This window comes from Paenibacillus albidus, from assembly GCF_014644435.1.
GTDB classification, from domain to species: Bacteria; Bacillota; Bacilli; order Paenibacillales; family Paenibacillaceae; genus Paenibacillus_AQ; species Paenibacillus_AQ albidus.
Genome location: NZ_BMKR01000014.1, coordinates 1 through 115,343 on the forward strand (window position 1 = coordinate 1; position 115,343 = coordinate 115,343).

Sequence of the window (115,343 nt, forward strand, 5' to 3'; positions counted from 1 at the left end):
ACTCAAAGACAAGGGCTGTCCCAAGCAGCCATTCCATGGCTTTTGGGACAGCCCCTTCTCGGCAAGCTGAGGATGGGAGCGGACCCTAAATCGTCTTGCTCCAATCCTTTTGGTTACACTGCTTTGCGGCACCCTCTAAAATTCACTTATCCGGTGTGCGGCTGACGAGCAGCTCATATTTGTCCAGCGACGCGCCAAGGATAGCTTCATTCCCGCCCGCGCCGCGATGCGACTGGCGGAAGGAGTCGCTGGAAGTCCAGCCTTTAAAAGCATCCTCGTTCTCCCACACGGTACAGATTTTCAGTTCCTCTGCACCTTCCTTGGGACTGCCGTGCCATACCTCCATACGGACAAAACCGGGCATTTCCTGCACCCCGTTCGATGCCCCGAAGCGCTGGGCTATAGCTTCCGCATGGCCTTCCTTGATCTTGATGGTGTTGGTGACTACAAGCATTCCAAAGACCTCCTTCATGGTAGGGTATCCGTATCCGTTCCGGAAGGCCGCCGCAGCAAGGAGACGGCCTTATCCGCTTATTGCGGATTGGTGGTCCAGATGCCGGCGGTCTTCAGGAAGACGCGGTCCGGCAGCTTCAGTGCGGCCAGGGCCAGCTCCGCAACATCCTCCGGCTGCATCATCCGGTCTTCATCGCCGATCTTAAGGCCCGCGCCTTCGGCGAGTCCGGTGTTGACCGTGCTTGGCGTCAGTGCAACCACGCGGATATTATGCTTACGCACCTCCTGGGCCAGCGCCTCGGTCATGCCCATCAGGGCGAACTTGGAGGCACAGTAAGCTGAACCTGTGGCAAAGCCGCGTTCTCCTGCGGTAGAAGAAATATTAATGATATTGCCGCTGGATTGCTCAATCATGGCCGGCAGGGCTGCACGGGTTACATAATAAGTTCCGAACAGGTTGACATTCATATGTTGTTCCCAATCCGCCGGGTCCATTTCCAGCAAAGTGCCGAATTTGGCGATGCCCGCATTGTTGATCAGGGCATCGAAGGAACCCAGCTCCTTCTGCAGCGCAACCACGGCCCGTTCCGCTTCTTCGCGCACAGAGACGTCCGCCACGGCAATGCTGACCTTCACATCATAGACCTCGGTCAAAGCCGATCTCAGGGCCTCCAGATCGGCCGGGGTTCTGGAGATGAGACCCAGATTTGCCCCTTCCTTGGCCAAAGCCATGGCCAGAGCCTTGCCGATTCCTTTACCTGCACCGGTAATGACTACACTTTTTCCTCTTAAATCCATAACTTGCCGTCACTCTCCCTGTTTCGAGAAATAAAAGCTTTGTGTACACTGGCTACAAAACTATTATACCCGAGCCGAAGATGACAATCACGTTCGCCCGAATTCCGACCGGCATGTGAGGCTGCTGTTAAGCTTCAAGCTTCTTCAGCGGCAGCTTCGCCGGTCCCTCTATGACGTTCCCGTCATAGGAGTAACGGGAACCATGGCATGGACAGTCCCAGGTCCGCTCGGCATCATTCCACTCACATTCACAGCCCATATGTGTGCAGGTGCGGTCAACCAGATGAAGCTGGCCTTCTTGGTCCCGGTAAGCGCCGACCCGTTTGCCCTCATGCTGGACAACAGCACCTTGATCTGGCTTCAGGTCCCTGGTTTTGGTCTGCACGATCTCTATTTTGCCGGCAATCAGCTCTTTGGCGACATTCGCATTCTGGACAATAAAGTTTTTGATGGCCGGATTGGCCTTGAAGCGTGACTGATCATACAGATTGCTGTATGGATTATCCTTGTGCTGAATCAGGTCGGCAATGAGACGGGCGGCCAGCGTGCCGCTCGTCATGCCCCATTTGGCAAAGCCTGTGGCTACGTACATTTCATCCTCATCCGTCATTTTGCCGATGTAGGGCACCCGATCCAGTGTAATCAAGTCCTGCGCCGACCAGCGGTAAGGAATTGCTTTGATTCCAAGCAGCTGCCCCGCGAACTCTTCCAGCTTCTCATAGTGGCCGATCGTGCAGATGCTTTGCCCAGTCTTGTGATTATCGCCTCCCACGAGGACAAGCCTGCGGCCTTCCCATTCCACTGCGCGCAAGGATCGTGTAGGGTCTCCCGCACTCAGGTACATACCGCCTTCGAATTCCGTTTCAGGCTGAACGGCCAGAACATAGGAACGCTCAGCATGCAGGCGTGAGAAATACAAGGATCCCTTGTCATAAAAAGGGAAATGCGAGGCGGATACGGCATGGCGGCAGGTGATCCTGTGCTCACTTTGTTCGGTGAAAAGGGTCAGGGTTCCGTCCTTCTCAACGTTCCCGCCGATCATGGTATGTTCAAACACCGTACCTCCGTTCTCCAAAAAGACCTTGAGCAGGCCCAGCAGATACTGCAGCGGGTGAAAACGTGCCTGCCCGGGCAGCTTAATGGCGCCATCCACCATCAACGGGATCGGAACGTGGTCCAGCCATTCTCCGGGAATGCCCAATTTCTCATAGGCCTCAAATTCATCCCGCAGCTGCTGTTGCGTCTTCTCATCACCGGCATCGGCATACAGGTAGGCAGCCTCGCGCGTCATTCCGCACGAAAGCTTTAGCTCTTCCGCTGTGAGGACCATCCATTCCAGTGCTTCACTGTTCGATTGATAATAAAGTCGTGCCTGTTCCTCTCCGAAATGCTTGATCAGGTCGTTGTAGATCATTCCGTGCTGGGCCGTGATTTTGGCGGTAGTGAAGCCAGTGGTACCGCCGAGTATTTCTCCCGCCTCCAGCAGCGTGACCTTGTATCCCGCTTTCGAGAGCAGATAGGCTGTTGTAATACCGGTCAATCCACCGCCTACTATAGCGACATCCGTCTCATGATCCTCTTTCAACTGTGGAAAGGACGGCAATTCGGCGGTGTCTCTCCAAAGCGATTCCGGTAACTGGGGCAGGCCTTGCGTAATCTTCTGATCAGAATGCATCCCGTGATCCTCCCTATTGTGCTTGTATGTTGTTTATTTATTACCACTATTCTGGGAGAAGAATCTCCGGTTTAAACCACCGATGCATGATTTGGGAGGATTGATGCCAAAATAAGGGGAAGTTGCCGGGTGCCAGGAGAAGCAGAGGGAGAGGTGAACGTCCATGTCAGAACAGCCGCATAAGAACGTCGTTTCCCTGGAAGGGGTCAAGGGAGAATTAAGTGCATTTGCAGATCTGGTGGATAATACGCTGGTTTCTCCTTCAGGACAGGCCAATCTGCTCTATATCAAAAGTGTGACCGATGCCCAAAAGATCAGCCGCACTATCATCACCCCATTTTATGAGATGGAAGATATGTCCGCTTACCGAGATTACATCATTACTTATCCAGGCAGTGAAGAGGGGACTACAGTAGAGCGGGCTTTGGAACTGCTGCTAAGCGGGTATGCCGGGCTTGCCATTCAGAGTAGAGTTTATTTCTTTGACGCGTTGCTCTCGGAGAACAGTAGTGTTTCCCAAACAACTACCGAGAGTGTAACTCAGGGCCCTTCCGACGGATTCACTGAGAACTTGGCGATTAATCTGAATCTGGTCCGCAGGCGTTACCAGTCTCCCCAGCTGAAGATGGAATCGATGCTGATCGGCAATATTTCCAGAACCAAGGTGGCGATACTGTATGATGAGAGCCGGGTCAATCATGAGGTGCTGGCTGAATTAAGAGAGAAGCTGGGGACACTCAAAGTTGATATTTTACAGGCGGCGGGAGAGCTTGAGAAATATATCAGCAGCGACAAGCTGCGGCTTATCCCCAAGACGATCGTGACCGAACGGCCCGACCGGGTAGTGTTCAATTTAGCGGAGGGCAAAGTGGCCCTGCTCACGGATACAACGGGGTTTGCGATCGTGCTCCCTTGTATCTTCAATGATTTTTTCATCGCGATGGATGACAAAATCAATCTGCCGTTTGTCGGCCGGTTCCTGAAGCTGCTCCGGATCATCGGTGTGGCGATGACGTTGTGGCTTCCGGCGCTTTATGTGGCCTTAACCTCATATAATCCGGAAATCATCCGGATACAGATTACGCTGCTGATTGCCGGAAGCCGGGCCACCGTTCCCTACCCGTCCTTTGTGGAAGTGCTGATTATGCTGCTGATGATGGAATTTCTGACGGAGGCCAGCATCAGGCTGCCCCGGGCCGTTGGCCCGACGGCAACAACGGTTGGCGGTCTGATCCTGGGCCAGGCCGCTACCGAAGCCGGTCTGGTGGGCAATATTATGATTATTCTGGTGGCCGCTGTGGCCATTTCCAATTTCCTGATTCCGCTGAATATGATGAGCTTTTCCATCCGGGTGCTGAAATACTATTTTGTGCTGGCCGCTATTGTATTAGGTCTGGTCGGCATTGTGATCTGCTTCGTCGGCTTCACCATGTACTTGTGCAGTCAACGCAGCTTTGGCCAGCCTTATTTCCGCTTGTTCCTGCTGGATGATGTTATGAAGGGTCAGCGTAAAGGGAAAGGCGGGAAAGGGTAATGGCAAAACCCCGTTATTTCTACTATCTTATTATCATGAACAGCCTGATCAATATTATTAACTTTGTTCCGAGAGAGCTGATCGACAGACGTTTTGAGGGAGCGCTGATGTCGATCGTGATCTCGGTTATTGTGGGTACCTTGTTTGTATATTGGTTTGGCTTTCTGATCAGCAAATTCCCGGAAAAGGGCATTCCTGAAATTCTTGGTCCGCTCATGCCAAAGCTGCTGGTCTCTGCCATACTGTTGTTCTTCGCCGTATTATGGTACGTGGCAGGTGCAACGACGCTGTTGTCTTTTGTGGATATTACGCTGCGGTTCATCAGTCCGGATACAGGCCCTTATCTGGTCATGGGCGGTTTTCTGATCATGGTCTGTATCTGCTGCCGGTTTGATTCGCTGTCACTGCTGTTCGGGCTGGAAATTATTCTGGCCATTACGTTGCCCTTGATTCTCTATGCTACCTTTAAGGCGCTGGGAAACCCGAACTTCAGCTGGGATGCTGTACTGCAGATCGGGACACATTTCTGGCACGCCCCGGATTGGATGAGCCTTGCTGCAGCTACCTTTTCGTTCAGCGGATATATCAATTTAATTATTTATAACCGGGTATTTCAGAACTTGAAATTGAAGCATATCTGGATTGTCGGCATCGAAGGCTTTCTGGTCCTGCTTGTGACCTTTTTTGTACCCATCGGTTATTTTGGAACAGTTGGAGTCGAGCGGCATGTGTATACCTGGTTTGCGACGGCTGACAGCATCTAGATCGAGTCGTTTCTGATTGAACGGATGCTGTTTATTTTTTATTTTGCCTACATGTCATTATCACTTGTAAGTGCAATCACCCATTGGCATGTAGGGCTAATGCTGTTCCAAAGTGTGTTCAGCACCGCCCGCAAAACCTCTGTCCGAACAAAACGGTGGAAGGAATGGGGGATTCTAGGGATGTTCTCTGCTGTAACGATATATCTCATGCGTCTGAATCAAGATGAGCTCAATACTCTGGGCGAATTGTTCCTGCAAGTCCGCTGGTATTTGGAGATGTTTGTACTTGTGCTGCTCTTCTATTGTTACCGGAAAGAAAAGAGGCGGACAGCATGAAAAGATGGCTGCTTGCTATAATGCTGGTCCTGTTGCTTTTCACAGGCGGATGTGATTTCAAGGATATTGACCGGCGGATATTTGTGGTGGCCATCGGAGTGGATGCCGGCGAAAAGGAGGGCCATTTCAAAATCAGTCTGAAGATGGCTCTTCCTCAGGGAGAGATTACTAAAATCGATGAAAAAGTGCAGATTCTGACAGAGGAATCCTTCAGCATATCCGAAGCGGTGCGCCGAATGAAATCGAGAGTTGAGAAGGAGCTTGATTTTGTACATTGCAAATCGATCATCCTGGGAGAAGGGCTTGCACAGAAAGATATAAGACACATTATGGACTGGGCTGTAAGACGCAGGGACCTGCAGCTCATCCTGCATGTTGCTGTCGGACGTCCGGATGCGCTTAAAGTGCTGCAGGTAAAGCCCCAATCGGAGCGGATTCCCTCCAACTCCCTGATTATGGCGATGAGCGGCCAAGGCACCGAGTCTCCCTTTATTACCAAGGTTTTTTCCTTTCAGTTGATGAGGAACATCTATGAGAAGGGGCTGGACCCCATACTCCCTATCATTGAAGCGCGGGGGCAGGAGGAATTTGTGATCAATAAAATCGCCCTCTTCGACAAGCACCGAATCCGGGAGACGCTCACCCCGAATGAAACCAGGCTGTTCAATCTGCTGTCACGCAAAAATCTGCGGACCAATCTGCCTGCTTTTTACAAGGGGGAGATGTATCAGTATTATACGGAGCAGTCAACATCGGCTTACCGGATATTTACTCCCGGGGGTGGGAAGCCAACCCTCCGGTACAGGATTAAAATTAAGGGTATTCTGGAAGAGAGCAGCAATGAGGATATTGTGACCCAAAGCCTGCTGAAGGAGATCGGAGCAGCAGGTGAGGAGGATCTGCGGAAGAAAATCCACGCCTTGCTGCGTAAAATTCAGGCCAGCCATCAGGACCCCCTGGGATGGGGACTGCGTTACGGGGCCCGGCATTTCAACAACAGGACAGAAATGGACAACTGGAATGATCTGTATGCCCAGCTTCGTTTCCAGGTGGATGTTCGGGTGAACATTAAATATTCGGGGGTTACCAAATAGCTTCAGTGTGCTTGTATTGACGGGATCCTTTTTAAGATTTATACTTGATCTAATAATAAATTAGAGGATGATGGATCATGAGAAACCTGAATTTAACTTCTCAACGTCAAGCCGTTTATGATATTGTCCGCAATTCACCCGATCATCCTACCGCTGCGGAAGTGATGAACCGCCTGGTGGAGCAGGGCCATAACCTGGCTTACGGCACAGTATACAACTCCCTGCGTTATCTTTCGGATAAGAAGCTGATCCAGGAGTTGAAGCTTGGCGAGGCAGCCAGCAGATACGATGCAAGAATGGATGATCACCAGCATATTATGTGTGAGGTTTGCGGGACGGTGGATGAAGTGATGAGCCAGGTTCCGCAGGACTGGATCGATGCGGTTGCCAAGGAGACCGGGTATGAAATCGGGCATGCGCATGTGGTATTCGGAGGAATCTGCCCGGATTGCCAAAGCAAAAGACGGATGAATTGAGAGCAGCTTAAAAGAAAAGGGGTTGTCTCCTATGTGGATTTTCCACTACAGGGACAGCCCCTTTTTGACGTGCTGTTATGAAAAAGTTCAATAAATAGATGAGAATAATGAAGAAACAGAGGAGAAAAAGGGGTTCCAAAAGCAGGGATATAATTATATATTTAGGCTAAAGGTTCTATCGTACTTAAGACCCAAGAGGAAAGAGAGAGTGAGCAGAAGATATGGGGAAACGTGTTCTGTTGAACATTCGTACGAAGTTAATTCTTACATATTTGATTGTCCTGCTGGTGCCAAGTCTAATCATTGGCTGGATGACCTATCAATCAGCCAGCCGGGAAGTCGAGGAACAGCTGATCAACAATGCCGCAGAAAGCGTAGATGCGGTCAATGCCATTATTAATGAGAATATCCAGTCCAAAATCGACGATATTCATTATTTTGCAACACAACTCTCCGCCGGGGCGGTAAACAGCGAAGCCGCAGGCGGAGTCCCGGCTGCGATACAATCCAGGCTGCAGGAATATGCGTCACTGCACTCCGATGTGCTGGACATTTATGTAGGGACAAGCAAGGCTGCAGCCATCCGTGCTTCAGACAACGCGGCACCGCAAGGTTATGATCCACGGCAGGAAACCACCTATGTGAATGCGCTTAAACAGGGTACGGGAACGGTAATCTCCCCCGCTTTTCAAACAGACGGCAATGAGCCTGCTGTTGCTATCTCGGCGGTGCTTGAAGGCGGCAACGGGGTGGTGTCTCTGGATCTGAATTTGAGCGAATTGGCTAAACTAACCGGAATCAGGGTAGGACAGGAGGGCTATATTCTGATCCTGGACAGCAGCAAGAAATTTCTGGTGCATCCAACCGAAAAGGCCGGAGAGGAATCTTCCGCTGATTTTGTGAAAAGCATGTTCCAGGGGGAGACGGGAACCTTCGATTATGTCTATAAGGATGCCCCCAAAAAGATGACATACAGGGTAAATGAGCTTACGGGCTGGCGGATCGGCGGAACCATCAGCCAAGACGAGGTGTATGCTTCAACGGACATTATCCGCAATACGGCTCTGGCTGTTATTGCCGTGTCCGTACTGCTGGCGCTGTTTCTGATCTATTTCAACGTCCGTTCCATTCTTCAGCCGCTCCGCCGGCTGCGTGCAGCCACTGCGGTTATCGCCAAAGGGGACATGTCCGAGGAGCTTGGTGTGTTCCGCAGGGATGAAATTGGCTTGCTGGCAGAGGATTTCCGCACTATGGTGGCCAATTTGCGTGAGATGATTACCAGGGTGCAGGAAATGACGGACAATGTATCTGCTTCGGCAGAGGAGCTGACCGCCGGTGCAGAACAGACCACACAGGCGATCGAGCATGTTGCCGCAGCGATTCAGGAGGTGTCTGCGGGAACGGAGCGTCAGGTGAACAGTGTGCAGCAAGGTTTGGAAAGCGCGGCGGCAACAGCCGGCGAAGTGAGTCAAATCTCCGGCTATATGCAGCAGGTCTCGGACATGATGGTCAAGACCTCCTTGTCTGCTTCGGAGGGCAATGACTCTGTGCTTCACGTGGTGGAAACCATCACCGGGATTCACGATACCGTGGAGGAGCTGAGCGAAGTGATTGGCAAGCTGAATGAGCGGACCGGCCAAATAGACGGCATTGTGGGCGTCATTACCGGCATTGCGCGGCAGACGAATCTACTCGCGCTGAATGCCTCTATCGAAGCGGCCAGAGCCGGAGAGCTCGGCCGGGGATTTGCGGTGGTTGCGGCCGAGGTGCGCAAGCTTGCCGAGGAATCGGAGACGTCCGCGCAGCATATTGCAGAACAGATACACGCCATCAATGAAGAGGTGAAGCAGGCTTCCGGGAAGATGGAGGTGGCCAAAGGGCGTGTGTCGGAGGGGATTGAGGCGGTGGATACGACGGGCAGATCGTTCTCGCGTATCCGCAGGGCGGTGAAAGGCGCCGCCGAGAAGATCGAAATCATGGGTGAAGCCGTGCTCACCCTGTCAGCCGAGGCCGACAACATGGAGCAGGTGATCGGCGAGGTCCGCCATATTACCGGGGAGGTGGCCGGCAATACGGAGACGATCTCCGCCGCTGTACAGCAGCAGCTGGCTTCCGCCGAAGAGATCGCTTCTTCCTCGGCAAGCCTCGGGCATTTGGCTGAGCAGCTGCAGAAACAGGTAGGGCATTTCAAGCTGAAGAGACTATAGACCAGTCGGGGATTTAGGATTGCAGGCAGGAAAAGCATCTTTTCTTTTAGAGCCTTTTGCCAGTATACTGTTAAGCAATCATACAGAGCAGCTAAAGGAGAGAGAAAAGTTCATGGCAGAGCAATTAAAAGGCATTACCGTAGCCTTGGCCGGTCCACGCAAATCGGAAGAGATGGCTAAGCTGGTGCAAAATATGGGCGGAACAGCATTGTTCCGGCCGGCGCAGGGCACCGTGTTTCTGGATGACGAGGCGCTGCGCGAGGGCTTGGCCTCGTGGATGGAGCGCCCGCCGCACTGGGCGATTCTGACGACGGGAATGGGTCTGGATGCGCTCTTCGCCATGGCTGAAGGAATGGGGACGGATGCACAGTTCCAGAAGGTCCTCTCCGGCTCCCAAATTGCCGCACGCGGCTACAAAACTGTGAATGCTCTGAAGAAGCGGGGGCTGCTGCCCGAGGTTCGTGACGATGATGGCAGTACCACCGGTTTGATCCGCGGCCTGCAGGCGTATGATCTGCGGGGCAAGGAGGTCGTATTGCAGCTGCATGGCGACCCGGCCCCCCGGATGGTTTCCTGGCTGGAAGAGGCCGGGGCATTAACCCGCCAGGTATTGCCGTATCGCCATACACCGCCGGAACCGGCGGATATGGAACAGCTGCTCTCCGAAATTACCGGGGGCAAGGTCGACGCTGTTGCATTTACAAGTGCGCCGCAGTTCCGCTTTCTGGCCGAATATGCCCGCAGTCAGGGACAGCTGCAAGAGCTGGTGCAATCGTTCGGGGACCGGGTGCTTGCACTTTCGGTCGGACGCATTACTTCCGAAGCGCTGAAGGAAGAAGGCATTGAGCGGATTGTTATGCCGGAACATGAACGCATGGGCAGCATGTTCGTGGAGCTGGGCCGCTACGTGGCGGTGAACCGCCAAAGCTAGAGACCGCTTGTGAGCTTAGCTGCCCAAAGTTTTGTACACAGGAAGCATTCCCGCCTTGTTAATGGGCAGGAATGCTTCCTTTATCTCTCCGATATGCGTTCACGCATGGACATCTGCTGAACTTTTCCTTAGAATAGTAGCAACATGTAACGATAATTGACAACGAAATAAGGAGGAGGACACCCATGGACAAGAGAAAATGTCTCTTACTTGGTGACTATACCCATCCCCGGTTCCATCCGCTTCAGGGAGTGGACAAACAGATCAGCGAGATTCTGAATGATCTGCTGATTGTACAATGCTCGGAGAATAAGAAACTTCTGCTCGGCGAGCATTTGGCCGGGTATGACTTATGTATCGCTTATAATGAATTATGGAACGAGACGGTTTCGCCCCAGCAAACAGCGGGTTTGCTGAGTTATGTGAGCGGAGGCGGCGGGTTGATCGTCCTGCATACAGGGATCTCCCTGGCCAAACGTTATGAATTGGCGCAGCTGATCGGAGGGAAGTTCACCGGTCATCCGCCTTTTACTCCCCTGAACTTCCGGGTGCTGGAGCATGCCCTTACGGAAGGACTGGAGGATTTCCAGCTGGACGAGGAGCCCTACCGGTTCGAGTTCGACCCGTTTACGGAGAAGACCATTCTGCTGGAATACGAACTGGAAGGGGAATGGCACCCGGCTGCCTGGTGCCATAGATATGGACAAGGGCGGGTAGTCTATCTGATGCCGGGCCATCATGAGCCCTCCTTCCGTCATCCGGCTATCCGTGACTTGATCCTGCAGGCGGCGACCTGGGCGGCGCGTATCCCCAGATAATTGCCGGATTTTTGCAGAAGACCCGGAACATTTTTGAAATCGGCACGCAGTAAGGTATACTTTAAACATCACTTCTGTTTGTGACGAAACGGAACCTTTGGGAGGAAAGAACCATGAGTGATTTGTTCAAAAAAGCAATCTCTTTAGGAGTAGGCCTCACCATTGTCAGCAAAGAAAAGGTAGAGAAGGTAGTTGAAGAACTGGTGAAACGCGGGGAGCTTGCCCCCTCGGAATCCAAAGCGCTCGTTGACCGGCTGGTTGAACGGGGCGAAGAGGAGCGCGGGGTATTCAAGACAGCGGTTCAGGAACAGGTTCAGCGTGCCTTAAAGGAACTGAAAGTGCCCGTGCAGAGCGACATCGCCGAGCTGCAGGGGCGAATCACCGAGCTTGAACGCCGTGTGGCCGAGCTGGAGGGCATTTCCCGCCTAGAGGGAACGTTGCCGGAAACGCGTACGGAATAAATGGCGGTACGCATCAGACATGCCGGACGTTACCGGGCGATTGCCATGGCGCTTATGCGTCATGGCTTCGGCTATATGGTGGAGGAACTGGGACTCTACCACCTGTTATCCCTTCCACGCCGCTTGGTGACGCAGGAGGTTCATGAAAGTCTTACGCTCGGGGAGCGGATTCGCCGGGTACTGGAGGAGCTTGGCCCTACCTTCGTCAAATTGGGGCAACTGGCCAGCACCCGTTCGGACCTGCTGCCCGATTCCATTATTCAAGAACTGGTCAAGCTTCAGGATCATGTGCCGCCTTTCTCGGCGGACACCGCAAGATCCATTATCGCCCAGGAGCTGGATCTGCCGCTGGACGAGATCTTTGAATCCTTTGAGAACACGCCGCTTGCCGCAGCTTCCATTGGCCAGGTGCACCGTGCTGTCCTCCATGGCGGGCAGCGGGTAGCAGTAAAGATACAGCGTCCGGGAATTCTGCGCACCATGAGCCGTGATCTGGAGATTCTTCAGGATCTGAGCGCTTTGGCCGAGAGGCAAATGGATTGGGCCAGACAATATGGGCTGGCCCGAATGTCGGAGGAATTCACCAAAGCACTGCTTGCGGAGCTGGACTACAGCCAGGAAGCTCGGAATGCGGAGAAGATTGCCGGGCAATTGACAGAAAAGGATGGGGTCTACATCCCCGCGATCTTCTGGGATTATAGCTCGGAGAGGGTGCTGACCATGGAGTTCGTGGAAGGCATCACGCTGAACCGCCGCGAGTTGCTGCTGGACAAAGGCATCCGGCTCCATGTGGTCGCCGAGCAGATGGTAGAGATGATGCTGCAGCAGATCTTCATTCACGGCTTTTTCCATGCCGATCCTCATCCCGGCAATGTCATGCTGATGGAGAACGGCAAGCTGGCGCTGATTGACTTCGGCATGGTGGGCCGGCTGAGCGAGGAGATGAAGGATCATCTGTCTGCGCTTATTATTGCGCTTATGCGCAAAAATACGGATTCGATGGTACGGGCCATCCTGCGGCTCGGTGTGATAAGCGAGGATGCAGACCGCGCTGCGCTGCATGATGATATGGACCGGCTGCGCGATCAATATTATGATGTCCCGTTCAACAAGGTCAGCATCGGCACGGCGCTGAATGACCTGTTCGGCATTGCCCGCAAGCACCGTCTGGTCATTCCGCCGGATTTGGCGATGCTCGGCAAAACCTTGCTTACGCTGGAGGGTGTCGTCGGCAACCTGGACCCGAACTTCAGCATTGTGCAGATGGCCGAGCCCTTTGGACGCCGCCTGGTGAAGGAGCGCTTCAGCGGCCGGCGTCTGCAGCGCAAACTCCTGGGCGGCGTAGCGGACCTGGCTGAAGGCCTCGTCGGACTGCCTGCGCAGGTGCGGCAGCTGTCCTCGCTGCTCAGCAAGGGCAAGCTGAAGGTCGAGGTCAGCGTACCGGAGCTGAAGAACATGCAGCTCAAGGTAGCCCGGATCGGCAACCGCCTGGCATTCAGTATTGTATTGCTGGCGTTCAGCATTATTATGGCCGGGCTGATCATCGGTTCTTCCCTGCGTGGCGAACCTTCGCTGCTGTGGGATTTTCCAACGGTAGAGATCGGCGCCGTGATCGCATTGCTGATGATTCTGTGGCTCTTATTCTCGATATTCAAGTCGGGAAGGTTCTAGCTGCTTGCCTTTCACAATTATTCTTCATTCGTTGCACACAAATGCGATCAGATCAAGTACAATGGTAAAGATATCTTTCTTAGAGCTTGGCTTTACCTAAAGTGTGCAAAGCTGAACATTCATCATGGGACGGAAGAACTTCGGTGACGGAGTTCTTCCGCTTTTATTTGAATATAATAAGAACACGGCTGCGTCTGAAGTGAGCAAAGTCTGCCTGCTTGGGAGACGAAAGTCTAGAAAGAGCTGTCAACCAATATAGTGAGAATAAAGTGAGGTGGAGAATTTGCCGGGTTTTAAAGATTTGGGAGTATCAGAAGAATTAACCGCGCTTCTTCAGGGTCAAGGCATTGTGAAGCCGACGCCGGTACAGGAAGAAGCCATTCCGCCGCTTACACAGGGGCTGGACGTTATCGCCAGAGCAAAGACAGGCACAGGGAAGACATTGGCTTTTATGCTGCCGATTATGGACAAGATCCATACTGAACGGGCTTACCCGCAGGCGCTGATCCTGGCTCCGACACGCGAGCTGGCCTTGCAGATTACCGAGGAAGCGCGCAAGCTGGCGCGTCATACGGGCGTCAAGATTCTGGCGGTGTATGGCGGCCAGGATGTGGAGAAGCAGCTGCGGAAGCTGGAGGGCGGACGTCATCTGATTATCGGCACACCGGGCAGAATCCTGGATCATATGCGCCGCGGAACGCTTGCGATGGAGGGCATCAAAATGCTCGTTCTCGACGAAGCGGACCAAATGCTGCATATGGGTTTCCTGGAGGATGTAGAGACCATCATCACGGCAGTGCCTTACCGCCGCCAGACCATGCTGTTCTCTGCTACTATGCCTGATCCGATTAAACGTCTGGCTGCGAACTATATGCAGCAGCCGCTGGATATCGTGATTAAGAGCGGTTCGCCGATTCCTTTGGACAACATCCGCCAGCAGGTAGTGGAAGTATCCGACCGTAACAAGGAAGAAGCGCTGAAACAGCTGATTGAACGGGACCGCCCGTATCTGGCGATTATTTTCTGCCGGACCAAACGCCGGGTGTCCAAGCTGAACGAAGCGCTGCAGGCAGCAGGCTACGATTGTGACGAGCTGCATGGAGACCTGTCGCAGGGCAAACGTGAAGCGGTGATGAAAAGATTCCGCGACGCCAAGCTCCAGCTGCTCGTAGCAACGGATGTTGCAGCACGCGGGCTCGATGTTGAGGGTGTGACCCACATCTTCAACTATGATATGCCGCTGGATGCGGACAGCTATATCCACCGGATTGGCCGTACTGGCCGCGCCGGAGGCAAAGGCCTGGCGATCACGTTTGAGGCTCCGCGCGAGCGCGCGGGTCTGGACCTGATCGAGCAAGGCATCTCGCAGCGGCTGGACCGCCGCCGCTACGAGAAGGACGAGTTCGGCGTCGGCGAGTTCAGCGCCGTGATGACCGGCGGCGCAGGCCGCCACAGCGGTGGCCGTCAGGGCGCGGCGCCCGAAGCGGCGCGGTCCGGCCGTGGGCCGAAGACCAGCGGCCGGAGCCAGGGCCGCAGCGGCGGTGCGCCGCGCGGTGAAGGCGCGCGGTCAGCTGGCCGTGGCCGCGTGAAGGAAGCAGGCAGCTGGGCGCAGCCTGCGGAAGGCAAGCGCGGCGGCTACAGCGCCGCCGCACCGAAGGCCGGCGGCAAGAGCGCCGGCCCGGCAAGACCGGGCGGCGGCTACGGTACGTTCAACGCCAGAAGCGACAGCCCGGCGGCAGCCGGGGACGCTGCGGGCAGCACGCGCGGCGGCGGCCGGGCCGGCGTGTCCAAAGGCGGGCCAAGCAGCGGGTACAGCGCCAATGTCAGAGGCGGCGAGAACGGCGGCGCGGGCTGGGGCGCGCCTAGGGGCGGCGGCAAAAAAACCGGCGGCTACAGCGCAGGCGGCTCCCGGAGCGGTGGCCCAGGCGGTTACAGCGGCGGCAAAGGCGGCGGTGCAGGCAAAGGCGGACGCGGCGGGTCTGGCGGCGGCTCGGCACGCGGCGGTCGCGGTACGGGCTCCGGCGGAAGCCGTCCAGGCGGACGGGGCAATTCCAGATAAAAGTCCAGGACATCCATAAATAAAGCATGTTACCATAGGGGGGCAGGAGTCTGGCTGCTAACCTATGGTAATATTTGTTTTTTTGGGGGAAATCCGGATTACATGAAGTGATTGAAACCTTTTTGCCTTTCGGCAGGTCTAATAGATAAAATAGACTAACAGAGAATTGAGGGAGGAAGAGAATTACCTTATGTCCAGAAAGTTAAAAATAATAATACTATTCGTTGTCCTGATTGCCATCGGTTGGGGAATCGGTACCTATACTTCTCCTTCGGCTTCTCCGGAAGACGAAACTGTGGTCAATGGGCAGGCCGGTCTTGAGGGACAACCCCCTGCGTCGCCGGCCCCATCGGCAGTGACGGAAGAAGGGACAGAGCCTGCGCCTACCATTCCGGCAGCTCCTTCAGGGGAGGACGCAGAGCTGACGGTCACAGAGCCGGACAGCGTAACTGTCATGGTCAATAAGCAGTACAGGCTCCCGGAAGACTATAAGCCGGCGGATCTGGTCTACCCGGATGTTCATTTTATATTCTCGGAAAAAATCGAAAAACGGATGATGCGGGCAGACGCTGCCGCCGCACTGGAGGAAATGTTCGCCGGTGCTAAGGCGGACGGCATTTATCTGGGCGGAGTGTCGGCTTTCCGCTCGGAAGCGACACAGACCACCCTGTTCAACCGTTACGTGGAACGCGACGGGGAAGACAAAGCCCGCACTTACAGTGCAGTGCCCGGATACAGCGAGCATCAGACGGGCCTGGCAATCGACATTTCGGGCAGTGAAGGCAAATGTGCAGCCGAGAGCTGTTTTGCCGGCACCAAGGAGGCAGATTGGCTCGCTGCACATGCCTGGGAGTACGGTTATATTATCCGTTACCCTGAAGGCAAGGAGGCCATTACCGGTTATATGTATGAGCCGTGGCATGTGCGGTATGTCGGCAAGGAAATGGCCGAGTCGATCAACGAGCGGGACATTACCCTGGAAGAATATTTTGACGCGGTGCCCGTCTCTAAGTAGTCTGTGATCCTAAGCTGCAGGTTCATGCCGCACAGACCGGTTACTGGTTCAGCCTGGGAGGCTCTGGTTAAGTAGTGGGAAACCGCTATGTGTACAGGTTCATACCAAGGAGGAGACAATATGGCTGAACATAATCACGTGGTAACCAAAGACGGAAATGTATCCATGCAGAGGGTGGACGATGCCTTAGACCGGATTGAACCGGGTCAAAAGGAAGCAATCCTGGAGAATTTTAATTCATTCAAAAGCTACGATGGCAAATAATTAGCAGTATTCAAATGTCCCTTCTCCGGATTTCCGGAGGAGGTTTTTTGCTTTCCAGGCAAGATGGGGTAAGATGAAGGAGGAGCGCGAACCCGCGCTAGGCAAAAACATTATTTGAACCTGAAAGGCAGGGGTAGAGATGTCAATTTACAGTTTTGCGGGAGTTACACCTTCGGGAAAAGAAGTGCCATTTACGGAATATGAAGGCAAAGTGCTGCTGATTGCCAACACGGCCAGCAAATGCGGGCTTACCCCGCAATATGGCGAGCTTCAGAAGCTGTACGAGCAATACAAAGACCGGGGCCTTGTCGTGCTGGGTTTCCCCTGCAATCAGTTTGCCGGCCAGGAGCCGGGAACAAGCAGCGAAGCAGAAGAGTTCTGCCAGATCAACTATGGTGTAACGTTCCCTGTCTTTTCCATATCCGACGTCAATGGGCCGGATGCCAGTCTCCTGTTCAAATATTTGAAGGGCCAGCAGCCGGGTACGGGCGAGAGCAGCGACATTCAGTGGAATTTCACCAAATTCCTCGTGGACCGCAGCGGTAATGTGGTAGCCCGCGTGGAACCGAAAGAATCGCCGGAAACCATGCAGGCAGCGATTGAAGCTTTGCTGTAGTTTTTTCCTCTTACCTTTCCTTTCGTGTCCGGTTTAGGCCGAAGACGCGAAGGGATTTTTGTGTATCTACACCCGGGGCCGTACATAACCAAGGATGAAAAGGTATGAAAATTATCCTTGACGCGTTTCAGAGAACTTGTATTCTTTGAAGAGGAGTATATCAAGCTAGGAATATAACGGCAGGAGGGTTTTTGACAAGGATGAGGTTAATTACAGAGGTAGCTGCGGAAGCGGGGATTGACGAACAACATTTGGAGCTGTATGGAAAATATAAAAGCAAGCTCTCCCCATCATTATGGCAAGATATTCAGCACAAACCGGATGGCAAGCTGGTGCTGGTCACTGCGGTGAATCCCACTCCTGCCGGGGAAGGCAAAACACTGACGACCATCGGGCTGGCTCAAGCTCTGAATGCGGCAGGGGTGAGGACGGTAGCGGCCTTGCGGGAACCTTCACTCGGTCCGTGTCTGGGCATGAAGGGCGGAGCTACCGGCGGCGGCAAATCGCAGCTGGTCCCTTCGGATGATATTAATTTGCACTTTACCGGCGATATTCATGCAGTGACATCTGCGCATAATCTGCTCGCAGCCATGATTGACAATCATATGTTTCATGGCAATGAGCTGAAGCTTGATCCGCAGCGGATTGTCTGGAAACGTGTGATGGATATGAATGACCGCAGTCTCCGCAGCATCGTGACCGGTCTTGGAGACGGCAACGGTACGGTTCGGGAGAGCGGATTCCAGATTTCGACGGCCTCCGAGATTATGGCAGTGCTCTGTTTATGCGAGAATCTTGAAGACCTGAAAGAGCGTATGGGACGGATCCTGATCGGTTACGACCAGTTGGGACGGCCAGTAACGGCCCGGGAACTGGGGGCGGTAGAAGCGATGACCGCTCTGCTGAAAGAGGCGGTTAAGCCGAACCTGGTCCAGACGCTCGAAGGAACTCCGGCCATCGTGCATGGAGGCCCTTTTGCCAACATCGCCCATGGATGCAGCAGTGTAATCGGCACACGTTATGCGCTGAAGCTGGGGGAGGTAGTTGTAACGGAGGCGGGCTTCGGCGCAGACCTTGGCGCGGAGAAGTTCATGAATATCAAATGCCGGCAGGCCGGGCTTGTTCCTTCGGCAGCAGTGCTGGTCGTTACCGTGAAATCATTAAAGTATAACGGCGGTATACATAAAGAACAGCTTGGGAGCGAGAACCGTGAAGCGCTGCGGGCCGGTCTCTGCAATATGGAGCGGCATATTGAGAATCTGGGTAAATTCGGTGTCCCGGTGCTGGTGGCCATTAACCATTTTGCGGGTGACACTGAGGCCGAGGTGGAAGAGGTGCTGGCCGCCTGCCGCCGTCTGAAGGTCCCTGCTGCGGTGTCGCGGGTATGGGCTGAAGGCGGAGCCGGAGGGCTTGCGCTGGCCGGGGAGCTGAAGAAGCTGCTGGCTGGGGACCGGAAGGACCAGTTTGCTCCCCTCTATGCAGACGGGCTGGATATTCCGGGCAAAATCAATACTATTGTCCGTGAGATTTACCGGGGCAATGAGGCGGTTTTCTCCCCGGCGGCGAAGCGTAGCCTGGCAGTCATTGAACGGCTGGGACTTCAGCAGCTCCAGGTCTGCATGGCCAAGACGCCATATTCGTTCTCGGACCAACCCCGGCTGCTGGGCGCTCCCGAGGGCTTCACCCTGGGAGTAAGGGACATTACGTTGTCCCTGGGTGCCGGCTTTGCCGTGGTGGTCACAGGTAATATCGTGACCATGCCCGGGCTGCCAGCCACACCGGCTGCAGAAGGACTGCGGGTTGATGCGGATGGGCAAATCTGCGGTCTTGAATAATGAAGCTTGAATAAGTATCCTCTGAATCCCCGGATTCGCCGTTTATAACTTAGCGGCGTCCCGGGGATCTTTGCGTTTCCGGGCCTTTCCTGCCTTGCAAGGACATAAAGCCCTGGCATCCGGGCAAAGCTAAAGCCATCGAACCGCAAAGACCGAAAATATATCTAAAATTGTGAACAATTTAAGAAGTGCGCGTAAAACACTTGCAATGTGATAAAAATCACAATATAATCAGTTCATAAAGTGAAATAAATCACAACCACAACTTATCAGCCGCTTTACAAACAAAGGTCATTATGTAACTTACTAAGGCATGTATTTAAACCCTCTCCATTCCGGGGGTGAATACATAGCCAAATACAAAAAAAGCTTGCCCATTTGGAGGAGGAAGAAATCATGAAAGTAGCAGTCATTGGATGTACCCATGCAGGAACCGCCGCAATTGTTAATACCGCCCAGTTGTACCCGGATGCCGAGATTACCGTGTATGAGCGCAATGATAATATTTCCTTTCTGTCGTGCGGAATTGCCTTGTATGTAGGCGGAGTGGTCAAAGACCCTCAGGGCTTGTTCTACTCCTCGCCGGAAAAGCTTGCAGAGCTTGGCGTCAAGACCAAAATGCTTCACGAAGTCATTGATGTGGATACAAAGAACAAAACCTTGCGGGCCCGCAATCTGCAGAATGGCGAGGAATTTGAAGACACCTATGACAAGCTGATTATGACAACAGGCTCGTGGCCGATTGTGCCGAAGCTTGAAGGAATGGAGCTGGATGGCATTCTGCTCTCGAAGAATTACAAGCATTCCAACACCATTATTGAAAGAGCACAGCAGGTAGAGCGGATTACAGTTGTCGGGGCCGGATATATCGGTGTTGAGCTGGTAGAAGCGTTTCAATTGAACGGCAAAAAGGTAACGCTGATCGATGGCGAGGATCGGATTCTGAGCAAATATCTGGACGAAGAATTCACCGCTCCTATCCAGCAGTCGCTGGAGGATCATGGAATCAAACTGGCACTTGGAGAGAAGGTCAGCTCTTTTGCCGGAGAGAACGGGAAAGTTACGAAGGTGATTACGAGCAAAGGCGAGCATGAAACGGATCTTGTCATTCTGTGCATCGGTTTCCGTCCGAATACCGGGCTGCTCAAGGGTCAAGTCGACATGCTCCCTAATGGCGCAATCATCGTGAATAACTATATGCAGACCAGCGTCCCCGATGTATATGCCGCCGGTGACAGCTGCGCGATTCATTACAACCCTACCGGCAAGCACGCCTATATTCCGCTGGCTACCAATGCTGTACGGATGGGAACCCTGGTCGCCCGCAACCTGGTGCAGAATACCATTCCTTATATGGGAACCCAAGGAACTTCGGGAATCAAGATTTATGAAGACAATATCGCCGGTACCGGACTTACGGAGGACGCGGCCAAAGCTGAGGGAATGGATGTAGAAGCGGTTATGATTACCGACAACTACCGTCCGGAGTTCATGCCTACATTTGAGGAGGTAATGCTCAAAGTCGTGTTCGAGCGGACCACCCGCCGAATTTTGGGCGCACAGATTATGTCCAAAATGGATCTGACGCAATCGATCAATACTGTGTCCGTGTGCATCCAGAACCAAATGACGGTCGATCAGCTCGCCTTCATTGATTTCTTCTTCCAGCCGCATTATAACAAACCTTGGAACTTCCTGAATACTGCCGGTCTTGCCGCACTGCCGAAGACAGTGGTGCGCAAAGAAACTGTGCTGGTATAAAACAAGATCTTCGCAGCATCAAACCTGGCCGGGTGCCTCAAACTCAAGAGGCTGCTATTCTAATAATGAGACAGTCCTTTTCATTTTAAAAACCGTAAAAAGATAGCAGAGCAGCGATTCTCGCATTACCCGGAGGATCGCTGCTCTGCCGTTTTTGGTTATTTGCAGCTTGTTTACGCCTTAGAGACTCACCGTGACCCCCCGGTTGTCCGCAATTCACAACCGTTGTCTACTATGCATAACTATGAGGGCCAAGTGATTGCCGGGTGCAGCAGGCCGGATGATACCTGGATGATTGCCTAGTAGTGAGAGAAGTCTTTGGTTTGACTGCATTTTGTGCATCGGAACGCAGGCAAATCAGTCTTTTTTTCGATTTGACTGCATTTCGTGCATCAGGTAAGGCAGAACAGGCCTGTATATCTATGTTTTCGATGTTTCTAATGTACAAAATACATCAGAATGTCCTTTAGAGCCCCTCCCGGAGCGATTGGGCTGCACTAAATACACTGGAGCGGTAGCCGGCTAAACTGGCCGTGCGCTCCACGAGATCATTCTTGAAAGGGTTGGTCCGAACTTTTCTTTGACCAGAGGGCGGTTACAAACAAATGCAATGTCTATCCGACTCGAGGAGGTGTCCCTAGCAGCCATTTCTGGCTTCTGAGACACCCTTTTTGGCGTATAGAACCGTTTTGTTTCCACATAGAAGCGGGGGAATATAATTATATTTTGTAAGTGAAATGTTTCACTAAGGTGATAATTATCACGTAAATGTGTTTTACGACGCGCTACAATGGCATAAAGGAACAAATTTAAAGTAAATAGAAGGGGATAGGAACCATGGCTTATAACAAACCGCAGCAAATTGCTGAAGTGACCGTCGGGAATGGGATCAAGAAGGCGCATAACCCTCTAAGTACCGTACTCATCCTCGGTTTTCTGGGAGGAGCGTTTATTTCACTCGGATTTTTGCTGGATATTCGTGTCATTGCAGGCGCACCTGAGGAATGGGGCTCCATTGCCAACTTTATCGGCGCTGCAGTCTTCCCTGTAGGGCTAATTCTGGTTATGCTTGCCGGAGGTGAGCTGCTGACCGGAAATATGATGGCGGTGCCGTTAGCTTTTTTGGCCAGAAAGATTTCATTTCTGGAAGTCATCAAGAATCTGGTGCTGATTACGCTGAGCAATCTGGCGGGGGCACTGTTTATAGCTTATTTCTTTGGCCACATCGTGGGGCTCACAGCAGAAGGAGTCTATTTGGAGAAGCTGGTGGACATGGCAGGGCATAAGCTGGACGCGACTTTCCTGCAAGCCTTTGTCTCCGGTATCGGCTGTAACTGGCTGGTGGCCCTGGCGGTCTGGTTATGTTACGGGGCAGACAATTTTAGCGGCAAAATTCTCGGGATCTGGTTCCCTACCATGGCGTTTGTAGCGATTGGCTTTCAGCACGTGGTGGCGAATATGTTCCTGATCCCGGCAGCCATATTTGAAGGACATTTTACCTGGGCGGAGTACTTCGCTAATTTCGTTCCGGTCTGGCTCGGGAATCTGACGGGCGGTGCGGTCTTTGTGGCTGCGGCGTATTGGATGTCTTACTTGCGTCAAGCCCCGGATGCGGTTCAGGCTGTAGACAGCATACCGGCGTCCGCCCTAAAGAAACATGCTTGATATGCACAATAAGCTTAAGTAACTCATTAAGATAGCGGATGTAGAGAGGCACTCCTGAGAGCGCTCCTGTCCTGTCAGCCCTTTTTTCGGGGGTGGCTGGGGGCCGGGGGTGCTTTTTGCTATGTGAAGCCACGAAGCCATATCTCCTTGTCCAAATACCCCTTTTCAAGGGAATAATCGGGCATAACAAAATTCGCCGTACAGATCCGATTCGGGGGAACGAAATCGGGCTGACGGCGAATGCTGGTAAGGGAGTGTTTCATATGCTCTATTACCCGGACGGCCTGGGAGCGAATCAGCCTTCTGCTACAATTTTGGGGCATTGTGACGAAAGCTGTAAATATGGACGGCAGGACATTCCTGATGGTAATTTCTTTACGGCAGCCATGAGCACCTATAATATATAAATATCTGTGAATAGGGGGACTAGGGCTGTGAATAAAAGTGAAAATGGGATATTTCCGGCGGTATGTCCGCTCGATTGTCCCGATACCTGCGGACTTCTGGTCCATAAGCAGGACGGAAAGATTGTCAAAGTGGAAGGCAACCCCGATCACCCGATCACTCAGGGAGCCATTTGTAATAAGGTGCGGCATATGGCAGAGCGGGTGCACCATCCCGAGCGGCTGAAGCATCCATTACGGCGGGTCGGACCCAAAGGAGAAGGCCGCTTTGAAGTCATCAGCTGGGATGAAGCGATCAGTGAAATTGCCGGTAAGTATAAACAACTGGCGGCGGAGTACGGCCCGGAGAGTATTATGCCCTACAGCTTTTATGGCAACATGGGTGTGCTCAGTGTAGAAGGGATGGACCGCCGCTTCTTCCACGCGCTTGGAGCAAGCCGGCTGGAACGGACCATTTGCAGTGCGGCGGGGGTCGCCGGCTGGAAATATACGATGGGCTTTCGCGGAGGGACAAGTCCCGAAGACACGGTGAACGCCGACGTGATTCTGGTCTGGGGCGGGAATATCGTCAGTACGAACATGCATCAGGTTGTCTTGGCGGAGAAGGCCCGCAAGCGTGGGGCGAAGGTGGTTGTGATCGATGTTCACCGTAACCGAACGGCGCAGTGGGCGGATTGGTTCCTGCCGCTGTATCCGGGCACGGATACGGCGCTGGCGCTCGGACTGATGCATATTCTGTTCCGGGACGGAATGACAGACGATGCCTTTATGGAGCGTTACACGGTCGGCTATCGGGAGCTGCGCGAGCATGCCGCCGCCTATCCGCCCGAGCTTGTATCGGACATTACCGGGATACCTGCCGCGGATATTGAGAAGCTGGCCAGGCTGTACGGTGAGGCGGCCGTATCCTACATTCATATCGGCAACGGCCTTCAGCACCATGACAATGGGGGCATGAACGTGCGGACCATAGCCTGCCTGCCGGCCCTGACGGGGCAATGGCTAAAGCAGGGGGGCGGCGCCTTCAGGGATAACGGCGGGTATGCCTCCATGAATTCGCGCAGCCTTCAACGTCCCGAGCTGCAGCCTGATGCACGGGTGCGTGCCATTAATATGAACCGCATCGGAGAAGCGCTGGAAATGACGGAACAGCCGCTGAAAAGCCTGTTCGTCTATTGCAGCAATCCGCTTGTTGTGGCTCCGGACGCGGAGCGGGTGCGTGCCGGATTTGCCCGCGAGGACCTGTTTACAGTCGTCCATGAACTTTTTATGACTGATACGGCGTTGTATGCGGATATCGTGCTGCCTGCGACCTCTTCTTTTGAGAATACGGACCTATACAGTTCCTATTGGCATCATTATATTCAACTGCAGGAGCCTGTACTTGAAGCCCCCGGAGAATGCAAAAGCAATCGTGAAGTGTTCTCGCTGCTCGGTTTGGCCATGGGTTATGATCCTGAAGTATTCGGCCAGTCGGAGCTTGCGATGATCCGCGAAGCGCTGGACTATCCGCGCAATCCGTACTTGAACGGAGTTACACTGGAGCGGCTGAGGGCCGAGCGGCATGTGAAGCTGGATATGACGCCGAAGGCAGCCTACCTGGACCATCTGCCGACAGCCTCCGGCAGAATAGAGCTTTATTCCAAAAGCATGGAGCTTGCCGGACTGCCGCCGCTGCCTACCTACACTCCCCTCAAAGAGGGATACGACGGCTTACGGAGGCCGGAGCAGGGAACCGGCTATCCGCTGATGTTCATTTCACCGCCGAATCATAACTTCCTGAACTCTACCTTTGGGAATGTAGAGAAGCACCGGAAGATGGAGAAGCGGCCACTGCTGCAGATTCATCCCGAGGATGCGGGAGCCCGCTGCATCGAAGACGGTGATGAGGTCATAGTCTTTAATGGTCGCGGGGACATCAGTCTTACAGCCATGGTTACAGACAAGATGCTGCCTGGTACTGTAATCAGCCAGGGACTCTGGTGGGAAGGGGACGGCCGCCGCCAAAGAGTGAATATACTGACACCGGACCGGCTCAGCGATATGGGACAAGGTGCGACCTTTTTTTCGGCAACGGTTGAAGTGAAGCGGCAGGCCGGGAATCGCCCGCTTTTATCGGAATAAGCAGGTTACTGTTTTATATCTCGATGCTGCGATAAAGCGTCAGTGTAAATGCTTGCCCTGGACCCTGTTTTGGGATGATACTGGATGGAATTAAAGACACATATATTACAGGGGATGTACATTACGCATGAAGTTTTTAGCAGCTTATCCTAAAGAAGTGAAAGTATTTCTGATTGCCAGTCTTATTAATGCCACAGGTAGTGCTTTGATGTGGCCGCTTGTAACAATGTATGTTTTTGATGATTTGGGGCGCAGCATGAAGGATGCGGGGCTGGTGATTCTGATTCAATCCATTGGCGGGATTGCAGGCCAGCTGCTTGGCGGATCACTGTATCACAAGGTGGGCGTAAACCGGCTGATTGTGGGGGCGCTGGCGATGAATGCCCTGGCCTTATTTGCCCTTCCCGCAGCCAGTGTAAATTGGCAGCTTTTCATGGTTACGATGGGTCTTGTCGGGCTGTTCAACTCGCTGTCATTGCCCGCGATACAGGCCTTTATTGGATTCCGCTTTGCGGAGCAGCGCGGCGAGCTGTTCAATGTCATTTATGTCGCCAATAATATAGGCGTCGCGCTGGGTACGGCATTAAGCGGATTTTTGGCCGACATCTCCTATATGCTAAGCTTTGTAATGAATGGTGTAACTTCAGCGGTCTTCGCCGGCTTCTTTTTTGTCTATCTAAGAAAGGTTGGGACAGAGCCGGCCTTGTCCCAGGACACGGTCCGGCAGCAGCACGCTCCGTCTCAACAAGGTGCTTCCGCCTGGAAGCTGATGGGGCATACGCGTATTTATCTGTATATGGCCATCGCTTCCATGTTCCTGCTGATCGGCAACTCGATCTGGAACAGCGGAGTATCTCCGTTTATCATTACGGAAGGCTGGCCCAAGAAGATCTACGGTTTCCTTTGGACGCTGAACGGTATCCTTATTTTTGCAGCCCAGCCTTTAATCAGTCTGATCAAACGCTGGTTTGCAGGTACGTCAACGGCGCAGATGACAGCAAGCGCGGTGTTCTATTTAAGCGGTTATGCCGTTATTCTGCTGCTTCCCAACTACCCCGGTCTGGTGCTGGCCATGCTGCTGACCACGTTGGGGGAAATGCTGATCTCGCCCGCCATGCCTTCCTTTATCTCGGATCATGCGGACCGCAGTGCACCGTTCTATTTGGGATTAAGCGGGGGAATCGGCGCCATTGGCAGAGTGGTAGGCCCTTATTTCATGGGTGTCCTGTATGACAATGGGGGTCTGGCGCCTACGGCGTGGCTGGCCTGCGGGGTGGCAGTGCTGTCCGTGGGATTCTTCATGGTTCACGCCTATATGAACCGCAGAGGGCCTGCAGCCGCGCGGCCATTAGCCTAACCGCCGCCGGCTGTTCGGTGCCATAATCGGCAAAAGATATATTAGAGGCAAGGCAGGGGTGTAGAGCAGATGCAGCAGATCCACAAAGGGACATTTACCATCCGGCTCTCGGAAATCAGGGATGCCCGGGAACTGATTACACTTGATCATATGATTTGGACGCAGGATACGACGCCGGGCCCCCTGGTGTGGCGCTCACGCGAAGATTATTTGCTGCATGCACCGCCCGGCTCTCAACTGGTTGCTCTGGAAGGAGAGCGGCTATGCGGTTATCTCGGTTTCGGCTGCCCCAGCGGGATGGAGAGCAACAGGCATGTATGCGAGATCAACATTGCCGTGCACCCCGAATTTCAGCGCAGGGGAATCGGACGGCTGCTGATCGAAGCGATCAAGCAGCATGCAGGGAATAACGGCATCCGCAAACTGCGCCTGCGCGTCTTATCCTGCAACACACCGGCGCTCGCCTTTTACCGCCAATGCGGCTTCCGGGAAGAGGGACGCTTGAAGGAAGAGTTCTATCTCGGCGGCAGGTATGTCGATGAAATATTTATGAGCAACATGCTCAGACCATAGTGTTATGAGGTTTTTGAATTCAAAGGGGGGTGTTCAGCAGCCAGAAATGGCTGCTAGGGACACCTATTTGAGTTGGATAGACACTTAACAATCCTCTTATGGAGCGCGCGGTCAGTTTGAGCCGGCTGCCGCTCCAGTGTATTTAGTGCAGCCAAATCGCTCAGGGAGGGCTCGAACGTCCATTCTGATGTATTTTGTACATCCGAAATATCGAAAATATCGAAATCCAGGCCTGTTCTGCCTTTCCTGATGCACCAAATGCAGCCAAATCGATAAAAGGCCGGGTTTGCCTGCGTTCCGATGCACAAAATGCAGTCAAACCAAAGACTTATCTATCTACTAGCTCACTACCAGGCAATCAACGTGCAATCAATCAACAATCAACCAACATCAACCAACAACCAACCAGCAATCATCCGGCCTGCTGCACCCGGCTATTATTCGGCTCTCATGGTTACCCACAGCAGACGGCGGTATGAATTGCGGCAACGCACGGTGACTCACTAAGGCCTGCGTTATTGATAACAGGCTAGGCAACTCCTGCCACGTGAAGCGTGTTATGCTTTAGCCGTTCAGTGGAGGATTTGAGCCGGAAAGTGTGTTTGGGCAACGGAAGAACAACCGGGGACTTCGCAGTTTTTTGCTTCGAGGGATGGGGAAAATAACGCTCGGGGTCGGATGGCTTCGCTTGCCCATCCTCTGTTAAAGCAAGCCGTAAATGACCACAAACGAAAGAGCAGCGATTCTACGGGAGAATCGCTGCGCTGCTGTTGTTTTACGGTTTTGAAATGAAAAGGACTGTCTCATTCGTAGCATAATCCATTTAGGGTACAGCCGGGTTATAGACGGTTCAATTCAGCAGCTGCCACTCGCTGCGCAGCAGACCATATACGGCATGATTTACATACCCGGAGGGAAGCTTCTCGGCCTGGCGGATCACTCCTTCAAGGACGAAACCCAGCCGTTCGGGAATCGCCCGGCTGGAGAGGTTGCCGGTTGCGGACCGGATTTCCACGCGGTTCAGCTCCATTTCCAGCAGCGCGTAGTCGACGAAGACCCGGCAGGCGCTGGTCATGTAGCCTTTGCCTTCATACCCCTCGCCGAGCCAGTAGCCGATACCGACAGCACGGCTGCGCCAATCTATTTCATGGTATCCGATAATGCCGGCAAACTCGTCGCGAACCCACAGTCCGGCGGTAAATCCGCCATTGTCACTGCCCTGCTTGATGGCATTTGTGATAAAGCTGGCGATGTGGGCCTGTTCTGTAACGCCATCCACCCAGGGCAGCCATTGCCGGAGCCGTTCCCGTGAACGTTCTACCAGTGCGAACATGCTCTTCGCATGCTCGGGCATCAGCGGCTTGAGTATAAGTTCTTCATCAATGACATAGGTAAACAAGCGGCTGCCTCCTTAGGGTTATTTGCGTTTTTTCCATTCCAGTGCGTACATGTCATCCTCAAGCGATTGCAGGCGTTGTCCAACCAAAGTACGGCAATCGGCCAGCGCAGCATTATAGACTGCAGGCCCAAGCTCCTGCAGGAAAAATTCCAGCAGGTTGTCCGCAGCCAGATGGCCGATGGTCTCCCCGCGTTCATCCTCGAAATAACCGCGGATGTTCTCTACCATCATGTCCCGCTGCTCTTTGGGCAGTTTAACGACTTTCATATGAGTCCCCCTTGTGCCTAAATAAAGGTAAAATCTGTTGTAATCCTCATGCTACCTTATCCCCGGGAGAGAAGTCAAAGAATCTGCCCCCGGTTCGGAGCCGCCGGGTTTTACGCAGCGCAGATCCGGGAGCTGTGCCCGCTTTTATTGAACAATGCACGTTTAACGGGTATATTAATAGGAAACATGTTTATACAAGAAGTAGCATAATCAATATAGGATGAAAGGTTGATAGCTGTGGAGAACCGTGGTACCCCCTCCAATTTTATTAAGAATGTTATTACCGAAGATCTCCGCTCGGGGAAAGTTAAGGAAGTGATTACCCGCTTTCCGCCTGAGCCGAACGGTTATTTACATATCGGACATGCCAAGGCGATCTGGATTAACTTTACACTGGCTGATGAATTCGGCGGCAAGACCCATTTGAGATTCGATGACACCAATCCGGCAAAAGAGGATCTGGAATATGTGAACTCCATTCAGGAAGATGTGAAATGGCTGGGCTTCGAGTGGGAAGAGCTGCGTTTCGCTTCCGATTATTTTGAAGAGATGTATACACGTGCCGAGCTGCTCATCACCAAAGGCAAAGCTTATGTCGACGATCTCAGCGCGGATGAAATTCGCCAGCTGCGGGGAACGCTGACACAGCCGGGTCAGAACAGCCCCTACCGTGAGCGCAGTGCCGAAGAGAATCTGGATTTGTTCCGCAGAATGCGGGCAGGCGAATTCAAGGACGGCGAGAAGGTGCTGCGCGCCAAGATCGACATGGCCTCACCGAATATCAACCTGCGCGACCCGGTAATTTATCGAATCTCTCATTCACATCACCATAATACGGGCGACAAGTGGTGTATCTACCCGATGTATACGTACGCGCATCCGCTCGAGGATGCCATCGAAAGTGTCACTCACTCCCTGTGTTCGCTGGAATTTGAAGATCAACGGCCGTTCTATGACTGGGTCGTGGCCGAATGCGAGATGCCGGCCGTGCCGCATCAATATGAATTCGGGCGCCTGAATCTGGCCCAGACGATGACCAGCAAGCGTAAGCTCAAGCTGCTCGTAGACGAAGGTCATGTGGATGGCTGGGATGATCCGCGGATGCCGACCTTATCGGGCCTGCGCCGCCGCGGCTATACTCCGGAAGCCATCCGCAGCTTTGTCTATGAAGCGGGAATCTCCAAAAGCCAGGGTCTGGTGGATCTGCAGATGCTGGAGCATTTCATCCGTGAGGACCTGAAGCTGACTGTACCGCGCACCATGGCTGTACTTCGCCCGCTTAAGGTGGTCATTACGAATTATCCGGAAGGGGAGACGGAATGGCTGGAAGCGGAGAACAATACGGAGAACGAAGCCATGGGCACTCGTCAGATACCGTTCTCCCGTGAGATTTATATTGAGCGCGATGATTTCATGGAGAATCCGCCGAACAAATACTTCCGTCTATTCCCGGGCAATGAAGTGCGTCTGAAGCATGCTTATTTCATCAAATGCAACGAGGTTATCAAAGACGGGAACGGCGAGGTTATAGAGCTGCACTGTACGTACGATGTCGAAACCAAAAGCGGAAGCGGCTTCACCGGCCGCAAGGTGAAAGGTACGCTGCACTGGGTGGAAGCGAGCCAGGCGGTACCGGCCGAATTCCGCCTGTACGAGCCGCTTATCTCAGCAGAGGAGCCTGATGCGGATACAGAAGTCGATGGGCTGGAAGCTTCCGCCGAGAAGCCGGAGCCAAGCTTCCTCGATCAGCTTAATCCGAAGTCTATTGAGATTCTGCAAGGTTTCGTAGAGCCGGCTCTGAAGGATAGTGTGCCGCAGGATAAATTCCAGTTCTTCCGGCATGGCTACTTCAATGTCGACAGTAAGTATTCGGCTCCGGGCCGGCCGGTCTTCAATCTTGTAGTTTCACTGAAAAGCTCGTTCCAGCCGCCCAAACAAGGCTAAATAGCTTGATTGATGTTAGCTGCAAAGACGGCTGTTCCTCTACTGTGAGATGAACGGCAGCCAAATAGAACCTATAAAACAGGCTTGGCCTCCCGTCCGGGAAGCCAAGCCTGTTTGGGTCTATACTAGTAGATTTCGATCTCTTGCTCTTCTTCGCCAACCTCTTCCGGTGGCTGGTAGCCTCCGCGGGTGACGAAAAGCCACATGCAGCCGAAGCCAATAGTAGCAATCAGCGTGAAGAAAACACCGACCTGGTACATACTCTGTGCACCGAGGTTCTGGAACAGCCAGCCGCCGAGAACGCCGCCGAGAATGCCCGACAACCCGCTCCAGGTTAAGGTATACAGGGCTTGCCCCGAAGAGCGGAAGGGACGTGGCACAAGCAGCATGGTAAGCTGGGTGCCGACATAGAAGAACCCGCCGAATGTGATGCAGTGCAGGATTTGAATCAGCACTACCTGGAGCGGTGTGGTCGCTCCGGCCATCAGCCACCAGCGCAGAAGGAACAAGGCGCTGACCAGTGCGAGCCAACCGATGAGCACCGAAACCTTTCGCTTCAGGAACCGGGAGCACAGGATGAATACGCCAACCTCCAGAATGGAGGAAAGGAATACGGCCCAGCCGATCATTCCCGTGGAGCCGCCCAGATCTGTTATATATAAGGACATAAAGGTATTATTCATAGTATTGGGAATCGACACCAGAATACCGAACAGAATGAAGCACAGGAAAAACGGATTATAAAAGACCTTGCTGAAGCTCTTGAACGACAGCGGAGCCATTCCGATGGAATGGTCAAGCTTCGGCAGCATCACCAGCGCGATCATCGAAGCACACAACAAAACGGCAAACAGATAAGACAGGATGGAGATATCGCTCCAGTCCAGCAAAAGTCCGGCCGCAATGGCCGTGATGGCCCAGCCCAGCGACCCCCAGAGGCGGAAGGATTGGAACCGGTGGTTCGTACCCTCAATATAGCTTAGAATCATCGTATTGCTCTGGGCGAAGAGCGGGCCCTGAAAGAAATAGAACAAGACGATGGAGATATAGATCGTTTCATATGTATTGGCCTGAAAAATAAACTGCGACAGACCCAGGGTTCCAGCCAGCATCACAAGAACTATGCGTCTTATATTCTGGTAACGGTCCGTCCAGATTCCCCAGAACGGATTTGCGAAGATGGAGACCAGGGCGCCCAGAGACATTACAGTGCCGATCTCCAGCTTGTTCATTCCCACATCCTGAAGGTATAGTTGAAAATAACTGGTGAAAAGGACGATGGTTCCGTATACAAAAAAATTGAACCATTTCAGAGACGTGAAAGAAAGTGGCTTGTTAAGGTTCTCCCGCAAATTGGGCACTCCTTTCCCGCTGATTGCCTTGCATTTGCCTTTTTTTAAGGCACCTCTATCACTGTAACACGTGTTGAAAAGGGATACAAACCAACTTTTGATGATATTCCCAAATGTCTGTAAAAGAGGAGACTAAAGATGAAAATTACCGGCATAATTTTAGCTGGAGGGCATTCCCGCCGCATGGGAGCCGATAAAGCCCTGCTGGAGCTTGGAGGCGTTCCGCTGATTTCACACTTGGCAGCCCGGCTGTCGATCGTGGCCAATTCCGTGTGTATTGCCTGCGGCGCAGAGGAAAGGGAGGCTTACCGTTTTCTTAGATTGCCCCTGATTCCAGACCGCTATCCGGGCCAGGGACCGCTTGCGGGCCTGCACGCCGCTCTTTGGAGGTCAAATACAGAATGGAATGTGGCAGCAGCCTGCGATCTTCCTTTTGCCTCCAGGGAGATCATGCAATATATGATTGGAATAGCTGCTGCGGCTTCTTATATTGATGCAGTTGTACCTGTAAATGCCGCGGGAAAGGTTCAGCCGCTACTGGCTGTGTACCACTCGCGGCTTCTGCCCAGCCTTGAAGATGCATTGGAGCGGAAACGTCCGCGGGTCATGGAGTGGCTGGACGCCCGGAAGGTTCATTATATTCATGAGCATGAGTTTCCTGGCAGCCCGCAGGCACGTGCGGCTGCGCTGCTGAATATGAATACGCCCGAAGATTATCAGGCCGCCATAAAGCTGGCTTCATCTTTTCCCAAAGGGTAGACAGGAATGCCCGGCGGCTCGTTTAACTTCAGTTTACAAAAGGAAGTTATGGTTGGAATACGGCGGGCAGAAGAGACCTTCTTCTGTCATCTATCCGAAAGAAAAGGGGAATCTTCATGAACAGCAACACATCTTCACAGCAGCGGGGTATGACGTTTAAGCCCTTCTTGAAGTTATTGAAAGAAACGAAACCGTCTTACGGGCTGCTTGCTTTGGCTATAGGCCTCGGTATAATTTCGACTTTGGTTAGTCTGGTCATTCCCATGTTCACCAAAAGTCTAGTGGACGGCTTCTCGCTTGCCTCTGTCAGCAAGCTGCAAATTGCTGCGATTGCGGGTGCTTTTATTGCCCAGACTATCGCTGGCGGCATTTCCATCTACCTGCTCAATTTTCTTGGACAAAAAATGGTAGCCGGGCTGCGGGACCGGCTGTGGCGCAAATTCCTTGTGCTGCCGGTATCCTATTACAATGATAACCGTACCGGGGAAAGCGTGAGCCGTATGACCAACGATACGGGGATTATCAAGACGCTGATCTCCGAGCATCTGGCCAATCTGTTTACGGGCATCATCTCGATTGTTGGTTCAGTTGCCGTGCTGCTGTATCTGAACTGGAAGATGACTCTGGTTCTCTTCGCCGTAATTCCTTTATCCGCGCTGATTCTGGTGCCGCTTGGCCGCAAAATGTACAACATCTCCAAGGGGATGCAGGATGAGACGGCCTCCTTTACCGCTACCCTCAGCGGTGTGCTGTCGGAGATCCGGCTGGTGAAAGCCTCGGGTGCGGAGAAGAGGGAATATGAGGCCGGCAGAACCGGAATCATGAATTTGCTGTCCTTCGGCATCCGCGAGGGGAAGATCAATGCGATGATTAGCCCGCTGGTTTCGTTTGTATTCATGATGCTGCTTGTCGTGATCATCGGATATGGCGGGATGCAGGTGTCGGCCGGAGTGCTGAGTGCAGGGGAACTGGTTGCTTTTATTCTGTATCTCATACAGATCATCATGCCGCTTACGCAGCTGACCACCTTTTTCACCCAAATTCAGAAAGCAACGGGAGCTTCGGAGCGTATTATTGAAACGCTGGCTGCTGAGGAAGAGATTTATGAAGGAGCGTCTGAAGCAAACGGTACAGAAGGACCGATTATTGTAGAGGATCTAAGCTTTGGTTATAAAAATGCCGAAAAGGTGCTCAGCGGTGTGAGCTTTCAGATGCTGCCTGGCGAGGTGACCGCTATTGTCGGTCCCAGCGGCGGCGGGAAAACAACGTTATTCGCTCTGCTTGAACGGTTCTATGAGCCGCAAAACGGCCAGATTCTGCTCGGTGACCAGCCTGTGAGGAATTTCTCCCTGCGTTCCTGGCGCAATCTGATCGGCTACGTGTCCCAGGAAAGCCCGCTGCTGGCGGGGACCATCGCCGAGAACCTCAGCTATGGCCTGGAGCGTGAAGTCAGCGAGCAGGAAATGCGCCAGGCTGCCGCCATGGCTTATGCGGACGGATTTATTGACGAGCTGCCGGAAGGCTACCAGACGGATGTCGGGGAGCGGGGGGTTAAGCTGTCCGGCGGACAGCGGCAGCGGATCGCGATTGCCCGGGCACTGCTGCGGAATCCGAAGATTCTAATGCTTGATGAGGCAACCTCCAGTTTGGACAGCCAGTCGGAGGCCGTGGTTCAGAAGGCCCTCGGCAATCTGATGCAGGGACGGACTACCATTGTGATTGCTCACCGCCTGGCGACAGTAGTGAAGGCGAATCAGATTATTTTTATGGAAAAGGGCCAGATTACCGGCAGAGGAACCCATGAGGAATTGCTGCAGGATCATGAATTATACCGGGAATTCGCTACCCAGCAGCTGCAAATGAACCTACCGGAGCTTACCGGTGAAATAGAGGAGGCAGAGCCGGACTATGACAAAGATTCTGGTAGTGGACGACGACCCACACATTCGCGAATTGGTGGAAGTGTTTCTGAGAGCTGAAGGAATGGAGGTATCCGGGGCCTCCGATGGAGTGGAGGCACTGCATTTTCTGGAAAGCTCATCTGTGGATATGGTGATTCTGGACGTGATGATGCCGAATATGGACGGCTGGGAGCTGTGCCGTGAGCTGCGGAAGGCCTACGATTTCCCGATCCTCATGTTAACCGCCAAAGGGGACACCTCGCAGATTATCAAAGGATTTGATCTGGGGACGGACGATTATCTGGTGAAGCCTTTTGAACCGCTGGTGCTGATTGCCAGAGTAAGGGCGCTGCTGAAAAGGTACCAGATTTCGGCAGCCCAAAGTGTCAGCATCGGCCGCCTCCGGATGAACCGCAAGACGTATGAGGCGTTCACGGAAGAGGGCGAAATCACCCTGCCGCTTAAGGAATACGAGCTGCTGTTCAAACTGGCCAGCTACCCGAGGCAAACGTTGACCAGGGAACGGCTGATTGAAGAGATCTGGGGTTATGACTTTGAAGGCAATGAACGTACGCTGGATGTCCATATCAACCGCTTGCGTGAACGGTTTCCCCACGAAAAATACGACTTTGCCATCAAGACGATCCGCGGACTCGGCTACCGGCTGGAGCTTGAGGGATGAAGCTGCTTAGGAAAATAATAAAGGGTATTTTGATCTATTTGGCTTTTTTCGGCGCTGTAGCCCTCAGCTGGAGTACATCGTTTGTACTCATGAACTGGATATACGGCAAATATGGCCGCCCATCCTCTGAGTATATTGCTCAGTTAAGCAGCGTTATAGTAGGCGTTGTGATTTTGCTGCTGCTGCTTTGGGTCTTATCCAAAATTTTTCGTGGCTGGGAACGGGTATTCTACCAATCCATCATTGAGGGGATCAAGCGGATTGCCACCGGCGATTTCAATGTGGTCCTGGACAGAAACAAGGATTATGGCGAATACGGCGAAATTGTGGAGAGCATTAATGAGATGGCTAGCGAGCTCAGCCGGATGGAGACGATGCGCCAGGATTTCATTTCCAATGTATCGCATGAGATTCAGTCTCCTCTAACCTCTATCCGCGGGTTCGCCCGTGCACTTCAGGACGAGTCGCTTAACCTCGGAAGCAGACGGCATTACCTGGACATTATTGAGGCTGAAAGTACCCGCTTGTCAGGGCTCAGCGATAATCTGCTCAAGCTGTCAGCGCTGGAATCGGGCAGCTTTCCCTTTGAGCTGCGTCCTTTTCGGCTCGATAAGCAGCTGCGGGAGATCATTCTGGTCTCCGAGCCGCAGTGGCTGGACAAGGGGATCGAGGTTGAGGCTGAACTGGAGGAGGTTGAGCTTACGGCCGTTTCGGATCTGCTCATCCAGGTCTGGACCAATCTGCTGCACAACAGCATTAAATTTACCCCGCAGGGAGGGAATATCCAGATTCAGCTCCGGTCTGTGGACCGGGGAGTCGAGGTTGAGATCAAGGACAGCGGCATAGGGATAGCGGCAGAGGATTTGCCCCGCATCTTCGAACGTTTCTATAAGGCTGATAAAGCCCGAAGCGCCAGCCGCGGAGGCAGCGGGCTGGGGCTGTCACTGGTTAAGAAGATCGTGGAGATTCATCATGGAACCGTAACGGCTGCAAGCAGCCCCGGCGGAGGATCGGTGTTCATTGTGAAGCTGCCGCTTGGCACTACGTAGCTATATATTGCTTCAGCTGCCCAAGTGGCGGCTTTTTTGTCGCTTTGGAAATGATGCAATGCCAAAAAATGTGGATATCTTGGAAGCTTCAGATGATATAGCGGTGCAGGAGGGTTGGGCTCCATCAGCGGCGTGAAGAGGACAGAGGAGACTCTATTTTGCGAAAAAGTCTGCTTTTCTGGCGAATTCGGACTCAGGAGCCGTTATATCGTTCGTTTGAGCCTAGAATGAGGGAGATGGGACAATTAGCGGAATCCCTGTCCGTTTGTTCTGCTGAATAGACGAAACCTCCCCAATAACGGATTTCCTGTCCGCATCAGCCGCAGATCGTGAAGGGACCTCATCGTGTCCGCAGAGGGACCCACGCACAATCGCACAGTCAACCATTGTCTTAACCACACTATATAGGCTTTAGAGTTGTGCACGTTGCACAACAATGTGAGTTCTATGCAAGCCAAATGACGATAATCTTGCCTATTGTACAATAATCCGGGCCTAGTTAAGCTACGAGTTGTTATTCACCCGCCAGGGGTGATTTTTTTGTTATGTTCTGTCGTAAATAGTTATTTGCCATAAGTGCTATTATGATTTGAATGAACGGATCAGCTGGGCCAGCCTTGGGAGACCGGCTGCCAGTTCCTCCGGCGTAGCGAAGGCATAAGAGAGCCGCAAATGTCTGTTGTCGCTGCGGTCGTACAAATCTCCGGTGTTGAGCAGCAGCCCGGCCTTATGCGCTGTACGGAACAAGGTCCGCAGCGGCAGCGGCTTGTGCAGCGACAGCCAGATATAAAAGCCGCCTGCCGGTCTGTTCCACGAGGCGAGGCCGGTAAAATGCTGCTGGAGTATCGCCAGCATCGTATCGCGCCGCTCACGGAGCATCCGGCGCAGGAAGCCGTTATGCTCTTCATGGTAGCCGCCCTCCAGCCACCGGGCGGCAACAAGCTGCGACAGGGAGCTTGCGCCATAGTCGCTCTGCATCTTAATGTCGGCCAGCCGCCGTACTACCGGCTCGGGGCCGACCACCCAGCCAATGCGCAAGCCCGGGCTGGCCGCTTTGGACAACGTGCCGAGATGCAGCACCCGGCCCGTATGGTCGAGCGCCTTCAGCGGCGGCGGGGGAGGGGAATCCAGCCACAGCTCCTGATAGGCGCCGTCCTCAAGGACGGGCAGCTGCAGCGCTTCGGTGACGGCCATTAAGGCTTCGCGCCGTTCCCTATCCATCAGAATGCCAGTCGGATTATGGAAGGACGGGATGCTGTAGAGCATGGCTGCCTGGGAGCGCCGGGTTTCCCGGGCAATGCTGCCGGTGAGCAGGCCCCGCTCATCCATCGGCAGACCGCCCAGCTTCACCCCGGCCGATTGAAAGGCGTGGATGGAGTAGAGGTAGGACGGCCTCTCCAGCAGGATCGCCCCGCCGCGCGGCAGCAGTCCAAGGGCAACCAGCTGCAAACCTTGCAGCGCACCGGAGGTAATCAGAATCGAGGATGGCGGAGCCGCTATTCCCAGCTTGGCCAGGTGGGCGCTGACGGCTGCCCGCAGCCGGGGGCTGCCGAGCGGCTCTTCGTAGGCCAGGTTTAGCGGCTTCTGCGCAAGCTCGGCCAGAATCGCCTGCATCGCTGCACCGGGCAGCAGTTCCGGGGCAGGCTCTCCTGTACCGAGACGGATCAGACCCGGCTCGTATTCGAGCCGGTTGATCGCCTGTACTGCAGGCAGATTCGGGTAATGTGTCCCTTCCTCGACATAATCATTCCAGTTGCCGGCTCTGCCCGGAGCGGGGTTGGTTGAGTCTGGCGAGATCACGACTTTTGTTCCGCCGCCCCGATTCCCTTCAATCAGGCCAAGTGCGGTCAGTTGTCCCAGTGCGGTGACAAGGGTACTCCGGTTCACCTTCAGCTGGCGGCACAATTCGCGCTGCGGGGGCAGCCGCATGCCGGCAGGCCAAACGCCGCTGCGGATGAAGCCGGTTAGATAGTCAGCAATTTGCTTATAGAGCGGTAGCGGCGAGTCTTGCACCGGAGTCCATTCCCTGCCGGAGGCTGGTGGTCCTGAGGACAATTCTGGGTTTACAACGCCGGTGGTTTTCGTATGGGGCTTCAAGTGGAATGCTCCTTTTTGCCTTGAGTATATCATGGTTTGGCGGGTGTAAAAGGTTTGGTTGGGTGCCATGCGCATATTTGGATGGTTACGAATGTGGCGGCACTGGGTATGATCGGTATTGCTACAGGGGCTCGAGACTAGGCCGTCCGCTGCGCAGAAGATTATCCAGGAGGTACGTTGATGATAGAAGCAGTTATACATGGAGTAATATTAGCTTTCGGACTTATTTTGCCGCTGGGGGTACAGAATATATTCGTCTTTAATCAAGGAGTGCTGCATCCGCGGCTCCGCAGTGCGCTTCCTGTTGTGCTGACGGCAGCTTTATGCGATACCTTGCTGATTGGGGCAGCCGTCGGAGGTGTATCGCTGATCGTTCTTTCTGTGGCTTGGATAACACCGGTAGTTTACGGAGCAGGAATTTTGTTCCTAACCTATATGGGCTGGAAAATATGGCAGGCTACTCCCGCCATGAATGAACAGAAGATACGTTCCATCAAGGGGCAGGTAGGATATGCACTTTCGGTATCGCTGTTGAATCCGCATGCGCTGCTCGATACGGTGGGGGTAATCGGGACAGGCTCCCTGCAGTACAGCGGAGGGACACGTCTTGCTTTCACCGTGGCTACTATTACAGTTTCCTGGATCTGGTTCCTTGGTCTGGCTGCAGCCGGGCATCTGTTCAGACAAGCGGATGCGTCCGGAAAGGCAGTCAGGCTGTTGAATATAATCTCCGCGTTATTAATCTGGGGGATTGCGGGGTATATGGTGCTGCAGCTCTGGCGGATACTGTGATGTGGGCAAGACAACGGCTGCTCTAAAGCAGGCATTTTCGGAGAGGTCAGGATTAGTTTGACAGTTCAGCGACAATTGCAGGGAATGGTCATAGAATGCTCACGGAAAGCGCTTTAAAAAACCGATATAATTTAAATATAAAGAGTAATCCAAGTAGAGGAGGATTTGCACAATGACCTTACAGACTGTTTCGTCACTTGTCGTTCCGGAAACCTTTAGCCGTTGGCTGGACAGCCGAGGATTAATATACCAGCTTTTGATAGACTTCTTCGGAAGAAAGCCGTCGCTCTCCCTCGTTGCCCAATGGAGCCGCAACCGCCAGATGAGTATAGCGGCTGAAATGACTGAGGGCGGACGCGAGTTGAAACGATATTTATGCAGCCAGGAGCCGGGTGAGTTGCCCAAGGTATGCGAGAAAGAGAATCTGGAATATAAGCGCTTGATGAACGAAGGGGCTGTTGGCTCTTTCGTCCCTCGTGAGGCCGCCCAGCTCGGCCGATCCGAGGAGTTCTGCAATGTGCTCTCGGATGTATATGCCTCAGCGGGTATCGTATTCAAGAAGTGCAGCGGCGAAGCCGATGATCATATTGCAATTGAGTTGGAATTTATGGCTGTGCTCCATGAACGTATGCTCTTCAACAGTTTCTCTGTACGAAGTGCGATGGAACTGCTGGAGATCCAGGAGACTTTCCTGGAGGAGCATTTGCTGAGATGGACACCGCAGTTCTGCGACAGGCTGAATGCAGCAACTGACAGCAAGCTATATCTGGGACTTAGCCATATGCTGGAGGAATTTCTTCCACAAGATCTGCAAATGCTGCGTGCTTGGAAGTCTTCACTGGAGAACAGTGCTGCTGCAATGGCTTGAGTACCATAATTAGCGTCGAAACATTGCATAAGGACAAAGACGCCTGTCCCGTAGCCGGGGAGGCGTCTTTATTCTGTCCTTTTTGCAGAAAAAGCCAGAGGGATGTCCCCTGCAGCCCTTTTATGGCTTTGGGGACATCCCTCTGTTCAGTTGTTGTTATTCATATACCTTTTTGCTGCGGAATTTCATCAGGAATTCGTACACCACCGGCACGATGACCAGGGTCAGCAGTGTGGAACTGACCAGGCCGCCGATAACCGTAACGCCAAGTCCCTTGGAGATGATACCGGCGCTGCTCTCCAGGCCCGTAACCAATGGCAGCAGCGCGCCTATGGTTGCGAGTGCGGTCATCAGAATCGGACGCAGACGGGTTCCGCCTGCTTCAATCAGCGCTTCACGGGTGGAGAGTCCTTCCTTCTCCTTGTGAATAACGCGGTCAATCAAGACAATCGCATTGGTGACGACGATACCAATCAGCATCAGAGCACCCATCAACGCGGAGACGTTAAGTGTTTCCCCTGACAGCAGCAGCGCTACCAGTGCACCGATGACGGTGAAAGGCAGGGAAAACAGGATGGCAAACGGAGCCAGTCCGCCGCCGAAGGTAACTACGAGCACAAAGTATACGATGGCGATCGCTGCCGCCATGGCAATACCCAGTTGGCCGAAGGTTTCATTGATCTGCTCGGTCACGCCGCCGAAGGTCACGCTTACTCCGTCCGGTAAGTCCAATGCATCGATTTTGTCCTTCACATGGTTTGAAGCGCTGTTGACATCGCTGGCAATAATTTCGGCGGTGACATCCACCTTCATTTTACCGTCCATACGGGTAATGGAATCCGGTGAAGAACCTTTCTCAATGGAAGCCACATCACCGATAGGGACTTCAAGGCCAAGCGGCGAGGCCACTGTAGCCTGTTCCATTTCCTGGATACTCTTGTAGGTATCCTTGTCGGTCTCGATATAGACATTATAGTTCTTGCCGTCCAGCTCAACTTCTGTGAGGACAGGGCGCGTTCCAGCCGGAGCCAGCTTCATGGCGATCTGTCCCGCAGTCAGTCCAAGAGAGCTGAGCTTGTCCTGATCGGCTACTAGGGTATATTGATCGTAAGCTTCGGAGAGGCTGGTCTCGCCGTCCTTGAAGTTTGCGGTATCAGCCTTCACAATATCCGCGATTTCGTCGGCCACCGGTTTCAACTGCTCCAGGCTGTCACCGAAGATGTTCACGGTCAGGGTGCTGCCGCCAAGCCCGCCGCCGGCCATACCGGACAAATCACCCCATACTCCCTCGGGGACTTCCTTGGACAATCCTTCTATCAGCTTCTCCTTAACGGCTTCAAAATCTGGAGTGTCGCTGTCATAAGCGACATAGAAGAGTCCTGAGTTGCCGGAGCCGCCCATTCCGAAGGGACCGCTGCCGCCGATGGAATATTGCATTTTGTCCAGATGCTCCTGGGCCAGGATATATTTCTCGGCTTTCATACCGAGCGCTTTGACGTCTTCAAGCGTTTGCCCGGCTTTCGGCGAGAAAGTCAGGGTCGCATTTTTCTCTTCCTGTGAAGGGAGGAAGCTGACGCCGATCGGCTTGATCAGGAACAGGCTGCCCCCCAGCAGCAGAAGTGCCGCCACGAAGGTAATCAGCTTATGGGAAAGGCTCCATCTCAGAATTTTCTGATAACCGGCTGCCATTCGGTCAGGACGTTCACCATGGCTGTTCTTACCCTTCTTCTTGAGGCCGTTGCGGAAAAGAGTATGCGCCAGTGCGGGAACAAGGGTGATGGCCACCACCAGTGAAGCCAGCAGGGCAAATACCATTGTTAATGCAAAAGGCAGGAACAACTCGCCAACCATCCCGCTGACAAAAGCAAGGGGCAGGAATACGGCAATCGTTACGATGGTCGAGGACATAATCGGCACGAACATCTCGCGGGTAGCCGCACTGATCAATTCCCTCCCGCGTAATCTCTCGCTGGATAGCGACAGCCGCCGGTAGATATTCTCAATAACAACGATGGAGTCATCAACGACCCGGCCAATGGCGACGGTCATGGCGCCCAGCGTCATCATGTTCAGTGTAATATCCATCTGTCGCAGGCACAGAATCGCAATCAGCAGCGACAATGGAATCGAAATGATGGAAATAATAGTGGAGCGGATATTCCGCAGGAAGAGCAGAATGATCAGCACGGCGAACAAAGCACCAAAAGCGGCCTTGGACAACATGGTGTTCACGGAATCTTCGATCGGCTTGCCCTGATCCAGCAGCACGGTTAGATCGAGTCCCTTATACTGCTCTTTGAGCTCCTCCGTCTTGTCTTTCACGAGGTTCACAACTTCGACGGTATTGGCATCATTGGCCTTGACGATCTGAATCCCGATGGATTCCTTGCCGTTGGTGCGGGAGATTGACTCGGAATTGCCGACTACCTCAATAGCAGCCAGCTCGCTCAGCTTCACTGTCGGCAGACCGGCACCCGAAGGGAGGGCTCCCGCCGCTTGACCGGCTCCGGCAGCCCCTGGCGAAGTTCCGCCGCCTGCGGTCGGTGCTGTTCCGCCGGGGCTCATGTTAGCGCCGGCTGCACCTGGAGTTATTGGAACACTCAGGTTCTTAAGATCTTCCACTGTGGTAATGTTTCCGTCTACGACCACTGCTTTTTGGGATTTTTCAAGCTCAAACAATCCAAGCGGAACGCGGAGCGAGGAGCCTTGAACCATACCCTTTACAGTTTCTTCGCTCAGCCCGTATTGACTAAGCTTGGCCTGATCGAACTTCAGTGTCACTTCCTTGACATATTGACCGGCAATCTGAACGGATGCCACACCGTCCAGGTCTTCCAGCTCGGGACGGATATCGTTCTCCGCAATCCGGGTCAGTTCTTCAAGATTCTTGGAGCTGTCGCTTGCAAGGCTCAGTGATACGACTGGCAGGGAGCTGAGACTGAAACGGGATATACTCGGCTTTTGCGCAGCTTCGGGCAGAGCCACTTCATTCAATGCTTCGCGGACAGCGGCCGTAGCATTATCCAGATTCGTACCGTAATCAAATTCAATTTGAATGCTGGAGGCATTCTCCAGTGAAGTGGAGGTCAGGGTCTTTACGCCATCCACATTGCGGAGCTTTTGCTCAAGCGGCTTGCTGACATCATTAACCACGCCTTCCGGTGCTGCACCAGGGTATATTGTGGTTATACTCAGGTAGGGGATACTGATATTAGGCAGTGTCTCTTGCTTCATTGTGAGTCCGCTGTAGAGACCGGCAAAGACTATAATGATGGTAAGCAGCCATATCGCGAACTTATTCCTGAGTGAGAAATTAATTAAACTTTTCATAAGTTACGTTTCTACTCCTCCCGGGCCTTGATCTCTCAAGACCGCTTGTTCTCTTTCTGTATTTACTTCTTAAGACAACGTGCAAGGATTGCTTCCAAAAGACATAATCAGCTTCTTCAGCTCCTGCAAATGTTTCTCCAGTGCGGAGTGACTCTCCAGATTCGACAGCATTCCTTGAATGATCGCTCTGCGCGGATGCGGGTCCAGCAGCTCACCATCCAGAATCGTCAGTGATTCAAGTGCATCTTCGAGCTGCTCGGGTTCCAGATTAGCTGCTGCACTGACGATCGTCCGCATCTCTTTTATGAGCTGGAGCGGATTTCTGCGGAGGTTTTCTTCATGCTCCTCCATCCAGCTTGCCAGTACCGCAGGAGAGATGAGCGGTTGTGATGACCCCGCCAGCAGACCAGACACCAGGATATCCATCAGATCCAGCAGATGGTCAGCCATTCGGGCGATGGACACAGGTGAATCCAACTGGAAAATCACACGTAGATAGGAGTGAATCATCCCATGCACGACGAGACTTAAATCGCCGGTATAGGGCAAAATTTCCGGCCCATATAGGGTTTCCAGCTTGGATTTAAACCAGCTTAGGAGAATTCCGTTGCTTTTGCACAGCCACTTGGGGATATCTGTCTGGCCTTTTCCGGCCAACTCCTGAATTTGCCGCTGCAAAAACTCCCGCAGCTCGTAGACGTGGTTGAGCAGAATTTCAGTCTGGTTGCGGAGTTTCTCCCGTGGAGAGCGGTTGCTTTCCTGCTCCTCGCGGATCAAGGGGTCGCGAATCATCCGGTAGCAGTAGATGAAGATGCTGTGTTCCAGTTCTTCTTTGGATTTGAAGGCCAGATACAAGCTGCCCTTGGAGATTCCGCAGAGCTCGGCGATGTCCTGCATGGAGGTTGAGGATGAGCCCTTCACCGCGAACAACTGCATCGCTGTCTTGATAATCTGTTCTCTTTTGTCTATGGTTCGGTCGGCCACAAGTAATGATAACCCCCTTTTTGACTTTCCGGTTCTCTAATTGACTATCCAGTCAGGCCGATTATATTATAAATTTTGTGCTATTACAAATTTACGGAACCAAGAGGTTACAATATTGTCGTAATTTCATTTTGCCTTGCATTCCAGTAGGAAGTCAGGGGTTCTTCATGTAATATATAATTGTGTCATTTTCGTGATAGTTTCATTTCAAGAAGGTAGGTAGCGTATGAGAAGAGGATTGCAGGCAATCATCATTATTGGGGCATTTATTGCTTTTTATTATTTTGGTTTTGGATTGTTCGGAAGTACAGGTACCACCATCATCAGTATTTTTTCGACCTTGACGGTCATTTCTATTGGTTTGGCCATTTCGATGGAGAACCGCAATCCCTCCACGACGATGTCCTGGATTCTGCTGCTGGCCTTGATCCCGATCGTGGGACTTATTTTCTATTTCCTGTTCGGACAGAATGTTTTCAAACGCCGCAAATACGATAAAAAGGCCCAACGTGATTTAATGGCTTACGAGCGGATTGAGAATGATGCACTGCGGATGCATCAGGATTGGTCGATCTTTGAACCGTCCCACCAGAAGCTGCTGGGCTTGTCGCAACGGCTCGCCCGCTCGCCGATCTCCTTTACCTCGGAGACACGGATTCTGACAAATGGCGAGGAGACATTTGGCACCCTGCTTATGGAGCTGCGTCAGGCCCAGCATCATATCCATATGGAGTATTACATCTTTCGGGCCGATCATATTGGAACCCGCATTCAGCAAATCCTGATTGAGAAGGCCCGGGCAGGTGTGAGGGTCCGTTTTATGTATGATGCAGTAGGCAGTATTCAATTATCCAAAGCGTTCCTGAAGGAAATGAGCGATGCGGGGATTCAGGTGGCGGCATACGGCAACTCCACCTCTTTCTTTTCCAGCCGGGTTAATTACCGGAATCACCGCAAGATTGTAGTTATAGATGGTGATGTCGGATTCATGGGCGGTCTGAACGTGGGCGATGAATATTTAAGCCGCAGCAAGACCTATGGTTTCTGGCGTGACACGCATATGCTGATCCGGGGCGAAGCGGTGCGGACGATGCAAATTATCTTTTTGCAGGACTGGATGCATACGACGGGCGAGAAAATTCTTGAGCAGGATTACCTTTCGCCGCAGCTGCGGTTTATGGCCGGAGACGGGGCGGTGCAGATCATTGCCAGCGGCCCGGATAACGAACGTCGTGCGCTGAAGAATATTTTCTTCTCCATGATTACCTCCGCCCAAAAATCGGTCTGGATCGCCAGTCCGTACTTCATCCCGGACGAGGATATTCTGACCGCGCTGCGTGTGGCTGCAATGTCGGGGCTGGATGTGCGTCTCCTGTTCCCCGCCAAGCCCGACAAGTGGATTCCCTTTCTGGCTTCCCATTCCTATTTCCCGGCGCTGCTGGAATCGGGTGTGAAGATTTACGAATATGAAAAAGGCTTCATCCACTCCAAACTGCTGATTACGGATGGTGAAATTGCCACGATCGGTACGGCGAATATGGATATGCGCAGCTTTCATCTTAATTTTGAGGTGAATGCCCTGCTGATCCAGACAGAAAGCGTCTCGCGCATCGTGGCCGATTTCGAGCGGGATTTATTATCCACCAGCCAGATCGAGCAGGAGACCTTTATGAATAAGCGGCTGCTGGAGCGGATGCTCGAATCGGCAGCCCGCCTGATGTCACCGCTGCTGTAGCTATAATCTGCTGCTAAGCATTACCCTAACCAAAAACCACCGGGAAGTCTGCAGGCAGACCTCCACGGTGGTTTTTGATTTGGTCAGCTTTAGAAGGTGGTGAAGCCGAGCGTTTTTTGCAGCTTGAACAGGATATATTTCATCCATGTTACATCACTCTGATAATCCTCTAGCGGCAGGCTGTATTCTGCGCCCTCGTTGTTCCACAGCCGCTTGAAGTAGCCCTCCATCTCCGTATAGAGCGGCTGGTCCTGCTTCACCGCGACCCATAGGTTATTCTCCAGGTTGTAGTCATCCAGATTGCGGGCCGTGAAATTGGTGGATCCGCCCAGAATAATCGAGTTACCCTCCGGTTTAGCGATAAACAACAGCTTGGGATGATATTGTTCCTTGGTAGTGTTATACCAGCGGATCTGAATGCTGCCCTGTGAACGGCGGTTCAAATCCATGGCAACCGGACGGTTCGGAATGCCGATCTTGTCACGGCCAAAGGCATTCTGGTTGGGATCCAGCAGCAGCCGGACCTGAACGCCGCGACCTGCGGCATCCAGCAGTGCGTCCAGAATACCATCATCGGCAAGATAGAACATGCCCATCCATAAAACGTCTCCCTGTTGAGCGTCATTGATGGCCTTCAGAGCATATTTATACACTTTACCTTCGGTTAAATAACGGACTTCCAGTGCTCCGCCGGCTTCACCGCCGCTTGTCCCGGTAAACTTAGGTTCCTTGCTCAGCAGTGGGCCTGCGCCCGATAGATCGGCTGCCGCCTGCTCTGTTTTAAGAATATCGCCGATGATGGGTCCCTTTACCTCCAGTGCGATATTGGAATGATAGGCACTTGCATCATGTACATTAGCCGAGGAGATCAGAGCGGTTTGCTCGCTGACAATGACCTTGCGGTGGTTAGCCTTCACATTCAGCAGCTTCAGATAGGAGCGTGCCGTTATATCCGGACCTTCACCCGCCATCAGGTTGGGAATCCAGCCGGTACCGGATTGTCCGAACCACTGGATAAAGGTACGCCACACGGCAGAATAAGCAGGAGTGGAATCACGCAGAGCATCGACATCCGTGAGGACCACCTTGATCCCCGCAGCCTTCATATCCTCCAGCAGCAGATTAGGAGCGGAATGATAATTGGTATTGACCTCATCGGTTATAAAAACAATGTCCATGCCCGGATTGGCGGTTTTGTGGGCAATCAGCTTGTCGGTAAGCATACGGCTGACAGCCGGAAACTGCTGGTCCGCATGAGTATAATCGTTGAACAGGAACAGATCGACAACCAGAAATTCTCGGGATTCCTCTATAATCTGCAGCATTCGCGGCAGAATCTCGCTCTCCTGTCTCCCCGTAGGGCTTCCGTCGGCATAGGTCAAGTCATGCCAGAAGTCAACCTGGTCCACCCGGTACACCGGGCTTTCGTAAGAAAGTCCCGGGGGCAGCGGTTTGTGGGTCTGATAGATCATCACGCCGATCAGCCAGAGGACCAGAAACAGGGTGATCCGCAGCGTCAAGGTACGGCGGTGTAAGGGAATTCTCTTTTTGCTGGGGGAGTGGATGGAAGGATGGCGGCTTGGGTTCATGGGAGTTCCTCCTGAAGTGTCACGGAGCTTTGTTCATTGTATAGCGGCGATGCTCCGGCATCTAAGAACCTATTACCGCCCGCAGGACAGAAGTGAAGCAGGTAAGAAAGTGAAAGCGGCCTCCAGTATTGAAGGAATATCCTCTTATTGTAAATTGATGCGCAGAGATGTGTTATAATGGTTCAAAATATAGAAGGAAAGCAACGGGAGGACACATCATGAATCATACGCCACAGGACGCGAACGGGAAGTCGCTGCTGCCCGCTTCCAGGACAGGGGAACGCAAGATCGAACATGTAAGATTGTGCCTGAACGAAGAGGTGGCGGGCAGCGGAATTACCACAGGTTTTGAACAGTACCGTTTCCGTCATAATGCGCTCCCGGAGCTTAATTTTGATGAACTTTCGCTGGAAACGGTATTTCTGGAACGCAAGCTGCGTACACCGCTGCTCATCAGCTCGATGACTGGCGGGAGCGCCACCACCGGGGCTATTAATGTCCGGCTGGCGGAAGCGGCGCAGCGCCGTGGCTGGGCCCTTGGAGTGGGCTCGGTGCGGGCTGCCGTGGAACGCTCGGAGCTGGCCGCTTCCTTTCATGTACGCGGTCAGGCACCGGACATTCCGGTGATCGCCAACATCGGTGCGGTTCAGCTGTCCTACGGTTTTGGGGCAGAGGAATGCCGCCGGGCTGTGGAGATTGCCGGGGCGGACTATCTGGTGCTCCATTTAAACGGTCTTCAGGAGGTCTTCCAGCCGGAAGGCAATACCGGTTTTGGTTCCTTGCTGGCGCAGATTGAACAGGTATGCCGGGCCCTTGAAGTCCCGGTCGGCGTGAAGGAAGTCGGCTGGGGCATTGATGGAGATACGGCGCTGTGCCTGTATAACGCCGGAGCGGCCTTTATTGATGTTGCCGGTGCCGGCGGAACTTCCTGGAGCCAGGTCGAGAAGTTCCGCAGCAAGGACCCGGTGAGGAGGGCGGCGGCCGAAGCCTTTGCGGACTGGGGCATCCCGACAGCGGAATGTATCGCCGAGGTGCGGGCCGTATCGCCACAGGGCGCTCTGATCGGCAGCGGCGGCCTGAAACATGGGGTGGACGCGGCCAAAGCGCTGGCCCTTGGTGCTGATCTGGCTGGCTTTGGCCGGAGCCTGCTGGGTCCGGCTGTCGACTCCGAAGAAGCGCTGGACGCTGCGCTGGCCCAGGTCGAACTGGAGCTGAAGACGGCCATGTTTGGCATTGGCGCTGCCAATCCTGCAGCGCTGCGTGGGAACCGCCGCCTGACCCGCAGGTAGATCAAGATCACAATAAGAAGCAGGAAGGGTTACCATGATGATTAAACTAGTCCATATGGACGAAGCCACGTTTCAATTTTTTTTAAGCCAGTCGACCAGTGATTACGCATCGGACAAGATCAATGCGGGGGCGTGGGACCCGGAGACTGCCATGAAGCAGTCCGCGGATGCCATGACCCAATCCTTGCCGGACGGGCTGCATACCGAGGGTGCTTATATTTATTCCGTAGTAGAGATCAGCAGCGGGACACAGGTCGGATACGTCTGGTTCAATGTTAAGGAAGGCCGCAGCGGCCGCGAGGCTTTTATCTATGACATTTATATTTTTGAGCCGTTTCAGGGCAAGGGGTACGGCAAGCAGGCTATGCTGGCGCTGGAGGAAGAGGCCCGTGCACTGAACATTATCAGGATTGGCCTGCATGTCTTCGGCCAGAACAAACGCGCTTTTGAGCTGTACCAGAAAGTAGGCTACTCGGTTACCGACATCACGATGTCGAAAGATCTGTAGACCAGGCGTACAGCTGGTTAGAGATTCATATTATAAGGTCAGCCAGAAACTTCTGGTTGGCCTTATTTGTTTACAAAGGCATTCAACCCGCATTTAATCAGCCATGCTCATCTCTAATTGGCTGTCTTCAGAACACTTACGGACCAGGTGGCTCTTATTTTCTATATAAGGTGTATTTAGCCGAGCTTACGGACCGTATCACTCTTATTGCCTCTCCATCAGGCATATATAGAGTGGATTTCGGTGAATAGGTACATCTGAGTCTGTAAGCATAGCCGAATCGTGTTTTTCTTGAAAATAAGCGCACTCCGGTCCGTTTTCGCAACTTTGACATGTTTGCTGCCACTTGGAGTTATCGTCATTCGCGTTAAGCTCTCAACTGACATGTAACACAACACCTGAGTCTAATACGCCTGTGTCTAATACAGCATCAGCCTTTAAAAGGTGGGAATAGATGGCGCATGCGAAAGTGTGCCCCCGGGAGGCACGGGCGGAGATCGCTAGAGTGCACTTTATACATCAGGATGGGCAAAAGTAGGCTCGTTTTAGGATTTCAGTGTATTTGGTGCAGCAGGAACTGCAGCATTAGCCGAAAAGTGCCTTACGGCTATCTTTTGAATGTACAAAATACATCATGATGGATGTTTGAGCCTCGATTTAACCATTCTGAGGTACTATATACATTAGAACAGCTCGAAGGTTGGTGACGAAGGCTGATCCATATCAAACAGACTTCAGACATCCTTAGCTTTGCCGAACCTGCCGCCGGAAGCGTCAACCCAGTTCCAGTCCTACTCCAAATGGGAGAATAATATAGTGCCTTTCCATCCCGTGGGCTTTAAGGGGAAAATCTTTCTGCTTGTGGACAGCCGTGTGTATTCCGCTGCCGAAGGGTTTGCAGTGTTTGCCAAAAATACAAATTTCGCCACACTCGTAGGCGCAAGAACCGGGGGAGACGGGATTGGCATCGATCCGCTGCTCCTGGCTTTACCCCATAGCGGATACGTGGCCAGCTTCTCCTTCTCCATGGGACTCGTCTCCGATGGAAGCTGCAACGAGGAAACGAAGACATTGCCTGATGTGGAGGTGGACCCGGATGCTTCCAGGCCTTTGCTGGATCAGCCCGCGGTCAGGAGGGTGCTGGAGCTTGCCGGAAAGTGATCCGGTGTTGCTGGACCCTATGTTCTAATATATAATGGTTTAGATCGTATAACTTAGGCGGATGATCAATTAACTGAACATAGGAGTTGTCATATAAATGGCTTTGAAAGCGGGTATTGTTGGGCTTCCCAACGTAGGGAAATCGACATTGTTTAATGCAATCACGCAAGCGGGGGCGGAATCGGCGAATTACCCTTTTTGCACAATTGACCCGAACGTTGGGGTTGTAGAAGTGCCGGACGAACGTCTGGATAAGTTGACGGAGCTGGTGCAGCCGAACAAAACGGTTCCAACCGCTTTTGAATTTGTCGATATTGCCGGTCTGGTGCGCGGCGCAAGCAAAGGAGAAGGACTTGGCAACAAGTTCCTGGCCCATATCCGCGAAGTGGATGCCATCGTTCATGTGGTACGCTGCTTCGAGGATGAGAATGTTACGCATGTTGACGGCAAGGTGAATCCGATCAGCGATATCGAGACCATTAATCTGGAGCTCATTCTGGCGGATCTGGAGAGCGTGGAGAAGCGGATTGAGCGTTCACGCAAAAACATCAAAGGCGGCGACAAGAAATACGCCCAGGAAGTGGAGCTGCTCGAGCGCATCAAGGAATCGCTTTATAATGACAAACCTGTGCGCAGCGTGGAATTATCCGACGAAGAGCGGATTATTATCCGTGACCTGCACCTGCTTACCCTGAAGCCTGTCCTTTACGCGGCAAATGTGAGCGAGGATGAGGTAGCCAGTGCAGAGGACAATCCTTATGTGCAGAAGGTGCGTGAATTTGCCGCTGCCGAGAATGCCGAAGTTGTGCCGATTAGCGCAAAGGTGGAAGCGGAGATTGCCGAGCTTGAAGGTGAAGATAAAGCCATGTTCCTGGAGGAGCTGGGTCTGGAAGAGTCCGGCTTGAACCGTCTGATCAAAGCGGCGTACAAGCTGCTTGGCCTGTATACGTATTTCACCGCTGGTGTGCAGGAAGTACGTGCATGGACCATCCGCCGGGGAACCAAAGCTCCTGGAGCTGCAGGTGTGATTCATACGGATTTTGAGCGTGGTTTTATCCGTGCCGAGGTAGTTGCCTATGCCGATCTGGTGGCGGCGGGTTCCATGAACGGTGCCAAAGAGCGCGGCCAGCTGCGTCTGGAAGGCAAGGAATATTTGGTGCAGGATGGAGACGTTATGCATTTCCGCTTTAATGTATAGATAAATATTGCACAAATAAGCATAGCCGGGCATCTCAGGAGTAGAATATCTACTGCTTGGATGTCCTTTTTGGATAGGGAATGATTTGCGGCCGGCACTGTAGCCAATTTGCCGGATCGGTGGTATAATATAAAGTCGTGTATCCAATTTTATTAATTCACGATGTCGGAGCTTTATTATTGCTTTTGAATATGAATCAGGAGAGGTGAATTCCCTTGTTGGACCGATTGCAATCCCTGGCGGGCCGCTATGAGAAACTCAGTGAACTGCTTTGTGACCCGGACGTTGCAAGCGACAGTAAGAAACTGAGGGACTATTCCAAAGAACAATCAGATCTGCAGCCTGCCTATGAGGCGTATGCTGAATATAAAAATGTTATGGAAGAGCTGGAAGCCGCCAAAATTATGCAAGGCGAAAAGCTTGATGATGAAATGAAAGAAATGGTCAAGATGGAGATCGAGGAGCTTTCTGCCCGGCAGGTTGAGCTTGAAGCGAAGATCCATGTGCTTCTGCTGCCGAAGGACCCGAATGACGACAAGAACGTCATCGTGGAAATCCGCGGCGCAGCCGGCGGAGATGAAGCGGCCTTGTTCGCCTCCGACTTGTACCGGATGTATACCCGGTATGCGGACGCCCAAGGCTGGCGCGTTGAGCTGATGGACGTCAACACCAATGACCTCGGCGGGTTTAAGGAAGTTATCTTCCTGATTAACGGCCGCGGCGCTTACAGCAAAATGAAATACGAAAGCGGCGCGCACCGCGTGCAGCGTATTCCAACGACCGAATCGGGCGGTCGTATTCATACCTCTACCTCTACTGTAGCGGTTATGCCTGAAGCGGAAGAATTTGAAATTGAAATTCACGACAGGGATATTCGTGTGGATACCTTCTGTTCCAGCGGTGCGGGCGGCCAGTCCGTTAATACGACCAAATCGGCTGTGCGCGTAACCCACGTGCCGACCGGTATTGTAGCCACTTGTCAGGACGGCAAGTCACAGAACTCCAATAAAGAGAAGGCGCTGCAGGTATTGCGTGCCCGGATCTCTGATTTGAAGCGCCAGGAAGAAGAAGCGAAGTACTCCGGCGAACGCAAGAGCAAGGTCGGCACCGGCGACCGCAGTGAACGGATCCGCACCTACAACTTCCCGCAGAGCCGGGTAACGGATCACCGGATCGGTTTGACTCTGCACCGTCTGGAGCAGGTCATGAACGGAGATATTACGGAAATTATCTCGGCACTCTCCATTGCCGAACAAGCGGAATTGATGGAAAAAGGAGAATAATGCTTTGAATGATGGCGCTTTTGTGATGTCGGAAGTGCAAAGCATCCGGGAAGCCTTTGCGGAGGCTTCTTCTTTTTTGAGTGCATGCGGGGTGAGTGAAGCGCAGCGCAGCGCGCAGCTCCTGCTGGAGCAGGTGCTGGGCTTGTCCGGCGCTGCGTATTATATGGCGCTGGCTGATCCTTTTCCCGCTGAAGCCAGAGCAATGTGGGAAGCGGGAGTCACCCGCCGGGGCACAGGCGAGCCGGTGCAATACATTATCGGGGAGCAGGAGTTCTACGGGCGGGCGTTTGAAGTGACGCCGGACGTGCTGATTCCTCGCCCGGAAACGGAGCTGCTCGTCGAGGCGGTTCTGCGCTACGGGGCGGAGCTGTGGCCAGGCGGTGTTGCCGGGCCGGGTGAAACGGCTGGCGGCGCGGGGGACGCGCGCGCCGCACGGCCGCTGACCGCCGTCGATATCGGCGCCGGCAGCGGAGCGATCTCGGTCACGCTGGCGGCGGAAGCGCCGGCGTGGCGGGTCTGCGCCGGCGACATCTCGCCGGCGGCCCTGGCCGTGGCCGCGCGCAACGCGTTGCGGCACGGCACGGCTGTGGACCTGCGGCTCGGCGACCTGCTCGAGCCGTTTGCGGGGCTGGAGACGGATATACTCGTCTCCAACCCGCCGTACATTCCCGGCGGAGACATCGCCGGGCTGCAGCGCGAGGTGCGCGACCATGAGCCGCGCACGGCGCTCGACGGCGGCGCGGACGGGCTGGACCCGTACCGCCGCATGATGGAGCAGCTGCCGCTGCTCCCGGCTCCGCCGCGGCTGGTCGGCTTTGAGCTCGGCCAGGGCCAGGCAGAGCAAGTGGCCGCGCTGCTGGAAGCCGCCGGCCACTGGAACGAGATCGTGACCATTCGCGATCTCGCGGGTATACCGCGCCATGTGCTGGGCCTGGCGCGCGGATAACGTACGGGATTTAAGCATCTGTATGGACGATGGGCACAATTGTATTTTTATCCGTGTTTCCATTACAATGGATTGAGACAGCTTTGGTGTGTATGCACCTGCGAGCTGCGAGTACAAAGCAAGGAGGCAAAGCATGCTTCAGAAATTCAAAAAGATCGATGGCGTCATCGTTGTGATTCTCGCCTTGTTGATGGTCGTTAGCATCTTTGCCATTTATAGTGTGACCTACGGGAGAAGCAAGCTGGACGGTTCCCACGAATCGATGATTAAGTTCTATATCCTGGGTTTCATTGCTTTCTTTGGAATCACATTCATCGACTACCGTCTGCTTGTTAAATACTCCGTCTATATCTATGGCGCGGGAGTGGTACTGCTGGTGCTGGTCAGCTTTATCGGGGAAGAACAGAACGGGGCCCAGGGCTGGATCAAGTTCGGCACGTTGGGATTTCAGCCAGCCGAGCTGTTTAAGCTGATCCTGATTCTCTTCCTTGGGTCCATGCTGTTCCGCAAAAACAAAAATCAGTTATTGTTCTGGCGCGATGTCGTTCCATTGTCGATGATTGCAATTGTGCCCTTTGTGATTGTTATTACCCAGAATGACCTTGGTAACGCCTTGTCTTATCTGGTAATCCTGGTTGGGCTGCTCTGGATCGGCAACATCAAATTTACGCATGCGCTGCTTGGGCTCGTCATAATCGGAGGGGCCGCAGTAGCAGGTATTATGAGTTATATCCATTATCATGACAATATCAAAGTGTTCCTCACGGACATTGGGCGCTCCCACTGGATTGAACGGTTTGACCCGTGGCTGGTCCCGGAAAAAGCAACAGCCAAAGCGAGCTATCATACCAAAAATGCCAAGCTGGCCATTGCCTCGGGCGGTATGAGCGGCGAAGGTTATATGCAGGGTAACTCTGTGCAGACGGACCGTGTGCCTTACACTTATTCAGATTCCATCTTTGTGCAAATTGCTGAAGAGTTCGGGTTCGTAGGTTCGGCACTCGTATTGCTCTTATATTTCATCCTGATCCATCGCATGATTCTAATCGCGCTGGAATGCCGTGACCGTGCAGGACCTTTCCTGATTGTAGGGATTGTAGCCATGATGCTTTATCAAATATTTGAGAATATCGGTGCGTTCCTTGGACTGATGCCGTTGACTGGGATCACCTTGCCGTTCATCAGTTACGGAGGCACCTCACTCTTGATCAATATGGCCAGTATTGGATTGATTATGAGCGTGCGCCTGCATGGTCAGGAAGTGGAGGAAGACCTCCCCAAATCAACAAGGTACTCCGCACCGGCCAAACAGGTCTAATACTAGTGTCGTGTCGTACCATATCCAAATTAAATTATGAAACTCTGAAAATAGTACTGAAAGCAGGCATCGCTGGGGCTCTGCTGCATCCTATCTGTGCTGAACGCGATTCTAATGTATTTCGTGCAGCGTAATCACGCTTGAGCGGCTCCAAAGCTTGTTCTGATGTATTTAATACCTTGGACATGGCGAAAACGGGTGTTTTTCAGTCCTTTCTGCTGTTTCTGATGCATGAAATACAGTCTAATCGATCATACACCGGAATTACTTACAATCTGATGTACAAAGTGCATGAACACAAAAGTACAGTTTAAAGGCTGATGAAATACTGGGTAACCCAACTATACGCCGCCAGTTTCCTTTGCAAAGGGGAGACCTGGCGGCTTTTTGCATCAAAAATAATAGATTGATAGGTTTGCAGGTTTACTCTCCCGGGCATACTGACTGACATAAGAGTTCAGTGGGAGAGGGGCAACAGACAATGAATAACAATCACTCTAGTATTGGCGAATCGTTGCGGGTAACTTTTAAGTATACTGCCATTTTACTTTGTTTTTTTATGGTACTGATGATGGCCTGGGAGAGTCAAAAAACCGATGCAGCTGTAGCAGAGGTGGCCATACCGCAAGAGTCGATCCGGCTGCGTATTCTGGCGAATTCGGATGGAACACAGGATCAGATGATCAAACGGCAAATCCGCGACAAAGTGGTCGAGCAGATGAATCAGTGGGTGACTGAGCTTGAAGATCCGCAGAGCCTGGAACAGGCGCGCAGCCTGATCCGCGGTCATCTGCCGGAGCTGAATGCCCTGGTAGGTACGGAGCTTGCGTCACGCGGTATGGATTATTCCTATAACGTGGAGCTTGGAGTGGTCCCTTTTCCCACCAAACTGTATGGCGGCACCGTCTATCCCGCCGGCGATTATGAAGCAGTGCGGGTGACACTTGGTGCGGGTAAAGGGCAAAACTGGTGGTGTGTGCTGTTCCCGCCGCTCTGCTTCATTGACGCGGGTTCCGGTGATGCCGCTGCACCTGCAACGGCTCAAGGGACGAAGACGGTTTCTGCGTCTAATGAAGAAGGGAATGGGAAGACAGTGCAGACTGTTGCAGCTGCAACTTCTGATTCAGCGGATGGCGAAACTCCTGAAGTGCGTTTCTTCGTATGGGAGCTGCTGCAAAATCTGTGGAACTGGATCAGCAGTTTATGGGCTTGATCAGATATGGTACTATTTGAGAAGCGGATCGGTTGCGGCTCCACCTGGTGGGGCCGTTTCTTCTTGGCTGGACTGGCGGCTCTGCCGCTTTAGCTTCACAGCTGCGCTCTCGCGAATAATCTTGAGTAGAAAGCCTGGGATAATGATGAACAAACACAATGACCCGTTGTTCGCTGTTCAGCGCAATAGCGGGGACATCCGACATACTGTAAATTGGGAACTGGATTATGCCAAAGGAATGGAGGCAGCATCGCTTGTGACTGGTGGCACCGACTGGCCGGCGCTGACGGAAGCGGCGGAGATGCTCCGGCAGGGAAGTACGGTAGCCTTTCCGACGGAGACGGTATATGGCCTGGGTGCGGATGCGCGAAACACGGCAGCGGTAGAAGCGGTGTTTGCTGCCAAAGGCCGCCCATCCGATAATCCGCTGATTGTGCATATCGCCGATCCGGCTGCTCTTACGGGCCTGGTCACCGAGGTTCATCCGGCGGCGGCAGCTTTGATGAATGCGTATTGGCCCGGGCCGCTGACGCTGGTGCTGCCCGTTCGGCCCGGCGTGTTGTCGCCCCGTGTAACCGCCGGGCTCGACACGGTTGGCGTGCGCATGCCCGACCATCCGGTGGCGCTGGCTTTGCTCAGCGCCGCGGGCTGCCCGGTGGCCGCGCCCAGCGCCAACCGCTCCGGGCGGCCGAGTCCGACCCTGGCCGCCCACGTGCTGGACGACCTCGCCGGTTATATCGGCGGGGTCCTGGACGGCGGCCCGGCCGGGGTCGGCCTGGAGTCGACCGTCGTCCAGGTGCAGCCGGACGGCACCGCCCTGGTGCTGCGCCCCGGCGGCATCACGGCAGAGCAGCTCGCCGCCGTCGTGGGCCCGGCTGCCGTGGCCGCCGTGCCTGAACCCGCCGCAGGCTCCGCTACTGCGGCCGCGAACCCTGCCCCGCGCGCGCCGGGCATGAAGTACACGCACTACGCGCCGCGCGGCTGGCTCGGCGTAGTGCGCGGCGCTTCGCCGCAACGCGTGGCCGAAGCTGCCGCAGAGCAGCTCGCAGCGGCGAAGCTGGGCGGCGAAGTCACGGGCCTGCTCCTCTTCGAGGAGCATCAGGCCCTCTACCCCGCCGCGGCCGCTGACTGCGTGGTGTCTCTCGGCTCGCTAGCCTCGCCGGAGGAGGGCGCGCGCTCACTGTATGCCGCGCTGCGGCGCTTCGATGAAGCGGGAGCGACTTACATCCTGGCCGAGGCCTGCCCTGAGGCCGGCCTCGGCGCCGCCATTATGAACCGGCTGATGAAAGCCGCCGGCGGTTCCATCATCGACGCCGGCTGAGCCCCGGCATTTTGTACATCCTGCCTGTAAGGCTTTTTCGACTATAGTTGCGGTGCTGCCCCTGTCATGTTCACCCCCTTGTCCGCATATCGTGGTTGTACAAGATATTTGGACTTGGGGGGCTTAAGGATGGGCATAGGCGAACTATATCCAGCATGGGGACAGACCGTAACAATTGCAATGATGGCGGTTGCACTGGGAATGGATGCCTTTTCACTAGGCGTCGGAATTGGCATGAAAGGGATTCGTCTGCTGCATGTGCTGCAAATGAGCCTGCTGATTGCCCTGTTTCACGTGCTTATGCCGCTTGTAGGATTGTTGACGGGGAGTTATGTGGGGCAATTGCTGGGCCAGGTTACGGCCTATGCTGCCGGAGGCCTGCTGGTGCTGCTGGGGGCGCATATGCTGTATAATTCATTTCGTTCGAACACCGCAGGGCCGGTGCGTGCGGTGAATCATCGGACCTTTCTCGGGATGCTGCTCATCTCGCTGAGCGTAAGTATAGATTCCTTTTCCGTCGGGGTATCACTGGGGATGTTTGTGAACAGTGTGCTGATTACCGTGTTGGCATTCGGGGTTTGCGGAGGACTGATGGCTATTACCGGACTGCTGCTGGGGCGGCATGTCAGCCGGAGCCTCGGCGAATACGGGGAAGCGCTCGGCGGAGCCATACTGCTGGGGTTTGGCTTGCTGTTCATCTTCTGATACAATAACGGCAAACGATTTTTTTAGTTTATGGGGGTGGAAAGCATGCTGCATATTTTAATTGTCTGCACCGGAAATACGTGCCGCAGTCCGATGGCTGAAGGCCTTTTGCGGAAGCTCGCGCAGGAACGGGGGATTGATCTGGAAGTGCGGTCTGCGGGAGTCTCCGCCATTCCCGGCACTTCAATTTCCAGACACGCCGCAGCTATACTGCGGGAGGAAGGGATCAACGATCTAGTGAAGTCCTCTCAAGTAACCGGGCAGACCATCGCCTGGGCCGATTTGGTGCTCACTTTAACCGGAGGACACAAGCGCCATCTGCTGCAATATTTTCCCGAGGCTGTGGCGAAGACCTATACGCTTAAGGAATACGTTCATGATGAAGCGGCAACCACCAGTGATATCAAGGAGCTGGATAGTCTGTATGCCGAGTCCGAGATGGCTATTGCGCTTGGCGGTGAGCCGGATGCGGCGGCGATGCAGCGGATGATCGAGATCCGCCAGCGTATTCCGAGCTTTGACATTACCGATCCGTTTGGTGGAAGCCGTGAAGACTACGAATTGGCCGCTTCTGAAATCCGTACAGCACTGCATGGCCTGCTGGATAAGCTGGAAGCCTTGCGCCGGCTGTAAAGGTGTTGATTTTCGGAGGGCTATGCTTTAAGATAAAAGAACAAATATCGGTTCCGGTGTAACTGGCGACAAATGTGGAGCAAACCACGATGGAGCACTGGAATAAACGGCCGGTCGCCTGGGCAAAAGAGCAAATCCGCAGCTACCTGCGGACTGCTCTTTTTTGTTTAAATTTAAGAACTGTCAGCTCCGTCATATCTTTGGAGGAGGGAATGCAAGTGGATGAGTCCGAATTGTCCTTGACCGCAGCGACAGCGGAGGTGCTTCGTGAGCTGGCTGCTGCCGGGAAGCTGGATTCCGGCAAAATTGTTGTAGTAGGGGTCAGCACCAGCGAGGTTGCGGGTGCCCGCATCGGTACCGGTGGCGCACTTGATGTGGCGCAGCAGCTGCTGGATGGGGTGCGTCAGGCTGCGGAAGAGTTTGGCTTCCAGCCGGTGTATCAGTGCTGCGAGCATTTGAACCGTGCGCTTGTTATGGAGCGGTCCTTGCTGGAAGCCCTGGGATTGAACGAGGTTGCGGCGGTGCCTGTTCCGGGAGCCGGAGGCTCCATGGCAGCAGCGGCTTTCCGCTCCATGGCTGATCCTGTTCTGGCTGAGACGGTGCAGGCCCATGCCGGCATTGACATTGGCGAGACGCTGATCGGTATGCATCTGCGCCGGGTAGCTGTCCCGTTCCGGCCGACACTCCGCTACATTGGCGCAGCCCGTGTAAATGCAGCCTGGACGCGTCCGGCGCTGATCGGCGGCGAGCGTGCGGTATACCGCACGCCGGAGACAAGCGGGGCTCAGCTTTGCGATTAAACAGCAGTTTTTTAGGAATCACAACCTATCATACAAACCCAAGGAGGAAATACAAATCATGGAACAATTGCGTAAGAGTGACCCGGCAGTACTGGAAGCGATGGGACTGGAGCTGAAACGTCAGCGTGCCAATATTGAGCTTATTGCCTCGGAGAATATCGTCAGCGAAGCCGTGATGGAAGCGATGGGTTCGGTGCTTACCAACAAATACGCGGAAGGATATCCGGGTAAACGTTACTATGGTGGTTGTGAAGATGTGGATATTGTTGAGAATCTGGCCCGCGACCGTGCCAAAGAGCTGTTTGGTGCAGAACATGTCAACGTACAGCCGCACTCCGGCGCGCAAGCGAACATGGCTGTTTATCTGGCGGCACTTAAACCCGGCGATACCGTGCTGGGCATGAATCTGGCGCATGGCGGCCATTTGACGCATGGCAGCCCGGTTAATGCTTCCGGCTTGCTCTATAACTTCGTTGCCTATGGTGTGCAGGAAGATACTTTCCTGATTGATTATGATGAAGTCCGCAAAGCTGCTTTCAAACACCGTCCCAAAATGATCGTTGCCGGTGCAAGTGCATACCCGCGCATTATTGATTTTGAAGCTCTTGCTTCCATTGCGAATGACGTTGGTGCGTTGTTCATGGTGGACATGGCGCATATCGCCGGTCTGGTAGCGGCAGGACTTCACCCAAGTCCGGTGCCTCATGCCCATTTCGTGACGACTACAACCCACAAAACGCTGCGCGGTCCGCGCGGAGGACTCATCATGTGCAGACAGCCGTGGGCAGCTGCCATCGACAAAGCGGTGTTCCCGGGAACACAAGGCGGTCCACTGATGCATGTGATTGCTTCCAAAGCAGTAGCGCTCGGTGAGGCTTTGCTTCCATCCTTTAAGACGTATGCGGAGAATGTCGTGAAGAACGCCAAGGTGCTTGCAGAGACGCTGGTAGCTGAAGGGATTAACATTGTTTCCGGCGGAACAGACAATCACTTGATGCTGCTGGATACCCGCAATCTGGGGATTACCGGCAAGGATGCAGAGAAGGTGCTGGACTCCATTGGAATTACTGTGAACAAAAATGCGATCCCGTTTGACCCGACCAGCCCTTTTGTCACCAGTGGTATCCGTATCGGCACACCTGCCATCACTTCCCGTGGCATGGACGAGCAGGCTATGAAAGTAATCGGCCGGATTGTGGCGAACGTGCTGAAGAATCCGAAGGATGAAACGAAGCTTGCTGAAGCTGCCCGTGAAGTGGCTGCACTTACAGAACAATACCCGCTTTACCCTGAACTTCAGTATTAATACTCTATAGATCCTTAGTAGAGGATTGTACCGATATGCTGCCTTCGTGACCCTGGATGACCGGGCTTCACGAAGGTTTTTTTATAGGGAAATACACCTGGTTGCAGCAGTATGTTGTAGAATGTTCACATTTATGAAGTGGGAAATGGTTGAAATGTAATGAAAAACAAAATGAAAGTTCATGTAATTTTCAAAAATATTAGTGAAAGAAATGTGAAGAGTATGAAAATGGCGATTATGTATAAACTAATTCACGGTTTACATCATTTTTAACCCCAATACGTCCAGAACTGGATTGACATTTGCCGGGAAACCTGCAGCTTTTGCCTTCTTGTGAAAGAAAATCCGTATTCCTCGTAGGTGAAAAGAGGAGGAGGTGATGATATAATAGACAAGATTTAGCCGTAATAAAGCAAAAGCGCTTTCCAGGCTATAGACAAGACTTACAATTACCGGAGGGACAAGTTGATGGGAAAATTGGTGATTTGCGATCATCCTTTGATTCAGCACAAATTAACATTTATTCGCGACGTGCGTACTAACACTAAGGAATTCAGAGAACATGTGGATGAAGTGGCTACTTTGATGGCGTATGAAATTACACGGGATATCCCGCTAGAGACGATTACAGTTCAGACTCCTGTGGCTGAAACGGAGAGCAAAGTGATCTCGGGCAGAATGCTTGGGCTTGTTCCCATTCTCCGTGCCGGTCTTGGAATGACGGAAGGTGTGCTGAAGCTGCTGCCAGCAGCAAAAGTAGGACATGTAGGGCTGTTCCGTGACCCTGAAACGCTGCAGCCGGTGGAATATTACATTAAGCTGCCTACAGATGTGCAGGAACGTGAATTGATCGTGATTGATCCGATGCTAGCAACCGGCGGGTCGGCCATTGCAGCGATTACATCCCTGAAGAACCGTGGCTGCACCCAGATCAAAATGATGAACCTCATTGCTGCCCCGGAGGGTGTAGCTGCCGTTCAGGAAGCGCATCCGGATGTGGATATTTATGTCGCTGCGCTGGATGACCATCTGAACGAGCACGGTTATATCGTTCCTGGACTCGGGGATGCCGGCGACCGTCTTTATGGAACCAAATAGCAGGGAGTAACGTAGAAGTATTGGCGAGAGCAATGAAGAAAGGGTAGGGGATATGTCCAAAATTAAAGTGATGACAATTTTCGGAGTGCGTCCTGAGGCGATTAAAATGGCGCCGCTGGTACTCGAATTAAACAAACATCCGGAGCATATTGAATCGTTGGTTTGCGTGACTGCGCAGCACCGTGAACTGTTGGATCAGGTGCTGGAGGTATTCAAGATTACACCTGATTTTGACCTGGATGTCATGAAGGACCGCCAGACGCTGAATGAAATTACCATTCGTGTGCTTGAAGGGCTGGAGCCTGTGCTCCGCGAAGCCAAGCCGGATCTTGTACTTGTGCATGGTGATACCTTGACTACTTTCCTGGCCAGCTATGCTTCATTTCTGCAGCAAATTCAGGTTGGGCATGTAGAAGCAGGGCTTCGGACCTGGAATAAGCTGTCGCCTTATCCGGAAGAAATGAACCGTCAATTGACGGGAGTGCTGGCGGATTTGCACTTTGCTCCTACGGGGGGGGCAGCGGATAACCTAAGACATGAGAACAAAAAAGAATCAAGTATCTATATCACAGGCAACACCGTAACCGATGTGTTTCAATATACCGTACAGCCGGATTATCAGCATCCTGTTCTAGATTTTGCTGCTGGAAAAAGACTAATTCTGATGACGGCGCATCGCAGAGAATCGCAGGGCGAACCGCACCGTCATATTTTCCGTGCTGTCAAAAGAATCGCTGATGAATTTGAGGATGTTGCTATTGTATATCCTGTGCATCCGAGTCCGGCAGTCAAGGAACCTGCACATGAAATCTTAGGCGGACATCCGAGAATTAAGCTGATTGATCCACTTGACGTTGTGGATCTGCACAATTTTTATCCACATACCCACTTGATATTAACCGATTCCGGCGGCTTGCAAGAGGAAGCTCCCTCATTCGGGGTTCCTGTGCTGGTGCTGCGGGATACAACCGAACGTCCGGAGGGAATCGCAGCCGGAACATTGGAGCTTGTGGGGACGGACGAGGAGAAGGTGTATCAACGGACACATGCTCTGCTGACTGATCAGGAGCTCTATCAGTCCATGAGCCGGGCCGCCAACCCGTACGGAGACGGCAAAGCCTCCGAAAGAATTGTCAATGCGATTTTGCACCATTTCGGGATCAAAAAAGAGCGTCCTGAAGAATTTCACACAATGTTCACAAATTAACCAGAAAATTGATGGGAACAATATTTCTGAACTGTAAAATCAACATACAGTGAAACTGTACGGTTTATATGGTTTTGGAACGTTTTGCTGTGATTATTTTCATGTTTTCATGGGATTTCGGGTATTGTTCAATGAATTGACAAAGAGTCAGGAAATTCAGTAAAATTAGTTGGGATTGTAGCCGATGAAGGATCAAAAAGACACGTATAGTCTGGGGCGAACTGCGCTTGTCATCGGTGGTGCCGGCACTTTGCTTGCCGCTTACATTATTATGGGTTTTTTTGCAGCCAGATGGTTGCAGGCTAAGCTGGAAGCACCGGATTACTGGTTGGCTATCGGCACGATAACAGGAATGGTTTTGGGCATCATCAATATCGTCCTGTTAATCAGAAAATTTTTGGGGGAGCAGAATGGATAATATGACTCCCATGATCAGCGCTGTTACTAGGTGGACCTTTGTTCTGATGGCCGGTCTGCTCACAGGCTGGGCTCTTCATCATGAGACCCGGGCGGTGACGCTGGGGATGACTCTGGGTCTTGCCGCCGGCTTGGTCAACTTTCGTTATTTGGCCACCAAAGTCCGTATTGTAACACAGTCGATTGCAAGCAAGGAAGGAAGAGCCTTCAGCCTGGGTTTTGTTACAAGGATCAGCATCGCAATATTGGTAACCATGTTCTCGGTCAAGATCGAGCACTTTTCGCTTGAAGCGACACTTGCCGGTCTGTTCATTCCCCAGCTTCTCGCCATTCCTGCGGGGATATATCTGAGTATCAAGAAGAAGATGTAACCAGAATAAAGAGAAAGGGGGATGATATACTATGCATGCTATGCCCAAAATCATGCTCGGAAGTATCCCGATAGATTTGTCTGCTGTACTGATGCTTATCATCAGCTGTACAGTGGTATTCGTTCTGGTGATGCTGTCGGTTCGCAACCTGTCGGTTGAGAATCCTTCCAAGCTGCAGAACTTTATGGAATGGGTTGTAGAATTTGTACAGGGTGTGATTAGCAGTGCTATGGACCTTAAGAAAGGGAAACCTTACATATCCTTGGGGCTCACCTTAATCCTGTTCATCTTTGTTTCCAACCTGCTCGGCCTGCCGTTCTCAGTTGTAACCGAGGCGCATGAGCCGGTAACGGTGTTCGGTCATGTCATTGAAGCAACCCGGAACCTGTCCCATGGAGACCACGTAGAGCTTCTATGGTACAAATCGCCAACTGCAGATATCAACGTTACGGCTGGTTTGGCCATTATCGTGTTTGTACTCATGAACTATCTGGGGATTAAGCTTAACGGCAAACATTACTTCAAGCACTACGTTGAGCCGTTCCCGATTTTCCTGCCGCTCAACATTATTGAGAATCTGGCCAAGCCGATTGCCCTGGCCATCCGGCTTTATGCCAATATCTTTGCCGGGGAAGTACTTATCACTGTAATTCTCAAGCTGGGTATTCTCAGTATTCCGTTTCTTGCCGTTTGGCAGGGCTTCAGTATCTTTGTCGGAGCACTCCAGGCGTTTATCTTTACGATTCTGACGATGGTTTATATCGCACAGATGACGATCCACGAAGAAGATGCTCATTAATGAACTGCCGTGAAGAGGAGGCGATTGCCAATTCATGCTTCACGGGAGATATTTTATATCATTAAAACAAATACCAAATGAACCGAAATTAAAGGAGGATATTTACAAATGGAATTTTTAGCAGCAGCAATAGCAGTTGGTTTGGGTGCACTGGGTGCAGGTCTTGGTAACGGTATGATCGTAAGTAGAACTGTAGAATCTATCGCCCGTCAACCGGAAGCACGCAACGCCCTGCAAACCACGATGTTTATCGGTGTAGGTATCGTCGAAGTAATTCCTTTGGCTGCAACAGTAATTGCATTCCTGATCATGTTTCAATAATTTGCCGTATTTGCGGTTTGGCGGGGACGGCCGATGCCATCCGCGCCTTACTTTTGTACAGATCCGCAGCCAGCGGTAACGGAAGGGAGTGACCTCAGTGGAAATCGTTTGGACCAATATTATTTTTTCAATTGCAGCATTTTTGATTCTATATATTTTGCTTAGTAAATTTGCCTTCAGCAAATTGTTTGCAGTGATGGAGACACGTCGTGAACTGGTGATGCAGCAGCTCGATGAAGCTGCAAAGACCCGCGAGCAGGCGGTCGCTTATGTGGAAGAGCAAAAGCAAGCCCTGAACAATGCGCGTCAGGAAGCTCAAAGCATTATTCAGCAATCGCAAATTACAAGCAACCAGCAGGTTGACCGCCTTCTGGAGCAGGCCAAGGTGGAAGCTTCGCGCGTTAAGGCAGAAGCCGTCCGGGATATCGAGAACGAGAAGAACAAAGCGGTTGAAGAGCTGCGGAGCGAAATCGGAACAGCTTCTGTCCGCATTGCATCCAAGCTCTTGAACAAGGAAGTTCAAGCAAGCGGAGAGCAAGAGCAGCTTGTTGACCAATACCTCAAAGAGGTAGGAGGCCGATCATGAGCCGCGATACGGTAGCTGCCAAGCGTTATGCCAAGGCTTTGTACAGTTCGGCAGTAGAGCAGGGGATCACTCTGGAAGTGGAAGAACAGCTGAAGACGGTAGTCGAAGTGCTGCACAAAGACAAAGAAGTGAAGCGGTTCATTCTTGCGCCGCGGATCTCGGAGTCGGAGAAGCTTAAAGTACTGCGTACAGCCCTTCAAGACAAGCTTTCCCCAATTGTACTGAACACTGTAGAACTTTTGGTAGAGCGGGGCAGAACCGATATTTTCGCTGATCTGCTGGATACGTATATCAAAATTGAAGGAGACGCTCTTGGAATCGGTGATGCTACAGTGTATTCTACTTATCCTCTAAGTCAAGAGGAGCAGGCCAGTGTAGCTGCAGAGTTCAGCCAGCTTACGAAGCGGAAGATCCGCGTAGTGAACGTGGTTGACAAGAGCCTTTTGGGCGGACTGAAGGTCGTCATTGGCGATACCCTTTATGACGGCAGTCTGGCCAATAAATTGGAACGTCTCGAGAAATCTTTTAATGATAAGCATAGAAGATAGGGGTGAGGATATTGGGCATCAGACCTGAAGAGATCAGCACTTTGATCAAAAGTCAAATTGAGCAATATAAATCCGATATCGAAGTTGCCGAAATCGGCACCGTCATTCAAGTCGGCGACGGTATCGCCCGTGTCTACGGTCTGGAAAACGCAATGGCAGGCGAATTGCTGGAGTTCTCCAACGGAGTAGTAGGCATGGCACTTAACCTGGAAGAAAGCAACGTGGGTGTTGTAATTCTGGGTGAATATACGGAAATTCGCGAAGGCGATCAAGTCAAACGCACAGGGCAGATTATGCAGGTTCCGGTTGGTGAAGCCTTGCTGGGCCGTGTTGTAAACGCCTTGGGCCAGCCGCTTGACGGCAAAGGACCTATCGAAACTACCGAGTTCCGTCCGGTAGAGAACAACGCTCCGGGCGTTATCGACCGCAAATCGGTTCATGAGCCGATGCAAACCGGTCTTAAAGCGATTGACGCCATGGTTCCGATTGGACGCGGACAACGCGAACTTATCATCGGTGACCGCCAAACCGGTAAAACTGCCATTGCGATTGATGCAATCATCAACCAAAAGGGCAACGGAATGAAATGTATCTATGTGGCTATTGGGCAAAAACAATCCACAGTAGCACAGGTAGTAGAGACTTTGCGCCGTCATGGTGCCCTGGACTACACCATCATTGTAACGGCGTCGGCTTCCGAGCCTTCTCCGCTCCTTTATATCGCTCCATACGCAGGTTGTGCAATGGGCGAATATTTCATGTACAAAGGCGAGCATGTACTGGTCATTTATGATGACTTGTCCAAGCAAGCTTCCGCTTACCGTGAGTTGTCCTTGCTGCTCCGTCGTCCACCGGGCCGCGAAGCGTTCCCTGGTGATGTCTTCTACCTGCACTCCCGTCTCCTGGAACGTGCTGCGAAGCTTAGCGATGAGCTTGGTGGGGGTTCATTAACCGCACTTCCGTTTATCGAAACACAGGCTTCTGACGTATCGGCTTACATTCCTACCAACGTAATCTCGATTACAGATGGACAGATTTTCCTTGAATCCGACCTGTTCTATTCCGGTCAGCGTCCGGCGATCAACGTCGGTATCTCTGTATCGCGTGTAGGGGGTTCTGCACAGATCAAAGCCATGAAGAAGGTAGCCGGCTCACTCCGTCTGGATCTGGCCCAATACCGTGAGCTTCAGGCGTTCTCCCAGTTTGGTTCTGACCTCGACAAATCTACGCAAGCCCGTCTGAACCGCGGTGCCCGTATGATGGAGATTTTGAAGCAAGGTGTAAACCAGCCGCTGTCCGTTGAGCATCAGGTGCTTAGCTTGTACACTGCGGTAAAAGGTCATCTGGATGATATTCCGGTCAAAGACGTTAGACGTTTTGAAAAGGAATTCCTGGCCTTTATCGACAGCAGCGCAGCCGAAATCGCCAAATCCATTACGGATACCAAAGATCTGACTGCGGATAATGAAGCAGCGTTGAAGGCAGCTATCGAGAAGTTCAAAAGAGGGTTTGCTACCAGCTAATCCTTGAATATAGAATATGAAGACTTGAGGTTTGGCTCCGCCAAAGCTCAAGTTATGCTTACGAAGTTAGCTTTGGCTCTGCCAAAGCTCAGCTTATGCTTACGAAGTTAGCTTTGGCTCCGCCAAAGCTCTAAGGTGGTGAAATCATGGCAAGAAGCATGCGTGATATTAAACGTCAAATCAAGAGCGTTCAAAACACCAGACAGATCACAAAAGCGATGGAGATGGTTGCTGCCTCCAAGCTGAGAAGAGCACAGGAGAAAGCGGAAGCTGCCCGTCCTTACTCAGAAAAGCTGAAAGAGGTCGTGTCGAGTATTGCTGCCGGAACTGATGGTATCCAGCATCCTATGCTGGTCAGCCGTCCCGTCAAAAAAACAGCATATCTGATTGTTACTTCGGATAGAGGGCTCGCAGGCGGTTACAACGCAAACATTTTGCGTAAAGTAACCATGCTTATCGCGGAGCGGCATCAATCCAAAGACGAATATGCTTTGTTTGTTATCGGCCGGAAAGGCCGTGACTTTCTGCGCCGCCGTGAATACCCGATTGTGGCGGAAGTGACCGAGCTTTCCGATGCACCGAAGTTTGCGGACATCAAGTCCATTGCCAACTCGGCGGTACAGCAGTTCGAGACAGGTGAATACGACGAGTTGTACATTTGCTACAACCAATTCATCAATGCCATTACACAAGTACCAACCGTAGACCGCCTGCTTCCTATGGATGATATGGGGAATACGAAGCAGCATGAAGCGAGTGCAACCTACGAATATGAGCCTTCACCGGAAGGCGTACTCGAAGTGCTGCTTCCTAAATATGCTGAAACCTTGATTTATAGCGCAATTCTTGACGGCAAAGCCAGTGAGCTGGGTGCGAAGATGACAGCGATGGGCAGTGCAACGAAGAACGCGTCGAAAATGATCGGAGAACTTAGACTGACGTACAACCGTGCACGCCAGGCGGCTATTACCCAGGAAATTACCGAGATCGTGGCCGGTGCGAACGCGCAGTCGTAATACAGGAAAAGTGAATCCTACGTGTGACTTATCTTGTATTGTATGAGAAACGGTGCCGGCCATAAAGGGCGGCATTGTCGTTTCTTCTTATTGTAACAGCTTTCGAGGAGGGAAAATTAAGATGAACAAAGGACGCGTTGTAAGCATTATGGGTCCGGTTGTCGATATTGAATTTGAACGCGGCCAGCTGCCCGAGATATTCAACGCAATCAAGATCGAAACCAGCTTGGAGAATGGGCGCAAGATCGATTTGACCCTTGAGGTTTCCAATCATCTCGGGGACAATCTGGTACGTTGTATCGCAATGTCTTCCACAGATGGACTGGTTCGTGGACTGGATGCGCTTGACCAAGGAGGACCCATCTCGGTTCCTGTAGGCGAGGCAACACTGGGCCGGGTATTTAACGTACTGGGCAATCCGATTGATAACGGTGCCGTAGTGGTTGCCGACAGAAACCCGATTCACCGTCTGGCTCCGACCTTTGACGAGCTGTCGACACAAGCGGAAATTCTGGAGACAGGCATTAAAGTTATCGACTTGCTGGCTCCTTACGTTAAAGGCGGCAAAATCGGTCTCTTCGGCGGTGCTGGTGTAGGTAAAACTGTTACCATACAAGAATTGATCCACAACATTGCGCAGGAACACGGCGGGATTTCCGTATTTGCGGGTGTTGGTGAGCGTACTCGTGAAGGGAACGACTTGTACCATGAAATGACGGAGTCCGGGGTTATTCAAAAAACGGCAATGGTATTCGGTCAAATGAACGAGCCGCCGGGCGCCCGTCTTCGTGTAGCTCTGACCGGACTGACCATGGCGGAGTATTTCCGCGATGTGGAAGGCCGCGATACGCTACTCTTTATTGATAACATATTCCGTTTCACCCAAGCGGGTTCTGAAGTATCCGCTTTGCTTGGCCGCATGCCTTCTGCCGTAGGTTATCAGCCTACACTGGCAACGGAAATGGGCCAACTCCAAGAGCGTATCACTTCTACCAAAAAAGGTTCGGTTACCTCGATCCAGGCTATTTACGTGCCGGCGGATGACTATACTGACCCAGCTCCGGCCACGGCATTTGCCCACTTGGATGCTACGACCAACCTGGAACGGAAAATTTCCGAGAAAGGGATCTTTCCGGCAGTTGACCCTCTGGCTTCAAGCTCTCGGATTCTCACGCCTGAAATCGTTGGTGAAGAGCACTACAACGTGGCACAAGGTGTTAAGCAATTGCTTCAGCGTTATACTGAGCTTCAAGATATTATCGCCATCTTGGGCATGGATGAGCTTAGCGAAGAAGACAAAGTGATTGTAGCCCGTGCCCGCAAAGTAGAACGTTTTCTCTCACAATCTCTACACGTAGCAGAGCAATTCACTGGGTTGAAGGGTGCTTATGTTCCGATAAAAGAAACAGTGCGCAGTTTTAAAGAAATACTAGAAGGTAAGCATGATGACCTGCCAGAAGTAGCTTTCCTGTTTGTTGGTACTATTGAAGAAGCGGTTGAGAAAGCGAAAACGCTGTAACCCTGAGCATAGTTAATGCTTTCGATGCGAGCTTTACGATGTAAAGCTTTTAGGAGGAATGGAAGTGAATACCTTTTTGTTGGAAATCGTCACGCCGGAGCGTCTCGTCTACTCGAAACAGGTGAACAGCCTGAGCGTACGCGGAGTCGAGGGCGAACTAGGCATTCTGCCAGGACATATTCCGCTTGTGACTCCACTTCAGGTTGCTCCATTGTCCGTCAAGTCGGACGGTGTTACGGTCTCTATCGCCGTTCATGGCGGCTTCGTTGAAGTGCGCAAAGACAAGGTGACAGTCTTGGCTGAAAGTGCCGAACTGCCAGTAGATATCGATATTGAGCGTGCCGAAGCGGCTAAGGAACGGGCACAGCGCCGTCTGCAGTCCCGGAGCAAACAAGACGATATTGACCACCGCCGTGCGGAACTTGCGCTGCAGCGCGCGGTTACACGGATTAAAGTGTCCACTGGAAAAGGACAACAGTAGCAAATTCAGCGGTCAAGCCTTCGGGCTTGGCCGTTTTTTATGCAAACAAATACAGAATTTACTGCCCTGGACTGCAGTATCCTGGATATGATGGATGGTTAATGGATCTCTGCAAGATCTTTTTTTTGTACATAACGTGACTTCTGGTGATATAATAGGATATTGGGGGCATTTGATTAAAAATTTACAAAAGTACTGGATTCTTTTGCCCTTCGCAAGTATGATATAAGAGTCGATTTCCGAGTAAGGTACACACGGAGGGTTAACATGGAAGAAATGTGGTCCACGCAGTTATTGGGCTCGGTCGGCAACAGCGGTTTAGTCTCCATGGTTGTATCGCTACTCTGCGTTGCATTATCTTGGTGGGCTTTGCAGAACCTTAAGCTCGATTTGTTCATAAGATATCCCAAGAGTCCTCAGGGACGGCTGCTGCATTTGCTGCTGGCTATCGTACTGGGCCATTTCGTGGCGGGATTTCTGCTGGATTATCTGGGCTGGAGCTCACAGATCCGCTACATGTTTTAAGGTACATTGGTTTGGTTATATGTCTCATAGGCCTTAAGTTGCAATTGGGGTTCGCATAATATTTTTCCATTATGTTAACACTGAACTTTGAGGAATGTTCCCGAAAAAGGGGATGTAATGGCGGAATTTGTTATATTTTAGCATCTGACTTTTAACTTTTTAAAATTAAAATTTTAAGAAATAATGGACGCGGAGGGAAACCCAAATGAGCAAATTTATCGTCCGCGGTGGCATCAGATTGACCGGAAGCGTGAAAGTTAGCGGCGCAAAAAATTCCGTACTACCGATCATAGCCGCCTCTCTATTGGCAGAAGAAGGAGTAAGCGTCATTGTTGACGCGCCTCCGCTTGACGATGTGATGACGATCAGCAAAGTGCTGGAATCTCTGGGTGCAGGGGTTACATACCAGAACGATATTATTGAAGTTGATGCCAGAAACATTGCATCCTGCGAAGCACCTTATGAATGGGTACGCAAGATGCGGGCTTCCTTCCTAGTGATGGGGCCATTATTGTCCCGTATGGGACGCACAAGAATTTCCCTGCCTGGCGGGTGTGCCATTGGAACTCGTCCCATTGACCAGCATTTAAAAGGATTCGAAGCACTGGGTGCAGAGATTAGTCTCGGCCAGGGCTATATTGAAGCGAAAAGCAACGGTCGCCTGCGCGGAGCCAAGATTTATTTGGATGTTGCCAGCGTAGGCGCGACCGAAAATATAATGATGGCGGCGGCACTTGCTGAAGGTGTGACTGTCATTGAGAATGCGGCAAAAGAGCCCGAAATCGTAGACTTGGCTAATTATCTGAACGGCATGGGCGGCATTGTCCGCGGTGCGGGAACGGGTGTTATCCGAATCGAAGGCGTTGAACGCCTCCATGGTGTAAGACACAATGTCATTCCTGACCGGATTGAAGCGGGCACTTACATGGCTGCTGCGGCAATCACGAGCGGAGATGTATACGTAGAAGGTGCAATTGCTGACCATCTGGGTCCGGTGATCGCCAAAATGGAAGAGATGGGAGTTACCATCATTCCTGATGAGAACGGTATTCGTGTAATCAGCGACAAGCCACTGAAAGCTGTGGATTTGAAGACTTTGCCGTATCCCGGGTTTCCAACGGATATGCAGTCGCAAATGATGGCGCTGCTGCTGCGTTCGGAAGGAACGAGCGTTGTGACCGAGACGGTCTTCGAGAACCGCTTTATGCATGTCGACGAATTCCATAACATGAACGCGGAAATCAAGATTGAAGGACGATCTGCCATTGTAACCGGCAATGCACAGTTGGTTGGAGCCAAGGTGTGTGCTACGGATCTGCGTGCAGGGGCTGCGCTTATTTTGGCGGGTCTTGTTGCAGAAGGGACTACGGAAGTCAGTGGAACTCACCATATCGATCGGGGATATGTGAATCTTGCCGAGAAGTTGTCGGGCCTCGGTGCAGACATTTGGCGTATTTCGATGGAAGAAGCGGCTGCCAAAGCCGTAAAGGAAGAAACTCTTAAATCCGAAGTTAGACCGGAAACCGCCAAAAGCGAAGAATCCAAACCACGCTTTCAGGTCCAACCGTCCTGGGTATAATATCAACTAATCCGTAAAGAGAGCAGCACGCATGAAGGCGTGCCGCTCTCTTTTTTTTGCGTGCGGAAGGCGGCAGCAGCGACTCTCTTTCTCTCAAATTCTGTTCTAGCAGGTGCCTGAAATTCATATCTATAAGAATCACCGCTGACTTACGGAAGGAGCCATAGAGATGAAAGAGTTAACCCGATTGCGGCGTAAAATGACAAGGCTGCTGCAGCCGCGGCGCGGTACACCCCGCTTAGCGCGGCTTGCGCCTGCCGCCTGGCTGGCCGCGCCTCTTCTGGCTGCGCTGCTGCTGCCGCTGGCCGTCGTGCCGCTGCACCGTGCTGCGGCCCCTTCACAGCCGCCGCCTGCGCTGCCGCTGCGCACAGCGGCGCCGGCAGCGCGGGCCCCGGTGCAAGCCCCGGGCCCCGCGCCGGAAGCGGCTGCGGCAGATGCCCCGCAGCCGAACGTCTCCGTCTATTTGTCGCAGCACGGACAAATTGAGACCCTGCCGCTGGAGGACTACGTCAGCGGCGTGCTGGCGGCCGAGATGCCGCCCAGCTTTGAGCTCGAAGCGCTCAAAGCGCAGGCCGTGGCCGCACGCACGTTCATTGCCCGCCGCCTGCTGGCCGGCGACGCTAGCGGTGTCCCCGTTCCGGGGGCGGATGTGACCGATACGGTAAGCCATCAGGCTTACGTCTCGCAGGACACGCTGGAACGGGAATGGGTGCACGGCGGCAGAAGCGCCGAGCTGGCCAAGCTCCGCCGCGCGGCCCAAGAGACGCGCGGCGTGATTATGACTTATCAAGGGCAGCCGATAACGGCATCCTTTTTTGCCTCCAGCGGAGGGCGCACCGAAAATTCGGAGGAATATTGGAATGCGGCAGTGCCTTATCTGCGCAGTGTAGCCAGTCCCTGGGACTCCAAGATTACGCCTAAGTATGCTGTAACCACCACTTTCAGCCTGTCAGAAATCCAGTCGAAGCTGGGGATAAGGCAGCAGGCCATCCCTGTCTCCAGAGACAGTGTCTCCTCAGGGTCTTCCCGGCTGCCCATTGAACTGCTGTCCCGGACTACCGGACGTAAAGTGAAAGAGATATCGATTGGCGGGCATGTATTCACCGGGCGGGAAGTACGCGAGAAGCTGGGACTGCGATCCAGCCAGTTCACCTGGAAGCGTAAAGGGAATAAGGTTGAAATCACCACCTACGGCAATGGTCACGGTGTAGGCATGAGCCAATGGGGGGCCAACGGAATGGCGATGGAAGGCGGAACGGCTACCCAAATTCTCAAACACTACTATAGCGGAGTTTATTTTACCCAAATCTCAACTCTCCTGAAAAAATAACTTGAAAGATACGTATAAAAGCGCAAAGCCCGGTAACACTGGTTACTGAGGTGATAAACATATGAATGAACAAGACAAAAAACAAACAAACCATGATGAATCTCTCAAAAACAAGCAGGGAGATTCAGGCCAAGCGCCTTCTTCATGGAGCAAAATGTTATCGAAACGCTGGGTGTTCCCGGCAGTCTACACGGCGGCAGCGGCAATTATACTAACCTTGGTGTGGGTCTATCAGGATGCCGGCCAGAAGCCGCTGAACCCCGACACCGCCGCAGTCGTCTCGAAGGAAGCAGGAAGCTCCGCCGGTACAGCCGGTAATGCGAGTGGTGATCCCGCTGCGGTTGAAGTGGTAGCCTCGGCAGAAAGTCTGGTGTGGCCGGTCAGCAATCCCGCTGAAGTTGAAGTCGTGAAGCCTTATTATGATGAGAATGGCACGGAAGAAAATCATGTGGAGGCCATGGTGCAATATAATGACACCTTTGTGCCCAATGTCGGAATTGATATTGCCCGTGCAGACAACAAAGTCTTTGATGTAAAAGCGGCCCTTAGCGGTCAAGTGACTCGAGTAGAAAAAGATGCCACAATCTTCGGTACCATTATCGAGATTACCCATCCGGGCAACCTCAAGACGGTGTACCAAAGTCTGGGTGAGACTCAAGTGAAGCAGGGCGATGAAGTGAAGCAGGGGGACACCCTTGCCACTGCTGGCCGCAGCGAGCTGGAGAAGAATCTTGGAAATCATGTACACTTTGAAGTGTACGAGGATGGTAAGGTCGTTAATCCTTCGGATTTACTTCCGGAGCGTTAATTATAGGATGGGCAAGGGGGCGCAAGCCCCCTTTTTTTGTGCAATCATAAACTATATTTTCCGGCTGCTCATTTAGGGCTTGTATCTGGGGGTGTATCTGCTGATATTGTTTGTATTTCCGGGACTTTCAGCGCTTTGTCATTCCTCAGAAGATCAATGCTTTCTGGGTTGTCCGGCAAATAAAATGAGCCTTCCCCAGCTTGTCAGGTCGTGAAAGCGCGAATATATAGGCCCGCCCCTCATATAATGTACCAAACTATCCACAGTTGGGAGGCGGGAGCGTGCACGATTACATCAAGGAACGTACGATCAAAATCGGACGCTGCATCGTGGAAACCAGGCACACGGTCCGGACCATAGCCAAGGAATTTGGCGTTTCAAAAAGTACGGTGCATAAAGATTTGACCGAGCGTCTGCCGGAGATCAACCCTGATCTGGCCGATCAGGTGAAGCACATTCTCGAATATCACAAATCGATCCGTCATCTTCGGGGGGGAGAAGCCACAAAAATTAAATATAAAAAAACGACGGGAAAGAAACGTGAGGTTGCCGTAGCCGCAAAGCCGTAAAAAATCTTGTTTTTAGCGTTATAAATGCAATTTACTCCATTGTATCCATCCCCTAAAGTATGGTATTTTTAAATTTGGTACTAACATCTGCCAATTATCTAAAATAACACTTTGGGGGCTCTTTCATTATGCTTAGCAAGGATATCGGAATCGATCTCGGCACGGCCAATGTGCTCATTCATGTTAAAGGAAGGGGAGTCGTTCTGGATGAACCTTCCGTGGTCACACTTGAAAGTGATACGAAGAAGGTCCTTGCAGTGGGAGAGCAGGCGCGTCGCATGGTTGGACGTACGCCCGGCAATATTATAACGATTCGTCCGCTAAGGGATGGCGTGATTGCAGATTTTGAAATTACGGAAATGATGCTGAAGTATTTTATTGACCGGGTAGGTGGACGTTCTTGGTACGCAAGGCCCCGCATTCTGATCTGCGCGCCTACGAATATTACCTCTGTAGAACAGAAGTCCATCCGGGAAGCGGCGGAGCGCAGCGGGGCCAAGGAAGTCTTCATGGAAGAAGAACCGAAGGCCGCAGCTATCGGTGCGGGTATGGATATTTATCAACCAAGCGGAAACATGGTCGTCGATATCGGCGGCGGAACAACGGATGTAGCCGTATTGTCCATGGGCGACGTTGTTACCGCCTCCTCGCTTAAAGTTGCAGGGGACAAGTTCGACGATGCCATTTTAAGATATATTAAACAGAAATATAAGCTTTTAATCGGTGAACGAACGGCAGAAGATATAAAAATGAATATTGGGACGGTCCGCCCCGGCGGTATGCAAGCCGAGATGGATATCCGTGGCCGGGATATGGTAAGCGGTCTTCCTCTGACACTGTCGATCACATCGGGAGAAGTCCAGGAAGCGCTTTGGGACCCGGTGTCTTCCATCGTGGCTGCCGCCAAGTCGGTACTGGAGCGTACGCCCCCCGAACTCTCAGCCGACATTATTGACCGCGGGGTTGTTTTGACCGGCGGCGGAGCGCTGCTGAACGGATTGGACGAGCTACTCTCGGAAGAGCTCCACGTTCCTGTATGGGTGGCGGAGGATCCAATGCACTGTGTGGTCAAGGGAACGGGAATGATGCTTGATCATTTGGATAAAGTAGTTAAGAAAAAGTTCTAAACAGCCGATAGTATAAGGTAACAGAGTTTAGGAAGGGGACTGCCTTCATGATTAGAGGTTTATATACGGCTGCTGCCGGAATGGTTACCCAGCAGCGCAGACATGATACAGCCACACAGAACATTGCCAATCTTAATACAACGGGGTACAAGCAGGTGGACAGTGTCAGCCATGCTTTTCCGGATGTGATGATCTCCGCCATGAGCCGTGGGACGACGCAGGCCGTTGGCCGTATCAATACAGGCGTATTCGCCGAACAATCCATTTCCCAATATTTACAGGGGGATTTAATTGAGAGCGGCAAACCTGTGGATTTTGCCTTATCTACCGATTTGCAGGTGCAGGACCCCGTGACCGGAGACAACATCATCTTTGACGGCTCCGGCAAGTCAGTGACTGCTCAAGGAGAGGTGATTTACCGGCCGCAGGCCTTCTTTACTGTTCAGGACAATGAAGGGAATAACTTATATACACGCAACGGCAGCTTTACTATAGATGCGACTGGTCAAGTACTTAGTGCAGGCGGCTTCAAGGTTCTGGATGCAAATGGAAACCCATTGCTCTTGACAGACCCGCAGGACAATCTTAAAGTGGACGGACAGGGCAATTTGCTGGACCCGGCTACTGGACTTCCTTCCGGAACCAGGCTGGGAATCAGTGTAGTCAACAAACCGCAGGAGCTGGTGCGTGACGGGAATGGCGTATTCCATGCCGATGACCTCCAGGCGGCAGATATCCGCTACACCAATGCGAACGATAATATGCAGGTGCATCAGGGTTATCTGGAGAACTCCAATGTAGACCCAACCCTTGTCACCGTGGACCTGAATGCTGCATACCGGGCGTATGAAGCGAATCAGAAGGTTATACAGTTCTATGACAGCAGTCTGCAGAAGGCTGTTACCGAAGTCGGAAGAGTATAGGAGGGTGATTCATGAATAATTCAACGATTGGCGCATCAGTCTCCATGTCCAGTCTCCAGCAGCGGCTGGATATTATTGCCGATAATATTGCGAATGTGAATACAAATGGATACAAACGCAAAGAAGGTTCCTTCGAGGATGTGCTGACCCGGGTGCAGCAGCAATCGGAAGATTATGATCAGCCTGGGCGCAGTACTCCGCTGGGCTTCAATATTGGCTTTGGTGTACGTGTTGCTTCTATTACCAACAGCTGGGAAGAAGGAGCGCTTAAAGAAACGGGCAACCCTACAGATTTGGCGCTTCAAGGAAACGGCTTGTTTGGGGTTCAGGTCAATGGGGCTACTGCTTACACACGTCAAGGCGCTTTCCATTTCACACCTGATCCCGCCAATGCGGCCAACATGGTATTGGTGGATAATACGGGCAATAAGGTGCTTAATTCTAACGGAAATCCGTTGACCGTTCCGGTAGGAGTAAATGCTGCCATTGATGAGTGGGGACGGGTCCTCACGAAGCGGAATGAGAGTGATCCCGTTCAGGTGGCAGGCCGGATTATGATCGTTGAACCTCTGAGCAAAGATACGCTGCAGGCCATGGACGGGAACTTCTATGCACTTTCTGAAGGCGTTACAGCACAGCAGGCTTTTGTGCAGCGGGGAGCAGGGGATGTTCCGGCTGTAGGCGTGCGTTCCGGATGGCTGGAACAATCGAATGTGGATCTCAGCAAGGAAATGACGGAGCTTATGCAGCTCCAGCGTACGTATCAGCTTGCAGCCCGGGCTCTTACATCCAGTGACCAGATGCAGGGTCTGGCCAATACCATGCGCGGGTAGGTGAAAGAATGAGCAGACAGAAACACGATGAACAGGAAGACGATATTCAACCGGTCAAAAAGCGGGGGATATCGAGATGGACCACGATCCAGTGGTTTCTGATCCCCTTGCTGCTTGTTGGTTCTCTGGCGTGCGGTTTGGTCGCCGGTTATGTCATACTCGGCAAAAGCGAATTAAGCGATGTGCTGCGTTTCAGCACCTGGAAGCATGTATATGATCTTGTGTTTGCACCTTAATAGAAGACTGTTTCGGAACTCCCTTGTTGTATAAGGGAGTTTTCTTTTTTATACTGGAAAATGTATAATGATGGGGGGCCTGGGGAAACAAAAAGGGCCCTCTCCGCCATGCTGCCGCGTGCGGTGGAGAAAGCCCCTTATCTCAACCTTCACTTCTGCAGGTGGTGAAGGATAGATATAGTTTTTGCCGAAGCGGCCGGAATTTATGCAAGAAGCGGGAAAGAATAAGTGCAGAACCTGCAGCGCTGCCTTTTTGAAGACGAGGTTACATCCGAAAGGAGTTTTGTTATAATGCTGGATATTAATCAAATTCAAGAAATCATCCCCCATCGGCCTCCATTTCTGCTGGTGGACAAAATTACCGAAATTGAAATGGGCAAACGGGCTGTTGGCATCAAGAATGTTACAGTGAATGAACCTTTCTTTACAGGGCATTTCCCGGGGTTCCCGGTCATGCCGGGCGTATTGATTACAGAAGCGCTTGCCCAGGTTGGAGCAGTAGCCATTCTGGGTGTTGAAGCCAACCGCGGGAAGATCGGCTTCTTGGCCGGATTGGACGGATTCCGATTCCGTGGCCAAGTCGTGCCTGGAGACACGCTGGTGCTGGAAGTGGAGATTACCCGCCTCAAGGGCAGCATCGGAAAAGGACAGGCTACGGCCAAGGTTGAAGGCAAGGTGGTTGCTTCCGGAGAAATAATGTTTGCGCTTAGTTAACACACAAATAAATCATAGATGGAGAAGGAGAGATTTCATATGACTCAATTAAGCCCAAAAGCCGCAGGAACGTTAGCAGTTTGGCTGCAGGACCCTTCTGTTGATGAGAATACAAAGGCTGAGCTGCTTGCTTTGGAGAATGATCCGCAGGAACTGGAGGAACGTTTCTACAGAGATCTGGAATTTGGTACAGGCGGTTTGCGCGGCGTCATTGGTGCGGGAAGCAACCGGATCAACCGTTACACCGTGGGCAGAGCTACGCAGGGATTTGCCAAATATATTCTGGAGCAGCATTCCGGCGAAGGCAGACCCTCGGTCGTTATCGCCCATGATTCCCGCCGTTTCTCACCGGAGTTCACGCTGGAGGCTGCACTTGTACTGGCCGGTAATGGAATTGAGACGCATTTGTTTCCTTCTCTCCGCTCCACTCCCCAGCTGTCCTTCAGTGTCCGCCATTTGAAGGCAACGGGTGGAGTAGTGATTACTGCCAGCCACAACCCGCCTGAATATAACGGTTATAAAGTCTATAATGCACAAGGCGGTCAGCTCGTACCGGATGAGGCGGAGAAGGTAATCTCCTACATACTCCAGGTCGACTCTTTTGATGCAGTCAAACGCCTGTCTCAGGAAGAGGCAGAGCAGCAGGGTCTGCTGCATTGGCTGGGCGAAGAGGCTGATGAGGCATTCACGGATACTGTAGCTGCAGTCAGTGTAGCACGTGAAGAGATTAAGGCTTCGCTTGGCCGTGATTTCAAAATTGTATATACGCCTCTGCACGGTACAGGGAACCAACCGGTCCGCCGGGTGCTGGAGAAGATAGGATTCAGCCAAGTCTTTGTAGTTCCTGAGCAAGAGCAGCCGGATTCTGAATTCTCCACGGTGAAGTCACCCAATCCGGAGGAACGTGAAGCTTTTACCCTTGCTATCAAGCTGGGTGAGGAGCTGAATGCGGATTTGCTGATCGGCACCGATCCCGATGCTGACCGGATGGGGGCTGTAGTCCGCGACAATGAAGGCAAATTTGTGGTCCTGTCCGGCAACCAATCCGGTGCGCTGATGATCCATTACTATTTAAGCCGTCTGCAGGAGCAAGGAAAGCTGCCAAGCAACGGTGCGGTCGTAAAAACCATTGTAACGAGTGAGATGGGGGCAGCTGTTGCCGCTCATTATGGAGCGGCCGTATTTAATACGCTGACCGGATTCAAATATATTGGGGAGAAAATGACCCAGTTTGAGCAGTCGGGCGATTATACGTTCCTGTTCGGCTATGAAGAAAGCTATGGTTACCTGGCTGGCAATTATGCCCGTGACAAGGATGCTGTTCTGGCTGCCATGCTGATTGCTGAAGCGGGGGCTTATTATAAGGCGCAAGGCAAAACATTATATGATGTACTGCAGGAGCTTTACGAGCAATTCGGCTATTTCCTGGAGAGTCTGGAATCCCGCACCCTCAAAGGAAAAGACGGTGTTGCGCAAATTCAGGGAATCATGAATGACTGGCGCAGCAACCCTCCGCAGGAGATTGTGGGTTCAGCCGTCACCGAGGTGCTGGATTATTCACTGGGTCTGAGTGGATTGCCCAAGGAGAATGTATTGAAGTATTTGCTGGCTGACGGATCGTGGTTCTGCTTGCGTCCTTCCGGGACTGAGCCGAAGATTAAGGTGTATTTTGCGGTGCGCGGCGAATCGCTGGAGAATGCACGTGACAAAGTAGCTGCGCTCTCGCAGCAAGTTATGGCCCGTGTAGACGGCAACTAATTTAAGAGCATAAGTGTTCTTTCCTTAAACGAAAGTCCGGTGATGCCGGACTATCGTTATTTTTGCGGAAGAAGGCTTTGAAGTGAAAGAGGAGGCACAGGTTGTGCAGCAAAAATGGCAGCGTTGGAACACTTCATCCCGAAAATGGCTATGGATTATAGTCGTAGTGGGCCTCATTGCGGCCCTGCCGGTGGTTTATGACCGCTTGCAGACGGAGAAGACATCCAAAACAGTAGAAATTGTATTTGATTATCGCGACTTGGTGGATGCCGCGAGTTATCGCGTAAATCCACAGGCTTACATCTCTGAGCAACTGGACCGTTTGCAGGAAGCCGGTGTGCAGAGTATGGCCATTTATGAGAATACGCTCGAGGATTACCGCAAGGCACGCCGGTTGATGATCTGGGGAGCGGCGGATGCTGCCAATCTTACAAATACGGTTATTCCGGCAGATGAGAACTTTACCTATGTGCTTTTCACGAATGCGGAGAACCATGCCGCCTTGGCTCCTATTATCAGTGAAGCTTTTGGCAACCTTGGGATCAGTACGAGGGATTGGAGCTTTCGGGGGCAGCAAGGTCTGATTATTGAGACTCCTCTGGAAGACGCTACCCTTAAGCCTTTGCAGCCAGATCCGATTACGCTTCAAATGCTGCATGATAAAGGGTTCCATATCGTGCCCCGTCTGGTCGATTCACTTCCGTACAATGAGGAGGCTGTGAAAAGGCTCCTGGACCGTTATGAAGAGCTCGGCGTCAAACGGATTCTTTTTGAAGGGGAGACTGTCAAGGGTTTCAACGATAACGAAGAGATGGAGAGCTTGTCCGCCTTTGCGGGCCTGCTTAAAGTACGCGGGATTGGAATTGCCGCAATAGAGAATATTAAAAAACAGCAGAAGGGCTTCAATACGCTTGCTTACCTGCTGGATTACAATGTAACACGGCTGTACTCTCTGAGCGAAGGGGATTCCTCTCTAAAGCCTGAGAAAATTACCGACAAATTCGCACTTGCCACAAAAGACCGCAATATTCGGATGCTGTACCTGAATACAGCTCCTGCACGTGATACCAAGAAGGCGCAAATTACGGACACATTGGACAATCTGGTGACTACTCTAAGTGAGCCTGGCGGTGCGGTGGAGAGGATTAAAGAGAATGGCTTTACCTTGGGACAAGCTACTGCGTCTGAGGTTGCAGAATCATCTTTCCAGCGTTACTTCAAGTTAATTGCCGTAATCGGTGCATTAGCTCTGGTAGCTTTGATGATCTCTTACTTCATACCATGGCTGACACTCCCGTCTTTTGGATTGGGGCTGCTTGGTGGGGCGGGGCTGATTGTATTAAAGCCTGCATTGTTTGAACAAGCGCTTGCCTTAGCCGTATCGATTAGCGCCCCTACGGTAGCCATGGTATTGGCGATTCGCAAAATCAATGAAATGGGACCCCCGCTGCGCGGTACTGCACAGACGCATCCCTTGATGAGCGTACAGCGCAGGCTTACGCATAGTCTTGTACTCTATTTTAGAACTGCGCTGATCTCCCTGAGCGCTGTTCCATTTATGATTGCTCTGCTGAACAATATTACGTATGCTCTTGTATTGGACCAGTTCAGAGGCGTAAGTCTGCTTCATATGGCGCCTATTGGGCTTACAGCTCTGTATGTGTTGCTCTACCGCGGAGATTTTGTCTTTAATAAGACCGGCAAGCTCCTGCGCACACCGATTACTTTTGCAATGGTTATTGCTGCAGGGATAGTCGGAATTGTGGGGATGTATTACATGAGCCGGACAGGCAATGCTGGTACAGCCACTTCGCTGGAGCTTACGGTGCGGACTTTCCTTGAGAATACATTTGGTGTTCGGCCCCGCTACAAGGAGTTTTTGTTTGCCCATCCGCTCTTTTTACTTGGTGCGTTCATGGCGTTTAGATACCGGAGTGCAGCCTTTATCCTGATTATCGGGGTGATAGGACAACTGTCGATGGTGGATACCTTCGCACATATTCATTCCCCGGTTCTGATCTCGCTGGTGCGTGGCATTCTCGGTCTGGGACTGGGTCTGATTCTTGGGCTTTTGGCCATCTTTGTTTGGCAAATTGCAGAAGGGTGTTGGAAACGATGGTCGCCACTCCTCAGACGATAATCATCTCCGGATACTACGGGTTCCGCAACAGCGGAGATGAAGCGGTGCTGCAATCCATTCTGATTGCCCTGCGGGAGCATGCCGGGGTTGCAGGGCTGGCGCTTGAACCTGTAGTATTATCCATTGATCCGGAATGGACGACAGCAACCTATGGGGTTAAGGCTGTACACCGGATGAAGCTGGGCGAGGTGCGGAAGGCCATTGCTCAGAGCGCAGGCCTGATTAGCGGCGGAGGCAGTCTGCTCCAGGATGTGACCAGCGGCAAGACCATTCCTTACTATTTAGGGATTCTCAAGCTCGCCCAATGGCTGGGCAAGCCGACCTTTATTTATGCCCAAGGCATTGGCCCGGTGAACCGTAAGTTTTTTCACCCAATGATTAAATCGATTTTCCGCAAATGTGCTTATATCTCAGTTAGGGATGAGCAATCACGCCAGTTACTGCAAGCTATGGGTTTACAGGGCGAGGGCATAGAAGTTGTGCCTGATCCGGTAATGGGCTTGACCTTGGCCGGAACTTCCGGCTTGGCTGATACCGGGACAGGCAGCGCTCAGGCAGCCGGCAGACTTCAGAAAGATGAAGGACAGTTTACCATCGGGATTTCGGTTAGGTACTGGGAATCCAGCCGCCGGGAACTGGATGCAATCGCCGATGGACTGCTCCAGGCCTGTGCAGCAGAATCGCTACATCTGCGGTTTTTACCGTTTCACCATCCCTCTGATAATGAAGCTTCACGATATGTTATAGAACGTCTGGAAGGGAAAGCTGCACAGGGAACCACAATCAGCTTATGTGAAGATGCCCTTCATCCACAACAGATGCTGCAGGAAGTAGCGGATTGCGATGTGCTGATCGGTATGCGTCTTCACAGCCTGATTTATGCCGCAGGCAGAAGAGTGCCGCTGCTCGGTGTCTCCTACGATCCCAAAATCGACCACTTTCTGGCACGGCTTCATTGCCGTCCCATTGGTGCGACTGCAACACTTAAGGGCAGTGAAGTAACCACTGAAGTACTGCATCTGTTGCGCGAAGGACAAGCTTGGAGAAATGAAAGAGAGCCGTATATCTCCGCCCTTGTTGAAGAGGCAGGAGCTCCGGCAAGGCATATTGTTGAATATTTACGCCACAAAGGGTGATTAAAAGTGAAAGCAGACAGTAAGATTCCGACAATTCCGATCTTTGGGATAAGAGTATCCAAAATTGATATGGCAGCGACAGTGGATTATCTGACAGAGGCTGTTGTGACAAGGGAACCTCATCAGGTTATCACTGCCAATCCCATTATGGTTATGGCGGCTCTGAATGATCCGGCCTACATGAACATCATGAAATCGGCAGAGCTGGTTGTTCCGGACGGCACCGGGGTTGTATGGGCGGCCAAATATTGCAATGAGCCTGTTGTTGAGCGTGTTGCAGGATTTGACCTGTTACATGAATTGCTTCGCCAGGGAGAAAGATATCAATGGAGGATATATCTTCTGGGTTCTACGCCAGAGGTGATTCAAGAAACGGCGAAGAGGTTACAATTGCAATATCCGGGGGTGACCATCGCCGGCTATCGTGACGGGTTCTTCGGTCCGGAAGCCGATGAAGAAGTCATTCGCGAGATTGTTTCCAAACAGCCAGACCTGCTGTTTGTGGCCCGGGGAGCGGACAGCCAGGAGCCGTGGATCGGCAAATATAAGACGCGGCTTGGGATTCCGGTTATGATGGGGGTCGGCGGAAGTTTTGATATTATCTCCGGCAAAAGCCGCCGTGCGCCCAAAGCCTTCCAAAAATTGAGGCTGGAATGGATGTACCGCCTCCTTAAGGAACCTACACGCTACAAAAGAATGCTTGCGCTGCCGAAATTCGTATTAAAAGTGGTGCGTGAGAAAGATAATGTAACAAAAGTTGAACAAAATGCGGGAATTCACTGAAAAAATGCGGGGAACAGCCTAAATAAGGAATTGGAATTTGTTTTTGGAACAGCGTATAATTCAATGCGGTAGAGAAATGGAGGGCGACTTTTCAAATGTTAATTATATACATCGCCGGATTTATTGTATGCATGGGACTTGCGCTGTGCCTTACGCCTTTGGTGAAGAAATTCGCCATTAAGATCGGAGCCACAGATGTGCCGAATGCCCGCAAAGTGCATACGACGATTATGCCCCGCCTTGGCGGACTGGGAATCTTTCTGGCGTTTGTGTTAGGCCTGCTTGCCGTATTGCCGATCATTCCTTATGACTTTACACCGCGGGAGATCAACTTCATCAGAGCGCTGCTCAGTGGCGGTGGCCTGATCGTTCTGCTTGGTGGGCTGGATGACCGCTTTGAACTGTCAGCAAAAGTGAAGCTGTTGGGTCAAATTGCCGCAGCCTGTATCGTGGTTTTTGGATTTGATATTACTGTTGATTTTGTGAATATTCCATTTAATAATACGTATTCCTCGCTCGAGAGCTGGATTGCAGTTCCGCTTACGATCTTCTGGATTGTAGGGGTTACGAATGCCGTGAATCTGATCGACGGTCTGGACGGGCTGGCGGCTGGAGTTTCAGGGATTGCAATTGCGACTATAGCGGCGATGGCTTTCCTGATGGGCAATGTTATGGTTGCTCTGCTGTGCCTGCTGCTTCTGGGCAGCATTGTGGGTTTTCTGTTCTTTAACTTCCATCCGGCCAAAATCTTTATGGGTGATGCGGGTTCGCTTTTCCTGGGTTTTTGCTTGGCCATGCTTGCGCTGCTTGGCTTCAAACAGATTGCGGTCGTATCGTTTATCACACCGTTGTTAATTATCGGCGTGCCCTTATCGGACACCTTCTTCGCCATTGTGCGGCGCAAGCTGCAGAAGAAGCCGATTTTTGCACCGGATAAGGGACATTTACATCACTGCCTAAGAGAACTTGGTTTCAGCCACCGTCAGACTGTGCTTATCATTTATGGGATTGCTACATTTTTTGGGATCCTGGCTGTTATTCAATCTTCTGCCGCGCTGTTTGAAGCGAACTGGGTCACCTTCGTGGTCATCTGCGTTATGCTCTTTTTCCTGCAGATCGGCGCTGAGGTCACTGGCCTGATTGGCAAAACCAAACGCCCGTTGATTAACTTCTTCTTAAGACTGCGTATGAAGGCCAATCCGGAGCGGGGTTCTAAATAATAACCGTAATATTAAATTGAGGTATCATTCTTGTAATATATTCCTGAACTAACAAAACTCATCCGATTTCGGATGAGTTTTTTGCTGTTTTCCTAAAAATTTGCTATGTATTGGCCGATAAAGAGAAAAGTGAAGGTTTACGAGAACCTATAATCAAAGGAGAGATACAAACATGCATCGCTTTAAGAGACCTATCGTATGGCTGCTGCTGGCGGCCCTGCTCGTTTCCATGTTCCCAGGCAGGTTTTCCCCTACTGCGGAAGCTGCTGGCGCAGTCTCCACCACTTATTTCAGTCCGGATGATCTCACATTGCGGAGCACGGTTGCTTTGAGTCAGGACAGTAACGCTGCTCCAGACATGATTAGTCGGGAAAGCGTATATAAGACAAGTAATCAGTCCATTAATATTACAGGTACCTACTCTCAGGTAACAGCTTCAACTATGAAAGTTACTGTGGAGCAGCTGACTAAGGATACCACTACCAACAAGTGGAAAACAGATCCTACACGTATTACTACAGGTACTGTCACTACGGATGCCAATAGCCCGGACAACCGCTTCACAACAAGCGGAGTCGTTCTATACACCGGATTCAACAAAATCACCTTCTCCGGGATGCAGGGGAACTTGCAGCGTTCTGAATCTTTTTATGTACTATATGATAAAGTTCCCTTCGTGACCTCCCTGCAGGTGCTGGGTGGCCCGGCTGCATTGAATCTGAATGAAGGCACACAAGTGGTAGTGCCTGTAAATTCGATTACTATTCAAGGTAAAGTGGCGAACGCTACCAAGGTTAGTGTTTCGGTCAACGATGGTTCGGTTCTGCAGACTTCATTACTGGAGGATGGAACATTTTTTACACCGGCTCTAACAATCACTCCCGGCCTTAGTAAAATTAAAATCGTCGTCCAAAATGCTTCCGATTCCATTAACATTGAGCGGTCCATTTACTTTTTTGATAAAGACCAGCCCTTCGCGGAAATGAACCTGGTTCATGCTGGCGTAAACTATAACATCCTGAACAACATTCCTACATTAACTGCAGCTGCAACAACAGCCAGTTTCTCCGGGCAGATTCTGGTGCCTTATAATTCCGGTGTTTTTAAGGATACTGCCAAGCTAACGATCAATAAGGGAACTACCGGTGCAGTTCCGGTTACCGGATTAACCACGACCGAAGAAATGATTATTCCGGGTCCCGATGGTGTAACGCCAGCCTACAAACTGGTGAAATTCTCAACAAGTGCAGACCTGGCAATTACTACAGGCACCAATGACTTCACTCTGGCCGTAGATTATGGAACCTACAGCACCTCCAAGGTTTATTCCTATAAGTATCTGCAAGGTGAAACAGTAATCACGGATATGTTCTATCTGCCGGGGTATACCGGGGGAGCTACAACGAATATCTCCAAGCTGCCTTTGAGCGGGCAACAGATGGAAGCCGATAACTTCTACATTATGTTGAAGACCAATACACCACCGGCTGATCCTGCAAAGCTGGTTGCGAACTACCTGCCTTTGAGCAACAAGCCACTGGCTATAGCACCTAAGGGTTCAGGGTCAGGCACCAACGAATACATTTATCAAATTACCGGTTTTTCGAATGGACAACAAAAGGTGCAGTTTAAATTTGACGGTTCGCAATCCTTTTTTAATGCCGACATTTCCTATGTATCCAAGAATTATATCTATGTAAGCAATATTCAGGATGGTCAGACCTATGAATTTGATTCCAGCAGCACCAAAAGCCTGACATTCTCGGGTGAATATATCGGCTTTGAGAATATCAGCAGTTCGCAAGTGCAAATTAACGGTACCGATAGTAATTCAATACCGAATGCACCATTTGTATTTAATATTACCAAAGCAGTGCCTACATTTAGTTTCACTTTAGCCATCACTCAAGAGGGCCCCTTAGTCTATGGTGAGAACAAGATTGTATTTACGGGTATCTCGATGGATAGCGCAGGGAACAAACGGACAATTACCAAAGAACTCAAAATTTATATTGTAGATACGAATGTATCCAACCTGAGTCAATTCCATCCCGCTTTGGGGGCTGGACGTACACCTTTTGCCACAAACTCTCTATCTAATGAAGGGGAACGCAACAAAATTCTGGCTTTGCCATCCGAGTTCACCTTCAAAGATGAGAAGTATACAACGAATCAAGAGCAGTATGACCTGGTGCTGCGCGGAGGTGGAGCCTCCACTCTGAATTTGTACCAAGGCTCCGAACTGATATTTAGTTCAGCAGGCAAAACGGGGTTACTGTCCGATGATGCATCGACGGATATCTTGGTTGGACCGGTACAAGACACCGCCAACAGCCTAAAGTATTATGACTATATTGGTACAGGCAAGGACTTCCTCCTGCGGATCCGTGATTTTAAATTTGACGCTCCGGGCAGTCATGTGTATACGCTGGAACTGATCAACAAAACAGGAGCAAGAACAACACAACGGCTGGAAGTTGTACGTGAAGTCTCACCTTTCCGTGTATTATCTCCAATTGCTACTGTAGGCGACCAAATTGTAGTCAATAAGAACTTTGTCCGTTTTGATATCGAAGCGGAAGGTGCAACCAAAGTCATGATCGACAAATTTGAAGCACAGCCGCGTACGGATCTGCCGAACCGCTTCACTTACGATTATGTGGGCTTAAAGCCGGACAAAGCAACAACGATCAAGATTCAAGTCGTACGTGCAAATGCCACGCTTAACGATACTGTAACTGTCTACTATGCCAGTGCAGTTCAGACAGATACACAGTACATGGCTGAGAAAGTGGCGAACAAATATACTGTCTTTAACAAAGGCCTTCAACTGGTATTTCCAAAAGGAACGGTAATGAAGGGCTTTACGAGCTCAGGAGCGGCCAAATTCTATCCGGAAACTAAGCTGCTGTTCGGCATCGCAGATCCGGTGGACGGGGTAGTGGAGCGCGTGAACGATTACGGAAATATTATCAATGTGAGTGCTGCGGATTCCAGAACGCCGGAAGGCAAAAGTCCACTGGTCATTCCGCAAGAACTGGTTCTGCGGTTTACTTCAACAGCATCCACCAATAACTTCTCGCGTGTTTCGGATATTTTCTGGATTAATGGGGGGCTTGGAGAGGTAGGTTCCAAAGGAACAGCAAATTATATACCGGCTACCAACGGGATCGCACCTTATTCTATAGAAGGATATTTCACACAATACAGCCAAGCACGCAAAATCATTCCTTCGCAACGCGGTGAACTGACCCTCAACTTCAGCCCAAGTGTAGTAGATGAAGTGGGTTCAACCGTTACGGTATTCCGCTACAGCGAGTCCGGGAAATGGGAGAATGTGGGTGGCGAGGTAGATACCAAGAAACACACGGTTACTGTACCGTTTGATGAATTCGGTTATTATACAGTAATGAAGATGCGTCGTGGCTTTACGGATATCACGAACCATCCTTGGGCGAGAAATGTATTGAATGGTTTGTACTCCAAAGGCATCATGACCAATCTCCGTGCAGACGCATTTGGCGCGGATGACACTACAACACGCGGTGAATTCGCTACTCTGCTGGTAAAAGGCCTTAATATTCCTTTAAGCTACAACACGAATCAGCAGACATTCTTTGATATCGTACCTGAGGCAGTCTCCACGACATGGGATTTCAAACATATCGAGACTGCAGCAAGAGCGGGGATTGTAACCGGGCTAAGTGATGGTTTCTTTGGACCGGATCAGCCGCTGACGCGTGAACAGGCAGCTGTAATGATTGCCAGAGCGCTTAAACTCAAAATGGCTACAAATGACACCAAGCTGCTTACAAGCCTCAGTAAATCCTTTGTAGACAGCGGCAGTATGGACTTCTATTCCCGTCCTGCGATCGAAGCTGTCTCCAAGGCCAAGATTATGGAAGGCAACGCAGTTACCGTAACAGGCCAGTCCAAACCGGTCTACAACTTCAATCCAAAAGGCAAGCTGACCAGAGCAGAGGCCGGGAAAATTGCGGTTGCTCTTTTGAAGAAAAGCACCGACATCTTCCCTAAAACGTTTAATTAGAGCAGTGATGAAGGCCTGCCCTGCGAGAACTGTTCGCAGGGCAGGCCTTTTTATGTAATTTTAATTACATACCAGGACATTAGTTTTGTAATCTGCGCCTGTTTACGATACAATAAATTAGAAAATAATTATTTCTGAAAGGTGAAAGCCATCGATGAAACCGATTTTAGCAAAAGCACAATTGGATTACATGAAAGCAAAGAATATGTTTGAGAATAGAGCAAAAGTGTTGGAGAAGGATATTGAGGCTAAACGTGCAGTCCAGGAGATTACTCAGGAGGTTATGGAAGAGCTGGTACAGGCTACAGGCTTCCATGATGCCTATAACGAGCTGGTGATTGCCGAGAATGCTCTCATTGAATGGTCACATTCTACAATCAAACATGAGAAGAGCTACCGTGAGAACCGTGTGGCCATTGACGCGATGTATGCGAATGTCAATTCCAGTCCGGAGAAACGTCAGGAATTGATCTTGCTGTCGATGAAAATCCGTTAGACCATAAGTTTTAGAGGAGCGCCGTTATCGGCGCTTTTTCTATTTCTATACTTTTATCAGTGTTCTGTGAACATGGGGTCAATTTTTAGAAGAAACAAGAAAATTTTGTTTATTACTTAGCAAATATTGTTTAATGACGATTAGTGATCCGCATGCTATACTAATTTCCGTAGCCACCCATCATTAACAATAGTTAGAAAATGATACATATGTAACTTCTATTGGGGCTTTGGGGCTGAGCCGAAAACAAAATGAAATTATTTTTGAAGAAACCGCAACTTTTCTAAAACTTCTGCGTTTAAGGTGTAGAGTCATTTGCACCAGGCACTGTTAAAGCCAACGCAGTAAAGCTCAATTTAGCCAAATGGAAAAATTAGCTTTACGTGACTTGAGGCACATTGTATAATACTTAGGTAGAATTAGGAATCTAGTATTGTCATGCCTTAAACTTGTTTACCAGTTTCTGTGATACCCGTCACAGACATTATTTATACTTAATTTGCTCAACTCGGGAAAGGGGGTGCATCGGCTAATGAGTGACATGAGCTACCCATCTAAAGAAAAATCTCAGTTCATGAACGTCCAAGGAGGAGAAAAAAAGGTTATGAAGAAAATTTTATCCGTAGCATTATCTACAGCAATGGCATTCTCGATGTTTGCCTCTGTAGCATTTGGTGAAACTGCAACAACTCCACAAGCGAAGTTTGACGCTTTGGCAGCTAAAGGTATTCTTAATGGTTACCCAGATGGTCAATCCCATCTTGAAAAAGATCTGACTCGCGGTGAGTTCGCTAAGATCGTAACTAAATTGTTCGGTCTTCCTGAAGGTTCCACCAGCAAATTGTCTTACAATGACAAAGGTTACAATGCTAAGAACTGGACTGTTCCTTACGTCGAAGCTGTAACTGCAGCTGGTTTGATGCAAGGTCAAGATAAAGTTAAAGGTATCTTTGGCTACAATGCTAAAGTAACAGTTGAAGAAGTAGCGGCTGTTTTGTTCCGTGCGATGAAACTGGAACAACCTACTACAACTGACAACAACGCTTCTGTATGGGCTAAAGGTTATGCTCAAGCAGTCATCAACGCTGGTCTGGTTGAAAAGAACGTTGCTTTCAAATCTAACGCTACTCGCTCACTGGTAGTAGAAGTTGCTTATGCATATGACCAAAAAAGTACTGTTCCTACATTGACTGTAACTTCTGCTGAAGCAGTAAGCCCAACTAAAGTGGTTGTTACTTTCTCTGACAAAACTACTATTAACGTAGATTTGCCTACTGCACTTGTTGCAGGTGTTGAACAAACAATCAGCTTCAAGCACCTTGAGAAAGACTACACTGCAAAAGTAACACTGCAAGCGCCTAAGGTTGTTACTGTAACAGCTCCAAACGCTAAGCAAGTTGTAGTTAAATTCAACCGTGCTATCGATCCTGATACTTTGGTTGAGACTAACACTCTGATCGAAGATGTAGTTAAAGTAACTGAAGTTAACAAAACAGTTAATGTTGCTAAAGACGCGAAGGTTGTTATCAGCGATGATGCAACTCAAGCTACAATTTCCCTGGATGGAAACACTTTCCTTAAGGGTAATTACACTGTAGTAATCAACGACACAATCAGAACAACTGCTGGTGAAGTAATTCCTGCTTACACTCAATTGCTGCCTGTAGCTGATGTTGTTGCACCAACAGTAGTTTCCGTATCTTCTGTTGCGAAAACAACTACTAATAAAGTATACGTTAAACTGAGCGAGCCAGTTAAAACCGCTGGATTGATTGCTTATGTAAACGGAACTGCTGCAAGTGTAACGCGTGACACTTACCAACCATTGGATGAAGTGACACTGACTACTGGCACGCTGAACAGTGGAACAGCTTATGATGTGTCCTTGACTAACCTCTCGGACTACGCTGGCAACCTGGCTACACCTAACCCGGTTAAAACAACTGTAACTGTATCTTCCGATGTTCAAGCACCGGTGGTTACAAAAGTCACTGTAATTGGTGACAAAGCAGTTGAGGTTGTATTTAACAAAGCAGTTGATTACAACTCTTTGGTAGGTAATGTTCGTTTGCTGGATGCTAACGGCGAAAGCAAAGGCGTATTCACAGTTAACACTACAAGCGATAACAAAACTTTCAAACTGACTAGCCCACTTGGCTCGTTGCCATCCACTGGTACATTCTCCGGTAGCATCGTATTTGGTGCAACCGTACGTGATACCATTGGTAACAACCTGGGTACTGCAGTAACTCAACCAATTACCTTCACTAAAGATACTGTAGCTCCAACAGTAACTGGTATTACTTACAAGAGCGGCAGCGGTCTGGTTGTGAAGTTCTCTGAAGAAGTTAATTATGTAGCTGGCGTGAAGGGTCTTACACTGATTAAAGATTCTTCAGGTGTTGGTACACCTATCACATCTACCCCAGTGAAATCTAAAGATGGTAAATCTTTGACTTTTGCTACTCCGGCTGGTGTTGTGGGTGCACACACACTGCGTCTGCCAGAAGGTTTGGTAACTGATGCAAGCTTTGCTAAAAATAAATTGGTTGCAACAGTTGTAGCTGTTTCAGGAAACGCCACTTCTTCCGATTCCGAAAGACCTAAAGTAACTAGCATTGTATATGGTAAAGATACTGATAATGACTATGTTGTTAATGTGACAGTATCCGACAATTCAGGAGTAAGTGTTGCATCCTTGACAGATGAAAACAGCTACACTATGGACAGCAAAGCATTGCCTGCAGGATCAATCGTCACTCTGGATTCTGCATCTGACAATGCGACTACAAGAACTGCATACATTAATATTCCAAAATCTGCGATCAGCGAAACTAAGGACTACAAGTTCTTGGCTAACGGTGTAGCCGATACTGCCGGTAACGGTGTTGAATCTCACAATGAAGTAGCGATCAAACTGCGTGACACTGTAGCTCCTAAGCTCAACTCTGCTGCTGTATCGTCTACTGATGCTGCTGTCCTGATCGTAACCTTCTCTGAGAATATTAAAGCAGAAAGTATTCAAAAAGAAGATCTGCAATTCCGTATCAATGATAAGCTGGTAACTCCTCTAACCTTTGAAAAGGTTGGTTCCAGTACTGATAAATGGTATGCTACATTCCAAAAAACAGACATTGATGCTTCCGCATCCTCCGGTACTCAAGATCTTAACGCTAACAACATCAACACAATCACTGTTAAGGTTAAAGAGAACGAAGGCACTTATACTAACAGCATCACTGACAACGAAGGAAACAAAATCGCTACTTTCAATGAAGTATCCGGTAAGTAATATTGTTCCTTGTGTAATACCGAAGTACAGAATAGCCTCTTCGGAGGCTATTCTTTTTTTTTAATCATTTTATATCCCTTAAGGAGGATATCCATGAAACCCGTATGGAAAGTCTCGATGGCTGCTGTATTGTTGGGTGGTGCTGTATGGGTTGGATCGCTGGTGAATCTGACGGCGGAAGGCGCCGGTGTTGGTTCGCAGCCGGGAACAGCAGATGATCCGGTAGTGACCAAAAGCTATGTGGATCAACAAATTCAGAAGGCTTTGCAAGGTGGTACGGTAACTGCGCCAAGTGCAACTCCTCCAGTCGCGACTACGGCACCTTCTGCTTCAGTGCCCCCTGTTGCAAGTACACCGAATGAATCTGTCATCGTGGATGTAAAACCTGGACAGACGCTTATAGCTTCAGCAGGTGCTGAATTTATCGTGCGTGCCGGCAAAGCAGTGATTTTCTCGGAAGATGCCAACGGCGTTGCTGATTTAACCGATGGGGTAGATTTAGCCAACGGCGTGGCGGCTACTTCCAATCATTTGTTGTCATTTCCGCGCAATGGGCGGGGGATCAAGGTTCAAGAAGGCCAAACACTTGGCTTAGTCGTTATGGTTCGTGGCGGCTATACTTTGAAATAACCTTGACCCCTTACTTAGCCCATTCCATATATAATCAGTATGTCCTGTAGTGTAGATTTTCATGCGCTATCGGAACGGATTCCCACAGTTAACAAACATTGAGGCGATTGAACAGAGCATGTTCGGCACACAATACTCTTGTATTCTTACAAAATATGCAGGAGGTGCAGCACATGGCACGTAATAATCGCACAGTGGTGCCTGAAAGCCGGGCAATGATCAAACAAATGCAATATGAAATTGCTGCTGAATTTGGTTTGTATGGGTCAGGTTATGGTGGCGGGGCAGATACTGAGTTTGCTTCCGAATTAGGTGCGCTGGGAAGTTCGGGCCGGATGGGGAGCAGTCCCTACCTGGGTCACCTGACCTCCAGAGACAATGGATCAGTAGGCGGAGAAATTACTAAAAGGCTGGTCAAGCAAGCCGAACAAAGCCTTTTTTCCTAATATCTGTGAGTAGTATGTCTGCTATTGTAAATCGCATGGGCAAGCATCCATTGGGACTCCTTTTTAATTAGGGGGACTAATTGGATGCTTTTTACGCTGTTAACACCCAATTGGGTGAACCGTTATAAGATTGACTGGAATTGACACCTTCCGTCAAATAAGATAATATGACTTTTGAGGAAAGCCTTAAACCTTTTCCAGCTGGAAAAGGTTCATTTTTTGCATAGCTTTGCAAATGAGATGGCAATCCAAGAGATACATCATTGGTGTTTTTTTACTTCATATATGGATTTATCTACGATCAACAAGGGAGGGTAATACACATGTCTATTAAAGGACGCCACTTGTTTACTTCCGAGTCCGTTACGGAAGGGCATCCCGACAAAATCTGTGACCAGATCTCGGATGCTGTACTGGATGCGTTTTTGGCCAATGATCCCAATGCCCGCGTTGCCTGCGAAGTAGCGGTTGCCACAGGCCTGGTATTGGTAATTGGCGAGATCAGCACGAAGTCGGAATATGTAGATATTCCTGCGATTGTGCGCAATACGATCAAAGAAATTGGCTATACTCGCGCAAAATACGGGTTTGACTACAACACTTGTGCAGTCTTGACCTCATTAAATGAGCAATCCGCTGATATCGCCCAAGGGGTAAATGCAGCTCTGGAGCATCGAGATCCAGCACAGGTTGCTGAAGAAACTGCCAATATTGGTGCTGGCGATCAAGGGCTGATGTTTGGTTTTGCAACAAATGAGACACCTGAGCTAATGCCGCTGCCGATTGCTTTATCCCACCGCATTGCCCGGCGTTTGTCTGAGGTGCGTAAGAATGGTACTTTGAGCTATCTGCGTCCGGATGGCAAAACGCAAGTCACGATTGAATATCAGGATGAAAGACCGGTACGGGTGGATGCGATCGTGGTATCGACTCAGCATGCGGAAGAAATCTCTCTGGAACAAATTCAGGCTGACATCAGAGAACACGTAATTTTGCCGGTAGTTCCCGCAGAGCTGCTGGACGGCGAAACCAAATATTTCATTAATCCGACAGGCCGTTTTGTCATTGGCGGACCACAAGGGGATGCCGGACTGACTGGCCGCAAGATTATTGTGGATACGTATGGCGGGTATGCACGCCATGGCGGCGGTGCATTTTCGGGTAAAGATCCGACCAAGGTAGACCGTTCTGCAGCATATGCAGCCCGTTATGTAGCTAAGAATCTGGTAGCGGCTGGTCTGGCTGATAAATGTGAGATTCAATTAGCGTACGCCATTGGGGTAGCCAATCCTGTGTCGATTAATGTGGATACATACGGAACAGGTAAAATCAGCGAAGAGAAACTGGCCCAGTTGATCAGCCGTAATTTCGATCTTCGTCCTGCCGGAATTATATCAATGCTAGATTTGCGCAAACCGCTGTACAGACAAACTGCCGCTTATGGTCATTTTGGACGTACAGATGTTGATCTTCCTTGGGAACGTGTAGACAAAGCAGAACTGCTGCGAGCAGAAGCAGGTCTGTAGTTCTCAGAGCTAACCAAGCACTTATTCTATTTCAAGAACCCGCAAGATCGATTGCTTCTTTTGAAGTGAACGGTTTTGCGGGTTGTTTTGCGTTGAACTGTCTATTAGTAGGCGATATTGTGCGTATACAGTAAAGGCTACTAAACTTTGGAAGCCTTTGTACCGAAATAAAAGAATATACATAAAGACGAGAGTATGGCTTGAGAGGAGTCTATTACGACATGAAAAAGAAAGTTTCCATATGGACAGCGCTCATATTGGCAGGAAATTTGTTACTGGGGGCAGGTAGTCCATCGATTGGCCTCGGGACTACGGCGGTGTACGCCGCCGCTGAATTCGGAATAACAACCTCCCCGGCTGCCGGAGCAGCCTATGTGGAGGTTGGAGCTTCCCTCAGACTGAGTTTTGATCGGCAGGTAAGCCCGCAGAGCGGCGAGATTACCATTACACCTCAAGATGCGGCTACCCCTTTTGTCACCATCCCCATCGGCAGCTATGGATTAGTCGGCAGCTCAAATGCGTATGAACTGAAGCTTGGGGCGAACCAGCAATTTGCCCCCAACAAGACGTATACAGTGACTATCCCCAAAGGCCTGTTCAAGGACGCTTCCGGGGCGGAGTCTGCTCTGACTACATGGTCGTTCACTACCGCGCCACAGGGCAATGCAGCGATTACCGCCAGCAGCTTCTCGCCGGCCAATGCTTCCCGGATAGAAGCAGGAGCATTATCACAGCTGAAATTCAGTTTGAACAAAAAGCTAAACAAAGGCGGAGGCTCCATCAGACTGCTATCTTCCGCTGACAACTCCACCCTTCAGGTATTTAAAATACAAGACGGGGAAGCGGCCGTTGATGTCCAAACTACGGACACTTCAACAACCGTATCACTGCGGCTGGATAAACCATTGGCTGCGGGCGGCAACTACTATGTACTGATTGACGCGTACGCATTCAGGGATGATGATTTCACCACCTTCCCTGGCATATCCAGTGGAAATGTATGGAGCTTCTCAACATCAGGTGCAGCGGACATTCCTGTCACTGTAAATCCTGCCTCGAATAGCGGGAATGTGGCGGCGACGGCAAATCTGCAGCTTACCTTTGACCGGCCTATGATGCCTGCCTCGGGCACCATAACTGTGTCTCCTGGTGTGACAACTGATGCACGTACAAAATGGCTTAACGTGAACTCCACCGCTGTTACAGGCGGAGGCAGCCGGACAATCACTTTACTTCCGGCCTCTGCGGAATCTCCATTGTTGAATGGCACACAATATACCGTGACTATACCCCAAGGGGCTTTTTACGATCAGGATGGACATGTCTTTCCTGCCTCCGGGCCGTATACCTGGACTTTCACCACTGCTTCCGTTACAGGGATTGCTGTAGCTTCCTTGAATCCAACGGACCGCAGTGAATCGGTAGACGTCAACAAAGCAATAACCCTGACATTTAACCGGGATATGAAGTATAACAGTACTGTGGCGAACGGTGTGGTTCTTTTCAACAGCAGCGGTGTACAAGTGCCATCGACTGTGCATACCGGATCATCGGCGAAGGAATTCGTGGTTAAACCCAATGCTGCGCTGGAGTCCAATACAACTTATTATATCGATATCGCCAAAGGGGCTTTTTCGGACGCCAGCGATCCGCTTGCGGTCTATGACGGATTAAGCGGCAAAACATCCTGGAGCTTCAAAACAGTCTCTCTGGATAAGACGGCACCGTCGCTTACCTCCACCTACCTGGAGAATAACCGGACGATCCGTTTAAAATATGATGAAACCCTGAGTTCTTCAGTGGGTCTGCTGACATCCAGCTTTCAGGTAACGGTCAACGACGAAAATCGTGCCATAGACAGTACCTATATTATGGGAGACAGTGTGTATGTGGTGCTCGGTACAGGAGTAGCTGTAGGACAGGTTGTTAAAGTCACCTATACGGGCGGGCTGCGCAGTATTCAGGATGCCTCCGGAAATATCGCCAGCACTTTTTCGCTCAGATCCGTCTCGAATACGATAGAATCTGCTTTTCCTATGCCGAAAGATGGCAGAGTATCGGGCAGGACCGTTACGCTGAATTTTAATGATTCGCTCAAAGGTATCTCTCCGTATGCTTACAGTCAATTTACAGTAGCGGCAGACGGATATTCGCTTGGAGTCAGCGAGATCAGATCCAGCGGATCAACAGTATATCTGACCCTGGACAGTGATGCTGCAAACGGGCAGGCGGTAAGAGTGTCCTACTTTGCCGGTTCCTATCCTTTGCAAAATACACTGGGGCAGAATATTTCTGACTTCACCGACTTCTATATCCGTAACAGCAATGACACCATTGCTCCGGTGTTTCAAAGCGCAACCGGCTCCGGCAATAAAATAGTCATTGCTTATAATGAAGGCTTGGCTACGACTGGCTTACCTTTAAACAGCCAATTCTCTGTTTTGGTAGGCGGAACACCAAACTATGTGACCAATGTAGCCGTAAGCAACAGTTCGGTGACACTGACTTTGCAAACTGCGCTGGCGGTTACACAGAATGTAACACTCTCTTATGTACCGGGTACAGCGGGGATCGCCGATCTGAACAATAACCGGGCGCCGTATATCAACCTGCAGCCGGTGACAGTATCTTCATCCACTTCTGTGTCTGAAATTAGCAGTGCAACAGTAAATGGAGATCAGCTTACAGTTACCTTCAGCAAAAATATGCAAACCTCCTCAGCCCTGCATGTGAACCAGTTTGGCGTGCGTGCGGACGGAAGCAGCGTTGGAGTTCAAAGCTATTCCCAATCGGGAAACACATTAAATTTGATCCTCTCCAGTGTCGTAAAAAGCGGGCAGACGGTTGATTTATCCTATATGACCGGTGCGGCACAAATCAAAGATCTGAACGGCAATGTGTTGTCCTCCTTTACATCGCTCGCTGTAAAGAACTTGACGGGAACCTCCGCGGGAACGGGGAGCCGCCCGGCATATTTGGGAACCCTGGCTGCCAGTGAATTTGGAGAAGAATATCCGCTGCTGAAGAGTGACTCTTCAACGGCTGTGGATGACCGTTCCGTATATAATGAATCTGTCAAAAGATATGGTCTCGCAGCAGATCGTGTAGCGGCAAGTTATGAGTATTTGGCCAAGCTGGGTACGTCCACCCTGGCTTTTGAGGTTCCCTCCACGGAACGGGCCGCTTATGTGACAGTACCGCTCAAGCCGCTCCTGGATGCGGTCAACCGCAACAAAGCGGCTAAGCTGGTGATCCGCCATGGGGAGAGTATATTCACAGTGGCATTGGCAGACATTGATATGGTTGGACTCGCGACCAGCTTGATTGCGGACAGCAGCAACATTTCACTTATATTCCGTATGGAAAAGGTTCCGGTTGGAACGTTTGCTCCTTTTGAGAGCAAGCTGAAGACTCAGGGAATGCAAAGCGTGACCGATCTCATGGATTTCCGCCTGACGGCTGTGGGCAGTGCAAACTTATCCAATGCTCAGGCCATCAATGTAAAAGGTGAATATGGGGTTCGGACTACAGCTACATTAAATGATGTTCAGACCTCTGCAGCAAGGTTGGATCTTACGTATTATGATGCAGCCTACCTGCCTACCAAAATCAGCAAGGCAGGAAGTTATACGATGATCCGTGCCCGTACTTCGGGGAATCTGGTAGTGGGGACATTCCTGTCCACCCGGTCATTTGCTGATATGGGCAGACATTGGAGTAATTCGATTGTTGCGGAGTTGGGTGCCAAGGGCATTATCGACAGCAGCTACGGCACAACATTTATACCGGAACAAAAAATTACCCGGGCCGAGTTCGCTGTCATGATCAGCCGGGGACTCGGCTTGCAGGGAGACCGGGAGATGGCTCAGCGGTTCAGAGACGTACAGCCGTCTACGCAGGTCGGTGACTATATCGGGGCAGCAGCCAAAGCAGGCATTATCACCGGTAATACGGATGCAACGTTCCGGCCCAATGACAATATTACTCGTGAGCAAATGGCGATTATGATTATCCGGGCGATGGAATATACCAATCATCCGATTACCTTAAGCGGCACGCCGGCAACGGCATTGAATGCTTTTAAGGATAAAGCCAAAATCCAGAATCTAAGCGCCGAGTTTGTGGCCAAAGCTGTGCAAGCCGGGATCATCCTGGGGATGACGCCAACCGAATTCCAGCCGCAAGGCAATGCTACCCGTGCTCAAGGTGCGGTGATGCTGCAGCGGATGCTGAAGCAGGCTGATTACTTGTAAGAGAGCGCAATTAGGAAGTGTAATAAAAGTATAACGGGGAGTGTCCCAGAAGCCATGAAATGGCTGTATGGGACACTCCTTTCGTTTGTTCTGGAGCAGGATACAGATGAACACTATGTGGACGCTTCGTGAACGGACCGTTGTTTGGGCTGCTGTTCTTTTGGTGAAGTGGAAATGCCACCTAACCCTGAACTGAAGGAGCGGTTTCTTTGTCCATTCAATAGATCACGGACCATAGTGAGAGACTTATATAGGAGCCCCCGGGCTTGAACCCCGACTTTTGCGAATTTTATCCTCTAAAGCTCGTAATCTCTTAGAAATCGCAACTTTTCCACCTGATTACAGTCTATTAAAGGTGTACCGGGAAATTAGATTTTTTGAGTTTCCAGACTTGGATAACGGATATGGACTGTAAAAAAAGTGATGGGAGAGTTACGCTGAAATGAATGAAGTTGTCATGAATAAGAGAAACAAGGAAGCTGTGCGGGGAATAAAGATGTCGTCTGCAAAAAAATGGGTGGCCGCCTCCTTGGCCGGTGTCCTGTGGATCATGCCAGTTATCGGCAGTGAAGGAATGCCGCAGTTTGGACAAGCAGCACCAGCAGCTTCTGCTGCCTCTGCTGTTACTGTGAATAAGCTGGGAGAAGAAGTCATTACTTCAGGCGCGATTATGATGAAGTACAAATATACTACGACACGTTCCGGGAAACGTGCGACGGGCCTCGCGGATGTCATTCGCGTAGACCTGAACAATCCCTATGTATCTGTTGATGTCATGACCGGCAAAGGCGGCAACCTGACTACCCGCCAAAGCACCGGCGGCATGGCCAAAGAAACAGGCGCAGTGGCTGCCGTAAACGGCGATTATTTTAATACAGGCGGTGAAGGATCCCCGATTGGCGGGCAGGTTACAGCGGGAGAATTGCTCTCAACACCGTCCCAGCTTAACGGAATGTATGCTTTTGCAGTTACCAAAGACCGGAAGCCCCTGATAGACGAGTTCACATTTGAGGGGAAAATAACGGCGGAAGATGGTGCGCAGTTCCCGCTCTCCGGCATCAATAAGGGAGCCTATAACCCTGAGGGTGGCAGTTCTACATACAGTCATGCCCACGCTATGTATATTTATACGGATGCCTGGACGGCCCTGGAGCGGCCGAAGAACAGCTCTACCACACCGACGGAAGTTTTGGTAGAGAACGGAGTCATCACGCAAATTTCAGAGAATGCCGCACTGCCTATGGCTGTTCCCAAGGGAGCTTATATTTTGCGGACCCATGGACTGGCTGCACAATATGTCACCGCTCATCTGACAGTAGGGCAAAAGCTGACCAGCACCTATGCACTGATATCCAAAACGACGCAGCAGCCACTGGACCCGGCAACTCTGCAGACCATGATTGGTGGACATACCATTCTAGTGAACAACGGGAAAGCGGCTACGTTCTCCAGATCCACTAGCAGCATAGGGGGCGTCCGGGCGCGTACCGCACTCGGATATTCACAGGACGGCCGTTATGTATATGTAATAGCCGTGGAGAAAAACAATAACAGTTCAGGCATGTCCCTGACCGAGCTTCAATCTTTTATGACAGGCATCGGGGTCTGGAAAGGCCTTAATCTGGATGGAGGCGGCTCTACAACCATGGTAGACCGTCCGCTGGCGGAGACAACAGCTACGCTCACCTTTGATACTGAGTACGGCACAGAGCAGCGCAGCATTGTTAATGGACTGGGGGTATATACCTCGGCTCCAAAGGGTGAAGTCAAAGGCATTAAGATCAGCGGAGACTCCGTGCTGCTCATTGGTCAGAAAGCAAGCTATTCTTTAAAAGGTTATGATACCTACTATAATCCTATCGATGTAGCTGCCGGTAATCCGGCCTGGAAATCAAGCGGCGGCAGCGCTACGGTCAGCGCCGGGGAAGTAACGGCAGTGAAGCCGGGAACCGTCACGCTTACGGCTACGAGCGGCACGGCAAATGCGTCTACGGAGGTTACTGTTCTTGGCGGTGAAGATCTGACCAGCCTGACAGTGGGCACGCCTACGGCCCCTTTGAAGGCGGGAGCTTCGGTCTCAGTGCCTGTAACTGCAGCAACAAAGAGCAATGGGAAGGTTACAGTACCGAATTCGGCGCTGAAGTGGGAATATGTCGGCTTTGAGGGCAGTGTTCAGGACGGCAAGCTCACTGTGAATTCCGTGAAGGAAGGGGTCTCTACCGGCTATGCGATCGCCCGCTACGACGGTTTTAGCACAGCTGTTGTACTCTCGACCGCAGCGGCCACTTCCTGGGAGGATTTTGAGAATGTGACGTATCCGCTCGCATTCACGACCAATGTTCCGGCTGTAAAGGGAACGGCAGCTGTAGTTGCCGGAAACGGGGAACGGGCCGGCTCCAAAGTGCTGTCCCTGGGCTATGATATGACTGCCGGCAGCGGCAAGATGTACGCCTATGCCCAGTGGAACGGCACAACAGGCAAAGAGGTTCCGGCTGCGGCGACTGCGATGTCGCTGGATGTGATGGGAGATATGAGTCTGAACTGGCTGCGGGCTGAATTTGTCGACAACGGCGGTGCTACAGTATATGTGGACCTGGCCAAGATCATCGATTGGAACGGCTGGAAGAACCTCAATATTGATTTGTCGGGTTCCGGAATGAAATTCCCGGCTTCCTTGAAGAGATTGTATGTTGTGAATGTGGAAGAGGGCCAGGATGAGCGGGCCAAGACAGGTACGGTTGCTTTTGACAACATCAAATTCACCATGCCTTCACTGTCCAGTGAAGCGGGGCTGCCTAAAGGTTCTGCAATGATGAGTATAGGTTCCAAGGCCATTACCGTGAATGGTGCTAAAAAAGCAATAGATGTAGCGCCTATTATGAAGGACGGCAGTACGTATGTGCCGATTCGGTATGTGCTGGATGCGTTTGGCGGAAGTGCGGCCTGGGATCCGGCTACGAAAAAGATAATGGTGCTGCGCGGTTCAAAGGCACTGGATCTAACCCTGAACAAAAAGGAATTCATTCTGAACGGAAAACGCCAAAGTGCCGAAGTAGCGCCTCTACTCCTGCAAGGGAGGACTTTAGTACCACTGAGATTGGTTTCCGAGCAATTAGGTTTGACTGTAAAATGGGAACAAAAAACGAAGACCGTAACTATTGAATCATGATATGTTAATATAAAGGTAAGCCTTTAATATGATCCGATAGAAATGGGGCAAGCATCCGTGGAATTTCAAGCCGATGCGATTGATCGCGTGATAAAGAACACCATCGACGTGATGGAGAGCAGCAAGTATCAGATTTTTGAAATATTGCAGGTTGCACGGGATGAGCTTGTTGCACTCACCAAAGAACTGCAGCGGGTAATGGAAGAAACGGATGAAACCTTGTTAAAAGTAGACAAACTGGAGATTCAGTATCATCGTTCACGGATCCGGTTGACGGAAGTCAGCCGGGATTTTGTCCGCTATACGGAAAAGGACATTCGGATTGCTTATGAGAAGGCAACGGAGCTTCAACTGGAGCTCATGATGACCAGAGAGCGGGAAGTCTATCTGCGGAGCAGACGCGACGAGCTGCAGATGCGGGTCCGCAGTGTGGAGAATTCTGTGGAGCGCGCTGAATCGATTGGTTCGCAAATGAGTGTGGTCACGGAATATTTGTCGGGAGAATTGGGACAGGTGACGAGAATTGTCGAATCCGCCAAGAATCGACAAATGATTGGTCTCAAAATAATCCTGGCTCAGGAAGAGGAACGTAAAAGAATTGCCCGGGAAATTCATGATGGTCCCGCACAAATGCTCGCAAATCTAGTCCTTAGGACGGAAATTGTAGAAAGAATGCTGGTAAAGCAGGAATTCAAGCTGGTGCAGGACGAAATAGTAGACTTGAAAGGGCAGGTTCGATATAGCCTGGAAGAAATGCGCAAGGTTATTTTTAATTTACGTCCCATGGCGCTCGACGATTTAGGACTGATTCCGACACTGAGGAAATATGTGCATGACTATGAGGAGAAAACGAAGATCCGAACCACTTTTGAAACAAGGGGCAAGGAGCACCGGTTAACCTCGGCGATGGAAGCGGCAGTCTACCGCCTCGTTCAGGAAGCACTTTCCAATGCTGCGAAACATGCCTATCCGAGCTACGTGCTGGTGGAAATTACATACCAAGCGCAGTTGATCAAGATTGTCGTCAAGGATAATGGGCTAGGCTTTAATGTGCAAAAAATCAAGAGTGAGCAGGGCAACCGTGAGAGCTTTGGCCTTGTAGGCATGCGGGAACGCGTGGAACTGCTTGAGGGAAGAATGGAAATTGAATCAGCCGAGAATCAGGGAACAACAATCGTAATCCATATTCCGACGAATGTGGAAAAGGGAAAGGAGTAATGTGATGGAGAACCAGAGCTCTGGCAAAACGCCCATTAAAGTTCTTTTGGCGGATGATCACCAGCTGTTTCGTGAAGGACTTAAGCGCATTTTGAACATGGAGGAGGATATTGAGGTCATCGGCGAGTGCGGTGACGGTATTCAGGTCCTGGAATTCTGCAATATTACTAAACCGGATATTGTTCTGATGGACATCAATATGCCGATTGAGAACGGCGTGGAAGCCACGCAAAAGCTGCGGGAAATGTTCCCGGAAGTTAAGGTCATTATTTTGTCCATTCATGATGATGAGAGTTATGTGTTCGAAACCCTGCGTAAGGGTGCGAACGGATATTTGCTGAAGGATATGGAGGCAGAGTCTCTGATTAATGCCATTCGTTCGGTTTGTGAAGGACATGCCTTTATTCATCCCAAGGTTACCGGCAAGTTGATTAATCAGCTGCGCCGTATGACGTATTTGAATGAGACGGGTGCAATGACGGAAACGGCCGTAAAAGAAGCCGGTGTTAAATTCGTGGCCGGTGACAACAATCCGTTAACCCGCCGCGAAGCGGAAGTTCTACGGCTGATGGCCGAGGGCAAAAGCAACAAGATGATCGGGGAATATTTGTTCATTAGTGAAAAAACCGTTAAAAACCATGTCAGCAGCATTCTACAGAAGATGGAAGTAGACGATCGTACACAAGCTGTAATTAATTCGATCAAATACGGCTGGGTCACCCTGTAGCAAGAGCATAACGTTTAACTGAGCGTTTTGGAGAATCCTAATATTCTAGAAAATCGTTACATATATTAATCTCTGCCTGCAGCAGCGATTTGGTATTGTTTCTATCTGCCGCCATATTCGAATTTTGCAAAATGCTGATTTAAATAGGTACCTGGCAGTAAAGCAGAATATGATTACTATAATGGGGGGCAGGGCCTGTTCCCCTCTTCGGGACATTGGGCAGTCACCGACCTTTTGCAGCCGGCATATATTGTCGGTATACAAGAGGAGGTGCATCTCCATGGTAGCCCAGTTAATATGGATAGCGGCCGTCTATGCATCCGCAGTAGCCAGTATTCATTTCCTGCATCACCGGGAGCAGACGCGGAAGATGTTTGCCGGGAAGTGGCTTCATTATATTTTTATTACCCGCAATCATGAATCGGTGGTGGAAGGATACATCCGGGCACTGGCTGTTCATTCTTTTTTGACAGGCAGGCGATTACGTGTGACCTTTATGGATGAGGGGTCGGACGATGCAACAGCAGGGATTCTTTCCAGGCTGGCCCATAACGGGTGCTCTGTGGAACTGCAGGCATGCAGGCTGGCTGTTCATACCGGGGAAGAACTGAAGCAGCAAGGTTATGTGGTTGACTTACGGATGTCCGGTGAATATGGGCAGCTGCCCTTTCTGCGGACGGCAGGAAGCAGGGGATACGGATCGAAGCGTGGCGGATTGTAAGTAAATATGTGAGCAACGGGTGAAGCACACTCTCCAATGGATGGGGGAGTGTGCTTTTTTGTGTTTGCCGGAAGAGAACAAGAGGATGCCAAGGAAAAGGAACGGAAGATTAAAAATGTGCTTAGGGAGGTTCGTTGTTTATGAAAATAGCGGTGTATGTTGTGGATTATAAAGGAGACTGGAGCTTGTGGATTTCCCTGGCGCTGGCTGTGGACACTTTATGGTGGCAGGGCACGGATGAGGGCGGGGATTATGCATCTCCGGGCTGGAACCGCAAGCCGGCAGAGCAAGTGGTGATCCTTTCGCCTTCGCTGCCGCTGGGCTGGGCCATCAAGCTTCGTGAAGGCTTTTTGGCTAACAGCGGGATGCGGACATGGGGATCCAAGGAATGGGGGGTGTACATCGACCATCATCTTGAGCAGGAAATCAGGGAGGAACGTGCAGCGGGCGGAAACTGGCCCGAAGGCTGGGCAGCCCAAGGCATCAGGATTTGGCGTTCGGGCGACAAGAACTGGGGCGGGCTTGGGACCGCCCTGGAGAATGATGGAAGAGCGTTCCATAACGCTGCCTGGCTGGCTTCACCTGGAGCAGAGGCACAAGCAGACTTATGCGGTCTAGCGGATCAGCTGATGCTGGCTGTTGCCGGCCGTTCTTTGCTTACGCCGGAGGTGGAGGCTCTGCTGCTGGAGCGGTGCCCGCTGCTTGGCGATGATTGGCGCCGCGCAGCCCAGCTGGCGCATCTGCAAGGGCGGCTGAACCTCGCCGCCGCTGTGGGTGAGCGCGCTGCGGGCCGCTTCGCTCCGCAGCACCGGGGACGCCAGCTCCCTGCGGTCGCTGGCCTATGGGCCCGTGCGGCGGCCGCCTGGCTGCCGCCCAGCTGGCGCGCGGCTTCGCGCGGCGCCGTGCCGCAGCGCGCTGCCTGCGCTGCGGCAGCGTCCCCACCGGCCGCACGGCCTGCGCCGCGTGCGGCCTTATGGGCTGCGCCTATTGCGAGGCCTGCCTCGCTCTCGGGCGCAGCCGGGCTTGCGCGCTGCTGCTGCGCCGTGCAGCGCTTCCGGCCGTGCGGGCCACGGCCGGTCCTGGCCCCGCCGTGGCGGCACGCCGGTGGGGCTTAAGCGCGGCGCAGGCGGGGGCCGCCGGCGCTGCGCTGAGGTTCCTGGCGGAGCCGCGGCAGCGCTCCGCCGGCCCGGGCCCAGAGCGGTTCCTGCTCTGGGCTGTGACGGGAGCCGGGAAGACGGAGATGATCTTCCCGCTCCTTGCGGCCGTGCTCGCCGCCGGCGGGCGGGCGCTCGTAGCGACGCCGCGGCGCGACGTCGTCCTTGAGCTGGCGCCGCGGCTGGCCAAGGCCTTCCCGGCGGAGACGCTCGCCGTACTCTACGGCGGCAGCCCGGACCGCTGGGCAGACGGGCAGCTGACGCTGGCAACGACGCATCAGCTGCTACGGTTCCACCACGGGTTTGACCTGGTGATCATAGATGAGTTGGATGCATTCCCCTACCACAATGATCCGATGTTGGCCTTTGCGGCAGAGCAAGCCTGCAAAGCAGATGGACGCTTTATTTATTTGTCGGCAACCCCTCCGAAGGAGCTTCAGCAGCTGGTCAAGTCGGGCAGACTTTCCCATGCCAGAGTGCCGGTGCGCTTTCACGGCCATCCGCTGCCGGTCCCGCAGCATCTGGTGATGGAGTCTGTCCAGCAATGTCTTAAGCACGGCAGGCTGCCCCGCAAGCTGGTGCAGGTGCTGCAGCGTTCTCTGGACCGCGAAGCCCAGATCTTCCTGTTCGTGTCACGCATCGCTTATATTGAAGGACTGCTGAAGCTACTGCGTCGTTGTTTTCCCGGCAGGTCGATCGAGGGGACATCTTCCCGGGATGCTGAACGGGCCGAGAAGGTGTCCGCTTTCCGCAGACGCGATATCTCGCTGCTGGTGACCACCACCATTCTGGAGCGAGGCGTTACCGTCCCGCGCAGTGATGTGATGATTCTGGATGCGGACAGCAGCCTGTTCGATGAGGCTTCGCTTGTGCAAATGGCTGGCCGGGCGGGAAGAAGCAAAGACGATCCCGCAGGATATGTGGTGTTTGCTTCCGCCCAGTGGAGCGGGGCACAGCGGAGGGCCATTGCCCAGATCCGCACAATGAACGGTATTGCCCGCCGTCAGGGTTATATCCACAAGGAGGGATTATTATGAACATCAAGCCGCTTGCATGGTTAAAAGGGGCCCAGTCGCTACTGGCCCCCTCGAATCCTATTTGTCTGTCTTGCGGCAAGCGAGCCCGCCTCTCTACCCGGCTGCCTGCGATTTGCACAGCCTGTGCTGCAGCCATTCCCTGGATCACCCGCCCGCGCTGCCGCAAGTGCGGACGGGCGACAGGCTGTCCGGACTGCAGCCGCAGCGGAGAACCTTCGCCCATCGTCTGCAACCGCAGCGCAGTTGCTTACACCGCGGACATGCGTGATTGGCTGGGGAAATATAAGTACCGCGGCAATGAGCGGTACGCCCCTTTGCTCGGCACCATGCTGGACCGTGCTTATGATATGCTGGCGGCCCAAATGGAGCAGGCCACACAGGATCCGCTTCTGCCGGCTTGCCTTTGCCCGGGTCCGGCACGAACGGGCTGGCCCATCGCCGTCCGCTGGCTGAAGCGGCAGCCCGTTTCCACAGCCGCGTCCAGCTGGCAGGCAGATCTGCTCATCCCTGTACCGGTCAGCAATGCCCGCCTGGATGAGCGTGGCTTTAACCAGGCCGAGCGGCTGGCGGATGTGTTGTCCCGGCTCAGGGGCATTCCGCAGCTGCCGTTGCTCGTCCGCACCCATCATACCGCCAAGCAGAGCTTTAAGAGCCGGGCCGAACGGCTGGCGGATATGAAGCATGTTTTCGCAGAAAATCCCGACCCGGCGATTAGACCGATGTTAGAAGCAGTTGTGAACGCCAATGGGCCTCTGAGACGCCCGCTGCGGATTATTATTGTAGATGATATATACACAACTGGAAGCACGATCCGCGCCTGTGCGCTGGTGGTGGGACACCTGGCGGCTGAAAAGGGCTATGGCGCAGAAATCTATAGCCTGACTTGGGCACGGTCCTAACTGCGGATCTCCATCTTCACCGTATGAAACAGCAGAATACTCATAGTAACAACAAACATCATCAGGTCTACCAGCAGGACCCGGCCTACAGGAAGAGCGGGCGAACCGGAAATTATCGATATATAGGACGAGACGTACATAGAGAAAGGAGAATAGGAAGAGGTGTTGATAGCCGTTACCATTGGATTGGTAATCATGAGTCCGATTGCGGCTATAATCGGCAGCAGGATGGAACGCCCCAACTGGCTGAGCCACACAAACAGCGGAACCAGGGCAAGCTGGCCCAGCAGTGAGATACCTGTTCGCTGTAGCTCCTGGACCAGTATTTGCGCCGGCATAACCTCCCCTTTATAGATCCAGCTAGTGAAGTACAGTCCGGTGAATTCAAAGGCTTGGCACAGCAGAACAATGAATCCGACCATAACTGTTTTCGAGAGAATGATGGAAATTCTGGACGCCGGATAGGTGTATAGGATGGAGACGGTGTGGTCTGTATATTCCCTGGAGATCAGCTGACCGGCGATAAGGCCCATCCAGATTAGTACGATAAAGAAACAATAGAACATCTTCTCATTCCCAAAATAGTCCAGCCACGGCATGGTCTGACTGTCAGCGAAGCGCAGTTTCTCCGAGAGCCGCAGGCTCATGAACAGCAGCGGACTGAACAGGCCAACCACCGGCAAGGTCCAGAACAGGCCCGATCTGCGGAATTTAAGCCATTCATTGTAAAGCATCTTAAGCCAGCTCCTTTCTGGTGGTGGCCCGGATGAAAAAGTCTTCCAGAGAATCGGTCTGAATCGTCAGCTCTTTCACTTCAATGCCTGCTTCGACGAGCCGGCGGTTGATGGCACCGCTGTCCTGAAACCCTTCGTACAGGCGAATTATTCCCTGCTCCCATACCTGAAAGTTGGTGAGATGAAGCTCGCGCTCCAGCAGTACGGCTGTACGCTTTTCATCATCGACCTTGAGTTCAAGATAATGGCGGTTTTTGCCCTGAATGTCCTCATAATCGAGCTGTTCAATCAGCCGGCCCTGGTGCATGATGCCGATGCGGCTGGCCATGAGCTGAATTTCACCCAGGATATGGCTTGAGATCAAGACGGTAATCTCCCGCTTGCGCTGCAGGTCGACGATCAGCTCACGGGTTTCCTTAATGCCCAGCGGGTCGAGTCCGTTGATCGGCTCGTCGAGAATCAGCATATCCGGCCGGTGCATCATCGCCCGGGCAATACCCAGACGCTGCTTCATGCCCAGCGATAGCTGTTTGGCTTTTCGGTGTGCAGTCTTCTCCAGCCCCACCAGTTTGAGATATTCCATCACGGTTCCTTTCTCGGGAATGCCGCTCATCCGGCGGTGCAGCTCCAGATTCTCCGCTGCGGTCAGCTGCGGATAGAAGCCGGGGGTTTCGATGATTGAGCCAATCCGTCCGTAAAGGGGGCGGGTCAGCGCATGGCCATACCATTCGATCTGGCCCGAGGTAGGCTTAACCAGCCCGAGTAGCATGCGCAGCGTGGTGGTCTTGCCGGCGCCATTTTGGCCCAGCAGGCCATAGATATCACCGGGTTCAACCCTCAGATTCAGATTCTCGACGACACAGGACTTGCGGTACAGCTTGTTTAACTGGTGTGTTTGCAAAATGGGATTCGACACGGGATCACTCCTGTATGTAAGGTATGGCTTAAGGATAATCCCCTATCCTTACGTGAGTATGAAGCAAATCTTACGTTTTCTTTAAGTGCGGGTGCCGGCGCAGATCAGCGCGGAACTTCGGGAAGTTGCATAATGAAAGAGGTCCTCTCACCGGGGACAGAGCAGGCTTCCAGACTTCCGCCAAGCTTCTCCGCCAGATGTCTGGCAATGGTCAGTCCAAGTCCGCTGCCGCCGCTGCCGGAAGAGCGTGACGATTCAAGCGTATACAATCTCTCAAAAATAAAAGGCAGGCTCTCCGCGCTAATCCCCGGTCCGTTATCCCACACTTCAAGCCGGATCTGCTGTCCGGACCGGTCAACCCGAACTCCTATGTGCCCGCCGGCGGACCCGTACTTCAAACTGTTGGACAGCAGGTTGGAGACAATACGCTCCACTGCCAGCCGGTCCCCCAGCGCATAGAGATTGTCTTCGGTGAACTCGATTTCCGGCACAAGCGAGAGGTTCTGGAATGCGGGATACAGACCTGCCAACTGCTCCTTGACCAGACTATTGATCTCCAGGGGGACGGACTGCAGGGGCATATCGCCGGCTTCCATTTTGGCCAATTGAAAAAAGGCCTCCAGCAGTTCGTGCATCAAGCCGGATTTACGGTAAGCGATGTCCACAAACTCCCTGATCTCTTCAAGACTGAGACTCCGGTCCATCTGAAGCGCCTCGAGATACCCGAGGACAGAGGTCATAGGGGTACGAAGATCATGAGAGATATTGGATACGAGGCGTTTGTGGGCAGCCTCGGCTGCCTGTGTCCGCGATTCGGCCGTTTGCAGCCGGTCCAACAGCCGGTTTAGAGCAATAGCCAGCTGCTGCAGCGCGGGACTGCTGTTATGAATCCGTACTCTGGCGTTGGGAGTGGCAACGGGATGCTCTGCGGTATCTGCTTTTTGCTCCACAAAAACCTGCAGCTGTCCCAACTCCCGCTGAAGACGGTAAAACTTGAAGCCGAAGATCAGTGCGGCCAGCAGGGCCAGCAGAAACGCAGCCGTTAGCAGAAGGATCATGCTTAACTTTCCCCCCATTTGTAGCCCATTCCCCAAACGGTAACAATCCACTCCGGCTGTGCCGGATCGCGTTCAATCTTGGCGCGCAGCCTGCGGATATGGACAGAAATGGTGTTCTCGGCCCCGATATACTCTTCCCCCCACACCCGGGAATAGAGGTTCTCGCGGGTGAACACTTTTTTGGGATGCGAGGCCAGTAGAAATACGATCTGAAATTCTTTGGCGGTCAGCCCAAGATCCTGCCCGTTCCGGGTAACGGAGCATTCCTCCGGGTCGATCACAAGGTCCCCGCAGGACAAGGATGCCCTGCTCCCCGCAGTACCTTCACCCGAGAAGTCCATGTAACGGCGCACGAGAGCTTTTACGCGGGCGATCAATTCAAAAACACTGAACGGCTTAATCATATAATCGTCGGCTCCGATGCCCAGACCAATAATTTTGTCTGTTTCTTCGCCTTTTGCCGTCATGATCATCACCGGAACGTGGCTGTGAGCCCGGATTCTCCGGAGTACTTCCAGACCATCAAGCCCTGGAAGCATCAGGTCGAGCAGGATCAACTGAAATGGACCTTTCTGCTCAAAGGCAGACGGGGCTTCAATACCATTTGCCACGCGTACGCACTCCATTCCTTCTTTCAGCAAATATCTCTCTAGCAGGCCTGCGATTTCCATATCATCCTCAATGACAAGAATACGAATCATAGCTGTCTCCTTTTTATGGTCATTTACTATTTTTTTGTTATTATAATATAATTAAATGGGCTATATAGCCGATACTAATCATAGACTAAGTTCATTCAATCATGTAATCTAGGAGCATAAGAATGTTATACGCTGTGCAAAATGTATGGGGAGGAGCGGCTGCTTAATATGAATCTAGACAACTGTCAAAGGTGCGGCCGGTTATATGTCAAGAATTTGATGGAACTTTGCCAGCCCTGCATCAAGGAATTAGAGCATGAATACGAGATCTGCGTAAATTATTTACGTGAGAACAGAGGAACGAATATTCAAGAGCTGTCCGATGCCACGGAGATTTCAATCAAGGAAATCACCCGTTTTATTCGGGAGGGCCGAATTTCTATAGCGAACGCGCCTAATATGATGTATCCTTGCGAGGTCTGTGGAACCTTGATCCGGGAGGGGCATATGTGCGATAGTTGCCGCAGCCGGCTGCGCAAGGATCTTACGAATGCCGCTAAAGAAAGCGCTGCAACGGATACTTCCAAAAGGTCCACTGAAGGGGCTTATCGCGCTCTGGACAAGCTCCGTGACTAATTAAATCTGCAAAAAAACGTTTGCAGCTATAAAGAATGTTTCAACAGCCGCCGATAAACTTAGTAAAGATTATCGGCTTTTTATATTAAAAGGAAGGTGGAAGTTATGAAAATTAACGAGACCGGACGAATTAACGCGATTAATCCGTATCAACGAAGCGCAGAATCGCAAAGGCAGGAACAAATGAAGAAAAGCACACGCAAGGATGAGGTTTCTTTCTCCGATGAAGCGATTCAGCTTCTGCAGGCACAAAAGAGCGGCAAGGTAGACGCTGCCCGTGCCGAGCTGATCGCAAGCCTGAAGCAACAAGTCTCCGCCGGAACCTATGAAGTAGACGCCGCCAAACTCGCCGAGAAACTCGCCCCCTATTTCAAGCAATCCTCCGAGAATTAGGTGAACCCATCCATGACATTGACAACCTTGCTGGAAGCACTTGAGCGGCTGGACGAAGCGCATTTGCAGATGCTGGAGCTGGCCGCTGTTAAGAAAGACGCTATTAAGACAAACCAAGTAGATCATCTTATTCAACTTCTTAATAAAGAGTCTAAGCATATGAAGCTGATTGAGCAGTTGGAGGATGAACGTATGCAAGCGGCATATGCCTTTTTGCAGGGGGTGGGGATACGTTCCAACCTGAATTTGAACCTGACTGAGTTATCCAGGCTTGTATTTGATCCTGAAGAGAAACAGCAGTTATTGCATATGCAGCGTAAGCTATCCGGCACATTGCAGCGGCTGCAGGAAGCCAATACGCTGAATCAACAGCTTCTTGAACAGGCGCTCTCCTATATAGACTTTTCTATTGAAAGCATGTCTTATTATTCTGAGACAGAAGCCACTTATCATCACCCGGCG

General features: G+C 51.7%; 100 protein-coding genes, 1 pseudogene and 1 riboswitch (1 of these 102 running past the window's edge). Of the genes and pseudogenes, 87 read left to right on the top strand and 14 right to left on the bottom strand.

Going from position 1 to position 115,343, the window contains the following annotated elements; translation table 11 throughout:
* Positions 1-142: 142 nt before the first annotated feature.
* From IEY53_RS17270 to IEY53_RS17280, 3 genes are all read right to left on the bottom strand, one after another.
* Positions 143-454 (bottom strand): antibiotic biosynthesis monooxygenase, encoded by a 312-nt coding sequence (locus tag IEY53_RS17270; RefSeq protein ID WP_189027084.1) that lies wholly within the window; start codon positions 452-454, stop codon positions 143-145.
* 77 nt (positions 455-531) lie between these two features.
* Entirely contained in the window at positions 532-1,251 is a 720-nt protein-coding gene (locus IEY53_RS17275) for a 3-ketoacyl-ACP reductase (protein ID WP_189027086.1), read from the bottom strand.
* Between the two features lie 127 nt (positions 1,252-1,378).
* Entirely contained in the window at positions 1,379-2,926 is a 1,548-nt protein-coding gene (locus IEY53_RS17280; RefSeq protein WP_189027088.1) for an FAD-dependent oxidoreductase, read from the bottom strand.
* Positions 2,927-3,089: 163 nt separating this feature from the next.
* Between IEY53_RS17280 and IEY53_RS17285 the strand changes: the two genes are divergently transcribed.
* From IEY53_RS17285 to IEY53_RS36315, 22 genes and pseudogenes are all read left to right on the top strand, one after another.
* Positions 3,090-4,460 (top strand): spore germination protein, encoded by a 1,371-nt coding sequence (locus IEY53_RS17285; protein WP_189027090.1) that lies wholly within the window; start codon positions 3,090-3,092, stop codon positions 4,458-4,460.
* Positions 4,460-5,224: a hypothetical protein gene (locus IEY53_RS17290; RefSeq protein ID WP_189027092.1), complete on the top strand. Its 765-nt coding sequence runs from the start codon at positions 4,460-4,462 to the stop codon at positions 5,222-5,224. Before IEY53_RS17285 ends, IEY53_RS17290 begins: the two co-directional genes overlap by 1 nt.
* A gap of 51 nt (positions 5,225-5,275) precedes the next feature.
* Positions 5,276-5,560, top strand: a complete 285-nt coding sequence (locus IEY53_RS17295) for a hypothetical protein (RefSeq protein ID WP_189027094.1) — start codon at positions 5,276-5,278, stop codon at positions 5,558-5,560.
* Entirely contained in the window at positions 5,557-6,654 is a 1,098-nt protein-coding gene (locus IEY53_RS17300; protein WP_189027096.1) for a Ger(x)C family spore germination protein, read from the top strand. The genes IEY53_RS17295 and IEY53_RS17300 overlap by 4 nt, the downstream gene beginning before the upstream one ends.
* A gap of 77 nt (positions 6,655-6,731) precedes the next feature.
* Positions 6,732-7,130 carry a Fur family transcriptional regulator gene (locus tag IEY53_RS17305; protein ID WP_189027098.1) on the top strand — a complete coding sequence of 133 codons (399 nt, stop codon included), beginning with the start codon at positions 6,732-6,734 and terminating at the stop codon, positions 7,128-7,130.
* Between the two features lie 239 nt (positions 7,131-7,369).
* Positions 7,370-9,337: a methyl-accepting chemotaxis protein gene (locus IEY53_RS17310; RefSeq protein ID WP_189027099.1), complete on the top strand. Its 1,968-nt coding sequence runs from the start codon at positions 7,370-7,372 to the stop codon at positions 9,335-9,337.
* 112 nt (positions 9,338-9,449) lie between these two features.
* A complete protein-coding gene (locus IEY53_RS17315) occupies positions 9,450-10,268 on the top strand; it encodes a uroporphyrinogen-III synthase (protein ID WP_189027101.1) in 819 nt (272 codons plus the stop codon).
* Between the two features lie 185 nt (positions 10,269-10,453).
* Positions 10,454-11,086 (top strand): ThuA domain-containing protein, encoded by a 633-nt coding sequence (locus IEY53_RS17320; protein ID WP_189027103.1) that lies wholly within the window; start codon positions 10,454-10,456, stop codon positions 11,084-11,086.
* 113 nt (positions 11,087-11,199) lie between these two features.
* Positions 11,200-11,547, top strand: a complete 348-nt coding sequence (locus tag IEY53_RS17325) for a phasin family protein (protein ID WP_189027105.1) — start codon at positions 11,200-11,202, stop codon at positions 11,545-11,547.
* The gene (locus IEY53_RS17330; RefSeq protein ID WP_189027106.1) at positions 11,548-13,218 is read left to right on the top strand and encodes an AarF/UbiB family protein; all 1,671 of its coding nucleotides are present in this window, start codon (positions 11,548-11,550) and stop codon (positions 13,216-13,218) included.
* Positions 13,219-13,501: 283 nt separating this feature from the next.
* Entirely contained in the window at positions 13,502-15,277 is a 1,776-nt protein-coding gene (locus tag IEY53_RS17335; protein WP_189027108.1) for a DEAD/DEAH box helicase, read from the top strand.
* Positions 15,278-15,467: 190 nt separating this feature from the next.
* Positions 15,468-16,292, top strand: a complete 825-nt coding sequence (locus tag IEY53_RS17340) for a M15 family metallopeptidase (RefSeq protein WP_189027110.1) — start codon at positions 15,468-15,470, stop codon at positions 16,290-16,292.
* A 120-nt stretch (positions 16,293-16,412) separates the two neighbouring features.
* Positions 16,413-16,556, top strand: a complete 144-nt coding sequence (locus tag IEY53_RS17345) for a hypothetical protein (protein ID WP_189027112.1) — start codon at positions 16,413-16,415, stop codon at positions 16,554-16,556.
* Positions 16,557-16,695: 139 nt separating this feature from the next.
* Entirely contained in the window at positions 16,696-17,172 is a 477-nt protein-coding gene (locus IEY53_RS17350; protein WP_189027114.1) for a glutathione peroxidase, read from the top strand.
* Positions 17,173-17,372: 200 nt separating this feature from the next.
* Entirely contained in the window at positions 17,373-19,007 is a 1,635-nt protein-coding gene (locus tag IEY53_RS17355) for a formate--tetrahydrofolate ligase (protein WP_189027115.1), read from the top strand.
* Between the two features lie 396 nt (positions 19,008-19,403).
* Positions 19,404-20,768, top strand: a complete 1,365-nt coding sequence (locus IEY53_RS17360) for an FAD-dependent oxidoreductase (RefSeq protein WP_189027117.1) — start codon at positions 19,404-19,406, stop codon at positions 20,766-20,768.
* A gap of 837 nt (positions 20,769-21,605) precedes the next feature.
* A complete protein-coding gene (locus IEY53_RS17365; protein ID WP_189027119.1) occupies positions 21,606-22,433 on the top strand; it encodes a formate/nitrite transporter family protein in 828 nt (275 codons plus the stop codon).
* Between the two features lie 434 nt (positions 22,434-22,867).
* Positions 22,868-24,961, top strand: coding sequence for a molybdopterin-containing oxidoreductase family protein (locus IEY53_RS17370; RefSeq protein WP_189027121.1), 2,094 nt, complete (start codon positions 22,868-22,870; stop codon positions 24,959-24,961).
* 127 nt (positions 24,962-25,088) lie between these two features.
* The gene (locus IEY53_RS17375) at positions 25,089-26,318 is read left to right on the top strand and encodes an MFS transporter (RefSeq protein WP_189027123.1); all 1,230 of its coding nucleotides are present in this window, start codon (positions 25,089-25,091) and stop codon (positions 26,316-26,318) included.
* A 69-nt stretch (positions 26,319-26,387) separates the two neighbouring features.
* Positions 26,388-26,891 carry a GNAT family N-acetyltransferase gene (locus IEY53_RS17380; RefSeq protein WP_189027124.1) on the top strand — a complete coding sequence of 168 codons (504 nt, stop codon included), beginning with the start codon at positions 26,388-26,390 and terminating at the stop codon, positions 26,889-26,891.
* Positions 26,892-27,085: 194 nt separating this feature from the next.
* Complete coding sequence (locus tag IEY53_RS17385; RefSeq protein ID WP_189027126.1) at positions 27,086-27,370, top strand: hypothetical protein; 285 nt, start codon at positions 27,086-27,088, stop codon at positions 27,368-27,370.
* A gap of 46 nt (positions 27,371-27,416) precedes the next feature.
* Positions 27,417-27,683: pseudogene (locus IEY53_RS36315) on the top strand (transposase); the annotation flags it as partial.
* Positions 27,684-27,741: 58 nt separating this feature from the next.
* On the opposite strand, the gene IEY53_RS17390 reads toward IEY53_RS36315, so the two are convergent.
* Together IEY53_RS17390 and IEY53_RS17395 are read right to left on the bottom strand one after the other, a co-directional pair.
* Positions 27,742-28,290, bottom strand: coding sequence for a GNAT family N-acetyltransferase (locus tag IEY53_RS17390; protein ID WP_189027128.1), 549 nt, complete (start codon positions 28,288-28,290; stop codon positions 27,742-27,744).
* 18 nt (positions 28,291-28,308) lie between these two features.
* Positions 28,309-28,557, bottom strand: coding sequence for a DUF2164 domain-containing protein (locus IEY53_RS17395; RefSeq protein WP_189027130.1), 249 nt, complete (start codon positions 28,555-28,557; stop codon positions 28,309-28,311).
* Between the two features lie 237 nt (positions 28,558-28,794).
* On the opposite strand from IEY53_RS17395, the gene IEY53_RS17400 reads away from it, so the two are divergent.
* Positions 28,795-30,501, top strand: a complete 1,707-nt coding sequence (locus IEY53_RS17400) for a glutamine--tRNA ligase/YqeY domain fusion protein (protein ID WP_189027131.1) — start codon at positions 28,795-28,797, stop codon at positions 30,499-30,501.
* Positions 30,502-30,626: 125 nt separating this feature from the next.
* Here IEY53_RS17400 and IEY53_RS17405 read toward each other — a convergent pair whose 3' ends face one another.
* Positions 30,627-31,853, bottom strand: coding sequence for an MFS transporter (locus tag IEY53_RS17405; RefSeq protein ID WP_189027133.1), 1,227 nt, complete (start codon positions 31,851-31,853; stop codon positions 30,627-30,629).
* Positions 31,854-31,991: 138 nt separating this feature from the next.
* On the opposite strand from IEY53_RS17405, the gene mobA reads away from it, so the two are divergent.
* From mobA to IEY53_RS17425, 4 genes are all read left to right on the top strand, one after another.
* The gene (mobA, locus tag IEY53_RS17410; protein WP_189027135.1) at positions 31,992-32,612 is read left to right on the top strand and encodes a molybdenum cofactor guanylyltransferase; all 621 of its coding nucleotides are present in this window, start codon (positions 31,992-31,994) and stop codon (positions 32,610-32,612) included.
* Between the two features lie 116 nt (positions 32,613-32,728).
* Positions 32,729-34,591 carry an ABC transporter ATP-binding protein gene (locus IEY53_RS17415; RefSeq protein ID WP_189027137.1) on the top strand — a complete coding sequence of 621 codons (1,863 nt, stop codon included), beginning with the start codon at positions 32,729-32,731 and terminating at the stop codon, positions 34,589-34,591.
* On the top strand, positions 34,521-35,195 hold the full coding sequence (locus tag IEY53_RS17420) for a response regulator transcription factor (protein ID WP_189027139.1): 675 nt from the start codon (positions 34,521-34,523) through the stop codon (positions 35,193-35,195). The genes IEY53_RS17415 and IEY53_RS17420 overlap by 71 nt, the downstream gene beginning before the upstream one ends.
* Positions 35,192-36,244, top strand: coding sequence for a sensor histidine kinase (locus IEY53_RS17425; protein ID WP_189027141.1), 1,053 nt, complete (start codon positions 35,192-35,194; stop codon positions 36,242-36,244). Before IEY53_RS17420 ends, IEY53_RS17425 begins: the two co-directional genes overlap by 4 nt.
* A 582-nt stretch (positions 36,245-36,826) precedes the next feature.
* Here IEY53_RS17425 and IEY53_RS17430 read toward each other — a convergent pair.
* Entirely contained in the window at positions 36,827-38,341 is a 1,515-nt protein-coding gene (locus IEY53_RS17430) for an aminotransferase-like domain-containing protein (RefSeq protein ID WP_308424228.1), read from the bottom strand.
* Between the two features lie 180 nt (positions 38,342-38,521).
* On the opposite strand from IEY53_RS17430, the gene IEY53_RS17435 reads away from it, so the two are divergent.
* Positions 38,522-39,133: a LysE/ArgO family amino acid transporter gene (locus tag IEY53_RS17435; protein WP_189027143.1), complete on the top strand. Its 612-nt coding sequence runs from the start codon at positions 38,522-38,524 to the stop codon at positions 39,131-39,133.
* A 172-nt stretch (positions 39,134-39,305) separates the two neighbouring features.
* On the top strand, positions 39,306-40,001 hold the full coding sequence (locus tag IEY53_RS17440) for a TorD/DmsD family molecular chaperone (RefSeq protein WP_189027145.1): 696 nt from the start codon (positions 39,306-39,308) through the stop codon (positions 39,999-40,001).
* Positions 40,002-40,157: 156 nt separating this feature from the next.
* Here IEY53_RS17440 and IEY53_RS17445 read toward each other — a convergent pair whose 3' ends face one another.
* Positions 40,158-43,331, bottom strand: a complete 3,174-nt coding sequence (locus tag IEY53_RS17445) for an efflux RND transporter permease subunit (protein WP_189027147.1) — start codon at positions 43,329-43,331, stop codon at positions 40,158-40,160.
* A gap of 69 nt (positions 43,332-43,400) precedes the next feature.
* On the bottom strand, positions 43,401-44,315 hold the full coding sequence (locus IEY53_RS17450) for a TetR/AcrR family transcriptional regulator (RefSeq protein ID WP_189027148.1): 915 nt from the start codon (positions 44,313-44,315) through the stop codon (positions 43,401-43,403).
* Between the two features lie 226 nt (positions 44,316-44,541).
* On the opposite strand from IEY53_RS17450, the gene cls reads away from it, so the two are divergent.
* Positions 44,542-46,050: a cardiolipin synthase gene (cls, locus tag IEY53_RS17455; RefSeq protein WP_189027150.1), complete on the top strand. Its 1,509-nt coding sequence runs from the start codon at positions 44,542-44,544 to the stop codon at positions 46,048-46,050.
* 89 nt (positions 46,051-46,139) lie between these two features.
* Here cls and IEY53_RS17460 read toward each other — a convergent pair whose 3' ends face one another.
* Positions 46,140-47,639 (bottom strand): phospholipase D family protein, encoded by a 1,500-nt coding sequence (locus IEY53_RS17460; RefSeq protein ID WP_189027152.1) that lies wholly within the window; start codon positions 47,637-47,639, stop codon positions 46,140-46,142.
* A gap of 218 nt (positions 47,640-47,857) precedes the next feature.
* Between IEY53_RS17460 and fni the strand changes: the two genes are divergently transcribed.
* The 54 genes from fni to IEY53_RS17725 all read left to right on the top strand — a co-directional run bounded on the left by fni (position 47,858) and on the right by IEY53_RS17725 (position 110,503).
* A complete protein-coding gene (gene fni, locus IEY53_RS17465; protein ID WP_189027154.1) occupies positions 47,858-48,928 on the top strand; it encodes a type 2 isopentenyl-diphosphate Delta-isomerase in 1,071 nt (356 codons plus the stop codon).
* 34 nt (positions 48,929-48,962) lie between these two features.
* The gene (locus IEY53_RS17470) at positions 48,963-49,436 is read left to right on the top strand and encodes a GNAT family N-acetyltransferase (protein WP_229696207.1); all 474 of its coding nucleotides are present in this window, start codon (positions 48,963-48,965) and stop codon (positions 49,434-49,436) included.
* A gap of 750 nt (positions 49,437-50,186) precedes the next feature.
* On the top strand, positions 50,187-50,597 hold the full coding sequence (locus IEY53_RS17475) for a S41 family peptidase (protein WP_229696208.1): 411 nt from the start codon (positions 50,187-50,189) through the stop codon (positions 50,595-50,597).
* Positions 50,598-50,694: 97 nt separating this feature from the next.
* On the top strand, positions 50,695-51,795 hold the full coding sequence (gene ychF, locus IEY53_RS17480; RefSeq protein ID WP_189027156.1) for a redox-regulated ATPase YchF: 1,101 nt from the start codon (positions 50,695-50,697) through the stop codon (positions 51,793-51,795).
* 215 nt (positions 51,796-52,010) lie between these two features.
* Positions 52,011-53,078: a peptide chain release factor 1 gene (gene prfA / locus IEY53_RS17485; RefSeq protein WP_189027158.1), complete on the top strand. Its 1,068-nt coding sequence runs from the start codon at positions 52,011-52,013 to the stop codon at positions 53,076-53,078.
* A gap of 25 nt (positions 53,079-53,103) precedes the next feature.
* Positions 53,104-54,024 carry a peptide chain release factor N(5)-glutamine methyltransferase gene (gene prmC, locus IEY53_RS17490; RefSeq protein WP_189027330.1) on the top strand — a complete coding sequence of 307 codons (921 nt, stop codon included), beginning with the start codon at positions 53,104-53,106 and terminating at the stop codon, positions 54,022-54,024.
* A 133-nt stretch (positions 54,025-54,157) separates the two neighbouring features.
* Positions 54,158-55,342 carry an FtsW/RodA/SpoVE family cell cycle protein gene (locus tag IEY53_RS17495; protein ID WP_189027160.1) on the top strand — a complete coding sequence of 395 codons (1,185 nt, stop codon included), beginning with the start codon at positions 54,158-54,160 and terminating at the stop codon, positions 55,340-55,342.
* 481 nt (positions 55,343-55,823) lie between these two features.
* Positions 55,824-56,555: a stage II sporulation protein R gene (spoIIR, locus tag IEY53_RS17500; RefSeq protein ID WP_189027162.1), complete on the top strand. Its 732-nt coding sequence runs from the start codon at positions 55,824-55,826 to the stop codon at positions 56,553-56,555.
* A 238-nt stretch (positions 56,556-56,793) separates the two neighbouring features.
* The gene (locus IEY53_RS17505) at positions 56,794-57,876 is read left to right on the top strand and encodes an L-threonylcarbamoyladenylate synthase (RefSeq protein ID WP_229696215.1); all 1,083 of its coding nucleotides are present in this window, start codon (positions 56,794-56,796) and stop codon (positions 57,874-57,876) included.
* A gap of 129 nt (positions 57,877-58,005) precedes the next feature.
* Complete coding sequence (locus tag IEY53_RS17510) at positions 58,006-58,581, top strand: manganese efflux pump MntP (RefSeq protein WP_189027164.1); 576 nt, start codon at positions 58,006-58,008, stop codon at positions 58,579-58,581.
* A 45-nt stretch (positions 58,582-58,626) separates the two neighbouring features.
* Positions 58,627-59,214, top strand: coding sequence for a low molecular weight protein arginine phosphatase (locus tag IEY53_RS17515; RefSeq protein WP_189027166.1), 588 nt, complete (start codon positions 58,627-58,629; stop codon positions 59,212-59,214).
* A gap of 48 nt (positions 59,215-59,262) precedes the next feature.
* Positions 59,263-59,345: riboswitch (ZMP/ZTP riboswitch) on the top strand.
* 87 nt (positions 59,346-59,432) lie between these two features.
* Entirely contained in the window at positions 59,433-60,014 is a 582-nt protein-coding gene (locus IEY53_RS17520) for a TIGR01440 family protein (RefSeq protein WP_373293876.1), read from the top strand.
* 55 nt (positions 60,015-60,069) lie between these two features.
* Positions 60,070-61,320, top strand: coding sequence for a serine hydroxymethyltransferase (glyA, locus tag IEY53_RS17525; protein WP_308424230.1), 1,251 nt, complete (start codon positions 60,070-60,072; stop codon positions 61,318-61,320).
* A gap of 468 nt (positions 61,321-61,788) precedes the next feature.
* Positions 61,789-62,418, top strand: coding sequence for a uracil phosphoribosyltransferase (gene upp / locus IEY53_RS17530; RefSeq protein ID WP_189027172.1), 630 nt, complete (start codon positions 61,789-61,791; stop codon positions 62,416-62,418).
* Between the two features lie 52 nt (positions 62,419-62,470).
* Positions 62,471-63,625: a non-hydrolyzing UDP-N-acetylglucosamine 2-epimerase gene (gene wecB / locus IEY53_RS17535; protein ID WP_189027174.1), complete on the top strand. Its 1,155-nt coding sequence runs from the start codon at positions 62,471-62,473 to the stop codon at positions 63,623-63,625.
* 184 nt (positions 63,626-63,809) lie between these two features.
* Positions 63,810-64,043: an AtpZ/AtpI family protein gene (locus tag IEY53_RS17540; protein ID WP_189027176.1), complete on the top strand. Its 234-nt coding sequence runs from the start codon at positions 63,810-63,812 to the stop codon at positions 64,041-64,043.
* Positions 64,036-64,413: an ATP synthase subunit I gene (locus tag IEY53_RS17545; RefSeq protein WP_189027178.1), complete on the top strand. Its 378-nt coding sequence runs from the start codon at positions 64,036-64,038 to the stop codon at positions 64,411-64,413. Before IEY53_RS17540 ends, IEY53_RS17545 begins: the two co-directional genes overlap by 8 nt.
* 31 nt (positions 64,414-64,444) lie before the next feature.
* The gene (atpB, locus tag IEY53_RS17550) at positions 64,445-65,212 is read left to right on the top strand and encodes a F0F1 ATP synthase subunit A (protein WP_189027180.1); all 768 of its coding nucleotides are present in this window, start codon (positions 64,445-64,447) and stop codon (positions 65,210-65,212) included.
* 108 nt (positions 65,213-65,320) lie between these two features.
* Entirely contained in the window at positions 65,321-65,533 is a 213-nt protein-coding gene (gene atpE / locus IEY53_RS17555; RefSeq protein WP_189027182.1) for a F0F1 ATP synthase subunit C, read from the top strand.
* 97 nt (positions 65,534-65,630) lie between these two features.
* Positions 65,631-66,119, top strand: coding sequence for a F0F1 ATP synthase subunit B (gene atpF, locus IEY53_RS17560; RefSeq protein ID WP_189027184.1), 489 nt, complete (start codon positions 65,631-65,633; stop codon positions 66,117-66,119).
* Positions 66,116-66,667: a F0F1 ATP synthase subunit delta gene (locus tag IEY53_RS17565; protein ID WP_189027186.1), complete on the top strand. Its 552-nt coding sequence runs from the start codon at positions 66,116-66,118 to the stop codon at positions 66,665-66,667. The genes atpF and IEY53_RS17565 overlap by 4 nt, the downstream gene beginning before the upstream one ends.
* 11 nt (positions 66,668-66,678) lie before the next feature.
* On the top strand, positions 66,679-68,190 hold the full coding sequence (gene atpA, locus IEY53_RS17570; RefSeq protein WP_189027187.1) for a F0F1 ATP synthase subunit alpha: 1,512 nt from the start codon (positions 66,679-66,681) through the stop codon (positions 68,188-68,190).
* A 146-nt stretch (positions 68,191-68,336) separates the two neighbouring features.
* Positions 68,337-69,206, top strand: a complete 870-nt coding sequence (gene atpG, locus IEY53_RS17575; protein WP_189027189.1) for an ATP synthase F1 subunit gamma — start codon at positions 68,337-68,339, stop codon at positions 69,204-69,206.
* 121 nt (positions 69,207-69,327) lie between these two features.
* On the top strand, positions 69,328-70,725 hold the full coding sequence (atpD, locus tag IEY53_RS17580) for a F0F1 ATP synthase subunit beta (protein ID WP_189027191.1): 1,398 nt from the start codon (positions 69,328-69,330) through the stop codon (positions 70,723-70,725).
* 64 nt (positions 70,726-70,789) lie between these two features.
* Positions 70,790-71,206, top strand: a complete 417-nt coding sequence (locus IEY53_RS17585) for a F0F1 ATP synthase subunit epsilon (protein ID WP_189027193.1) — start codon at positions 70,790-70,792, stop codon at positions 71,204-71,206.
* A 267-nt stretch (positions 71,207-71,473) separates the two neighbouring features.
* A complete protein-coding gene (locus tag IEY53_RS17590; RefSeq protein ID WP_229696209.1) occupies positions 71,474-71,731 on the top strand; it encodes a DUF1146 family protein in 258 nt (85 codons plus the stop codon).
* Between the two features lie 205 nt (positions 71,732-71,936).
* Complete coding sequence (murA, locus tag IEY53_RS17595; protein WP_189027195.1) at positions 71,937-73,310, top strand: UDP-N-acetylglucosamine 1-carboxyvinyltransferase; 1,374 nt, start codon at positions 71,937-71,939, stop codon at positions 73,308-73,310.
* Positions 73,311-73,479: 169 nt separating this feature from the next.
* Positions 73,480-74,640, top strand: coding sequence for a stage II sporulation protein D (gene spoIID, locus IEY53_RS17600; RefSeq protein ID WP_189027197.1), 1,161 nt, complete (start codon positions 73,480-73,482; stop codon positions 74,638-74,640).
* 61 nt (positions 74,641-74,701) lie between these two features.
* Entirely contained in the window at positions 74,702-75,448 is a 747-nt protein-coding gene (locus IEY53_RS17605; RefSeq protein WP_189027199.1) for a M23 family metallopeptidase, read from the top strand.
* Between the two features lie 281 nt (positions 75,449-75,729).
* A complete protein-coding gene (gene spoIIID / locus IEY53_RS17610; protein ID WP_038597396.1) occupies positions 75,730-76,017 on the top strand; it encodes a sporulation transcriptional regulator SpoIIID in 288 nt (95 codons plus the stop codon).
* A gap of 128 nt (positions 76,018-76,145) precedes the next feature.
* Positions 76,146-77,144 carry a rod shape-determining protein gene (locus tag IEY53_RS17615; protein ID WP_189027201.1) on the top strand — a complete coding sequence of 333 codons (999 nt, stop codon included), beginning with the start codon at positions 76,146-76,148 and terminating at the stop codon, positions 77,142-77,144.
* A gap of 47 nt (positions 77,145-77,191) precedes the next feature.
* The gene (locus tag IEY53_RS17620) at positions 77,192-78,067 is read left to right on the top strand and encodes a flagellar hook-basal body protein (protein WP_189027203.1); all 876 of its coding nucleotides are present in this window, start codon (positions 77,192-77,194) and stop codon (positions 78,065-78,067) included.
* A gap of 11 nt (positions 78,068-78,078) precedes the next feature.
* A complete protein-coding gene (locus IEY53_RS17625; RefSeq protein WP_189027205.1) occupies positions 78,079-78,900 on the top strand; it encodes a flagellar hook-basal body protein in 822 nt (273 codons plus the stop codon).
* A gap of 8 nt (positions 78,901-78,908) precedes the next feature.
* On the top strand, positions 78,909-79,136 hold the full coding sequence (locus IEY53_RS17630) for a DNA-directed RNA polymerase subunit beta (RefSeq protein WP_189027207.1): 228 nt from the start codon (positions 78,909-78,911) through the stop codon (positions 79,134-79,136).
* Between the two features lie 291 nt (positions 79,137-79,427).
* The gene (gene fabZ / locus IEY53_RS17635; protein WP_189027209.1) at positions 79,428-79,850 is read left to right on the top strand and encodes a 3-hydroxyacyl-ACP dehydratase FabZ; all 423 of its coding nucleotides are present in this window, start codon (positions 79,428-79,430) and stop codon (positions 79,848-79,850) included.
* A 39-nt stretch (positions 79,851-79,889) separates the two neighbouring features.
* A complete protein-coding gene (locus IEY53_RS17640; protein WP_189027211.1) occupies positions 79,890-81,608 on the top strand; it encodes a phospho-sugar mutase in 1,719 nt (572 codons plus the stop codon).
* 190 nt (positions 81,609-81,798) lie between these two features.
* Positions 81,799-83,748 (top strand): DUF5693 family protein, encoded by a 1,950-nt coding sequence (locus IEY53_RS17645; RefSeq protein WP_373293880.1) that lies wholly within the window; start codon positions 81,799-81,801, stop codon positions 83,746-83,748.
* Positions 83,724-84,884, top strand: coding sequence for a polysaccharide pyruvyl transferase CsaB (gene csaB, locus IEY53_RS17650; protein ID WP_189027214.1), 1,161 nt, complete (start codon positions 83,724-83,726; stop codon positions 84,882-84,884). Before IEY53_RS17645 ends, csaB begins: the two co-directional genes overlap by 25 nt.
* Before the next feature lie 6 nt (positions 84,885-84,890).
* Positions 84,891-85,667, top strand: a complete 777-nt coding sequence (locus IEY53_RS17655; protein WP_229696210.1) for a WecB/TagA/CpsF family glycosyltransferase — start codon at positions 84,891-84,893, stop codon at positions 85,665-85,667.
* 95 nt (positions 85,668-85,762) lie between these two features.
* Positions 85,763-86,887 carry a glycosyltransferase family 4 protein gene (locus tag IEY53_RS17660; protein ID WP_189027216.1) on the top strand — a complete coding sequence of 375 codons (1,125 nt, stop codon included), beginning with the start codon at positions 85,763-85,765 and terminating at the stop codon, positions 86,885-86,887.
* A gap of 172 nt (positions 86,888-87,059) precedes the next feature.
* The gene (locus IEY53_RS17665) at positions 87,060-90,935 is read left to right on the top strand and encodes an S-layer homology domain-containing protein (RefSeq protein ID WP_189027218.1); all 3,876 of its coding nucleotides are present in this window, start codon (positions 87,060-87,062) and stop codon (positions 90,933-90,935) included.
* Positions 90,936-91,089: 154 nt separating this feature from the next.
* Complete coding sequence (locus tag IEY53_RS17670; protein WP_189027220.1) at positions 91,090-91,431, top strand: hypothetical protein; 342 nt, start codon at positions 91,090-91,092, stop codon at positions 91,429-91,431.
* A 532-nt stretch (positions 91,432-91,963) separates the two neighbouring features.
* Entirely contained in the window at positions 91,964-94,723 is a 2,760-nt protein-coding gene (locus IEY53_RS17675) for an S-layer homology domain-containing protein (protein WP_189027222.1), read from the top strand.
* Positions 94,724-94,816: 93 nt separating this feature from the next.
* Positions 94,817-95,353 (top strand): hypothetical protein, encoded by a 537-nt coding sequence (locus IEY53_RS17680; RefSeq protein WP_189027224.1) that lies wholly within the window; start codon positions 94,817-94,819, stop codon positions 95,351-95,353.
* 173 nt (positions 95,354-95,526) lie between these two features.
* The gene (locus IEY53_RS17685; RefSeq protein ID WP_189027225.1) at positions 95,527-95,799 is read left to right on the top strand and encodes an alpha/beta-type small acid-soluble spore protein; all 273 of its coding nucleotides are present in this window, start codon (positions 95,527-95,529) and stop codon (positions 95,797-95,799) included.
* 323 nt (positions 95,800-96,122) lie between these two features.
* Entirely contained in the window at positions 96,123-97,325 is a 1,203-nt protein-coding gene (gene metK / locus IEY53_RS17690) for a methionine adenosyltransferase (protein ID WP_189027227.1), read from the top strand.
* A 221-nt stretch (positions 97,326-97,546) separates the two neighbouring features.
* Positions 97,547-101,578, top strand: coding sequence for an Ig-like domain-containing protein (locus IEY53_RS17695; protein WP_189027229.1), 4,032 nt, complete (start codon positions 97,547-97,549; stop codon positions 101,576-101,578).
* Between the two features lie 496 nt (positions 101,579-102,074).
* Positions 102,075-104,747 (top strand): stalk domain-containing protein, encoded by a 2,673-nt coding sequence (locus IEY53_RS17700; protein ID WP_229696211.1) that lies wholly within the window; start codon positions 102,075-102,077, stop codon positions 104,745-104,747.
* 57 nt (positions 104,748-104,804) lie between these two features.
* Complete coding sequence (locus IEY53_RS17705) at positions 104,805-105,965, top strand: sensor histidine kinase (protein WP_189027337.1); 1,161 nt, start codon at positions 104,805-104,807, stop codon at positions 105,963-105,965.
* Between the two features lie 4 nt (positions 105,966-105,969).
* Entirely contained in the window at positions 105,970-106,692 is a 723-nt protein-coding gene (locus IEY53_RS17710; protein ID WP_189027233.1) for a response regulator, read from the top strand.
* Between the two features lie 280 nt (positions 106,693-106,972).
* Positions 106,973-107,413 (top strand): hypothetical protein, encoded by a 441-nt coding sequence (locus IEY53_RS17715; RefSeq protein ID WP_189027235.1) that lies wholly within the window; start codon positions 106,973-106,975, stop codon positions 107,411-107,413.
* Between the two features lie 140 nt (positions 107,414-107,553).
* On the top strand, positions 107,554-108,528 hold the full coding sequence (locus tag IEY53_RS35900; RefSeq protein ID WP_308424229.1) for a hypothetical protein: 975 nt from the start codon (positions 107,554-107,556) through the stop codon (positions 108,526-108,528).
* 125 nt (positions 108,529-108,653) lie between these two features.
* Positions 108,654-109,604 (top strand): helicase-related protein, encoded by a 951-nt coding sequence (locus tag IEY53_RS35905; RefSeq protein ID WP_308424231.1) that lies wholly within the window; start codon positions 108,654-108,656, stop codon positions 109,602-109,604.
* Positions 109,601-110,503, top strand: a complete 903-nt coding sequence (locus IEY53_RS17725) for a ComF family protein (protein ID WP_189027237.1) — start codon at positions 109,601-109,603, stop codon at positions 110,501-110,503. Before IEY53_RS35905 ends, IEY53_RS17725 begins: the two co-directional genes overlap by 4 nt.
* On the opposite strand, the gene IEY53_RS17730 is transcribed toward IEY53_RS17725, so the two are convergent.
* From IEY53_RS17730 to IEY53_RS17745, 4 genes are all read right to left on the bottom strand, one after another.
* Positions 110,500-111,237, bottom strand: a complete 738-nt coding sequence (locus IEY53_RS17730; RefSeq protein ID WP_189027239.1) for an ABC transporter permease — start codon at positions 111,235-111,237, stop codon at positions 110,500-110,502. The two genes, IEY53_RS17725 and IEY53_RS17730, sit on opposite strands and share 4 nt — an antisense overlap.
* Before the next feature lies 1 nt (position 111,238).
* Entirely contained in the window at positions 111,239-112,153 is a 915-nt protein-coding gene (locus IEY53_RS17735; protein ID WP_189027241.1) for an ABC transporter ATP-binding protein, read from the bottom strand.
* Positions 112,154-112,257: 104 nt separating this feature from the next.
* Positions 112,258-113,211, bottom strand: coding sequence for a sensor histidine kinase (locus IEY53_RS17740; protein ID WP_189027242.1), 954 nt, complete (start codon positions 113,209-113,211; stop codon positions 112,258-112,260).
* Between the two features lie 2 nt (positions 113,212-113,213).
* Positions 113,214-113,912 carry a winged helix-turn-helix domain-containing protein gene (locus IEY53_RS17745; protein WP_189027245.1) on the bottom strand — a complete coding sequence of 233 codons (699 nt, stop codon included), beginning with the start codon at positions 113,910-113,912 and terminating at the stop codon, positions 113,214-113,216.
* Positions 113,913-114,080: 168 nt separating this feature from the next.
* Here IEY53_RS17745 and IEY53_RS17750 point away from each other — a divergent pair, with 168 nt between their 5' ends.
* The 3 genes from IEY53_RS17750 to IEY53_RS17760 form a co-directional block, all read left to right on the top strand.
* Positions 114,081-114,488 (top strand): TIGR03826 family flagellar region protein, encoded by a 408-nt coding sequence (locus IEY53_RS17750; RefSeq protein WP_189027247.1) that lies wholly within the window; start codon positions 114,081-114,083, stop codon positions 114,486-114,488.
* A 105-nt stretch (positions 114,489-114,593) separates the two neighbouring features.
* The gene (flgM, locus tag IEY53_RS17755; protein WP_189027248.1) at positions 114,594-114,881 is read left to right on the top strand and encodes a flagellar biosynthesis anti-sigma factor FlgM; all 288 of its coding nucleotides are present in this window, start codon (positions 114,594-114,596) and stop codon (positions 114,879-114,881) included.
* A gap of 12 nt (positions 114,882-114,893) precedes the next feature.
* Positions 114,894-115,343, top strand: partial view of a flagellar protein FlgN gene (locus IEY53_RS17760; protein ID WP_189027250.1) — the 5' portion only. Its footprint extends 51 nt past the window's final position; 450 of the gene's 501 nt are visible here — the first part of the coding sequence; it begins with the start codon at positions 114,894-114,896; the stop codon falls past the right edge of the window.

Bases quoted from the DNA above. Each gene is read 5' to 3' on its own strand.
- IEY53_RS17685 (WP_189027225.1), top strand. From the start codon at position 95,527: ATGGCACGTAATAATCGCACAGTGGTGCCTGAAAGCCGGGCAATGATC.
- atpD (WP_189027191.1), top strand. From the start codon at position 69,328: ATGAACAAAGGACGCGTTGTAAGCATTATGGGTCCGGTTGTCGATATT.
- IEY53_RS17615 (WP_189027201.1), top strand. From the start codon at position 76,146: ATGCTTAGCAAGGATATCGGAATCGATCTCGGCACGGCCAATGTGCTC.
- ychF (WP_189027156.1), top strand. From the start codon at position 50,695: ATGGCTTTGAAAGCGGGTATTGTTGGGCTTCCCAACGTAGGGAAATCG.
- IEY53_RS17345 (WP_189027112.1), top strand. From the start codon at position 16,413: ATGGCTGAACATAATCACGTGGTAACCAAAGACGGAAATGTATCCATG.
- IEY53_RS17745 (WP_189027245.1), bottom strand. From the start codon at position 113,912: ATGATTCGTATTCTTGTCATTGAGGATGATATGGAAATCGCAGGCCTG.
- IEY53_RS17670 (WP_189027220.1), top strand. From the start codon at position 91,090: ATGAAACCGATTTTAGCAAAAGCACAATTGGATTACATGAAAGCAAAG.
- IEY53_RS17625 (WP_189027205.1), top strand. From the start codon at position 78,079: ATGAATAATTCAACGATTGGCGCATCAGTCTCCATGTCCAGTCTCCAG.
- IEY53_RS17660 (WP_189027216.1), top strand. From the start codon at position 85,763: ATGTTAATTATATACATCGCCGGATTTATTGTATGCATGGGACTTGCG.
- IEY53_RS35905 (WP_308424231.1), top strand. From the start codon at position 108,654: ATGATCTTCCCGCTCCTTGCGGCCGTGCTCGCCGCCGGCGGGCGGGCG.
- IEY53_RS17545 (WP_189027178.1), top strand. From the start codon at position 64,036: ATGGATAATATGACTCCCATGATCAGCGCTGTTACTAGGTGGACCTTT.
- spoIIR (WP_189027162.1), top strand. From the start codon at position 55,824: ATGAATAACAATCACTCTAGTATTGGCGAATCGTTGCGGGTAACTTTT.
- IEY53_RS17305 (WP_189027098.1), top strand. From the start codon at position 6,732: ATGAGAAACCTGAATTTAACTTCTCAACGTCAAGCCGTTTATGATATT.
- IEY53_RS17440 (WP_189027145.1), top strand. From the start codon at position 39,306: ATGACCTTACAGACTGTTTCGTCACTTGTCGTTCCGGAAACCTTTAGC.
- IEY53_RS17375 (WP_189027123.1), top strand. From the start codon at position 25,089: ATGAAGTTTTTAGCAGCTTATCCTAAAGAAGTGAAAGTATTTCTGATT.
- atpB (WP_189027180.1), top strand. From the start codon at position 64,445: ATGCATGCTATGCCCAAAATCATGCTCGGAAGTATCCCGATAGATTTG.
- upp (WP_189027172.1), top strand. From the start codon at position 61,789: ATGGGAAAATTGGTGATTTGCGATCATCCTTTGATTCAGCACAAATTA.
- IEY53_RS17665 (WP_189027218.1), top strand. From the start codon at position 87,060: ATGCATCGCTTTAAGAGACCTATCGTATGGCTGCTGCTGGCGGCCCTG.
- IEY53_RS17445 (WP_189027147.1), bottom strand. From the start codon at position 43,331: ATGAAAAGTTTAATTAATTTCTCACTCAGGAATAAGTTCGCGATATGG.
- IEY53_RS17315 (WP_189027101.1), top strand. From the start codon at position 9,450: ATGGCAGAGCAATTAAAAGGCATTACCGTAGCCTTGGCCGGTCCACGC.
- IEY53_RS17340 (WP_189027110.1), top strand. From the start codon at position 15,468: ATGTCCAGAAAGTTAAAAATAATAATACTATTCGTTGTCCTGATTGCC.
- IEY53_RS17710 (WP_189027233.1), top strand. From the start codon at position 105,970: ATGGAGAACCAGAGCTCTGGCAAAACGCCCATTAAAGTTCTTTTGGCG.
- wecB (WP_189027174.1), top strand. From the start codon at position 62,471: ATGTCCAAAATTAAAGTGATGACAATTTTCGGAGTGCGTCCTGAGGCG.
- IEY53_RS17680 (WP_189027224.1), top strand. From the start codon at position 94,817: ATGAAACCCGTATGGAAAGTCTCGATGGCTGCTGTATTGTTGGGTGGT.
- IEY53_RS17380 (WP_189027124.1), top strand. From the start codon at position 26,388: ATGCAGCAGATCCACAAAGGGACATTTACCATCCGGCTCTCGGAAATC.
- atpG (WP_189027189.1), top strand. From the start codon at position 68,337: ATGGCAAGAAGCATGCGTGATATTAAACGTCAAATCAAGAGCGTTCAA.
- IEY53_RS17505 (WP_229696215.1), top strand. From the start codon at position 56,794: ATGGAGGCAGCATCGCTTGTGACTGGTGGCACCGACTGGCCGGCGCTG.
- IEY53_RS17630 (WP_189027207.1), top strand. From the start codon at position 78,909: ATGAGCAGACAGAAACACGATGAACAGGAAGACGATATTCAACCGGTC.
- IEY53_RS17590 (WP_229696209.1), top strand. From the start codon at position 71,474: ATGGAAGAAATGTGGTCCACGCAGTTATTGGGCTCGGTCGGCAACAGC.
- IEY53_RS17280 (WP_189027088.1), bottom strand. From the start codon at position 2,926: ATGCATTCTGATCAGAAGATTACGCAAGGCCTGCCCCAGTTACCGGAA.
- IEY53_RS17295 (WP_189027094.1), top strand. From the start codon at position 5,276: ATGTCATTATCACTTGTAAGTGCAATCACCCATTGGCATGTAGGGCTA.
- IEY53_RS17495 (WP_189027160.1), top strand. From the start codon at position 54,158: ATGCTTCAGAAATTCAAAAAGATCGATGGCGTCATCGTTGTGATTCTC.
- IEY53_RS17320 (WP_189027103.1), top strand. From the start codon at position 10,454: ATGGACAAGAGAAAATGTCTCTTACTTGGTGACTATACCCATCCCCGG.
- IEY53_RS17620 (WP_189027203.1), top strand. From the start codon at position 77,192: ATGATTAGAGGTTTATATACGGCTGCTGCCGGAATGGTTACCCAGCAG.
- IEY53_RS17330 (WP_189027106.1), top strand. From the start codon at position 11,548: ATGGCGGTACGCATCAGACATGCCGGACGTTACCGGGCGATTGCCATG.
- IEY53_RS17695 (WP_189027229.1), top strand. From the start codon at position 97,547: ATGAAAAAGAAAGTTTCCATATGGACAGCGCTCATATTGGCAGGAAAT.
- IEY53_RS35900 (WP_308424229.1), top strand. From the start codon at position 107,554: ATGAAAATAGCGGTGTATGTTGTGGATTATAAAGGAGACTGGAGCTTG.
- csaB (WP_189027214.1), top strand. From the start codon at position 83,724: ATGGTCGCCACTCCTCAGACGATAATCATCTCCGGATACTACGGGTTC.
- IEY53_RS17460 (WP_189027152.1), bottom strand. From the start codon at position 47,639: ATGAACCCAAGCCGCCATCCTTCCATCCACTCCCCCAGCAAAAAGAGA.
- IEY53_RS17700 (WP_229696211.1), top strand. From the start codon at position 102,075: ATGTCGTCTGCAAAAAAATGGGTGGCCGCCTCCTTGGCCGGTGTCCTG.
- IEY53_RS17515 (WP_189027166.1), top strand. From the start codon at position 58,627: ATGCTGCATATTTTAATTGTCTGCACCGGAAATACGTGCCGCAGTCCG.
- IEY53_RS17395 (WP_189027130.1), bottom strand. From the start codon at position 28,557: ATGAAAGTCGTTAAACTGCCCAAAGAGCAGCGGGACATGATGGTAGAG.
- IEY53_RS17270 (WP_189027084.1), bottom strand. From the start codon at position 454: ATGCTTGTAGTCACCAACACCATCAAGATCAAGGAAGGCCATGCGGAA.
- flgM (WP_189027248.1), top strand. From the start codon at position 114,594: ATGAAAATTAACGAGACCGGACGAATTAACGCGATTAATCCGTATCAA.
- atpE (WP_189027182.1), top strand. From the start codon at position 65,321: ATGGAATTTTTAGCAGCAGCAATAGCAGTTGGTTTGGGTGCACTGGGT.
- IEY53_RS17420 (WP_189027139.1), top strand. From the start codon at position 34,521: ATGACAAAGATTCTGGTAGTGGACGACGACCCACACATTCGCGAATTG.
- IEY53_RS17540 (WP_189027176.1), top strand. From the start codon at position 63,810: ATGAAGGATCAAAAAGACACGTATAGTCTGGGGCGAACTGCGCTTGTC.
- IEY53_RS17415 (WP_189027137.1), top strand. From the start codon at position 32,729: ATGAACAGCAACACATCTTCACAGCAGCGGGGTATGACGTTTAAGCCC.
- IEY53_RS17730 (WP_189027239.1), bottom strand. From the start codon at position 111,237: ATGCTTTACAATGAATGGCTTAAATTCCGCAGATCGGGCCTGTTCTGG.
- IEY53_RS17360 (WP_189027117.1), top strand. From the start codon at position 19,404: ATGAAAGTAGCAGTCATTGGATGTACCCATGCAGGAACCGCCGCAATT.
- metK (WP_189027227.1), top strand. From the start codon at position 96,123: ATGTCTATTAAAGGACGCCACTTGTTTACTTCCGAGTCCGTTACGGAA.
- IEY53_RS17435 (WP_189027143.1), top strand. From the start codon at position 38,522: ATGATAGAAGCAGTTATACATGGAGTAATATTAGCTTTCGGACTTATT.
- IEY53_RS17290 (WP_189027092.1), top strand. From the start codon at position 4,460: ATGGCAAAACCCCGTTATTTCTACTATCTTATTATCATGAACAGCCTG.
- IEY53_RS17510 (WP_189027164.1), top strand. From the start codon at position 58,006: ATGGGCATAGGCGAACTATATCCAGCATGGGGACAGACCGTAACAATT.
- spoIID (WP_189027197.1), top strand. From the start codon at position 73,480: ATGAAAGAGTTAACCCGATTGCGGCGTAAAATGACAAGGCTGCTGCAG.
- IEY53_RS17275 (WP_189027086.1), bottom strand. From the start codon at position 1,251: ATGGATTTAAGAGGAAAAAGTGTAGTCATTACCGGTGCAGGTAAAGGA.
- IEY53_RS17715 (WP_189027235.1), top strand. From the start codon at position 106,973: ATGGTAGCCCAGTTAATATGGATAGCGGCCGTCTATGCATCCGCAGTA.
- IEY53_RS17605 (WP_189027199.1), top strand. From the start codon at position 74,702: ATGAATGAACAAGACAAAAAACAAACAAACCATGATGAATCTCTCAAA.
- IEY53_RS17350 (WP_189027114.1), top strand. From the start codon at position 16,696: ATGTCAATTTACAGTTTTGCGGGAGTTACACCTTCGGGAAAAGAAGTG.
- IEY53_RS17325 (WP_189027105.1), top strand. From the start codon at position 11,200: ATGAGTGATTTGTTCAAAAAAGCAATCTCTTTAGGAGTAGGCCTCACC.
- fni (WP_189027154.1), top strand. From the start codon at position 47,858: ATGAATCATACGCCACAGGACGCGAACGGGAAGTCGCTGCTGCCCGCT.
- IEY53_RS17285 (WP_189027090.1), top strand. From the start codon at position 3,090: ATGTCAGAACAGCCGCATAAGAACGTCGTTTCCCTGGAAGGGGTCAAG.
- IEY53_RS17675 (WP_189027222.1), top strand. From the start codon at position 91,964: ATGAGTGACATGAGCTACCCATCTAAAGAAAAATCTCAGTTCATGAAC.
- prmC (WP_189027330.1), top strand. From the start codon at position 53,104: ATGTCGGAAGTGCAAAGCATCCGGGAAGCCTTTGCGGAGGCTTCTTCT.
- IEY53_RS17640 (WP_189027211.1), top strand. From the start codon at position 79,890: ATGACTCAATTAAGCCCAAAAGCCGCAGGAACGTTAGCAGTTTGGCTG.
- IEY53_RS17565 (WP_189027186.1), top strand. From the start codon at position 66,116: ATGAGCCGCGATACGGTAGCTGCCAAGCGTTATGCCAAGGCTTTGTAC.
- IEY53_RS17300 (WP_189027096.1), top strand. From the start codon at position 5,557: ATGAAAAGATGGCTGCTTGCTATAATGCTGGTCCTGTTGCTTTTCACA.
- IEY53_RS17740 (WP_189027242.1), bottom strand. From the start codon at position 113,211: ATGATCCTTCTGCTAACGGCTGCGTTTCTGCTGGCCCTGCTGGCCGCA.
- IEY53_RS17470 (WP_229696207.1), top strand. From the start codon at position 48,963: ATGATGATTAAACTAGTCCATATGGACGAAGCCACGTTTCAATTTTTT.
- IEY53_RS17725 (WP_189027237.1), top strand. From the start codon at position 109,601: ATGAACATCAAGCCGCTTGCATGGTTAAAAGGGGCCCAGTCGCTACTG.
- fabZ (WP_189027209.1), top strand. From the start codon at position 79,428: ATGCTGGATATTAATCAAATTCAAGAAATCATCCCCCATCGGCCTCCA.
- IEY53_RS17355 (WP_189027115.1), top strand. From the start codon at position 17,373: ATGAGGTTAATTACAGAGGTAGCTGCGGAAGCGGGGATTGACGAACAA.
- IEY53_RS17365 (WP_189027119.1), top strand. From the start codon at position 21,606: ATGGCTTATAACAAACCGCAGCAAATTGCTGAAGTGACCGTCGGGAAT.
- cls (WP_189027150.1), top strand. From the start codon at position 44,542: ATGAGAAGAGGATTGCAGGCAATCATCATTATTGGGGCATTTATTGCT.
- mobA (WP_189027135.1), top strand. From the start codon at position 31,992: ATGAAAATTACCGGCATAATTTTAGCTGGAGGGCATTCCCGCCGCATG.
- murA (WP_189027195.1), top strand. From the start codon at position 71,937: ATGAGCAAATTTATCGTCCGCGGTGGCATCAGATTGACCGGAAGCGTG.
- IEY53_RS17750 (WP_189027247.1), top strand. From the start codon at position 114,081: ATGAATCTAGACAACTGTCAAAGGTGCGGCCGGTTATATGTCAAGAAT.
- IEY53_RS17425 (WP_189027141.1), top strand. From the start codon at position 35,192: ATGAAGCTGCTTAGGAAAATAATAAAGGGTATTTTGATCTATTTGGCT.